The organism is Streptomonospora sediminis, from assembly GCF_054778995.1.
Map to the genome: position 1 here is coordinate 1 of NZ_BAAGYZ010000012.1, position 112,794 is coordinate 112,794.

The window sequence follows — 112,794 nt, forward strand, 5'->3', positions numbered from 1 at the left end:
GCCCCGCGCCCGGCGCCCGCGCCCGGGCCGCAGCGGCGTCCGCGATGGCGCAGGCCCAGCCGAGTTCGCCGGGGGTGCCGGCCGCCGCGGCAGCGCGCAGCCGCCGCCACAGGTCGGCCTTGGTCCATTCCGTGAACCTGCGGTGCGCGGTGGCGGGTGAAACGGCGAATTCCGCGGGAAGCCGGCGCCACACGCATCCGCTGGTCAATACGTAAACCACCGCGGTGAATGCAGTGCGGTCGTCCACCGGCGCCGTGCCGCCGCCCTGGCGCCGGGTGCCGAAGGACGGAATCAAAGGTGCGGCGGCTTCCCACAGGGAGTCTGGCACCAGCCGCCGGGATAATTCCGGCCCCAAGGAGGCCGCACCCGCCAACCGATAACCAATGTCAGACACGACCCAACCCCGAATCAGCAGTTGCACCAGCAGAAGTACCATTGGCAGGAGCGATCCCGCACCTGAATATCCGGCCGTGAACACCGCGTCCGAACCATTATATGACCGGCTTCCTCCGAACGGAATCGGGGTCCGCGGCCGCCGTCGAGAACGCCGGGCCACCTGGAGTTCCCGTCCGGAACCCGTCCTCGCCGAGGGCAGGCGCCGGCAGCAAGGAGCGGCCGCACCGCTTCCGCGGAAATCTGGCCGCTTTCGGCCAGGCCGCGATACGGCCGGTACCGGCCAAATTCCGCGGCGTCCCGAAAGTCAGTATCCGATTGCCGGAAAATCCTCCGCGCGGTGGATATCCGCGCGCCCGCGGCAGGCCTAGCCTGTCCTTCGGACGGTCTGCATTTCGCCACCCGATGATCGGCACCCGCAAGGAGCCCTGATTGATCGAAATCGAGAACATCAGCAAGCGCTACGGCGACCATACGGCCGTCGACGGCGTAAGTTTCCAGGTGAACCCAGGGCAGGTCACCGGGTTCCTCGGACCCAACGGGGCCGGCAAGTCCACCACGATGCGGCTGATCCTCGGGTTGGACAAACCGTCGTCGGGCCGGATCTCGGTCAACGGCCGCACCTACTCCGACAGCCGCGCGCCCCTCGCGGAGGTCGGATCGCTGCTGAACGTGAAGGCCGCCCACCCCGGCCGGACCGCCGAGGCACACCTGCGGACCTTGGCCCTCACGCACGGTATCGGCCGCGCGCGGGTGCGCGAGGTCATCGAGCAGGCCGGGCTCGGCAGTGTCGCGCGCAAGCGGGTGGGCGGGTTCTCGCTGGGCATGACCCAGCGGCTGGGGATCGCCGCGGCGCTGCTGGGCGACCCCCGCACCCTGATCCTCGACGAACCCATCAACGGGCTCGACCCCGAAGGTGTGGTCTGGATACGCGAACTCCTGAAAGGCCTCGCCGCGGCCGGCCGCACCGTGTTCCTGTCGTCGCACCTGATGTCGGAGATGGCGCTGACGGCCGACCATCTCATCGTGATCGGCAGAGGGCGCATAATCGCCGATCGCCCCATCAACGAGGTGATCAGCGGAAACGAGGCCGGCACCGTCGTTGTGCGGACCACCGAGGCCCAGCGCCTGGCGCAACTCGTCACCGCTGAGGGAGCCGGTACCGACCGGCTGGAAGACGACGGGCTCTCAGTGCACGGAATGAGCGCCAAAAGGATCGCCTCCATCGCACTCGACAACCGGATCCTCATCTACGAATTGACCCCGGAACGCTCCTCCCTGGAAGAGGCGTACATGGACCTCACCCGGGAGTCGGTCGAATACCAAACAGCCGTTCCGAATGGGTGAAACGATGGCAACCGAACAGCACGCGGCCCAAACCCGGAACACCCCGTCCCTCACATTTCCCAACGTCGTGCGTTCCGAATGGTTGAAACTGTGGAGCGTCCCGTCAACGTGGCTTTTGGCGGGCGGTGCCCCGGTCCTGTTCATCGGTATCGGCGTCATGACCGCCGTCGGCGGTGTCGCCGGCCGGCGCGGCGGCCAGGCCATTCCGGACAACTTCTTCTTCGAGTTCGCCACGAACGGCATCACCTTCGCGCAGCTCTTCGTGGTCGCGTTCAGCGTGCTGTTCGCGTCGTCGGAGTGGGCATCGGGCACGATCCAGCTCTCGGTCGCCGCCGTACCCAAGCGGCTCCCGCTGCTGTGGGGCAAGGCGCTGATCAGCGGAGCAGTGTCGTTCTTTATCGGTGTACTGGGTGCCGCACTGGTGTACGCACTCAGTCAGCCGGTATTGGCCCAGGAAGGCATCGACTATCCGCTGACAACACCCGGCGTTCCCCTGATCATTGTCAGCACCGGTATCTACCTCGCCCTGATCTCCTGGATCTGCCTGGGGTTGGGATTTGTGATCCGGCAGGTGGCGGGTGCCATGGTGGCGGCCTTCAGCATTCTGCTCGTGCTGCCGATCGCGCTGGGCATCATCCCGTGGGAGGCGATCGAGCCGATCGCGGCGTTGCTGCCGTCCCGCGCCGGGGGACAGATGCTGCTCATGGAGACCGCTCCCGACGCGCTGACCCGCGCCGAGGGGGGTGCGGTCATGGCCTGCTACGCGGCCGTCTCCCTCGCGGCAGCGGCCGTACTGCTGCGGCGCCGCGCCATCTGACCACCGGATCCGCCGGCCGCGCCCGCTCCGCGAACCCGCGGAGCGGGCGCAGGCATGCGTGCCCCGCCTGCGGACGGCGGGCTTGCGCCGGGCCGGCCGGCCGCGTCAGTTCTCCTGCGCGAGGAGCTCCTGCCCAGCGGTGCCTTGGCGCCGGTGGAGCAGCGCGTAACCGCCCCCGGCGGCGATCAACTCCTGGTGCGTCCCCTGCTCGGCGATCCGCCCTTCGTTGAGCACATAGATCGTGTCGGCGTCCTCGATCGTCGAAAGGCGGTGGGCGATCACGATGCGGGTGGCCTGGCGGCCGTTGAACTCGGCGGCGATCGCGTGCTCGTTGACCGTGTCGAGCGAGCTCGTCGCCTCGTCGAGGATCACGATGCGGGGCTCTTTCAACAAAGCCCGGGCGAGCAGGATCCGCTGGCGCTGGCCGCCGGAGATGCTTTCGCCGAACTGGCTGATCAGCGTCTCGTAGCCCATCGGCATCTCGGTGATCTCCCCGTGGATTCGCGCGCGCCGCGCCGCGTGTTCGATCATCTCCTGCTCCGCCCGCCCGGTGCCCCAGGAGATGTTCTCCCGGATCGTCTTGTTCTGCAGCACGACCTCCTGGTGCACAAAAGCGACCGCGTCGAAGAAGGCGCGTTTTCGGTACTCGCCGATTCCGCGGCCCGAATAGCGGATCTCGCCGCTTGTGGGGTGGTACAGCCCGGCCAGCAGGCGGGCGAGTGTGCTCTTGCCCGATCCGGAGGCCCCGACGATGCCGATCTTCTGCCCCGGCTCGATGGTGAGATCGACGCCGCGCAGCACGGGCGCGCTGTAGCGCGAATAGGAGAACCAGACGTCGCGCAGCTCGATACTCCCGCCCACGGTGCCGCGGGTTCCGCCGGTGAACGTGGTGTCCTCGGGCGTGTCCAGAATGTCGCCGATCCGGTAGAGGAGCGCCTTGACCTCGAACAGCTTCGTGGCCGTGGTGAACGTGGTCGACACCTGGGCGAAGAACGACGTCGCCGCGACCTGGAAGGCGATCACCTCGCCCAAGGACATCCCCGACACCGGCGCCAGCCGCAGGCCCGCGGCGACGATGAACAGCGGGCCGAACATCTGGATGCCCTGGATACCGGCGTTGGTCAACCCTTGCCACCAGGCCCTGCGCTGATACCGGTCCAGGATGCGCCGGTTGCTCTCCTCCCAGGCCCCGATGAACTCGTCCTCGGCGCCGCTGGTCTTGATGGTCGATATCGAACCGACCGCCTCGACCTGGACCGCCTGCCCCTTCGCCTGCTCCTCGATCTCGGTCAGCGACGCATGCGAGATCCGCTGCCGCGTCGCGAACAGCAGCGCCAGGGTCACTGCGAAAAGCGCGAAGGCGATCGTTGCGAGCGGCGGTGACCTCAGCAGCATGTATCCGGCCAGCACCACGGTCAGCAGCGTGCTCAACGCCCCGCTGATGAGGTCGTTGGCCAGGAAGTCGCGGAGCCGGGTGACATTGTTCAGCCGGAACAGCAGGTCGCCGGAGGAACGCATCGCAAAGAACTTGTAGGGCAGGCGCAGCAGGTGTTCGAACACCGAGTCCGCCATGAACCTGCCGATGCGCTTGACCGACCGGATCGTCAGCAGCACTTTGCCCACAAGCGCCGCCAGGTATCCGGCCGCGGCGGCGCCGAGGACGGCGGGCAGCACCGCGGCGCCGCCCTGCCCCGCGACGTGCGCGTCGACCAGGACCTGGGTCAGCACCGGCACGGCGAGAACCGTGCCGAACGCGATCAGCGATACGGCGATGAGCGACATGAGGGGCTTGGCCGCGAAACGCACATACGGCAGCAGCCGCCACCACTCGTTCCTCGGGCGCTGGGAACTCGCGGTGAATCCGGGCTGGGGCTCGGCCGTGATGGCCGTACCGCAGAAGGACGCCTCGAATTCGGCGGCGCTGATCCGGAGCCGGCCCCGGCCCGGGTCGACGATGCGGACCTCCCGGTCCCGTACCTGTTCGACGACCACGAAGTGGCGCCGGTCCCAGAAAGCGATGAACGGCGTGGCGACCGCGCCGGCGCCGCCAGGGGCCACGCGAAGGGCACGTGTCTTGAGGCCGCTGTCGCGCAGCACGTTGACGATGTCCCGGACGGTCATCCCGTCGCGTCCGACTTCGTACAGCTGCCGGAACCGGGCCATGGAAAAGTTCTTGTCGTGGACCGAGATCAGCATGCCGCAGCAGCAGAGGCCGCATTCGGTCTGCACGTTCTGGTAGAGCGGGCGGACCCTCATCGCCGGAACACCTCCCCGTGTCGCAGTGCAGCTGCCGCCATGAGTGCCCGTCCGGCCGGGCCGACCCGGCCGGGCGTCACCGGAGGAACCACAGGGTGGGCGGGACGGCCTCGGGGCGGCTCCGTTGCAGCAAGGCCAGTCCGATCCCGCAGCGGCCGGCCATGACGCTTTCGGCCAGCACGTGCCGGTTGCCTTCACGGGTGAGTAGTGCGGGCACGTTGACGGCGGCGAAGTCGTCGAATCGGCGCTGTGCCCTGGCCTGCAGTGCGGTATCGCCGAGTACCTCGGCCGCGAACCCGACGATCTGCAGGTTGCCGAGGTCGCCGTGGCACAGGGTCAGGTTGTGGCCGAAGGACGACGACAGGCACGTGTCGAGGAGCAACCGGATCTCGGCTCGCAACTCGTCGGAGCGAGCGGGTTCGAAGGTGGCGGCCAGGCACTTGGCCAGCAGCATGCCGGGGGCTCCGTGGCACCAGCCGTGGGCGGGTTGCGCGGAATCACTGCCGATGGCCCAGGTACCGGTGCGCTCGTCGAAGAGGTCCCGTTCGCGATCGAGCAGGAAGTCCACCAGGTCGGCGCAGCCGTCCGCGTCGCCGACCATTGCGCCATAGCGCAGGAGGTAGGGGTAGACCCCGGACACCCCGTGGGCGTAGCCGGAGTAGTAGGCCGCTGCGGGATCCGCCCGCAGTGCCTCGATACCCCGGCGGGTGCGGGCGTAGAAGGCGGTGGCGGCTTCGAGGTGGACGGCTTCGTGCCGGGTGCCGCGGAACCGTTCCGCGAGGGCGATGGATGCGCCGAGAAGCCCGCCCGCGCCGCCCAGGACGTCGAACTCGGTTTCGTCCGAGAGCGCCTCCGGGATGCGCCGCCACAGTTCGGCCGCCAGATCGCTCAGTTCGGGCGCGCCGGCCGCAGCGGCCAGGTTGTGCATTGCGTAGGCGATTCCCCCGGCGCCGGTGTACATCCCGGGAAGCAGGTGGGGCAAATCCCGGATGCCATGCTCGACGAGCCGTTCGGCCATGCGCGTAAAGTACTGCAGTGCCGAATCCGTCCATTCGGCGCGACCCAGTGCCGACCCCGCCTGGCCGAGGAAATAGGCGAGTCCGGGCGATCCCGAGTAGAAATCCGTGCCGAGTTCCTCGACCTTCCAATACTGCAGCGCGGTCGGCGATATCCGGGCGCCGATCCACGTGGGCGGCAGTGCGCCGGTGCCGTCGATCCGCTGCGATACCAGTTGCGCGGCAATGTGCTCGATGTGCCGGGTGTGCTCGGTGCTATCGGCGGCATCGTTGCGGGTCTGCTCCCGCGGCCGCCGACCGCCTTCGGACGGTTCCCCGAAAGTGAAACCCGTCCGGTCGCCGGCATGCCGCAGCTTCGACACGTAGGACAGGCGGATGATCGCGGCGTTGCGCTTGCGGTCGGCGGGCGAAGCGGCGCCGATGAGTTCCACGGCCGAGTCGATGGGCCGCTGCTGCAGGTATCGGCCCAGATCCCGCCCTCGGGAATCGTAGACGTCCGTGGAGCCGGTGCGCAGCGAAAAGTAGGGGACGTCCGCGTTGAGCAGGTCCTCGATCTCCGCGCGCAGGATCGCGGCGGGCACGTCCGGGCGCCCCACGCCCACGCGGTGGAACAGCAGCCTTTTGGCGTGGCCGCCGTCCTGGAGAGTGGGGTGGGTGCCCATCCGCAGGAGCTGCGTGTAGAAATGGGTGTTCTCGGCGACGAATCTGACCGCGACGTCGCCGAACAGTTCGCGCACCCAGCCGGAGAACCGGGACTTGCGGTCCGTTATCCAGTCGTAGGCGGTTTCGAATCCGGCGACGACTGCGCTGATCTCCGCTTCGGGGGTTTCCAGGCGGGGGGCCGGGTCGGGATCGCCGATGGGGAGGTTCTGGAACTCCAAGCGCATGTCATCGCGCCGGGAGTTCACCACGACAAGCGATTTGAAGGGTGATACCTGGCCCTGGGTGTATCCCAGCAGGCCGACATCCATCACGCCGAGTTCGTTGTTCGGGTTCTCGATTACCGAAGGCAGCAGTCCGATCATCTTCACCGAACGGCTCAGTTCTTCCGCGGCGCGCTTGTCGGTTTTGCGGTCGCCGTCGACGGAGAGGTTGTTCGCCATCAGGGTCTCGGCATCGATCAAGCAGGGCACGGTCCCCCGGCGGACGATGTTCTGGTAGTGGACATCGGTCGCCCGCAGAAAATGGAGCAGGCAGACGAGGGTGCCGGTGTTGCGGTAGAAATCTTCGGCGTCCCCGGGTTCGGCCGCCGGATCCGCGGCGGCGAACTCCTCCCATCCGCAATCGTCGCCCGCGACGACCTGCAGCGAACCGATCGGCAGCCCTGATTCCCGGCTCATCCTGCGCGCGAGCTCGTGGTAGGCGCGCTCGACCTGCATCGGCCGGGGCTTGTACACGATTCTGGTGCCGTTGGCGAAATCAAGAAAAGAAACGGTCCGACCGTTGCGGTGGGTGTCGCCCATTCCGGAGATGATGCCGGTGATCGACGGCTGGTCGCCGAGATCGAACGCAGCCGACAGCTCGGGCAGCCGCTCCCGGGTCCGGGCAAGCATCACCCGCAGATTGGCGACAAAATCCGCTGCCGCCTTGCTGAGTACCGGAACCAGCCCGGGATAGCGCCGGGCGAGCGAATCCGCATAGGACCGCGCGGCCGTGATCCGCTCGAACTCGGCGTACCGCGCCCGGCTGTCCGCGCCGGTGAGCACCGATCGTTCCCGGTGGTCGTGGAGTTCGGTCACCAGGGTCCGCAGGCACAGCCCGCGCGCTCGGTCGAAGAGCCGGCCGGCCAGCGCCCGGAAAATGTCATCACCGCCGGGTCCGGCCAGCGGACACGAACGGATGGTCCGGTCCAGCTCCGCCAACTCCGGGCCCAGGACGGTCGCCAGGAATCCGGAGAACAGGCCGCCGTCGGCCCCGCGCGCCGCCGCCGCGGCTTCGGCGTCGGTCTCAGCGGGACGCGGCGCCGGAGCGGTCCGCGTATCCGCCGGCGGATCCGGCATCCTTTCCGCATCGGGGCCCGAAATCCTGCGGATGAGCGAATCGACATCGCCGGCCGACGCGAGTTCGGGGAAGTAAGCATTCCAGTGGCCGCCAGACCGAAGCAACGTGCGTACTCCTATTCCGCGACGGAAGGCCTCCGCGCCGCAGAGGCCTTCCGCCCTTTTTATTTCCGGATTCGCCTATGGCCGACGGAATTCCGGGGGCCGCCCGGACGCCGCCGAGCCGGCTGCTTCCTTAGCCGATTCCGCAGACGGTACCGCCGTTGCACTCCCACGAGATCGTGCACACGGCGCCGATCGTGCTGGTTCCGGGAACCGTCCAAATACCACCCGACTGGTTGCCTTCCTTACCCGAAAGGTCCTGGTCGCTCAGTTCCTCGATCATGCTTCCGGCCGGGTCGTGGATATTCACCGAGTTTCCCTCCAAAGTGAACGGATTCCGCAGAGGCGCACTTCGGCGCCCTGAAGAAATAAACCATACGGAACCGTCCGGCACAAGACCCGAACAAAACCGGCACCGACTCCCGGGACGAGCCCGACCGGTAAATCATTTGGCCTGCACAAGGAGTGTCCGTTTCAAGTGGACCAGACGGCCACGTGAAACGGACGGCATTTCCCGGAACCGTTTCCCGCGTTCCGTTCCGCTGGCTTCGGCGAAGATGCTGCGTATGGGGCCGGCGGGTTTCGGCCGGTGCAGCGGCGCTGGATCCAGCGCAAAACAGGGACATACCCGGCGCCTCGCCGGGGTACCGGTGCACCGCCTCCGGGTGACCTGCTGCTCCTGCCCGCCAGGTAAGACACGGACCTGCCGGCACGCCGCCCGTGCCGTCTCAGGTGGCCGCCCGGAGGGCGCGGTCGGTGTTCTGTGCCCGCGAGCGGTCCGCGTCCCCGTTCGTCTAGGTCAGAGCAGCAGTGCACGGCAACCGGCCAGGTGCGGAAGGCGGCCGGTGCGCCCCGGCGGGCCCGCCGGGGCGCAGCGCGGGCGGCGGCGTGACCGGGACCGGCCACGCGGCCGAACGACGCCGGGGCCGGGGCCGGGGCCGGCGGCTCCGGCGCGGCCGGTGTCCCGAGCCACCGCGTCAGCGGCTCCACCAATGGGAGTCGGCTATGTGCTCGAAGCCCAGGGAACGGTACAGCGGCGCACCGGCCGGAGTGGCGCAGAGCACTGCGGGCAGGTCGGGCAGCAGCCGCAGGGCCGCGGTCATCAGTGCCCTGCCCACCCCGCCGGAGCGGTGGCCGCCGGCGGTGACCAGCCAGTAGATGCCCGCTGCGCCGGCCTCGTTCAGGACAAGGCAGGTGCCCGCCGCGCCGGCCCCGGAGGCCTCCCCACCGTGTGCCCGCCATGCGCCGAGGAAGGTGATCGACGGATCGGCTTGCAGCTCGGCCGGGAGCATGCGGTGCGGGACATGCGGTTGGAACGCGCGGACGGGGAAGTCCTCCACGATCATGCGCTCGGCGGCACCCAGCTCGCCTGCCGTCGCCAGTTCGCGGACGTGTACCGCACCGCTCCTGTCCGGCCCGTCCCCGGCCGGCGGCCCCGGAAGCCGGACCATGACCGGGATGGTGCGCATGCTCAGGCCGGCTTGACCGGGGAATTCCAGCTCGGCGGAGTGGTCCTCGACCGTCACGCTCCGTTCGCCCGCTCCGTCCACCAGCTCGCGGATGTGCCCGGCCTCCTCTGGCGTGCACCCGTTCGGGCCGACCACTACGCGCAGGCCTCCTTGCTCCCCGGTACCGTCGACAACGAGGTGACCGGGGTGCTCGGTGACCCGTGCCCCCCTAGCGGCTCCGATCCGGCGCCACAGACCCAGCGCACTGTCGACCGTTCGCCTGTGTCCGCCCGCGACCATCGGCGCCGCCGCTTGCCCCTGCGCGTCGCGCATCGAGTCCTCTTTCCCGAATGTTATACGGATGACTAAAATATGTTCATGAGAGAGAAGGCAGACGAGCCGCGGAACCGCGATGTCGTGGACGACATCCTCGACTCGTGGCGCACCGAGCTCCCCGAGATCGCGGGGCTGCCGCTGGAACTGTTCAAACGCGCGGCCCGCCTCACAGCCCTGCTGGATCACCAGACCGGTGCCCAGCTCGACCGGATGAACCTCACCCGCGCCGAGTTCGACATCCTCGCGACCCTGCGCAGGGCCCCCGCCCCGCACCGCCTGCTCCCCTCGGAGCTTTCCCAGCGGCTCCTGCTTTCCTCGGGCGGTACCAGCAACGTGCTGCGCCGCCTGATCGACTCCGCGCTGGTCGAGCGGCACGCCAACGCCAGCGATCGGCGCAGTTCGTGGGTGCAGTTGACCGACAGGGGCATCGAGGTCGCCGAGCAGGCCGTGCGCATGACCGCACGCGGCACGGCCCACGCATTGCGCGATGCCGATCCCGCAACCACGCGTGCCGCGGCGGACGACCTCCGCGACGTGCTGACCGCCATGGGCGATATCGCCCCCTCGGCCACCTCTCCTGTCCTCCGTGCGCACAGCGCCGCCGCGCAGGGAGGCGGAGGTGGCGACCGCGAGGCTCAGTAGCCATTGCACGGTGGTCCCCCGCCTCCCCGAACGCGGCGATCGGTGTCCCCTCCCGGCTCCGGCCGTCCCGGTCAGCCCCGAGCGGCCGGGCGGCTGCGCACCGACAGCTCGACCCCGTCGGAGCCCAGCGGCAGGCTGGACGACACGTACTCACCGCTGCGCCGCAGCCGTGCCACATAGTCGTCGGACAGCATCCCGAGGTTGTCGGAGATCACGAGCGCGCCGTCGCGCAGCCGCGGTTCCACCGCTTCCAGTACCTCGTGGTACAGCTCCTTCCAACCGTCCATGATCAGCAGGTCGACATCGGGCGGTCCACCCGGCTGCCGGGCCAGCGCCGTGCGGGCGTCCCCCGCGACGACCTCGGCGTAGGCGGACAAGCCGGCCTCGGCCAGGTTCGCCGCCGCTGCACGGGCCTTGCCCTCGTGCAGCTCCGTGGTGACAAGCCGGCCGCCGCCGTTATCGCGGAGTGCAGCGGCGATATGGATCGCCGACACCCCGAACGACGCGCCGAACTCGACCACAGCGGCCGGCCGGGCCCACCGCACCGCCTGGTACAGGAATCTGCCCAGGTCGGGAGTGACGGCCAGGCTCGCTTCCGCGCACAGGTCGCTGGTCAGGCGGGCGCCGGGCGGCTCTGCCAGCTCGGCGGCTTCGGCACGCGCGCGGGCGACGATGGCCCCGTCTTCCGCGACTCCGGCGAAGAGCCGGTCCAGGACGCGCCGCACCGGGGGGTCGGCCAGGCCCGCGGCCGGCTCCACCATCGGGCTGTCCGCCGCGGTCACCGCAGCTCCGCGAGCAGGTAGCTCTGCGCGTTGTAGATGGTGCGGTCGGTGTCGGTGATGGCGCGGCGGCCGTGCATCACCCGGGTGTTGTCGATCAGTGCGACGTCGCCGTGCTCCCAGTCGATGTCCTCCGTGCACGCCTCGGTGGCCTCGGTCATCTCCTGCCACAGCTCGGGGCTGAACTCGGTGCCGTCCGCGAAGGCGATGTGCGGGCGGCGGTAGTTGAACGACGGGCCGAAGATGCTGTTGGCCCAGGCCAGACGCTCACCGAACAGGGTCGTCCGGGCGGCCGGGGTGCGGAAGGAGTAGATGACCGAGCCGTCGTCCTGCGGCTCGATCACCGTCGAGTCGGGGTCGTTGGACAGCTTGCGCATGTCGTCCACGGTGATTTCGTCGAGCGGCTTGCCGTCGTCGCTGTGGTGCTGGACGAACGCCTTCCACTTCTGCTCTTCGACCTCGCGTTCGTAGACGATGGGCTGGGCGGCGAACGCCTCGCGGGCGGCAGGCGAGAGCGCCTCCCAGACGCGGTAGCCGTCGCACACGGTCGTCTGCGAACCGTGCGAGGCCGCGCGCTCGCACAGGAACCAGGTGAGGTCGGGGATGAACGGGCTGTTGCCGTTCTCGATGTGCAGCCCCAGGGCGGCGGTGCCGGCGTCGACCTTCTGGGCGACCTCGCCGCCGTGGAAGGAGCGGGCCGGGTCGAGCGTGACGCGGTCCGAGTGCGCGCTGACGAAAGCGGAGAATTCGGTCAGTCCGGGCTGGAAGCCGCGCAGGAGAAGGAAACCGGCATCCTTCAGCAGCCGGATCAGCTCGCGCGGCTCCAGGTCGCCGAGAGTGGTTCCCCCCTGGGCCGTCAGCAGCTTCCCGCTGCCCTCGCCGTAGGAACCGGTGGTGAATCGGGCGGACATGTGTGCTCCCTCCGTCGGGTGTTCGATCTCTTGATGGCGGATTCGGCCTGCCGTGACCGCGGCGAGGACCGCGGACCGCCTGGGCCGGCCGGTAACGGTGAAGAACTCGTCGTAGAGAGGGGTGGGTTCGGCGGCGGCGTGGATCCGCGCCACGCGTTCGACGCCGGAGAGGTTGCGCAGCCCGAAGTCGGCGATGCGCGCGCGGGCCGCTGCGGCGTCACCGGTCACGATGAACAGCCCGTGGAGGTCGTCGAGCCCGTCGCCGACCACCGCGGCCGCGCGCACCTCGGGCAGGCGGGTGTACTGGGCCTCCACCCATTCGGCGCTCACATTGCGGCCGGCGGCTGTGATGATGACATTCTTGCTGCGCCCGGTGATGCGGATGTAGCCGTCATCGTCGATCTCGGCGAGGTCGCCGGTGTGCAGCCAACCGCCGTCGTCAACGGCACAGGCCGACGGGTCCTCGCGCACGTATCCGGCGAACAGCGAGCGCCCGCGCACGAGCAGCTCGCCACCGTCCGAAAGTGCGGCCTCGACATGCGGCAGCGGTCGGCCGACCGTGCCGATGCGCCGGTGGGCGGGGGTGTTCCAGGAGACGACGGAACTGTTCTCCGAAAGCCCGTACCCCTCATAGACGGCGATGCCGAGCCGGTCCAAGCGACGCAGCGACTCCACCGGCACGGGCGCCCCGCCGCAGCACACCAGGGGCGCCGTGCTGGTACCGAAGACCGCGGCGACAGGGTCCTCGCCGCGCTCTGCGGAGTCTTCGCCGATGCGCAGCACCTCGCCGATGACCGCGGGGGTCGCGACCAGGGCGGTCACGGCGCTGCGGCGCAGGAGGGGAAGGACGGCCTCAGCCGCACCTGAGGCCGTGCCGACCAGCTCGGTTTCCGGCGGCGGCAGCACGATGGTCCCGCCGTCCAGCAACACCAGATAGATCCCGGTGACCTGCTCGATCAGCAGGCTGAACGGCACCATCGACAGGTAGCGGGAGTAGGCGCGGTCCGGCATCGCGGCGTGGAGGGATTCGAGCAGCGCCTCCAGGCCGGCGGCGCGGATCAGCGCACCCTTGGGGTGGGACGTCGTCCCGGAGGTGTGGATGATCTTGGCGATCCAGTCGTCCGGAACCGCTCCGGGCCCGGCCGCCGCATCCGGCCGAGCCGTCGGAACCGCCTCGTCCGCCGTTTCCGACGGCCGGTGCCCGGCGCCCGCGGACATAGGCCGCCGCAGCAACCCGCCGGTTTCCACCTCGTGCACCGGGCAGGATCCGGGCAGCACACCCGCCCCCCACTCCTCGACGCGCACCGCACCCGCGGAGTCGACCAGGCACAGGTCGACGTCGTCCAGCAGGCTCTGCGCCTGCTCGGCGGAGAACGCCAGCGGCACGGGAATCTCGGTGCAGCGGGCGGTCACCAGGGCCAGGTCCGCGACGACGAACTCGGGGCTGTTGCCCATCACCACACCGACCCGGGGCCGGTCGCCGGTGCCGGCGCGGCGGCGCCCGCGCGGGCAGGCGGCCGCGATCTCGGCCGCAAGCACGGCGACGCAATGGGCGGCGGCGCGGTAGGAGAGTGTCCGGGGCTGTGTCCGTGTCCCGGCCGCGCCTCCGGGACCGGCCGCCGTCTCCACAAACGGCCGCTCGTCGCCGGCGTTGCGGGCGAGGGCCTCCTCAACGGCGCGCATACGAGTACCCGCCCTCCTGGTGTCCGCTGCCGAAGCTGCTCACCGTGATCTCGTTGAACAGGTAACGCCCGGTGCAGTTCTGGAAGAGGGGCATCAGCGCGTCCAACGCGATGATGCCGGTGCGGGGGCTCTGGTCGTAGTAGGTGCCCCACCTGCCCTGCTGGTCGCGGGGGATGCGGTCCTCGTTGGCCGGGGCCAGCGGCTGGAACCGGATGTCCAGGCGGTTCATCGAGCGCTCCAGCGCGGGCGGAACCGTGCACAGAATGTGGCTCATCCCCTGGCACCAGGCCAGGATCGGCACCAACCGGATCAGTTCCGTGCCGTATCCGTGCCCGGCGGATGCCAGCGGACCGACCTCGACCACGCGGTCCCGGTCGATGGACAGACCGAGGCTTCCGGAGGCGGCCGCCTCGACCGGAGCGTCCAAGTAGCATTCCGAGAAGAACGGGACTCCGGAGTGGAAGGTGAGGCCGGCGCATCCGACGATGCCTGCCGCGCCGTCCGACCGGTCCCGGTGGGTGGAGCCGGTCGGCTCCGCTTCGCCGACACGCGCCACGACGAAACTGTCGGGGTCCGGGACGGTGTCGGCCCGGTACCGGCTGCGATACTGTTCTCGGGCGAATTCAGCGGCGTTTACCCATTCTTCCGAATATCGCCGACTCAATTTGGCGAACATATTACCCCTGATTCATGTCCGATACGGACCGAAATATTTTATGGCATAACGGTTTCGACATGGCGGCAACACGTTTTTGAATAATGCAGCGCATGCCGACACAGCGTTTTTTGGCATGACCGCCCGACCCGGAAACGGAAGACCTTCGTCTCCGGACTGGTGGAATGGAGTTCCCGTGGGATATCGCAGCCGGCAGGAGGCGCGGGACAACGGGATTCGGCGGCTCGGCACGGGATCAGGGGGCCGGGGCCGGAGCAGGGGCTCGCGCCGCCGTTGGAGACGGCCGCGCCGCAGGTGCGAACGGCCGGACGGGGCCGGTCACCGCGGTCGGCGGAAGGTCACTTCTTGACCGCGGTCACCACTGAGGTCGAGCCCCCTGCCAGGTCGATGCGTTCGGCGTCGGGCATGCCGCGCTCGCGCAGCCAGTCGCGCATCGCCGTGAAGGTGTAGGTGCGCGCGCCCGTGCAGGCGAACATCGCCAAGCTGAACGCGGCGTTGTGTGCTGTGTTGGGAGTTTCGCGGACCTCCTCCAGGATGACGATGCGTCCCCCCGGGCGCAGCGCCGCTGCGGCCTTGTCCAGTAGCCGTGCGCAGTCGGATGCGGAGTGCACGTGCAGGATCTCGAAGCACAGCACCAGGTCGTAGCCCTCGCCCAGGTCGTCGCGGAGGTAGTCGCCCTCGCGGATCCGCACCCGGTCGGCGACCCCGTTCTCCTCGACGGCGGCGGCGGTGCCGGACAGCGCCGCCGGGAGGTCCAGGATGGTGGAGCGCAGCTCCGGGTACCGGCGGCAGAACGCCGTGGTGTGCAGCCCGTGCGATCCGCCGAGGTCGAGCATTGCCGGGTCCGGCCCGGGGACGAACGGCACCCGGTCCACGATTTCGTCCACCGTGAGCAGGGACTTCGCCCGCATGAAAGCGGAGAACTCGGCCCCGATCCGCGGTTCGGCGGCCATCCGCTCCCACACCGGCGTGGCGGGGGCGCCCAAGCGCACCGCCTCGGGGAGGTCGGCGGCCACCTGGGCGAAGCCCTCGCCCCAGAGCAGGGCGGGAGTGAAGTCGACCGTGCCGGTTGAGGTGAGCCAGGTGCGCGCGGGCGCGCCGTTGGCATAGTGGCCGTCCTGCTCGGTGAGGTAGCCGTTGGCGGTGAGCACCGGCAGCAGCTCACCGAGCCCGTGCTCCGGGCACGAGACCGCCTGCGCCAGTTCCGGCAGGGTGTGCCGACCGGATTCCAGGGTGCGGAACACACCGAGGCGGCCCGCCGTGATCACGGCCCAACCGCGCAGCAGCGGCCACAGCACGTCGTCGATGGGGTTCGGCGGTTCCGCTGCGCCGCCGGCAGGCGCGGCGGCCCGGTCGGCCGATTCGTCGGTGGGGGTCATACGGATGCTTCCTTCCTGGCTGGTGGCCGGCGGTCCGACCACGGGGAGGCACGCTCCAGCTCTCCGGCGAGGGCGTAGAGGGTGCGTTCGTCGCCGAACCGCCCCAGGGCGTGCACGCCCAGCGGCAGGCCGGCGGGGGTCCAGTACAGCGGGACGGACATGGCCGGCTGCCCGGTGAGGTTGGCCAAGGGGATCAACTGCACGAAGTCGAGGATGCGCTGCCAGCTCCGCGCCGGGTCGCCGTCGTGGAACCAGCCCAGCGGTGGAGCGACGTCGGGTGTCGTCGCGGAGACGGCGACATCGTGGTCGGCGAAGAACCCCGCCACCTGGCGCCCCAGGGCGTGCATGCGGGCCACCGCACCGAGGTAGTCAGCGGCGTCGACGTTCCTGCCCTGCTCGGCCAGCCACCAGGTGAGCGGCTCCACCCACTCGGGGCCGGGGGTGCGGCCGACGATGGGGGCATAGGCGCGCAGCAGCGCGGTGGCTCCCGCCGTCCACAGGGTGGCGAACAGTTCGGGGAGCAGGCCGTCGGGGACCGGCGGCGCGGCCTCGACCACGTCGTGCCCGAGTTCGGCGCACAGCGCCGCGGTGCGCTCGACAGCGGCGCGGGCCTGCGGCGACTCCTGACCGGAACCGTGCGGCGGTGCGACGGCGATACGCAGCCGGCGCCCGGTTCCCGAGCGTGCCGCATCGGCGAAGCCGCCGCTCTGCGGGGCGTGGTAGGGGTCGCCCGGGGCCGGACCGGCCACCTGGTCGAGCACGGCGGCACTGTCCCGCACGGAGCGGGTGACCACGTGCTCGGCAACGAGGCCGCTCATCAGATCGCCCATGTCCGGGCCGAGGGTGGTCCGTGCCCTGGTGGGTTTCATGCCGAAGACACCGCAGCACCCGGCCGGGTAGCGGATGGAACCGCCGCCGTCGTTGGCATGGGCGACCGGCACCCACCCGGCGGCGACGGCGGCCGCCGAGCCGCCGCTGGAGCCGCCGGGCGAGCGGTCCGGCGACCAGGGGTTGTGCACCGGGCCGTACAGCCCGGCCTCGGTTGTGGGCATGAGCCCCAACTCGGCGGCCTTGGTCTTGCCCAGCGAGCACAGCCCGGCCTGGCGGAACCGGCGCACCAGTTCGGCGTCGTGGTCGGGGACGAAGCCCTTGAGGAAGGCCGAGCCGAACGTCGCCTCGACGCCCTCGGGTGTCGACCCGAGGTCCTTGAGCAGGAAGGGTGTGCCGGAGAAGGGCTTGGTGCCGTCGTCGGCCGCGGCCTCCTCGCGAGCGCGATCAAAGGTCCGCGCGGCGATGGCACCCAGCACGGGATCCTCGTTCTCGACGCGGGTGATGGCCGCCTCGACCAGTTCGGCAGGGCTGGCGGCGCGGTCGCGCACGAGGGATGCGTGCTCGTGCGCGTCCGCCCAGCGTGTCTCTTCGGCGGACACCGTCAGCGCCCGTCCGAGGAGGCCAGGGCGCCGCCTTCGGCGGGGTTCTCGGCCAGATAGGCGCCGCCGGCCTGGTGCAACCGGGCGATCCGCGCCACGCGGGCGCCCAGGATCTCGGCGGTGGCGAGGTCGGAGGCGACCGGCGCGGATTCGGGGCTTTCGTCATTGTTGGCCTGGGACATTGCGCCCAGCCAGCTGCCGAGGCGGTTGGGGTCGCCCGGTGTGCCCTCGGAGGTGTTCCAGCCGCCGTAGACGTCCAGCCCGACCCAGACCATGCCGTGCTGGCTGGCCAGCAGCGCCATCTCAACGAGGGTGTGCAGCTTGTCGCCGCTCATCGAGCCGCTGTTGGTGAACCCGGCGGCGATCTTGTCGCGCCACCGCAGGTTGTCGGCCCAGACCTTGCTGGTCGCCTGGGCGAAGGCGCGGAAGTCCGCGCTGGCGCTGCTCATGTAGGTCGGCGAGCCGAAGATTATCGCGTCGGCGCGGTCCAGCAGCTCCCAGTCCCGGTCGGAGATCCCAGCCAGGCTGATCCGGTCGACCGCGGTGCCGGGGACCTGCTCGGCGCCCTTGGCCACGGCCTCGGCCTGCTTGGCGGTGTGGCCGTAGGTGCTGTGGTAGGCGACCGCGACACTCGTCTGCATAAATTCCTCCATAAAGCTTGTTGGAAAGCTTTCAAAGCGTAGAAACCCGCGGGGCGGGGGTCAAGCCGGGCAGAAGGGCACTGCGGCGGTGCCCCGAACGGGGGCGCCTGGGCGGCCACGCGCCTGCGACCTGTGAAAACGACCGCGGGGGCGGGCGGACGAGCGGGGCGGGCACTGCTGCGGACGGGAGGAGTGGCCGGTTCCGGCTAACCCGTTTGCTTTCCGCAGGGCAGCCCCGCCTCCGGTCGGACGGCGCCGGCGCCGTCCATGCGGGCATGGCCCCCGTTCACGCCGGCGCGCAGCGACACGGCGGGGGCGGCCGGGGCCGCGTGGGTCAGATCGGCCACGCGGCCCCGGGGCAGGGTCAGTAGGGCAGGGGCAGACCAGGGGGCAGGGGGGTCACGGAGCCGAGGTGATCTCCAGAACGGCCGCGGCCGCCTCCATGCCGGGGGCGCCGCCCAGCATCAGGACGCGGTCGCCGACGCCTACCCCGCCCTCCCGCCAGAGGTACTGGATCCCGCGGATCTGGTCCAGCGGTCCGGCGTGGCCGTAGTGGCGGGTGAACTCCCAGATACCGCGTTCCTCCTCGATGGCCAGCGGATCGAGGAACACGTCGCGGACGGCCGGGTAGGTGAAGCCGTCGTGCACCACGCGGGCGATATCGTCCAGGGCGGTGCCCGCCTCCTTCAACGCGGTCTCGGCCGCGTCGATGACGACGGAGCCGAAGTCCCCTGCGGGTGCCGGCCCGCCCTCCCGCCACTTGCGGGCCACGTACTGGGTGCGTTCGCGGAAGTTGAGCTTGGCGCCGGTGGTAATACCGGGCGGGAAGAGGGGTTCCCGGCCGCGGTGCCGCTCCTCCAGCTCGGGGTCGGAAACGGCGTGTACCGCAAGCACCCGGGCAAAGCCGCTGCGCTTGGACAGCACGATGGAGCCGCCTCCGTCGGCGAGTACGAACAGGTCCGAGGCGCGCCAGCGGTCGACGGCGGGGGTACCGAAGTTGTCAGCGCAGGTCAGCAGGGCGGCAGTGCGGTCGTCGGCAGCGGCCAGGTAGCACGCGCTCAACTGGAGGCTGGAGAAGAAGCCGACACAGCCGTTGCGGATCTCCGCGGAGGTCACCGGTTGGTTGACGGTGTGCAGGTTGATGTAGTGCTGCGCCGACCACCCGTCGGGGCCCTGGGCGTGCACGCTGGAATGGAACACGCCGCTGATGTCGGTCGGGGCGTGCCCGGACCGGTCGAGAGCCGACCGCGCCGCCTCGATCGCGAGGTCGGGAGCGGGGACCCCGCCGGCGACCGCGATCGACTGCAGCCGGCTCCGCTCCTGTTCGTCGGCGTCGTACCAGCCGTTGGCGACGGCCGCGGACGTGTCGATAAGTTCGGGATCCGCGGTTGCAATTCCGGCGATGTAAGTTCCGTTGGTCTTCATTCGCCCTCGTTTCACGTGCGGCGATATACGGAGAACCATACTTATCCGGCGGCTTCCGCAATACGCGCGGCACCGGCCGCCGACAAAACCCCAAGGTTATGCTCCCGCTCGACGGACGATAATTAACGACGCGGAAACAAATCCCAAATTCCAGGGGATCCGAGCGATCGCCGGACATACCTGGGACGACACTTCTGTTCCGGAAGCCCGCCCGGTTGGGCGATCCGCGATCCGCCCCATGTTTGCGGAAGACACGGGCCCGATACGGACCGAGTCCGGCTCGTTTCCCGTTTGTTCACCCACGCGTCGATGCAAGTATCGGGGCCGCCATTTAGCTTTGGTCATCGGAAAGGCGCCGCACGCCCTGACGCCGCGCTTCTCTTGATCATCCGGTATCCGGACGGCATTTGCCCTGCGCTGCACCGCAGGACCGCCGCCGCCTGGAGGATGCCGCGTCAATACCTTCGTTCAATCCAGCTGTGTATTTCCGTGATCGGCCTTGACCGTCCTGCCCTGATCGACCGCAGCAACCGGAACAGCTCCGGCCGGCGCCGGCCCGCCGGCCGGCACGTCCGAGCACGTCGGAGGCGGAGCCATGACCTGTGCTGGAATCCAACGGACACGCGACCTGCTGCGCAGACGCGAGTCGACCGTCCTCGACCATGTCAGCGCTGTACTCGACGCCATCCGCGCCGCCGAAGCGCTCGGTGCTTTCGTCAGCGTCGCCGGCGAGTGGGTGCTGCAGGAGGCCGCGGCGGCCGACGAGCGCATTTCCCGGCTCGGCCCCGCGGCTTGGCGGCGGCGGCCGCTGCTGGGGACCACCGTCGCGGTCAAAGATCTCGTGCAGACCCGGGACCTGCCCACCTCGCGCGGCTCGCTGCTGCCCAACCCGCGCCCGCTCAGCGACGCTCCCGCTGTGCAGCGCCTGCGGGCCGCCGGGGCGATCATCGTCGGCAAGACGGCGACCTCCGAACACGGGTGGAGCGCGAGCACCGTCGGCCCGGCCGGCGCCCCCGCCCGCAATCCCCGCGACCCGGCCCGCTCGGCCGGCGGCTCCAGCGGCGGCGCCGCCGCAGCGGTGGCCGCCGGACTGTGCTCGGCGGCGCTGGGCACCGACGGCGCCGGCTCCGTCCGCATCCCCGCCGCGTTCTGCGGAACAGTGGGGTTCAAGCCCTCGTTCGGACGCATTCCCTACGTCCCCACCGGGCCCGACCGGCTCGCCCACCTCGGGCCGCTGACCGGGAACGTGCGCGACGCCGCCGAACTCGCCGGGCTGATGGCGGGGCCGCACCCCGACGACCCCGACTCCGCGGGCGGCCCCACCCACGGGAGCCGCGCACAACCGCAACGGCTGCGCGTCGGCTGGCTGGAGTTCCCGGGCACGGCACCGGAGGTACGCCGCGTCAGCGAGCGGCTCCGCTCGGTTCTGTCCGGACTCGGACACCGGGTCGAGGACTGCGGCGTCCCGTTCGCGGACCCCTACCCGGCCCTGGTGGACATCCTGGCCGCCGCCGAGGCCGCCGGGGCCGCACCCGAGCACGACGACCGGTGCGATTCCGGGCGGCTCGCCGTCATACGCCACGGACGCACGCTGAGTGCCGCGGATCTGGCGCGCGCCGAGCAGACCCGGCTGGACCTGCGTGTCCGACTGGGCGAGGTCATGCGCCGCTACGACCTCCTCGCGATGGCGACGGTCCCCGTCGAGCCGTTCGCCGCGCACGCGATCGGCCCGCCGTGGGCCGCCGACCCGCGCGACCTGTTGTGGCTGGCCTGGACCCCGGCCACCTACCCGTTCAACATGACCGGCCAACCCGCGATTTCCCTGCCCGCAGGCACCACCGCCGCAGGACTCCCGGTCGGGGTCCAGTTGGTGGGCTCTGTGGGCTCCGACGAACTGGTGCTTTCGACAGCCGAGCGCGCGGAGGCCGCCCTCCGGCCGCTCCCGGCAGTGCCCGAGCCCGAGCAAGAAGGAGTGTGAGCGATGGTGACCCGCTCGTGGTCCCGACCCCAAGCCGAGAGCAGTGTCGGGCAGTCGGCGTACATCTCCCGATTCGGCCTGTGGAACGACGGCCAGTGCGCCGCCGCCGAACGGATCGAGGGGGAACTCGACGGAGTCGGCCTCGTCCGACTGGTCTTCGCTGACCCGCACGGCCTGGCACGGTCCAAGACCTTGACGGCCGACGCGTTCCGCAGGGTGCTGCGCAACGGTATGGACTTCAGCCCGGGCCCGTTCCTCTTCGACACCGGGCACGCCATCGCCGTGGACTTCCTCGGCGCCGACTCCGGAATGATCGTCGGGGAGATCGCCGGAGCGGGCGACTTCATTGTCGTTCCCGATCCGCTTACCTTCCAGGTCCTGCCGGCCGACGGCACGCGGGCGGACGCGCCGCGGACCGCCTGGGTGATCGGTGACGAGTACCTGCGCGACGGCACACCCCACCCGCTGTCGTCCCGCGCCGTGCTGCGGCGGGTATGCCGCGACTACGCCGACCGCGGGCTGGTGCCGGTGGCGGGCCTGGAGGTCGAGTGGCACCTGACGCGGCTGCTCGGCGGCCCGGCGGGCAACGCCGGCAACGGGTTCGGCCTCCAAGGCGAGGCACCGCGGGTCGGCGCGGTCGACTCCGGCTACCAGTTCAACCTGGACGGCCTGTACGACGCGGTGGCACCGGTCACCGACCCGCTGGCCATGGCCCTGATCGAACTGGGACTGCCGCTGCGGTCCATGGAGCACGAGTCCGGGCCGGGACAGATCGAGACCACCTTCGACCCCATGTCGGCGCTGGACGCCGCCGACGCGATGCTGTTGTTCCGCACTTTCACCAAGCAGGTGTGCGCACGCCGCGGCTACCACGCCTCGTTCATGGCCCTGCCCCGCCTGAACGGGTTCGACCCCAGCGGATGGCACGTGCACCAGTCCGTTGCGGCGGCCGGCACCGGCCGCAACGTGTTCGCCGCCGAACCCGGCGCGGAGGCCGCCGAGCAGCGGGACTACGTCGGCGGACTGCTGGCGCGCGCGGTGGACCTGTGCCTGCTCTCCGTGCCGACGATCAACGGCTACCGGCGGTTCGCACCCGGCTACGCGCTTTCGCCCACTCATGTCGGCTGCAGCCACGAGGACCGCAGCGCCCTGGTGCGGGTGCTCGGCGCCGGCTCCTCCACGCACGTCGAGAACCGCGCGGCCGAGCCGTGCGCCAACCCCTATCTCGCTCTCGCCGCGCAGTTCGGAGCCGGCCTGTCCGGAATGGCCGGGATGGCCGGCGCCGCAGGGCCGGGTGGGGCCGAACAGAACGCGGCGGTGTCCGGGAGCCTGCCGGGGGATCCGCTCCCGGAAGGGCTGGCCGCGGCGCTGGACGCGTTCCGCAGCAGCGACCAGGCCCGGCGCCTGCTTGGAGCACCGCTGCAAGCCTGCCTCGCCCGCCTCAAAGAGAGCGAGATCTCCCGCTACGAGGCCTGGTGCAAGGACGAACAGCCGACCGGCGACCCGGCCGGCGAAGTCACGGAATGGGAGCAGCGTGAGTACTTCGCAGCGTATTGAACGGCGCGCGTACCCGGCGGCGGGCACCCCGCGCCCGGGCGGTGGTGCCCGGTGATACCCCGCTACTCGCGTCCGGAGATGGCGCGGCTGTGGTCGGATGAGGCGCGCTTCGCCACCTGGGCCCGGGTGGAAGTGCTGGCGGCCGAGGCCCAGGCGCGGCTGGGCGTGGTACCCGAGGCCGCGCTCGCCGACATCCGCAGCGCGCCGGTGCCCTCCCCCGAGGACGTCGCCGCACAGGAGCGGGAGCGGGACCACGAGATCCTCGCTTTCCTCGCCGCCTACTGCGCAGCCATCCCCGAGCGGTCCGCCCGGTGGGTGCACTTCGGCATGACCAGCTACGACCTGGTCGACACCGCGTTCGGCCACACCCTCGCCCAAGCCGCCGACCTGCTGATAGGCGCCACCCGGGACCTGCGGCGCGCGTTGACGGCGCAGGCCCTGGCGCACTGGGAGACCGTGTGCGTCGGCCGGACGCACGGCATCCACGCCGAACCGACGACGTTCGGGCACAAACTCGCCGGGTTCGCCTTCGCCATGGACCGCTGCCTGCGGCGGCTGCGCGCCGCCCGCGAGTCGGTCGCCGTGGGCACGGTTTCCGGAGCGGTGGGCACCTACGCGCTCATCGACCCCTTTGTCGAGCAATACGTGTGCGAACGTCTCGGGCTCGGTGTCGAACCCGCTCCCAGCCAGGTGGTGGCCCGCGACCGCCACGCCGAACTCGTGCAGGCCGTGGCGACCCTCGGCGCGTGCGTGGAACAGGTCGCGGTGGAGCTGCGGCTGCTCCAGCGCACCGAGGTCCGCGAGGTCGAGGAGCGGCGGACGCACTCTTACCAGGGGTCCAGCGCCATGCCGCACAAACGCAACCCCACCGGCAGCGAGCGGCTGTGCGGCCTGGGCCGGGTGCTGCGCGGCCATGTCGGACCGGTCCTGGAGGACGTGGCTCTCTGGCACGAGCGGGACCTGTCGCACTCCGCGGTGGAACGCGTCTTCCTGCCCGACAGCCTGATCGCGGGCCACTACCAGGTGACCGCCGCCACCGAGCTGATCGGCGGGCTGGAGGTGTTCCCCGACCGCATGCGGGCGGCCGCCGAGCAGACGGGCGGGCTGGTGCTCAGCTCGGCGGTGCTGGCCGACCTGCTGCGCGGCGGCGCGGAGCGCGAATCCGCCTACCGGTCGGTGCAGGCCGCCGCCGGCCGCTCGGCGGCATCGGGCACCGGGCTGGACACGGAACTCGCGAAGGAAGGTATCGACACCCCGCCGCTGCACCCCGAACGCTTTCTCGCCAATCACGACACGGTTCTCAACCGGCTGGAGGCACTACATGACCTGGAAGATTGAGCGGGTCCGCGGCGAGGACGCGGACGTCGCCGAGGTGGTCGCGCTGTACCGCTCCTCGGGACTGGGCGAACGCCGCCCGGTGGACGACGCCGAACGCTTCGCCGCCATGGTGCGCAACGCGAACCTGGTCGTCACCTGCCGCATCGGCGGCGAACTCGCAGGTATGGCGCGCAGCGTCTCCGACTTCTCCTACGTCACCTACCTCTCCGACATCTGCGTGGCGGCACGCCACCAGCGGCTGGGGATCGGGCGCGCGCTCATCGGCAAGACCCGCGATGAGGCGCCGAGCGCCAAGATCGTGCTGCTCTCCGCGCCGCAGGCCACCGAGTACTACCCGCACATCGGATTCGGCCGGCACGACTCCGCCTGGGTGCTGAACCCTTAGCTCTCAGCGCCGGCCGATCCGCCCGCAGCCCGGTCCGCCGCCCCGCTGGCCGACCAGGCCCCGAACCCTCTGCCGACACCACCCCACTGCGGAAACCGCACGCGAAGAACACCCGAAACGGGCAACCCCCGAGGAAGGACACTTCAAGCAATGCCCGGTAGCAGGGAGTCCCAGAACCGGTCCCGGACCGGACGCGACGAGCGCATCGCCGCCCGGGCGCGCAGCGACAACTGGCGGAAGCCGCCCCGGCGCATCGAATCGTCGGAATGCATCACCTGCGATACGTGCCTGCGGCACTGCCCACCGGAGTTCGGTGCCATCTTCGACAGCGGCCTGAACGTCGTCATCGTCCCGGAGCTGTGCTCGGGCTGCCCGGCGTGCGTGGTCGTGTGCCCGGTCGACTGCATCTACGTCGACGAGGAATGGACACCCACCGGCAATGACATGTGGTCCCACATCGAACTGACCGCCGGAGAGACCCGATGACCACCACCGGCAAACCGCAGATGACCCGGGAGGAACGGGCCGCGGCCCGGCAGAGCCGGCGGCCCAGCCGACTCGGCGACAAGGCCGGGGCCGCACCCGGACCCGACCACCTGCTGGAATCCGACGCGGGCTTTCCCGGCCTGCTCGCCCGCACCTGGCAAGCGGCGGCGTCGGCCCCCGACACGGCGGCGGCCGTCGACATCCTGCTCACCCTGGGCGGGCACGTGCCGGCCGACATCCCGCTGCGCGCGCTCGCCCCCGGCGAGGCGGCGGCACTGCATGCGCTGTGCGGGCGGTCCTGGCAGGCCGAGGCGGCCGGCTCCGCTGGGGCCGGCGGCCATCCGCCGGCCCCGGCGGAACAGGACGACGCCGCCTCACCGGCTTTCTTCGGCGAAGTCGGGCTCGCCGCCAACGGCCGCATAGCGGTCCGCCTGCCCGGCCGCGCACCCTTGGCGACCGAGGTGGACCTGGTCGACGCGCCGCGCCGCGTGCCGTGGTCGCGGCAGGCGTTGGAGGAGTACCGCCGCGAAGCCGAACGCGCCCGGCTGCGATTCGACCGGTCCGTCGCCGACTGCCGCTCCTGGCTGGCCGACGCGGGAGAGGAGGGGCGCACCGAACTGGTGGAGCGGCTCCGCCAGGCCGCGATGCGCACCGCGCCATTCGTGCTGTACGTCCAGGACCGGCAGTACACCAATTTCCGCGACCGCAACAACCTGACCGGCAAGACGCTGTGGCCCGGCCACCCCGACTGCGCGCTGAGCAACCTGCACCGGCTGCCGCTGGAACTGTGGCCCGACACCGACGCCGTCCTGGTCGTCTGCCTGGCACTGATGGTCCGCTCAGCCGGGTTCGCGCGTATCGAGGAGTTGAACGGCACCCAGGCGACCCTGGAGCACGTGGCCGGCCAGCTCGAACGGATCCGCACGCGCTACAACGGGGTTCCCGGCGGCGCACGGGTCGAGCCGGCCGCCTCCGGCACGGTCGCCGATCTCGCCGGCCTCGCCGAACGGCTGGCGGACGCGCGCCGGAAGATCAGTGCAGAGGTCAGGCTCTACCGGGAGATCCACGGGCCGCTGATGCACAAGATCGAACGGATCGCCGCTCCCCCGGGCGATGCGGCACGGCAGCGCGAGACCGCGCTCTGCGCCCGGCTGCGGGAGCAGCTGCCGCTCAGCGGGCGCACGCTGGACGAATTCGGTAGCGAGCTCGCTCGGGCGCCGGAGTGGCTCGCCCACCCGCACGGCGGCTTCGGCACGGGTCTGGAGTCGGTGGTCCACGCAACAGTGTGTGCGGCGCAGCGGGCATTCGGCGCCGACTTCGCGATGAGCCGCGGCCTGCGGCCGCTTTCGGAGCTGGTCGCGGCGCTGCGGGCGCAGGAGTGGGCGCGCATCGCGTCCTGGGAGCTGCCCCGGTTCTTCTGCTGCGTGGTACCGGATCCCGGCGCGCGCCACCACTTCGACGGCACCTACGGGCAACTGGCCGACATGGCCTGGTCCATGTCGTCGCGGATGGCCTACAACTCCTGGCACTTCCTGGCCGGCAACCTGCCCGAGGTGCCCGGAGTGGCCGAGCGCGACTATTTCGTACCGCCCACCCTCCCCGACGTGGCCTTGTACTCCGACCAGCACCACGTCGGCCACGTCGCGGCACGCGTGCGCTTCAGCATCCGCAGCCCGCAGCCCGTCCGCGTCCTGGACCGCACCTTCACCGGTTTCATCGACCTCAGGCTGCTGCGCTGCGCCGGACACCCCTTCGGCGAGCAGGACCTGGTCGCCGCGGACCGGACATCAGGGTTCATCGCCCAGGCGACCGCCCTGGCGGCCCGCCTGGCAGCGGACGGCGCGGACCTGGAGGTCACCGCGTTCGACACGGCATGGCACCGGGCGGCGATCGCCCCGGGCCCGGTGCCCGCGCCGTGACCGCGCGGCGGAGCACCGGCCGGCAGCCGGCCCGGCTGCCGAGCAGACCGAGGAATCCGAGGAGACACAGCCGTGCGGACTAACCACGACACCGAATCCGATATCCGGTTCCTGGAGCCGGACGCGCAGGCGGCCGGGCCCGACCTCCCGGCGGCGCACCAGCCCCCATGGGAGCACCACCCCGACCTCGAAGCGGTCCGCGCGCAACTGGCGGAGGTCCCCGGACTCGTCGATCTCCCGCACGTCCACGAACTGCGCCGGTTGCTCGCCCAGGTCGAAGCGGGCGCCGCGCACCTGCTGCACGTCGGCGAGTGCGCCGAGACCTTCGCCATGGCCACCCCGGACCACGTGGAACGGCGGGCGGCGCTGTACCGGCGGCTGGCCGACCGCCTCGCCTACCGGACCGGCCGCAGAGTCGTGCTGGTGGCCCGCATGGCCGGCCAGCACGCCAAACCGCGCAGCCGCGCGGCCGAGGAAGGCCGCGGCGGAGAGGTGCTGACCTACCGCGGTGACGCGGTCAACGGAGCGGACGCGACCGCGGACCTGCGCCGCCCCGAGCCGCGCCGCATGCTGGAAAGTTACGCGCGCTCCCAGGAGACGCTGGAGTTCCTGCACCGGGGGCCGCGGGCGGCTCTTGCCGGTCCGCTGTTCGTCTCCCACGAGGCGCTGCTCAAGGACTACGAGCAGCCGCTGACCCGCGGCGGAGCACGGCCCTATGCGGCCAGCGGCCACCTGGTGTGGATCGGCGAGCGGACCCGCAACCCGCACGACTGGCACGTCCGCTGGGCGGCGTCGCTGGAGAACCCGGTGGGGGTGAAACTCGGTCCGACGGCGACCGGCCGCGAGGCGGCGGCCCTGGTCAGCGAACTGAATGCGCGGGGCGAGGCCGGGCGGCTCAGCCTCATCGCCCGGATGGGCAGCAGCGCGGCGGGCCGCCGGCTCGCGGCGCTGGCCGGTGCGGTGGCCACCACGGGCCTGCCGGTGCTGTGGCAATGCGACCCGATGCACGGCAATACCCGCAGCCGCGGGGACACCAAGCTGCGTGTGCTTGCGGACCTGTACGCGGAGATCACCGCGTTCGTGCGGACGCTGCGCACATCGGGTTGCCACCCTGGCGGCCTGCACCTGGAGGTCACCCCCGACGACGTGCGCGAGTGCCGCGAAGACGCCGCCGCACCCGTGGCGGAGCACGGCACCGCCCCGCCGTGCGACCCCCGCCTGAACCCGGTTCAGGCGATGGACATGATTGATCATTTCGCCGATGAAGTCGGTGCATTCTGACATGGCAAAGGATCGTGGGATGGCCGTTGATCCGGGTGGGAACGACCGGGGCTACATCGAGAACGAACTCCCTTTCAGCGGGGATCCGCTGGTCACCGCCGCGCGTCTGGCCGCATCCGGGCGCTACGGCGAGTACATGGTCTACGAGAACGGCGGTACGTGGTCCTTCGCCGGCGGGGTGCTGGCGGAGCTGGTCCTGGACTCCTCGGGGGTCCGGCTGCGCGGCAGCGCGACCGGCGACCACCACCTGCCCGCGGGCGAGGCGCCCCTGGAACGGGTGAGCGAACTGCTCGACCGGATCCGGGTACCGGGCTGGCGCGCCTTCGGCTGGGCCGCCTTCGAGCTGTCCTACGCGGCGGGCGGCGACTTCTCCCGCACCGGGGACCAGCCGCTGCTGCACCTGCTGATACCGCGCACCGAGGTCCGCCTCGGCGGCGGAACGGCCCGGATCCGGGCGGACGGCCGAGAAGCCGCCGACACCGCCGCCGCGATCGTGTCGGAATCGCCGGCACCCGTCGCTCCCGTGCCCGCCCCCGTGGACGTGCGGGCGCACGGAGCCGGCGAGTACCAGCGGGCCGTCGAGCTGGCGGTGGCCGAGATCAACGGCGCCGGACCGCTGGAGAAGGTCATCCTGTCGCGGATCCTGCCGATCGGATCGCGGGTGGACTTCCCGGCAACCTATGTCGCCGGACGCCGCGGCAACCAGCCGGCCCGCTCCTTCCTGCTGCGGCTCGGCGGGATCGAGGCCACCGGGTTCAGTCCCGAACTCGTCGTGCAGGTGGACTCCGACGGGCGGGTGGTGAGCCAGCCTCTGGCGGGTACCCGCGCCCGCACCGGAGACCCGGCGGAGGACGAGCGGCTGCGCGCCGACCTGCTCACCGACGCCAAGGAGATCTACGAGCACGCGATCTCCGTCAAGGTGGCCACCGAGGAGCTGAGCGGCGTTTGCGCCCCCGACTCGGTGCACGTCGAGGAGTACATGGGTGTCAAGCCGCGGGGCAGCGTGCAGCACCTGGGTTCGCGTGTGGCCGGGCGGCTGGCTCCGGGCAAGCGGTGCTGGTCCGCCTTTGCCGCGGTGTTCCCCGCCGTCACCGCATCGGGGGTACCCAAGCAGGCAGCCTACAACGCCATTCGCGCCTACGAACCTGCGGTGCGCGGCCTGTACAGCGGCGCGGTTCTCACAGTGCAGGAGGACGGCGCAATGGACGCGGCGCTGGTGCTGCGCTCGGTGTACCGCCGGGGCGGATCCGCCTGGCTCCAGGCCGGGGCCGGCATCGTCGGGCAGTCCACCCCCGAGCGGGAGTTCGAGGAGACCGCGGAGAAGCTCGGCAGCGCCTCGCGGTTCCTGGTCATGTCACACGGCGCGCAGGCCCCGGCCGAAACGGGTTCCGCGCTGAGCGGCTGAACCCTGCCGGCTGCGCGGGCGGGCGGTCGCGCCGGCCGCACCCGCGCGCCGCGCCGCCGCCCCCTCTTCCGATACCGGCGTTGCCGGCGTATCCGGCGCCCCCAGAGAACCGAGGAGACGAGACATGCTCGACGGATGCACCGCCTGGCCCCAAGAGGCGGCCGACCGGTACCGCGCGCTCGGCTACTGGCGCGGCGAAAGCCTCGCCGAATTGCCGCAGCAGTGGGCCCGGCGATTCGGTGAACGGACCGCGTTGGTCAGCGGCGACCGGCGCATCAGCTTCGCCCGGTTCGCCGAACGCACGGCCCGGATGGCGGCCGGTTTCCAGCGCCACGGGATCGCGGCCGGGGACCGGGTCGTCGTCCAACTGCCCACCACCGCCGACTTCGTGCTGACCGTGTTCGCACTGTTCGGCGCCGGCGCCAAGCCGGTGTTCGCGCTGCCCTCGCACCGCGCAGAGGAGATCGGCCACCTGTGCCGCCTCTCCGGCGCATCGGGGTACGTGGTTCCGGGACAGCACCAGGGCTTCGACCATGTGCGGCTGGCGGCAGAGACCATGGCCGACGCGCCGGAGCTGCGGCGGGTCTTCGTGGCCGACGGGCGGATCGCGGAGGAGGTCCGCGAGGCGCACGGCGCCGGGGCGTTCGTCCCCCTGGCGCAGGCCGACGCCGAGCCGTCGGCCGGCACGCCCGCGCACGACCCTTCCGACGTGGCGTTCTTCCTGCTGTCCGGCGGGACAACGGCCCTACCGAAGCTGATCCCGCGGACCCACGACGACTACGTGTACCAGGTGCGGGCCGCCGCCGAGGTGGCGGGGATCGGCAAGGACGATGTGTACCTGGCCGCCCTGCCGGTGGGTTTCAACTTCACCTGGGGCTGCCCGGGAGTCGTCGGCACGCTGGAGCGCGGCGGCAGCGTGGTCCTCATGGAGGATCCGGTGGCCGTCGACTGCTTCGAGGCCGTCGAGGAGGAGCGGGCGACGGTTACCTCGCTGGTGCCGTCGATGGCGCAGATGTGGTTGGAGACCGCCGAGGACGCGGAGTTCGACCTGTCGAGTCTGCGGCTGGTGCAGATCGGCGGCGCGCCCCTGCACCCGGCAACCGCGCAGCGGGTTCCTGCGGCGCTCGGCTGCCGGCTCCAGCAGGTTTTCGGCATGGCCGAAGGACTGCTCACCCTCACCCGCGAAACCGACCCGCCGCAGACGGCGGCCACCACGCAGGGGCGCCCCCTGTCCCCCGCGGACGAGGTCCGCATCGTGGACGGATCCGGAGCGGACGTGCCCGCGGGTACGACGGGCGAACTGCTCGCGCGCGGCCCTTACACGCTGCGCGGCTACTACCGGGCGCCGGAGCACAACAAGCGCGCCTTCACCGAGGACGGCTACTACCGGACCGGTGACCTCGCCCGGCTGACCGAGGACGGCAACCTCGTGGTCGAAGGGCGGATCAAGGACGTCATCATCCGCGGCGGCAACAAGGTCTCGGCGGACGAGCTTGAGGGCCACCTGCTCGTCCATCCCGCGGTGGAGCGCGCGGCCGTGGTGGGTGTCCCCGACCCCTATGCGGGCGAGCGCATCTGCGCCTATGTGCGGCCCGCCGGCGAACCGCCGACCCTGCCCCAACTCCGCGAAGCCCTGCGCGTGCGCGGTATCGCCGACTACAAACTGCCCGACCGGCTGGAGATCGTGGACGAGTTGCCGCTCACCGGGCTCGGCAAGGTCGACAAGAAGGCACTGGCCGCCGCGGCGGCCGCGACCGAGCCCACGGCCACCTGAGTGCCCGGCGCAGGAGCCCACCACCACCAACCGCCGCGCCCTCCGTACGGAGCGCCGGACACCCGCCCCGGAAAGGACCGCCTTGCCACGCAACCCGGTACAACCGCCCACATTGGAAGAGATGCGTGCGGCCGTCGCCGAACTGCTCGGCACCGAACCGTCCGCCATCGCCGATGACGACGACCTCATTCGGCTCGGGGTCGACTCGCTGGGGATGATGCGGCTGGTGAACCGGTGGCGGCGGGCGGGCGTGCGGGTGCCGTTCCGCGAACTGGCCGCGGAGCCCAACCTGTCGGCCTGGAGCGTCCGGATGGACGCGCTGCGCGACCAGTCCGGGACGCCCGGAGGCTGACCGCGGTGCCGCGGCGCGGCACGGCAACCCCGGTCCGTTCACCGCGGAGCCATGGCCAATCGGTATGCAATTGCTAGCGATCGCTATTACGATGGCGGCTATGGCAAAGGACCAGGAGATCGCCGCCGCTCTGCGCCAGATCGCGCGGGGCTACCACGCGCTCGCGGATGCTTTCGCCGCCGGAGACGGCGGCGAAAGCGCCGTCAGCGAACGCGAACTCGCCGCCCTGCGCGAATGGGGCGAACGAGGACTGACCCGGCCCCAGGCCCGCGAACTGTTCCGTCGGCACGGCTTCGCGCCCCAGGTCGTCGGCGGCTGGGTGCGCGGCGAATGGATCGAGCGCGGCGAGGACGACCTGCTGTACACGACCGAGCGCTCCCGCCGCCGCGTCGCCGACGAGGACGCCGGCGGCGCCTCCGGTACCTGATATCGGCCAGCACCCAGGCAACCGCCCCGCCGGCCGCCGGCCGGCAGTTGAGGAGGCAGCCCCATGACCGCACCTGCGGAGGGCGACCCGCGCACACCCAAACGGATCTTCTACGACATGAAGCCGCGCCGCCTGGAGGTCCTGCGCGTCGAGCGCCTGACACCGCGTATGGTGCGCGCGACGCTCGGGGGCCCCGAAATCGACGGCTTCACCTGCGCCGCGCCCGCCGACCACGTCAAACTCGTCTTCCCCGACGACCCCGACGGCCGGCCCGAGCTCCCGGCCGGGTCGAGCAGCCGATCACTCACCACCCGCGACTACACCGTGCGGCACCACCGCCCCGCCGCCGGCGAGATCGATATCGACTTCGTCGTGCACGGCTCCGGGACCGCCTCCGCGTGGGCGGCCCAGGCGCGCCCGGGGCAACTGCTCGGCGTGCTCGGCCCGCGCGGCTCCAAAGTGGTGCCTTTCGTGTTCGACCGCTACCTGATCGCCGGTGACGAGACCGCTCTTCCGGCGGTCGCCCGGTGGCTGGAGCAGTTGCCCGGCGGGGCGCGGGCCGACGTGTTCATCGAGGTCGCCGACCCGGCCGAGGAACAGCCCCTCACCACCGCGGCGGACGCCGACATCACCTGGCTGCACCGCGGCGGCGCCGATCCCGGCGGCATCGGGCCGCTGGCGCAGGCGGTGTGCGATCTCGGCCCATCCGGCGGCGACCGCTATGCGTGGGTCGCCGGCGAGGCCGAGGCGGTGCGCCCGGTGCGCCGCCACCTGCGGCGCGAACTGGGCATGCCGCGGGAGTGGGTGAACGTCGACGGTTACTGGCGGCGGGGTGTCTCCGCTCTGGGCCCGCAGGCCAACGAGGACGACGACGAGGACACCCGCTGATACCCGCCGGCCCTCCTGCTGCCCGGCCGGCCCCTCCGGCGGTCCGTCCGCGGTGGCGCGGTACCGGGGCCCGTGATTTCCGGGCCCCGGACCGACCGGGCCGCGCCCCGCGCGCAGGGACCGCCGGGGGACGCAAGGGCAGGGCTTTTCAGCTCCGGTCGATGCGCGGTGTCCGGTTCTCCGTGTCGGCGGCGGCGAGGCGCCAGTAGCCGCCGACCTGGTTGTGCGGCGGGACGTCCCAGTCAGGGTCGCCCTCGGCGGCACGTTTCTCTTCGGCGTAGATCTCCGAGTCGTCCTGCGGCTCGTAGCCCAGCTTGCGGGCGGCGTCCAGCGAGGTCCACCGCCGGGTGTTGTCCGAGACGCCCCACACGACGCGGAACCCGGGCGAAGGGGCGTTCAGGCACGCCTCGAACAGGCGCCCCCCGTCGTCGGGCGACATCCAGTGGTCGAGCATGCGCGTGTCCTTGGGCTTCTCGAAGCAGGAGCCGATGCGCACGGCGATCACGTCCATGCCGAAGCTGTCGTGGTAGAGGCTGCCCAGCGCCTCCAGGGCAACCTTGCTGACGCCGTAGAACGTGTCGGGGCGGGGGAAGGCGTAGTCGGGCACCTCGGGCACGCGGGGGTGGAATCCCACCGCGTGGTTGGAGCTGGCCAGGACCACCCGCTGGATACCGGCCAGGCGCGCCTGCTCCAGGATGACGTAGCTGCCGTGGATGTTGACGTCGCGGATGTCCTCCCACGGCCCTTCCAGGCTGTGGCCGCCCAGGTGGATCACCGCGGAGACGCCGCGCATCGCCTCGGCCACCGCGGCCTCGTCGGTGACGCTGGCGGTCACGACCTCCTCGTAGGGAGCGGGGGCGGCGGGAGCCTTGACGTCGAGCAGCCGCAGTTCGCGGCCGGGCTTGGCCAGCCGGGGCCGCAGCAGGCCCGCCAGGCCTCCGGCGGCGCCGGTGATGAGAATTCGGTTGGTCATGGCAATCCCTTCCGGGTCGGGGGGTCGGTCAGTCGCGGGTCAGGGGCGTCGGGGGCGGTGGGGCAGCGGGGCCGGCGCATGCCGGCGGGGGTCAGCGGGTGAGCAGTTCGGTGATGCGGCGGGACGCGTCGATGAGGGCATCGAGGATGTGCCGGCTGTGGGCCTCGTCCAACCGCGCCAGCGGCACCGAGCAGCTCAGTGCGTCGGTCACCGGATCGTTATAGGTCAGCACCACCGCGCGGCAGCCCAGACCGAGGTTGGTCTGCTCGGACTCCTCCGAGTAGTGCATCCGGCGGAAACGCTCCAGCTCGGCGAGGATCTCGTCGCGGTCGGTGATGCCGCGCGGACTGAGCGCCTTGGGGTGTTCGGGTACCAGATCGGCGCCGTCCGGGCGCTGGGCGAGGATCGCCCGCCCCAGCGCGGTGGCATAGGCCGGCAGCCGCCGCCCGACCCGGGAGACCGTGCGCAGCTGGTGCTGCGACTCCCGGCTGGCCAGGTAGACGATGCTGCCGCCGTCGAGCCGTGCCAGGTGCACGGTCTCGTTGACCTCGCTGCGCACCTCCTCAAGCACCGGGGTGGCGGCGCGGACCACCGGATCCCGGTCCAGGTAGGAGGTTCCGGCCAGCAGCGCGCGCACCCCCACCTGGTAGAGCGAGCCGCGGGCGTCGGTCTCGACCCACTGCCGCTCCACCAGGGTCTGCAGCAGCACGTACAGGCTGGATCGGGGATACCCGAGCTGCTCGTGCAGCTCGCTGAGGGACAGCGAGGTCGTCGATGTCGCCAGCAGCTCCAGGACCTCAAGCGTCCGGTCAGCGGATTTCACCGTCATGACATGGCCCCTTCGTACCGCACTCGCGTTAAACGACCTCTTGACACCGGATAACGGGGATTTTACATTTCTATCCACCTTTTACAAGGGAGATTTTCATTCATATATGTGAATCGAGGTGTTCATGCAGTTAGACGGTCTACTGTTCTTCCCGGTCACGCCCTTCGACACGGCCGGCAACCTGGCCGCCGATGCACTGGCCGACCACGTCGCCGACGGTGTCGCCGCCGGAGCGGGCGGCGTCTTCGCAGCGTGCGGGACCGGCGAGTTCCATGCGCTGGACCTCGCGGAGTACCGGCAGCTCGTCGGTGTCGCCGTTGAGGCCGCCGCCGGGCGCGTACCGGTACTCAGCGGCGCCGGCGGCCCGCTCCCCCACGCCCGGGCCTGTGCCCGGGCCGCCGCCGAAGCCGGCGCGGACGGGCTGCTGCTGATGCCCCCGTACCTGGTCCAAGGGCCCGGCGAAGGGCTGGAGGCCTATGTGCGCAAGGTCGCCGAAGCCTCCCCGCTGCCGGTGATCATCTACCAGCGCAACAACGCGCGTTTCTCCCCCGATTCGGCCGCGCGGCTGGCCGCGGAGCCGTTCGTCGTGGGTTTCAAGGACGGCCTGGGCGATATCGAGCACGCGCAGCGCATTGTGCTGGCCGTGCGCAGAGCCGTCGGGCCGGACTTCCTGTTTTTCAATGGCCTGCCGACCGCGGAACTCTCCGCACCGGCCTACCGGTCGGTCGGTTTCGACCTGTACTCCTCGGCCGCGTTCGCGTTCGTCCCCGAGGTCGCCGGCGCGTTCCACACCGCCCTGCGCAACAACGACCAGGCGACGGTGCGGCGGCTGCTGTCCGGGTTCTACCAACCGTTCGCCGAACTGCGCGACCGCGTACCGGGCTACGCCGTGTCGCTGGTCAAGGCGGGTGCCCGGCTGCGGGGCCGCGCCGTGGGCCCGGTCCGCGCCCCGCTGGCCGACCCCGGTACCGAGGACCTGGCCGCCCTGGAGCGCCTCATCGACGACGCCCTACAACTGGTCAAGGGGTGACCATGCGAATCAGCGGCATCACCGTGACCCCGGTGGCCTTCCGCGACCCGCCGCTGCTCAACGCCACCGGCGTACACGAGCCGTGGGCACTGCGGGGCATCGTGGAAATCGCCACCGACGACGGTCTCACCGGGCTCGGCGAGACCTACGGCGACGAAGCGCACCTGGCAATGGTGCGTGCCGCCGCCGACGCGCTACTGGGCAGCGACCCCTACGACCTCCACCGCATCGGCACCCTGGTCGCCGAATGCGTGGGCTCGGCGGTCGTCACCCACCAGCACGGCCTCACCGGCGCGGGCAGCAACCAGAAGACCGCCGACGGCGTGTTCTCCGCCTTCGAGGTCGCCTGCCTGGACATCCAAGGCAAGGCGGCCGGCCGCCCCGTCGTCGACCTGCTGGGCGGTCCGGTGCGTTCGGCGGTGCCCTACAGCGCCTACCTGTTCTACAAGTGGGACGCCCACCCCGGCGAGCCGGCCGACCGCTTCGGTGCGGCCCTGGACCCCGACGGGATCGTCGCCCAGGCGCGCCACCTCATCACCGAATACGGGTTCGGTTCCATCAAGCTCAAGGGCGGGGTGTTCCCCCCGGACGAGGAGATCGCGGCCGTACGCGCCCTTGCCGAGGCGTTCCCCGGCATGCCGCTGCGGCTGGACCCCAACGCGGCCTGGACCCCGGAGACCTCGGTGCGCGTCGCCACCGAACTCGCCGGGGTGCTGGAGTACCTGGAGGACCCCACCTCCGGAATCGACGGCATGGCCGAGGTCGCGGCCCGGTCCCCCATGCCCCTGGCGACCAACATGTGCGTGGTCACCCCCGACCACCTGCCGCCGGCCATCGCCCAGGGCGCGATCGGCGTCCTGCTCATCGACCACCACTACTGGGGCGGGCTGCAGCGCGCCACCCGGATGGCCGCCCTGTGCCGGACCTTCGGCATCGAGCTGTCCATGCACTCCAACTCCCACCTCGGCATCAGCCTGGCGGCCATGACCCACCTGGCCGCGGCCGTGCCCGGCGTCAACCACGCCTGCGACACCCACACGCCGTGGCAGGCCGGCCAAGACGTCGTCGCCCCCGGCGCGCTGCACTTCGCCGACGGCGCGGTCGCAGTGCCCAAAAAACCGGGGCTGGGTGTGGAACTGGACCGCGACGCGCTGGCGGCAATGCACGAGCAGTACGAGCGCTGCGGGATCACCCGGCGCGACGACACCACCTACATGCGGCGTTTCCATCCCGACTACCAGCCGAAGACGAGGTTCTGGTGAATACCGTCTACGCCTATCCCTGGGACGTGGTCGGCGACCCCGGCGCCCCCGAACGCCTGGCCGGCCTCGGTGCCGGGGCGGTCGCGGTCGCGGCGTCCTACCACACCGCCCGGGCCGCCACTCCCCTCCACCCCGGCCACCGGTTCGTCGACGCCCGGCACGCGGCCAGCTACGTGCCCGTCGATCCCGAGGCGTGGCGGGGCAGCACGCTGGTGCCCGGCCGCCCGGACTGGGTCGAGGGCGACAACTCCTTTGCCGCGGCCGGCACTGCCCTGCGCGCCGCCGGCCTGACCGTGCCCGCGTGGGTGGTGCTGACCCACAACTCGCTGCTCGGCGCGGCCCACCCGGAGTTGACCGTGCGCAACGCCTTCGGCGAGCGCTACGAGTACGCCCTGTGCCCCGCAGCCGCCGAGGTCCGCGACTACTGCACGCGGTTGGTGGCCCAGGTGATCAGCCTCGGCGAACCCGACGCGCTCATCCTGGAGGCCTGCGGGCCGCTCGGTGCCCGCCACGGCGGCCACCACGAAAAGACCGAGGGCGCCGAGTACACCCCGGTCCAGCTCGACCTGCTGTCCCTGTGCTGCTGCGCCGCCTGCGACGGGCGCTACCGCGACGCCGGGATCGATCCGGACGAACTGGCCGGCCGGGTGCGCGCAGGGGTCGACTCGTCCGAGCCGCCGCCCTCGGTGGAGGATGCGCTCGGTCCGCTGGCCCAGGCCGTGCGCGCGGTGCGCACCGGACTCGCCGCCGAACTGCGCACGCTCCTGCTGGAGCGGGCCCGCGATCTGCGGCCGGGCATCCGCGTCACCCTGCACGCCTCGGCCGACCCGTGGGCGACAGGCCCGTTCGCCACCGTGGCCGGCGGCCCGCACGACCCGGGCGGCCCCGCCGCTCCTGCGGCCGACTGCCTGGTGGGCACCTGCTGGACCCCCGACGAGGACGCCGCCGCCGGGCTGGGTGCACTGGCCGCCCAGGCGGAGCCGGCGGGCGCGGGGGTGGGAGCCTACGTGCTCGCCCTGCCGCCGCGGCCGGCGGACGCCGCCGACCTGGAGCGGCGCCTGGACCTGTACGCCGCCGCTGGGGCCACCGAGTTCCACATGTACCACGGCGGCCTGGCTTCGGCCCGGCGCCTGTCGCAGGTCCGCAGCGCCCTTGCCGAGCGCGCCGCACCCGCAGGGGGTCGATAACCGATGCCGCCCAAGTTCCAGTCGATCGCGCGCGCAGTCCTGCGCGCGGTCGACCGCGCAACCGACACGCTGGCGCTCACAGCGCTGGCCGCGGTGGTGCTGGTGATCACCTGGCAGGTGTTCGGCCGCTACGTACTGCAGGCCAGCCCGCGCTGGGGGTCGGAAGTGGCGCTCATCCTGCTGGCCTGGGTGGGGTTCCTGGGTATCGCCATCGGCCTGCGGGAGCACACCCACATCGGCGTCACCTTCATCACCGACCGGCTCCCGCGGCGGCTGCGGGCCGCGGCGGAGCTGCTGACGCCGCTGGCGTTCCTGGTCTTCGCCCTCTACCTGGTGTTCCAGGGCTGGCAGTTCACCATGTCCACCTGGGGTACCAGCCTTCCGGCCACCGGCCTGCCGTCCTCGGTGCAGTACGCGGTCATGCCGGTGACCGGCGTGCTGGCCGCTGTGTACAGCGTGCTGCAGCTCGTCGGAATCGACACCCGCCGCGACACGCGCCCGACCGGTGACCAGGACGGCGCGCAGGACATCGCCGCGACGCCCGGTAGCGACGCGGTCCCCATCTCCGGAGAAGGCCTGACCGCCGGCCCGATCGGTCCGGCCGAACCTGCGGAAACTCCGGACACCGGGCGGGCTCCGGGCTCCGGCAAGGCGCCGGATACCGGCAAGACCGCTCCCGACCCCGCCCCCGAGGAGGACGACAATGATCGGTGACCCCATGGCCGTCGCCATCCTTGTCGGGGTGTTCGTCGCCGCCCTGGTGCTGCGCGTCCCGATCGCCCTGGGGCTGGCGCTGTCCGCGCTGTCCGCTGCGCTGTACCTGCAGATCCCACTGCAGGTGGTGGGCCAGCAGATCGTCAACTCGCTGCTGACCTTCCCGCTGCTGGCGATCCCCTTCTTCGTGCTCGCCGGCGAGATCATGGGAGCCGGCGGGATCTCCAGGCGGCTGATCGATCTGGCGAACCTGATGATCGGGCGGCTGCGCGGCGGTATGGCCATGCTCAACGTCATGGCCAGCACCTTCTTCGGCGGCATCTCCGGGTCGGCGGTGGCCGACACGTCCTCGATCGGTTCGATCATGGTGCCGGTGATGAAGCGGACCGGCTACGACGCCCGCTTCTCCGTCGGCGTCACCGTGTCCAGCTCGATCCAGGGCGTGCTGATCCCGCCGAGCCACAACATGATCCTCTATGCGCTGGCCGCGGGCGGCAGCGTATCGGTCGGTTCGCTGTTCCTCGCCGGAGTCCTGCCGGGCCTGCTGCTCGCGCTCACGCTGCTGGCGCTCACCTACTACCTGTCCTGGCGCCGCAAGTACCCCAAGGGCGAACGCATTCCCATGCGCGACTGGCCCGGGGTGATCTGGCAGGGCCTGCTGGGCCTGTTCACCCCGGTGATCATCATCGGCGGCGTGATGACCGGCGTGTTCACCGCGACGGAGTCCGCGGCCATCGCGTGCGTGTGGGCGCTGTTCGTGGCGCTGGTGGTCTACCGCGAGCTGACCCCGCGCGGCCTGATCGGGGTCCTCAACCGGGCCACGCGCACGCTGTCGTCAGTGCTGTTCCTGATCGCCTCGGCCGGGGCGTTCGGTTACCTGATGACCCAGCTCCGCATCCCCATGGCGCTGACCCAGGCATTGACCAGCGTGTCCGAAAACCCGATCGTGGTGCTGCTGCTCATCAACGTGATGCTGCTTGCGCTCGGCACCGTGATGGACATGGCCCCGCTCATCCTGATCACCACCCCCATCCTGCTACCGGTCGCGACCAGCGTGGGCATGGACCCCATCCAGTTCGGCGTCATGCTCATGCTCAACCTCGGTCTCGGCCTGATCACGCCCCCGGTCGGCGGTGTGCTGTTCGTCGGCGCCGCGGTCGGCGACATCCGGATGGAGGACGCCACCCGCGGTGTCCTCCCGTTCTACGTGCCGATGCTCGTGACCCTGCTGGGCATCACGTTCATCCCCGCTCTCTCGCTCTGGCTGCCGACGTTGCTCGGCGTCTAGCGGTTGGTACGCACCCTCCCCCACCAAGGAAAGAGGAACCCCCCATGCTGCTGAAGCCAACACGACCTCTACTTGCCCTCGCCTCACTGGGCATGGTCGGCGCCCTCGCCCTCACCGGTTGCAGCGGTGGCGGCGGCGAGGGCGGCGACACCCTCCAGTGGTCGCTGGGCGAAACCCACCCGGAGCAGTACCCGACCACCCAGGCCGACATCTGGTTCGCCGACCACGTCCGCGAACAGACCAACGGCCGCATCGACATCAGCGTCCGGCACTCCGCCCAGCTGGGCGAGGAACGCGATGTCCTGGAGCAGGTACAGATGGGCGCCGCCGAGATGACCCGGGTCAGCACCGGGCCGGTGTCGGAGTTCGTTCCCGAGTTCGGGGTGTTCTCCATGCCCTACGTCTTCGACGACGAGGAACACCTCTGGCGGTTCCTTGAGGGCGACTACGCCCAGGGCATGCTGGACGACCTGCGCGATAGCGGCTATGTGGGGCTCGCCTACTACGAGGCCGGTGCCCGCAACTTCTACACCGTCGACAAACCCATCAAGTCCCCCGAGGACCTGGAGGGCCAGAACATCCGCGTCATTGAGGGAACCGTCAACGCCGACATGGTCGAGGCAATGGGCGGGTCGCCGGTGACCATGGACTACGGCGAGGTTTACAGCTCGCTGGAGACCGGTGTCCTGGACGGTGCGGAGAACAACGAGCCCAGCTACGTCAGCAGCGGCCACTTCGAGCTGGCCAAGCACTTCACCAGGGACGCCCACCAGCGCATCCCCGAGGTGCTGCTGATCAACGCCGACCTGTTCGACTCCCTCAGCGAAGAGGACCAGCAACTGCTGCGCGATGTGGCCCAGGACTCCATCGCCGAGCAGCGCAAGCTGTGGGACCAGGAGGTCGAGAAGTCCATCAAGGAGATGGAGGACGCCGGGATCAAGATCCACGACGTGGACACCTCGGAATTCCAGGACTCGGTGTCGGGCCTGCTGGACGAAGCCCGCGAGGGCGAGTACAGCGAGGTCATGGGCGCCATCGACGACGCCCGCTAGGGCTTGTTTGGTGGGTCCGTCCGTAGCGAGCGGCGCACTCGTGTGTGGCCCGCGCCGGATGCGCGGAGCGCTGTGGTGCGCGGGGTGCTGCGTTAGGGCCGCCCCTACTCGGCGGGCTTCGCCATTTTCGCCGAGCGGGGGCCCGTGCCGCTCTCGCAAGGCCGAGGAGGGAGCCTCCCCTACTGTGCGGGCTCCGCAAGCTCCGCAAAATCGCACAGCGGGGGCCCAGGTGGTTCCCCTGTCGACCGTCCCTAACGGGCGGCTTCGCCATTTTGCCCGTCAGGGGCCCAGAGAACGCCGCGAGAGTGAGAATCCCTACCCGAGACGGCCGCGCAGTAGGGCAGCGACCCACCAAACACGCCCTAAGAGCGGCCGAGCCGGCTCCGGCGCACGCGCCGCGGCCGGCGGGGCGGGAGCGGCGCAGGGCCGCGATCACCGGGCCCTGCGCCGCTCCCGCCGCCGGCCCCGCCGGCCCGGGGCGGGCCTCCCGCCTCCCCCAACCCCGCGTTCCCTTCCCCCTTATCGCCCTTGTCCTCCTCGTCGCGAAGGAGACTCCGCACGATGTCCACCAGCACCTCCGCCCACTCCGCACTGGTTGCCGCCGGTCCCGCCACGGTCGACCGCATCACCGGGGTGCGGCTGTCCTCGGTGACCCTGCCGCTGGACACCCCGATCAGCGACGCCAAGGTCCTCACCGGCCGGCAGCGTCCGATGACCGAAGTGGCGATGCTGTTCTGCGAGATCTCCACCGAGTCGGGGGCCGAGGGGGTGGGCTTCAGCTACTCCAAGCGGGCCGGCGGGCCGGGCCAGTTCGCCCACGCCAAGGAGATCGCCCCCGCCCTGCTGGGCGAGGACCCCAGCGACATCGCCAAGATCTGGGAGAAACTCGCCTGGGCCGGCGCGTCGGTCGGCCGCGGCGGGCTCGCGGTCCAGGCCATCGCCGCCTTCGACATCGCCCTGTGGGACCTCAAGGCCAAGCGGGCCGGGCTGCCGCTGGCCAAACTGCTCGGCGCCCACCGCGACTCGGTGCGCTGCTACAACACCTCCGGCGGGTTCCTGAACGCGCCGCTGGAAGAGGTTCTGGAGAAGTCGCGTGCGGCGGTGGAATCCGGGATCGGGGGCATCAAGCTCAAGGTCGGCCACCCCGACAGCGCCGTGGACATCGCCCGCGTGCGCGCGGTGCGCGAGCACCTGGGTGCCGGCACGCCCATCATGGTCGACGCCAACCAGCAGTGGGACCGCGCCACCGCGCGGCGGATGTGCCGCGTCCTGGAGGAATTCGACCTCGTGTGGATCGAGGAACCGCTGGACGCCCAGGACTTCGCGGGCCACGCCGCCCTGGCCGCCGCCTGCTCCACCCCCATCGCCACCGGCGAAATGCTGACCAGCGTCGCCGAACACGCCGAGTTGATCCGCACCGGCGGCGCGGACATCGTCCAGCCCGACGCACCCCGTGTCGGCGGGATCACGCGGTTCCTCAAGGTGATGGCAATGGCCGACCAGCAAGGGCTGGAGCTGGCGCCGCACTTCGCCATGGAAATCCACATCCACCTGGCCGCGGCGTTCCAGCGCGAGCCGTGGGTCGAGCACTTCGAATGGCTCAACCCTCTGTTCAACGAGCACTTGGAGATCGCAGGCGGCCGCATGCACCTCTCCGCCCGCCCCGGCCTCGGAGTCACCATCAGCGACCAGGCCCGCGCTTGGACGGTCGACAGCACGGAGGTAGGGGCGGCCTGAGCCGCCCGTGCCCGCCTGCTGCCCGGCGGCGGCCCCGGTCGGCCGCCGGGCAGCGGCACGCGCCCGAGGTCCGGGCGGTCCGCCGCCGCATCATGCGCACGTTTCAAAGAACTCCAGGGCACGCAGGTGGTAGGCGCGCGCACTCCAGCCGAGGCTGATGTTGTGTCCGGCGTCGCGCTGGTGGTGGACCTCCGCCCGGGGTGCGGCGGTGAGCGCCCCGGTCAGTTCGGCCAGGTCACTCGCTGCCAGCCGCCACCACGCCTCGTGGTCGGCAAAGGTGAACCGCACCGGTACCGCCACCCGCGGGGCGATGCGGCGGTACTGGTGCGGCCACAAGGACCATTCGCCGTCCTCCCTGGGCGGAGTAGGGGCAAGCAGGCTGCGGGCCTGCTGGAACGTTCCCGGCGGGTAGAGCCGCAGCGGCCCCCAGTTCAGCCGCGGCGCCCCGGCACCCAGGGACGAGGGCAGGCCGCGGGCCGCGTCGGAGTACTCGACCGCGCACCCGGAGATGTCCAGTGCGCGGATCAGGCCCGCGGAGTCGTCGGCGGCGAGCTGCAGAGCGAGCTTGCCGCCGTGCGAATGCGCGAGCACATTGAAGCCGGATACCGCGCCGGCGGCCGCGGCAAAGGAACGCAGTCCCGCGTGCACGGTCGCCGACTGCTCGCTCACCGTCTGGCCCTGGGGCAGTTGGCGGGCCGATTCGCCGTATCCGGGACGGTCCAGGGCGAGGACGGTGTGCCCGCGGGAAACCGCCAGGTCCAGCAGCGAGAGATCGGGGTGGGCCCGGCCGTGGAAGTAGTCGGCCCGCATGGCGCGGCCGTGGACCGCCACGATGACCGGTCGCGGGGCGCCGCCGGACCGGGGAGGCTGTGCGGGCTCTTCGGGCTGTGCAGGCCGGGCCAGCAGGCCCGACAGGGTGCCGGAACCCGTATCGAGCCGGACGCGGTGGATGCCGGTGCCGGCCGGCAGCGTTGGCGGTGGTGCGTTCACTGGCGCCCGCCGAGCGGGGCCGGCGTTGCCGGATCCGCGGCGGGCGGCGCGCTGGGCGGGGCGCCCGTGCGGGCCGCGGCGCGCAGCCACCCCTCGGGGTCGCCATCGCGCAGCAGCGCCGTTCCCACCAGCAGCCCGGCGAACCCGGCGTCCAGCAGCCGGGCGCCCACGTGCGGGTCGCCGATGGCGCTGGCGCTGACCGGGCAGCGGGTGCCCGCCTCCAGCAGCGCGGGCAGCAGCGCGAGGCTGCGGCCGGTGTCGCCGGCGCCGCGTTCGCGGTGCTGGATGTCCTTGTTGTTGACCGCGATCACGCACTCGCCGGCGCGCGGTACCGCGGCCGCCTGCTCCGCCGCGGTCACTTCGACGAACGGGGTCATGCCGCTGTCCAGGCAGGCGGCGACCAGCGCCTGCAGCGCCTCCCAGGGCAGCAGCTCGGCCGTGATCAACACCGCCGCCGCACCGTTGTCCCGGGCCTGCCCGATCTGGTCGCGCCTGGTGATGAAGTCCTTCTGCAGCACCGGTAGCCGCGTCAGGCCGGCGATCTCGCGCAGCAGCAGCGCATCGCCGCCGAACCACGATCCGGTGACCACCGAGAGGCACGGTGCGCCGGCCCGCTCGTAGGCGGCGACGATGTCGGCCGGCCCGCGGCCGGCGAAGAGGTCGGCGCCGTGGGGGTCCCGGCGCTTGATCTCGGCGATCACCGGCCGGTCCGCCCCAAGCAGGGCGTCGATGAAGCCGTTGGCCATCAGCTGCGCTCCTTTCGCGGCCCGTGCCCGGTCTGCCAGGCGCGGGAGAGTTCGGCGACCACTGTTTCGGACAACCGCCCGGCGGTGTCGCGGGCCCCGGTGTCGACGTCCACTCCGGCGAACAGCGGGTGGTCGGCGACCTGCCCGTACTCCGCTCGGCGGCGCGCGGTGATTCCGCCGGCCAGCAGGAACGGTCCCGGCAGGCGGGCGGCGATACCGAGCACGCGGTCTTGGTCCAGGGCCCTGCCGGTACTGCCGATCCGGCCGCCGGCGGTCGCGGTATCGAGCAGGAACAGGTCGGTGCCCGCGCGGGTGTAGGCGCCGGCCATCCGCAGTTCGAGGCAGTCGCCGTCTTCGTCCACGTGCAGCACCTTGATGAGCACGGCGTCGGGTACCGCCTCGCGCACGCTGCGCACCACGGCCGGAAGCTGGTAGGCGTGCAGCTGCAACCAGCGCACGCCGGTGCCCGCGGCCGCTGCCGCCAGCACCCCCGGGTCGTTGGCGAAGGTGACCAGCACCGGTTCCACGCCGCCGGAGCGGGCGCCGGCCGCCAGTTCGGCCACCGTGTGCTCCGGCAGGTCCGCGCGGCCGCCGGGGATCCGGTGCCAGAGCCCCACGAGGTCCGCCCCGCCGGCCGCCAGCGCTGCGACCTCTTGGGCGGTGACGGCGCCGCATGCTTTGAGCAGCCGCCCCGCCCGGCCGCCGGGCAGGGCGGGCGGGCCGGGCGGGGCGGGGCGCTGCGCGCTCACGGGTCCAGTCCCAGCGCCGCGGCGATGCGGTTGTAGTGGATGTCGCTCGTGCCCGAGTAGACGGTCCCGCCCACGGCGTTGCGGACCTCCTGTTCCAGGCCCTGCTCGACCATGTAACCGTGGCCGCCGTACAGGTTGACGGCCGCCAGGCTGCCGGCCAGGTTCGCTTCGCTGGTGACGAGCTTGGTCGCGGCCAGATCGACCGTGACGTCGCGGCCCGCCGCGAGGCGTTCCCCGGTGCCGAAGATCCACTTGCGGGCGGTCTCGACGCGGATCCGCATGTCGGCGATCCGGTTGGTGACCGACTGGTAGGAGCCGATCGCCTTACCGAAGGCGTGCCGGTGCTTGGCGTAGTCCAGGCAACGCTGCAACCGGTGGCCCATCTCGCCGGCGTGCACGGCGGCGGTGAAGAGGATCTCGCGTTTCATCACCTGGTCCATGACCAGGAATCCGCCGCCGACCCGGCCCAGCACCCGGTCCCGGCCGACCTGGACGCCGTCCAGGGACAGCTCGGCCATCGGCGAGGTGCGTAGGCCCATCTTCTCGGCCGGCGGCCCGCACTCCACGCCCGGCGTGTCCTTGTCCACCAGGAACGCCGTTGTCCCCAGCGGGCCTCCGTCGGGGTGGGTGCGCGCGTAGACGACGAACACGTCGGCGATCGGGGCGTTGGTGACGAACAGTTTGCTGCCGTGCAGGACGAATCCGTCTCCGTCGCCCTGCCGCTCGGCACGGGTGCTCATCGCCAACGCGTCTGATCCGCTCTCCGACTCGGTGATGGCGTGGGCCCCGATCAGCTCGCCCGAGCAGATGCCGGGCAGGTACCGCTCCCGCTGTCCGGCGGTGCCGAACAGGTCCAGGGGGACCCCGGTGCTGGCCATCGTGGTGGTGGCGCAGAAGCTCAGTCCGGAGTCGCGGCAGTGCTCGCCCAGTCCCTCCAGCACGTACAGGACCTCCGGCAGCGACCGGTCCAGCCCGCCCCACCGTTCAGGAAACGGCAGTCCGAGCAGCCCGCTGCGCTGCAGCATCCGCCATTTCGGCCAGGGGAACTCGCCGGCCCGGTCTGCCTCGATGTGGCCGGCGCTGAGGTCGTCGCCCCAGTCGGCCAGCCCCTTGCGCAGTGCCACCGCGTCGGTGGTCGCCTCGAACACGTCCGGTAGCACCTCAGTACGCCGAGGCGAGGGAGTCGTCGAGCCGGTGCGCCTCGTCGCCCTGCAGCGCCGGGGCGAAGACGCATACCAGCCGCATGTCGGTGTGGTCGTCGGCCGCCAGGAAGTGGGGGTCGTGCCGGTCGAGTGCGTACATCCGCCCGGGGCGGATCGGATGGATCGTGCCGTCGAGCTCGATGACGGCCCCCGACCCCTCGATGCAGTAGCAGGCCTCGATGTGGTTGCGGTACTCCAGGCGGGACTTGGTTCCGGCGCGGACGAGGGTGTCGGTGAGGCTGTAGCCCACACCGTCCTGCTGGAGCAGGAAGCGCCGGCTCACCCCGTTGCCCCAGTCGACGGTCTTCACGTTCTCCAGATCCCGGATGATCATGTGCACTCCCTGAGTCGGTAGGTGGCCCTGCAGGGCCGGTGCGGTCGGTGGTGCGGGCTTGGTCGGGTGCAGCGGGGTTGCGTGGCCGGTTCAGCCGGCCTGGCCGGCTTGGTGGAAGTCGCGGGTGGCCGGCGGGCGGCACTCGCCCACGAACTCGTGGAGCCGGGCGACGGGGTCGGCCCCGTCCAGCCGGGCCTGCTCGATCCGGGTCACACTCGCCGAACCGATGACGGCGGCGTCGGCCCCCGATGCGGCCACGGCCGCCACGTCCTCCGCGGTGCGGACCCCGAACCCGAGGGCGATCGGGGCCGGCGTGCTCTGCCGCAGCCGCGCGACCGTGCCCGCCAGCGCAGCGTGCCCGCCGACCGGGCCGGTGCCGCTGCGCCCGTAACGGGCGACGAGGTACAGGTAACCGGTGGCGTTGGCGGCCGCCTCGGCCGCCACCTCCGGACGCGACTGCGCATAGCAGGTCGTGACGATCGGGACCCGGCGCTGGTGCGCCGCCCCGTAGTACTCCTCGCGCATCCGCGGCGGCACGGCATGGGCCAGGAGCGCGTCCGCACCGGACTCGGCGACACCGCCGAGCGCCGCGTCGAGACCGCGCGGCCGGATCGAGTGGCTCCAGTCGGCCAGCAGCGCGATCCGCAGCCGCGCCAGGTGCGGCCGCATCCGCGCGACGAACCCGAGCGCGGCGTCGAAGTCCGTACCGCGTTCGAGGGCGCGGTGCGCCGAGCGCTGCACCACCGGCCCATCGGTGACCGAGTCCGGGAACGGCACCGCCAGCTCCAGGCACTCGACCCCTGCCTCGTCCAGCATGAGGACGATGTCCGAGAGCACGTCCAGCGGCGGGTCGCCCGCGTTCAGGAACACGGCCAGCCCCGGTGTTCGGCCCGGGGTGCCGTCCGGGCCGCCGGCGAAGAACTCAGCCATGCCGGCCCCCGCTTCGCTGCAGGGGGCGGGACGTGTCCGGCCGCCGGCGCAGCCGCTCCAGCACCTCCAGGGCGGCGCCGCCGGCGACCGCGTCTCTGGCGGAGTCCAGGCCTTGGTGCCAGTCGGCGGCCGTGCCCGCCGCCACCGCCATGGCAGCGGCGTTGAGGCAGACGGTGTCGGTGGCCGCGGCGCCGGCGCGGCCGCCCAGCACGTCGTGGAAGTGGTCCACGGCACCCTCCGGGTCGGGCGGCGCGAGGTCCTCGATGCTCCCGCGCTCGGGCAGCAGTTCACCGCGGCGCAGCCGCATCTCGGAGCCGCCGCCCCCGGCCGGGCCGGAGCGGTTGGTGTAAACGGTGTTGTCGCAGAAGCCGAGCAGCTCGTCGGCGCCGAGGCCGTTGGTGCACAGCCAGATCAGCCGGTCGTCGGCGCTTTCCGCCAACCGGCGGAGTTCCGGCAGCGGCATGGCGGCCGAGACCCCGGTGACCTGGGCGGCGACCGGCAGGTCGGCCAGGAACGGGCCGACGGCGTTGAGGAAGCGCCCGAAGGGCCGCAGCGCCACCGGTGCCATCGACCGCGCCAGTCCGGTCAGCTCCGCCGGGTAGACGAACGGCCCGGCGAAGGCGATGCCGTCGCGGTCCACCGCATCGGCGGTCTCCGCCGACGAGCCGGTCAACCGGATCCCCAGCCGTTCCAGCAGGTCGACCGAGCCGAGCCGGCTGGTGTAGGCGCGCGACCCCGTCTTGACGACGCGGGCGCCCATTGCCGCCGCCACGAACGCGGCCGCGGTGGAGACGTTGAACGTCGCCGGACCGCCGCCGGTTCCGACGGTGTTGACGGTCCCGGGCCAGCGCCGCCCGGCGGAGGCCGGCGCCGGCCCGGAGAACGAGTCGAGCAGTGCGCGCAGGGTTGCGGCGTCGGGGAGCCGCGTGGCGAGGGAGCCCAGCAGCGCGGCCGTTTCGGCCCGGTCCAGTTCGCCCGCGCCGAGCCGGCCCCACAGCGTCCGCCAGTCCGCGGCCCGGGTCACCGGGCGCCGGTTCAGCAGGTCGGTGATCACCTCGTGCATGGTCAGTTCTCCGCCGCTTCGGCGGCGCGCATCCGTGCGATGAAGTCGTCGATGGCGGTGACGGTGCGGAAGTTGTCCGGGTTCAGTTCGGTGTCGCCGACCCGCAGGTCGAAGGTGTTCTCGACCCAGGCGATCAGTTTGAGGGTGCCGACGCTGTCGATGACGCTGTCGGTGATCAGGTCGTGGTCGTCGGCGAGGTCGCCCGGGCTCAGGTCGGGCAGGAACTCGGTTATGACGAACTTGCGGATGGCGTCTGCGTGGCTCATTGCGGTGTTCCTTTCGCGGTTGGGTCGTTTCCGGTTTCCGGGCGGCGGCCGGAGCCGTCGGCCGGAGCCTCCAGGGCACCGCGGTCGACCTTGCCGGTCGCGGTCTTGGCCAGCGGCTCGTCGCAGATCCGCACGACCGACGGCACCGCCGCCCGCGGCAGGTTGCGGGACAGGTACCCGCGCAGGGTGAGGCTGTTCAGGCCCGACCCGGGCGCGCGCCGGATCGCCGAGACCAGGCGGCGGCCGGCCACCGGGTCGCCTGCGGCGGCGACCCCCGCTTCCAGCACATCGGGGTGTGCCAGCAGCACCCGCTCCACTTCCGCCGTGTTGACGGCGGTCCCCCGGATCTTGACCTGGAAGTCGGCGCGGCCGGTGAGCCGCAGTGCGCCTGCGGCGCCGCGCTCCACCAGGTCGCCGGTGCGGTACCAGCAGCGGTCGTCGCGCCCCAGCGGATGGGCGGTGAACCGCTCGGCGCGTTTCGCCGGGTCGAGGTACCCGGGAGACTGGAACGGGGTGCGCACGTAGAGTTCGCCCGCTCCGGCCGCATCGACCTCGCGTCCCTGTTCGTCGAGGACCAGCGCCTCCGCGCCGGGTAGCGGGGTCCCGATCGGCAGCGGTCCCCGTCCCGCTTTCGCCTCGGCGGCCGGCACCTCGTAGCTGAAACTGTCGTTGGTTTCGGTGCAGCCGTAGATGTTGTACAGCCGGGCCGCGGGCAGCAGCCCGGGCATCGCGGCGAGTGTGCGTTCGGGCATGGCGTCGCCGGTGAACAGCGCGTGCCGCACCGACGGCGCATCGGTGCCCGCCGCGGCGGCCGCGTCGGCGAGCAGCCCGTAGGCCATGGGCACCGCCTGCACGACCTGCACGCCGTGTCCCACCACGAGGTCGAGCAGGTGCCTGCCGTTCATCGCCTGGTCGGGGTCGACCAGCACGACCGGTGCGCCGCGGGCCAACGCCGCCCACACGTCGAGCAGGCACAGGTCGAAGTTGAGCGGTGCGTAGTTGAGCACCGGGGTACCGGGGCCGATGCCGAACGCCGGAGCCGCCCACGCGATGAAGCGGTCCACGGCCGCGGCCTCCAGCGGCACGATCTTGGGCAGGCCGGTGGATCCCGATGTGGTGAGCATGACGGCCGTTTCCGCCGGCGGTGTCCGCGGGGTCCCGCCCCCTGCCGGCAGCGGCCGCTCGGGTGCCCCCTCGGGGGTGAGGATGTGCCAGCAGCCCGCTTGGGCGGCAAGGTCGGCCAGTTGGGCATCGGCCAGGGCGGTCGAGGGCAGCAGAACGGGGCGGCGCAGCAGCAGGCAGGCCAGCACCAGCGCCACCGCTTCCGGCGACTTGCCGGCCAGGACCGCGACCGGTTCCTCCGTCCGGCCCAGGCGGGTGATCCGGTCGCGTTCGCGGCACGCCTGGGCGTGGAGTTCGCTGTAGGTGACCTGTGTTCCGTTCCAGAGCAGCGCCGGAGCCTGCGGTCGCCGCCGCACCTGTTCGAGGATCCCGGCGACCGGATCGCGGTGGTCAGGCATCGGCTTCGCGCTCCGCTGCGCCGCGGGGGCCGGCGAGCTCCACCCGGCCGCCCTTGATCGCCAGGCCCGCGGCGGTCCGGCAGGAGAAGCCGATGACGCGGGCGCCGGCATCGGGCTGCAGGGTGGTCTCCACCGGCTCGCCGGCCTCGACGGGCGCCGAGAAGCGCGCGCCGATCGACAGCACCCGTGCGGGCGAGCCGCCGGCGAAGCGGTCGACGATCTCTTCGCAGACCAGGCCGGCCACGCCCATGCCGTGCGCGATGACCGTGCCGAATCCGGCGGCGCGCGCCGCCGCGGGGTCCAGGTGGATGGGGTTGCGGTCGTCGGCGGCCTCGGCGTAGCGCGCGATCCACTCCGCGCTGAGGCTGTGGGTCAGCACGGCGGCCTCGCCGGGGTCGCCCCGCACGGGCGCCGCCGGCCGCGGGACCTCGCCGAAGGCCTCCAGGGAGGTGCCGGACAGCAGTACCGTGCTCACCAGTTCGCCGACGGGGCCGCCCCCTTGGGCGCCTTCTCCGTCCTCGCCGCCTTCGCCGCTTAACGTGATGGCCACGGCGACGGTGCTGCCGCGTGGTTGGGTGCGCACGCCCAGCACCTGCAGAGCGGTACCGATCCGCTCGTGGGGGCGGGGTAGCCGCCGGATCCGGATCTCCTGGCTCAGGTGGACGACGTGCGGCGGCTCGCCGCCGTTCTCGGCCATGCGGCGCACGGCGGACTCGGCGACCGGGTGGGCGAGCACGAACGGGTAGATGGCCGAGGGTTCCGGTGCGGCCGCCGGTGCCGGCTCGGCCCGGAGCGCGGCGCGGTGGCGGGCCATCTGCCGCGGGTCGGCGGTGCGGTGGGTGGCGGGTCCGGGGTCGATCGGCATCGGGGTGTCCTCGATCGCGGGGCGGGGCGCGGTCATGCGGGCGTCACCACCAGGGCGGCGTTGTGCCCGCCGAATCCGAAGGAGTTGGTCAGGGCGGGGCCCGAGGGCACCGGGCGCGGTGCGCCGTGCACGACGTCGATGTCCAGGCCCGGCTCCGTGTGCTCGTGGTTGGCGGTGGGGGGGACCTCGCAGCGCACCATGGCCTGCACGGCCGCGATGAGCTCCACGGCACCGCCGGCGCCGATCAGGTGCCCCAGGACGCCCTTGGGTGCGGTGACCGGCGGAGGGGCGGCGCCGAACACGGTGTGCAGCGCTGCGGCCTCGGTCCGGTCGTTGTGCGGGGTGGAGGTGCCGTGCGCGTTGACGTGCACGATGTCGGACGGCGCCAGGCCCGCGTCGGCGATGGCGCCCGCCATGGCCCCGGCCGCTCCGCTGCCGTCGGGCCGCGGCATGGACAGGTGGTAGGCGTCGGAGGTCGCGCCGTATCCGGCGATTTCGGCGTAGGGGGCGGCTCCGCGCGCACGGGCGTCCGCGCTGCGCTCCAGTACGACGAACCCGGCGCCCTCGCCCATGACGAACCCGTCGCGGTCGGTGTCGAAGGGCCGCGACGCCCGGTCGGGGCGGTCGGCGCGTTTGGAGACGGCGTTGAGGTTGGCGAACGCCGCGAGGGTCACGGGGGTCAGGGTGCATTCGCAGCCGCCCGCCAGCACCGCGTCGGCCCGCCCCGTCTGCAGGAGCAGCAGTGCGTGGCCGATCGCGTCGGCGCCGCTGGAGCAGGTCGTCGCGATGGTCGTGGCAGGGCCCTGCCACCCGAGGTCCATGGCGATCCGGGCGGCGGCGGCGTTGGGCATGGTCATCAGCGGCATCAGCGGGTTGACCCGCCCGGCGCCCTGTTCGGCGAAGTTGCGGCTTTCGCGGTCGCTGGTGGTGCGGCCGCCGACGGCGTTGCCGACGACGATCGCGCTGCGGCCGGGGTCGGGTGCGGGGCTGCCGGCGTCGCGGTGGGCCGCCAACGCGGCCGTGGTGCCGTAGAGCGTGAACGGGTCGAGCCTGCGGGCGTCCTTGGCCGAGATCTCACGGGCCTGGCCCAACCCGCGCACCGGGCAGCCGAAGTGCAGCCGGTCCTGGGCGAGGTCGGGCGCCGTGAGCACCGTGGCGGTGGATTCTCCGGCCCGTAGGCCGGCCCACAGTTCGCCGGGGCTGCAGCCGGCGGGCGTGACCACGCCCAAGCCGGTGATCGCGACGTGTGGTCTGGATGGTCTGCGCATCGGAACTCGCGTCCACTCCAACGGTGCCTCAGCGGGCGGTTTCTCGGGCAGGTGCGGTCTCGGGCGGCCGGCGCCTCAGGCGGGCGGTACCGCGGCGGCGCGGGCGGCCTTGATGAACGCCTCGGCGGCGAAGTCGATGTCGGCCTTGCTGTGCCGGGCGGTGACCGCGATCCGCAGCCGCGCGAGGTCATTGGGCACGGCCGGAGTGACCACCGGAAGCGCGATGACGCCCTCGTGGCGGCAGGCCGTCGCGAAGTCGTAGGCGGTCTCGTCGCTGCCCGCGATCAGCGGGATCACCGCGGTCTCGCTCGCCGCGGTGCGCAGGCCGGCGTCGTGGAGCAGACCGCGCAGCCGCGCCGACTCGCTCTGGGTGCGGGCGACCCGTTCGGGCTCGGCGCGCAGAATCCGCAGGGCTTCCAGCGCGGCTGCCGCCTGCGCGGGAGCGAGGGCGGCGGAGAACAGGAAGGGGCGCGCCGCGTACTTCAGGTGCTGGATGAGGGCGCGGTCTCCCGCGACCCACCCGCCCATCGACGGGATCGCCTTGGACAGGGTGCCCAGCTTCACGTCGACGCGGACCTCGCCGTTGAAGTGCTCCTCGATGCCGCCGCCTGTGGCGCCGATGACACCGAGTGCGTGGGCCTCGTCGACCATCAGCAGCGCGCCGTATTCGTCGCAGACCCGCCGCAACTCGGGAAGCGGCGCGATGTCGCCGTCCATGGAGTAGACGCTGTCGACGATGACCAACCGCAACCCGCGGGTCGTCGAGGCGGCCAGCCGCCGCGCCAGGTGCTCGGTGTCGTTGTGGCGGAAGCGGGTCACCTCCGCGCCGCTCAGCCGGCAGCCGTCGACGATGCTGGCGTGGTCGTACTTGTCGATGAACACGGTGTCGCCGGATCCGACCAGGCCGCCCACTGTGCCAACGTTGGCCGCGTAGCCGGAGCCGAAGGCCAGCGCGGACTCGCGTCCGGCGAATCGGGCGATCTCCTCCTCCAGCTCGTGGTGCAGGGGGATGGTGCCGGCCAGCGCGCGGACGCCGTGGTTGCCCGTCCCGTACTTGCCGAGCGCGGACTTGGCTGCGGCGACCACCCGTTCGTCGCCGGCCAGGCCGAGGTAGCCGTATCCGGACATCATCAGCAGCCGCGAGCCCTCGACTTCGGCATATGCCGTATCCCGTTCAACTACATACGGCATGAAACTGTTGCGCCGGTCGGGCTCGGATTCCAGTGACCGGACGCGCCGCTCCGTAGCAGCCAATCTTTCTTGCAGTACACCCCAGGCGGCCGATGACGGGGTCACACGCGTCTCCTTCATTGATGGTTGGGCGGATCCCGCGGGCTTTGTCGGCGGGTCTCCGGCGCGGAAATATTTCTACTGAACCGCACGCAAGACCGGCGCAACAGAAGAGCGTTGGAAGTTCGTATCGGAGACGCGCAAGAGAAGCGCAACATGAGGACCAGGTAAAAAGATTCCGCATGGCATATGGCGCCGAACAAACGAACGACCGACCCGTGCCGCAACACCTGTTTTTCACCCCCTAAAACAAACCGAGAGTGAATGCAGCGGTTCGAAGCGTGACGGTTAATACCGGCTGCGACAAGGCACGACGGGCCCGCTGACCCTGGGGGAGGCCGGTTATCCAGGTTATTTCCCAGGTCCGCTTCCGGTCTTCCTTAACTCTTGACACGCGAGCCGATAAATATCACGATCTTCACTTGGTGAGCGGTGTGAAGGTAGGCTCTATGTAAGGGGTAAGCATGAGCACAGCAGACTTGCAAATCAGCCTCACCGGACTCGTGAAAATTGAAAAAACGGGCGGGTCCACTCGCAGTTTGACGAGTCCGCAGGCTCAGGTGGCGTTCGCACGAATTGTTATGGAACGGTCCCAGGGGACCAATCGCGAGCAACTCGCCGACACGGTCTGGCCGGAAGGCCTGCCCAACACTTGGCCCTCGGCGCTACGCAGCATTGTGAGCCGCGTGCGCGGTTTCCTGGCCGGCGCCGCTTCCGAGGAGGCGGCGGGTTCGCTGACCTCCCAGGGCGGCTGCTACTTCCTGCGGCTGCCCGCCGGCGCCCGCATCGACCTCGAACACGCGGAAGCGGCGGTGACCAAGGCGGCCGAGGCGTTCGCCCTGGAGGACCACCGCGCGGCGTGCCGGTTCGCCGAAAGCGCGGCCGCCGGCCTGGAAGGGGGATTCCTCTCCGCCCACGACGGCGACTGGGTCATCGGCGTGCGCGAGCGGGTCGACGCACTGCGGCTGGCAGCCCTGGAGCTGGCGAGTCTGGCGTCCTCGGCGCTGCACGACAGGTACCGCGCCCTGCGCTACGCCAACACGGCGATCCGCCACGCGCCGTTCCGCGAAAGCGCGCACCGCTGCCGGATCGCCGCGCTGGCCTCCGCCGGCAACCGGGCCGAGGCTCTCAGCGCCTACCACGAGCTGCGGCAACTCCTTGCCGAACAGCTCGGCGTCGATCCGGCGCCGGAGGTCCAGCGCATGTACATCGACCTGCTCCGTTCGGAAGAGGACGGTCCGCCAAGCCCGGAACAGGGCCGGATCCGGCTCCGCGGGTTCGACGGTACCGGCGGGCTCGGCCACCTCGCCCCGCACGCCTCGCGTACTCAGCACGTCTGAACCCGCCTTCCCTGTTGCGGCGCGCGCCCGCCCGGCGAGACCGCTCCGCCGCCACCGCCTGCGGCCCTGGCCGTGCGGACCTCCGCACGGCCAGGGCCGGTCCCGGCACCGTTTCCGGTTACCCCTTTACCGTCCCTTGGGTCCGCCCGGCCGGCCGTGCCGGAGCAGGGCACCGGCCAGCAGCCCCAGAGCGGCCGTGCAGTTGGCGGTCCTGGCCGCGTTGGCCAGGCGCCACGGTCCCTCGAAGGCGGTGCGCACCGCGTGGAGGTCGGCGATCTCCCCGGGGTTGCCCGCCCGGGCCAGTGCGTTGTTGAGCGGGATGTTGACCCCGGCGGTGACCACCAGCATCCCCGCGTAGCACACGAGCGCCCCCCATACCCACAGGGCGGTGCGGTGGCGGCCGAGCCGGTGCTGCAGCACGGCCGCCACCCCGGTCGCGAGGAAGGCACCGAGGAACACCAGCCCGAACAGGCCGTTCTCGATCTCCCGGTTGATGTGCTGCATGACGCGGACGAACTCCGGGTCGCCGGCTTTGGCCAGCCCCGGCATGACGCCCACGTCGAAGGCGAAGAACAGGCCCGCCATGAGCCCGGTCCCCACTGCGGCTCCCGCGAGAACGGCGCCGGCCGCAGTGCCTCCCGCGTTCCCCTTGGGCCCGACCCCGGCTGCTGCGATCCGGTCGGTGCCCGCCTCGATCCCCATCTTGCGCCCCTCTTGGTATTCCGCCCGTATCGGTGCCCTCCGCACGCGGCGGGCACCGGCCAAGTCCGCCGCAGCGGCCGGTTCAGGGGTTCCAGACCCCGGTGGCCGCAGCAGCGGCCGCGAACTCGCGGAAGTCGCGCGGCTTGCGCCCCAGCGCCCGCTCGACCCCGTCGGTGAGGTGGGCGTTGCGCCCGTCCAGCACCATCTCGAACAGGTCGGCGAATTCCTCGGGCAGACCGTTCTCACGCAGGACCGCGCGAAACTCGTCGCTGGAAACCGGGACGTAGCGGATGTCGCGCCCGGTTGCCGTGGAAAGCTCCTGCGCGATCTCGGCGAAGCTCAGCAGCCGGGGACCGGACAGCTCGTAGACCTGGCCCGCGTGGCCGGGCTCGCTCAGCGCGGCGGCGGCCACGTCGGCGATGTCCTCGGCGTCGACGAACGGCTCGACGGCGTCTGCCGTGGGCAGCGCCAGCTCACCGCTGAGGACCGGGTCCAGGAAGAAGCTCTCGTTGAAGTTCTGGTTGAACCAGCTGCAGCGGACGATGGTCCACTCGGCGCCGGCCTCCTGCACCGCCTTCTCCGCGGCCACGGCGCCGTCCTCGCCCCGGCCCGACATCAGGACCAGGCGCTGGGCGCCCTTCGAGACCGCCAGCTGCGCGAACCGGCCGACGGTCTCGGCGGCGCCCGGGAAGGCGAGGTCGGGCTGGAAGCAGATGTACACGCCGCCGACACCTTCCAGTGCGGCGTCCCAGGTGGCGGAGTCCTCCCAGGAGAACGGCGGCTGCGCGGAGCGCGAGCCGTTGCGCACGGCCCGGCCGCGCTGGGTGAGCCGCTCGGCGACCCGGCGCCCGGTCTTGCCGGTGCCGCCGGTCACCAGCGTTGGCATGGTCTGTGCTGTGCTTTCCTGTGTGGTCATGGTTCAAGTCAATCCCGGCGCAGGCCGGCGAACCATAGCCCTGAAGCGCGCACGCATATGCGAGCGTCTACGGTCCCTGACTCAGAGTGCCGCTCCTGTGCCCGCCTCCACCGCCAGCGCCCACACCAGGCAGCACACCGACGCGAGCGACAGCAGCGTGCGGACGTTGTTCCACCGGGTCCACGGCCCCTCGAACCGGCGCCGCGCGGCCGCGAGGCCGGCCGCGGAGCCGCCCGATCCCGCCCCGGCCAATTCGTTGTTCATCCGGATGTTGAATATCCGGGTAACGGCGATCATCGCCAGATTGAACACGAGAGCGGCGGCCACCGGAACAAGTACCCGGCGGTCGCCGCCGGAGAGGCCCAGTACCACGGTGGCCGCCGTGGCAAGCGGTGCGCCCAGGAAGACGATGAGGAACCAGCCGTTCAGAATCGCGGTGTTGACCCGCTGCATCACCTCGACAAATACCGCGTCGGGTGTGCGGCGCAATGCGGGCATGACCGCGCAGGAGAACGCGAAGAAGAGTCCCGCGACCATTCCGGCCGCCACCGCCGCAGCGGACAGCGACAACTGCGCAAGTTCCATGCAAACCATCCCGTCGATGTTAAGGAGATGTTCGTGTCCGCCGCCTCGCACCGGCCGGTCCGCGCGTGCATCCCGGTGCGGACGCTCTTCCGCGGGGGATTTCCGGGCCGCCGGCGCGCCGGTGCGGATGCGGATACCGATACCCGATGCAGATACCGGTACCGATACCGGCACCGCGGTTACCGATCCGGCACAGGAGAATATCGGATAGGCCGAATATGAAGAAGGCTCGTACTTTCCGTTTCCATCGCCTGGCCGGGGTGGAAAATCACCGGCTGCGGCCTATTATTGAACCATGGACGCGCTCACAGCTCTGTTGGAGAGCCCGAAGGCACGCGGGGCGTTCCTGCTCCGGTCGGTGTTCACGCCGCCGTGGTCGCTGCGGGTCGAGGACCGGGCGCCGGTCTCGGTCGTCACCATGGTGCACGGCGGCGCCTGCATCATCCCGGCCCAGGGCCCGCCGACACCGCTGCACCCGGGCGACGTTGCCGTGATCCGCGGGCCGCGGCCCTACACGATCGCCGACTCCCCCGCCACACCGGTGCAGGTCACCGTCGATCCCGAACAGCGCTGCACGTCCTCGGCCGGCCAGGACGTCACCGAGTACATGTCCCTGGGCATCCGCACCTGGGGCGACGACATCCACGACGGCGCCTCGGTCATGCTCAGCGGCACCTACCAGGCGCCCAGCGAAATCGGCCGGCGGCTGCTGACCACGATGCCCGAACTGCTCGTGCAGGAGTCCGGTGCCACCGACACCGCCCTGGTGTCGCTGCTCGCCGCCGAAATCAACCGCGAGAAATTCGGCCAGCAGCTCGTGCTGGACCGGCTGCTGGACCTGCTGCTGGTCAACGTGCTGCGCGACTGGCTGTCCTCCGACACCAACACCGCACCCGCCTGGTACCGGGCGCAGAGCGATCCCGTCGTCGGCCCGGCGCTGCGGCTGGTCCACGAGAACCCCTCGCACGCCTGGACCGTGGCGGCGCTGGCCGCCAAAGTCGGCATTTCCCGGGCGGGATTCGCGCGGCGGTTCACCTCGCTCGTGGGCCAACCGCCCATGGCCTACCTCACCAGTTGGCGCCTGACCCTGGCCGCCGACCTGCTGCACGAACCCGACACCACCGTCGACTCCGTGTCCCGCCGCGTCGGCTACAGCAGCGCGTTCGCCTTGAGCGCGGCGTTCAAGCGCGAACACGGCCTGAGCCCGCAGGAGTACCGCACCCGCGGGCAGGTCGCACCGCCGCCGCCGCAGACCCACAGCAGCGAACCCTCCCCGGTACTGCTCAACCGCTGAACCCGGCCGCCGCCCACGGCGCCCCCTCGCCCGCGGGCTCCAGCACCGCGGTCAGCAGCAGCCCCGACCGCACCAGCCAGCACCCGGAGTACTCCGGCGCGCCGCCGGAGCCGCCGCCCTCGGGCGCGCGGGCGGTGAACGTGCCGCCCGGCTCAAGGTCCACCGCGATCTCGCGCAAGGCCGACCAGCGCCGGGCGCGCGGGTACCACGCCTTGTAGACCGCCTCTTTCGCGCTGAACAGCAGCCGGTCCCAGTACGCCGCCTCCCCCGCCGCGTCGAGGGCCGCCAAAGCCGTTCGCTCCTGCGGACCGGCCACCAGCGACCGGACGCCTTCGGGCAGCGGCAAGGCGGGTTCGGCATCGATGCCGATCGCCGCCGCCTCACCGGCGGGGGCCACGACGGCTGCCAAGTAGCCGTCGCAGTGGGTGATGCTGCCGACCACGCCCTGCGGCCACTCCGGCGCGCCGCCCGGCCCCGGGAGCAGGGGGGCGGGCGGCACCCCCAGCCGGCCCAGCGCGCGGCGGGCGCACGCCCGCCCGGTGGCGAACTGGCGGCGCCGCCGCGGCACCCGGCCTGCCATGAGCGCGGCCTCCTGCGGAAACAGGGCGACCGCGGTGGAACCGCCGAATGCCTCGGCGGCCGCGCAGCCCGCCGGCAGCAGCTCCTCGATCACCCGGCCGCCTGGCGGTCACCGCCGCGGACCCTGCGGGCGACCGCGCCGACGGCCTCGACCACGGCGGTCGGCGCCTCCAGCGGCAGCATGTGGCCGGCCCCGGCGATCTGCTCGAACCCGGCCCCGGGTATCGCTTCGGCCACCGCCCGGCCCAGCAGCGGCGCAACGGTCCGGTCCGCGGTGCCGGCCAGTACCGCCGCCGGCACCTGGACCGACGCCAGCGCCGCACGCATGTCCATGCCGCGCGAGCACCGGAAGCATGCCGCGCGCACCTGGGCCGGGGTCGATGCGAACATCTGCCGGTGGACCTCCAGCAGGCGGGGGTCGGGGCGCTTGCCCATGGTCCCCGCGAGGAGCCTGCGGCCCAGCGCCGGCCGTGCCAGCGCTCGGGAGAACAGCGGGCTGCCCATCATGCGGACCTCGCCCTCGGCGGTGTCCTGGCCGTGGGCGGCCGTGCTCACCAGCACGAGGCCGCCCACCCGCTCGCCCGGGGCCCGGGCCGGTCCCGCCGCCTCCTGTGCCGCGGTGCCCGAGGCGTGGGCGAGGGCGGCGAAGCCGCCGCCGGAATGCCCGACGACGACCGCCTGTTCGGCGCCGACGGCCTCCAGTACCGCGGCCAGGTCCCGGCCGAGCCGGTCGACGGCGATCGGCGCTGTGCCCATCCGGGACGCGCCGTGCCCGCGCTGGTCATAGAACACGACGCGGTGGCCGCTGCGGATGAGGCGGTCGGCGACCGTGCCCCAGACGCGGCGGCCGGCTGCCCAGCCGTGGCTGAGCACCGCGGTCGAAGCCTCGCCCGCGGCGGCCGCGAAGGCGCTGCCGCCGGGCACCGGTTCCAGGACGGTGACGGCAAGCCGCGCACCGTCGTCGGTGACGACCGTGCTTTCGCCCGCCGCGGCCTGTGCACCGCGGTCGGGTTCCGCGGCCGTCCGGGACATCAGCCGAGTTCCTTTCCAGCCGCCGCACGGCTCGCGCCGCCCACCAGACCCGCGAGCGAGGCAAAGGCCGCCTGCGTGCCGGCCGAATGCTCCCGGTCGAGCGGGGCGACGCCGGAGAGCAGCCGCAGCCAGCCGTGCGGCCGCCCCTGGAAGTGCATTGCCAACCGCGTGCGGCCGCCTCCGTCGAGGGGGGTCAGCCGGAACACGCTCGTTCCGCGGAACACCCCGGAGACGTACTCGACCTCCAGTAGGCGGGCGGGCTCCACCGCACATGTGCGCGCGAGGAACCGCAGCTTGAGTCCGCCGCGGTCGACCCCGCGCGTGTGGACGGTGACCTCGACCTCGCCGCCCACCTCGTCGGGTGCGCCGGAACGCAGGACGTAGGTGTTGTGCGGCACCCACCAGGCTGCGGCGCCGCGGAACTCGGAGATCAGCGCTTCCCACACCGCGGCGGGAGGCGCGTCGATCACCGCCTCGTCGATGCGGTCGTAGTTCTTCATTGGCAATCCCCTGTGCGTAGCGGGCGGTCCGCGGCCGTGGTCAGCCGAAGAAGCCCTGGCCGGGTGTGAGGACGTGGTCGGGGTCGTGCCGGCGCTTGGCACGGCGCAGCCGCCACCAGCCGGAACCGAAGTGCTCGCGCCAGTCCTTTCTGGTCATGTCCGGGATCGCGCCCACGAGGTAGCGTTTGCCGCCCATTTCGACGGCCCTGTCGTACAGGCGGCGGTTCTGGGCGAGCATGGCCTCGAAGTCGACGCCGCCCGGCTCGGGGAACCGCAGCAGGTCGAACAGGTAGCCTTCGCGCTCGTCGGGCTGCACGGCCAGCGGACGGGTGATCTTCCGGGTCTTGTACGGGTACACCAGCAGGAATCCCGACCCGATGTCGGCGGCGTCCAGTTCCCGCTCCGCCTCGCGGAGGAACCGGTCGGTGGCCGAGGCCGGCAGGAACAGGCTCAGCCAGGGCTTGGGGGCCGTCCAGTGGCCGGTGTCCTTCAGGTACGCCTCGAAGGGGTCGAGGCGGTAGGCGTAGTCGCGGTAGGACATCTGCTGGATCTCGGCGGAGGGGCGGTGGTCGCGGAACCCGCGCAGCAGCTCGCCGGTGTCGGGAGCCTCGCCCTCCTTGTGGAAGGCGACGCCTTCGATCTTGTACATCCAACCGGTGCCCTCCGGGTTGAGCACCAGCTCTCCCGCCTGGGCGTCGAAGCGGCGGGTCCGCATCGCCCGCTCGCTGTCGGCCATCCACGCGGCCCGGTCGCTGTAGAACAGGCTGCACATGAGCGCCCGCTCGGGCGCCGGCCGCATCCGCACCGTGGCCCGGACGATGATCGCGCTCTGGCCGCCGCCGGCGAGCACGGCGTTGAACAGGTCGGCGTGGCGGTGGGGCGAGGCGTGCAGCCGCCGACCTTCGCCGGTGACGACCTCGACCGACTCGACCGTGTCGACCTGCAGGCCGTGCCGGTGGACGGTCCCGCCGATGCCGCCCACACTCAGCGTGCCGCCCACCGACAGGTGCAGGTAGTCGGTGAGGGCGGGCGGGGTCAGCCCCTTTTCGAGGGCCGCGTCGGTCAGCTGCGCCCAGGTGGCGCCCGCCTCGACCACCGCCCGCTCGGAGTCGATCTCCAGAATCTTCGACAGGCCGCGCGCGTCGATCGAGATCCCGCCGGGAACGAGGGCCTGGCCGTAGCTGGAGTGCGATTCGAGGTCGTCACCCGTGCCGGACCGCCCGTTCACGGCGACCTGCAGGTCGTTCTTGCGCGCGTAGCGGACCATCTTGACGATGTCCTGCACGGAGCCGGGGCGCAGCACGGCCCACGGCTTCCCGGTGACCATGCGGCCGAAGTCGTGGCCGAAGTCCGACACGGCCGAGGCCGAGGTCTGCACGCTGCCGTCGAGCCGCGGCAGCGGGGCAACGTCGGTTGCGGCGGTGTCGGCGACGGCCCAGGACTGGCTGGAGACGCTCCAGCCGACCGCGGTAAGGGCCATACCGGTAAGTACGTTGCGTCGGGAGAGTTCATTGGTCATCGGATCGGTTCACTCCTGGGCCAGGCTCGGTTGCGAATGGGGGATACCGGAGTCCGCGACCCGCGCGAGCGAGTACTCGCCAGGGTCGAAGCGCTTCGTCGCTCGGCGGAAACGCCAGGTGTAGGTGGGCCAGATGGAGGGGTTGCGGCCGTGCTCGTCGAGGTACCAGCTCCGGCAGTTGCCGGCGTTCCACACCGTGCCGTCGAGCGCCTCTGCCAGCCGCTCGTTCCATGCGGTGTGGGCTTCGGGGCGCACTTCGACGCTGTCCACACCGGCGCGGTCCAGGAACTTCAAGGCGCTCAGCACGTACTTGATCTGCGCCTCGATCATCACGACCTGCGAGGAGTGGCCCAGCGTGGTGTTGGGCCCGAGCATCATGAACAGGTTCGGGAATCCCGGGACCGTGGTGCCGCGGTGCGCGGAGATCCCGTCGCGCTGCCAGACCTCGCGCAGCTGCGCGCCGCCGCGGCCGCGGATGCGCCCGGTGATCGGCTGGTCGGTGGCGCGGAAACCGGTGCCCAGGATGATGGCGTCGACCTCGCGCTCGTTGCCGTCCGCTGTGACGATGGAGCCCGAGCGCACGTGGTCGATGGTGTCGGTGACCACCTCGACGTTCTCCTGCTGGAGAGCGGGATAGTAGGTGTTGGAGAACAGCAGCCGCTTGCAGGCCATGACGTAGTCGGGCCGCAGCCGGGCGCGCAACTCCGGGTCGGGCACGCTCTTTTCCAGGTGGCCGCTTGCCATGCTCTGCATCCGCGCCGCCATCTTGGGCCGCGACATCACGAACGCGAGGAACTCCCGCCCCCACATGTTGAAGTTGCGGCGGAACGACTGGTAGCCGGGGATGTTGTGCAGCATCCACGACTGCAGCGCCCCGGTGGGCTTGTCGTTCTTGGGACCGATCCAGGGCGGGGTGCGCTGGTAGAGGTCCAACCGCCCCACCTGCGGCTGGATCTTGGGCACGAACTGGATCGCCGAGGCGCCGGTGCCGATGACGGCGACGCGCTTGCCGGCCAGGTCCACGCCGTGGTCCCAGCGCGACGAGTGGAACATCGCGCCCTCGAAGCCGGCCAGTCCGGGCAGGTCGGGCACCGCCGGTTCACTCAGGTAGCCCGCCCCGGTGACCAGGACCTGTGCGGTGTAGTCGCCCTGCGACGTCTCGATCCGCCACCGCCGCACGTCCTCGTCCCACCGCGCGTCGAGCACCTCGTGGCCGAAGCGGATGTGCGGGCGCACCCCGAACCGGTCGGCGCAGTCGCGCAGGTAGGCGAACAGCTCGTCGCGGTGGCCGTAGGTGCTCTTCCAGCCCGGGTTGCGGGCAAAGGAGAACGAGTACAGGTGGGACATGACGTCGCACTGGCAGCCCGGGTAGGTGTTGTCCCGCCAGGTGCCGCCCACCTCGTGGTCCCGCTCGAACACCAGGAAGTCGGAGACGCCTTCGCCGAGCAGGCGCATGGCCATGCCGAGCCCGGAGAACCCGCTGCCGACGACCGCCACACGCAGGTGCCGGCCGGGCCCGCCGGGCTGCCCGGAGCCGGGGCGCGGTTCGCGGATCTCCGGCTCGCCGAGTCGAGTCGTTTGCGAAGCGCTTGTCATCACGGCCCCTTAGGAACGGCGCTCGACGGTGATGCGGAAATTGTTGAAGAAGCGGTCTTCCAGCGTGTAAGCGAAGATGTCCAGGTAGCGCTCGAACCGCGCCACGACGTCCTCGCCCTCCAGCGCGACGGCCTCGTCCCTGCGGTCCGCGAGCAGCTCCAGCCACGCCCGGCAGGCACGGGCGAACGACTCGCGCTCATTGCGGATCTCGGCGACGTCGAAGAGCCCTTCCATGCCCAGCGAGAGTTCGTGCAGGTGCGGGATGTGGCACCCTTCGAACTCGAAGCGCTGCAGGAACTTCAGGTCGTCGAGCAGAGCGCGGTTCATCGGCAGCGCCTCGGCCGTCATGGTGTGCAGCACAAACCGGCCGCCGGGGCGCAGCGCCTTGTGGATGCGGCCGAAGAAGGTGCGGTACCGCTTGGTGCGCTCCCGCGGCGGCAGGCTGGAGTGCACGAAGTGCTCCAGGGCGTTGATGGAGAACGCGGCGTCGTAGGGCTCGGCCGCCTCGTGGTCCTCCCAGCTCTCCACCCGGGTCTCGATGCGTGCGTTGCCGAGGCCGTCGACGAACTCCTGCTGGGTGCGGCTCAGTGTCAGCCCCATCCCGCGGCCCACGCCGTGGACCGTCGTCAGCCGGTCGAGCAGAGTGCCCCAACCGCAGCCGACGTCCAGCACCCGCTCCGCGCCGGCGGCGCCGGCAAGCTCGGCGAACCGGTCGAGTTTGCGTTCCTGGGCGCGGTCGAGGGCTTCGCGCAGCCCTTCGCCGTCCTCCCAGTAGCCGCCCGAGTACATCATCGTCGGGCCCAGTAGCAGGCGGTAGAAGTCGTTGCCCACCTCGTAGTGGTGTCTGATCGCGTCGACACCGGGATTCACCCGTTCGGCGGAGTCGTCCGCCGTGGTTGTTGTCATCGGTCCGCTACCTCGCTTCCTCATCGGGCGGGGCATGCATGGATCCCCGCGAAGAGCCAAGCGGTAGTCCCGCAATAGATGTGCAAGACGGCACGGGGTTGCGCGGGCCGGGCCGGCGGCCCTGGGCACGGGGGCCGGCGGCGGGCCGCGGCGCGCACCGCCCGGCCGCGGCGCCGGTTACGGGCCTGTTGCGCGCGGCTTGCGCGCCGGACTGTTCCATGGCGGTGGAAGTGACACGGCTGCGTAAGGAGACGAGCACTGATGTCCATGCCCACCATCGATGAACTCGCGAGCCAGCTCAGCGCTGTTTCGGGGGCCACTGGTGTCGACCCGGACCACCCCCTGCAGCACATCGAGGACGTCGACTCGCTCGACCTGATGGAGTGGCTGTACGGGTTCCAGAACGACTACCCGCACATTCCGGCCGACGAGTCGCTGTTCGCCGACATGGACGACACGACGACGCTGCGCACCGTCCACGAGCGGATCCAGCGGCTCGTCCCGGAGCAGGGATGACGGCAGGTCCGGTGAACGGGTTCGGCATCGCCGGTTGGGGGACCGCCCTGCCGGAGCGGATCGTCTCCAACTCCGAGCTGGCCGCGCGTTTCGGGGTCGGCGAGGACTGGATCTTCAGCCGCTGCGGCATCCGCGAACGGCGCGCGGTCCGGCCCGGGCAGACCACCGCATCGCTGGCGGTCGCGGCCGGCCGCGGTGCGTTGGAGAAGGCGGGGATGGACGGCGGCGACATCGCGCACCTGATCGTCGCCACCGCCACCCCCGAACAGCCCTCTCCGGCGACGTCGGCCTTCGTCCACCACGAGCTCGGTATCGCCGGAAGCGCGCACGACCTCAACGCCGAGTGCGCCGGTTTCGTCTACGGGCTGGTGTCGGCCATGGCCCTCATGGCGCTGGATCCCCGACCCATCCTGCTGATCGGCTCCGACACCCACACCCTCACGGTCCGCCCCGACGACCGGGACCTGGGCATCCTGGTGGGCGACGGCGCCGGAGCGGTGGTGCTGACACCGCGGCCCGACCACGTGGCGCGGGGGTGGAACCTCGGCGCGGACGGCTCGTGCAACTCCAGCCTGAAGGTCCTGGCCGGCGGCAGCCGGCTGCCGACCACCGAGGAGACCGTCCGCGACGGGCTGCACTACGCGCAGATCAACGGCAACGAGATCTACCTCAACGCTGTGCGCTACACCGTGCACACCGTGCGGGCGACCCTGGAGTCGGCCAAGGCCGAGGCGGCCGACGTCGACCACATCGTCCCGCACCAGGCCAACATCCGGATCATCAACTCGGTCCTGCAGCACACCGGTCTGCCGCCGGAGCGGTTGGTGTCCAACCTGGAGCGCTACGGAAACACCGCTTCGGCGTCGGTGCCCATCGCCTTGGCGGAAGCCCTGGACGCCGGCCGGATCCGCGAAGGCGAGCTCGTGCTGCTGGCCGGGTTCGGCGCCGGCATGACCTGGGGTTCCATGCTCCTGGAGTGGGGCGGTCCGTGACCGTGCGACCGGGGCGGCCCCGCCCGGTCGCCGCGGTGCCGCGGCCGCGGTCGCGGTGCCCCGGGACCGCGACCGCGGCCGCGGCCCCTGCCCGGCGGAGCGCTCCCCGTCCCACCCGCTCCGGCTCCCCGCAACCGGGCCCCGACCGATCATGGAGTGAGCAATGAGCAGCAAGGACAAGCCTGCGGGCGCCCGTCCGGAAAGCCCGGTGGCCCTGGTCACCGGCGCATCGGGCGGACTCGGCAAGGCGTTCGCCCTGGAGCTGGACCGGCTCGGCTGCCGGGTGGCAGTGCACTACAACTCGTCGGAGGAGGCCGCGCGCAAGCTGCAGCGCGAGCTGCGCAACGACTCGGTGGTGGTGACCGGCGACGTGGGCTCCGCGGAGGCGGTCGCCTCGTTCATGGATCGCATCACCGCCAAACTCGGCGCGGTGGACGTCCTGGTCAACAATGCCGCGGTCCGCAAGGACGCCGCCATGGCGATGCAGTCGCAGCAGGACTGGGCGCAGGTCATCCAGACCAACCTGATCGGCCCCTTCCACACGGCGCGCGCGGCAGTGCCCGCCATGCTGCGGCGCAGGTGGGGCCGAGTGGTCAACATCGTCTCGCCCTCCGGCATCATCGCCACCCCCGGGCAGACGGCGTATGCGTCATCCAAGGCCGGGCTGATCGGGTTCACCCGCACACTGGCGGCGGAGTGCGGCCGCCGCGGAGTGACCGTGAACGCGCTGTCGCCCGGGTTCATCCCCACCTCGATGACCGAGGGCCTGTCGGAGAAAGTCGTCACCGACATTCGGGACAAGGCACCCGTGCCCCGCTTCGTCGAGCCGGAAGAGGTCGCCGAGGCGATGGGCCTCTTCCTGTCCCAAGGCGCCATGACCGGCCAGGTCATCAGCATCGACAGCGGCGTCTCCATCATGTGAGCCCTGGCGGGCGGCTGGCCGGCCGATCCCCGCTGCCCTGACGGCGGGCACGGCGGCCACGCACGGCGCCGGGCGCCCCCAGCGTTCGTGCAGGAATGTCCGGATCCAGCGCTGGATCCGGGCATTCCTGCACGACCACCGGTCAGGAGCCGATGCCGAGCACCTGATCGGGGGAATCGGCCCACAGGCGGTGCGTGCCATCGGCGGCGACGGTAACCCCGAGCCGGTCCCGGCCCGGACGCCCGGCCTCATGCCATACCTTTCGGGCATGGGCGATCTCGGCCCACAGATCCCGCGGACCGCCGCGCCGGGTCTCGTAGGGACCGCCGGCGGGCACGTACTCCGCCAATGCCCAGGACCGGTCCCGGTCATAGACGTAAACGGTGGCTTCGCCGGCGTCGGCCGGGGTGTCCTCGTCGGCCTCGAAGGAGGCGTACCCGAGTGCCGGTACCAGGTGCCCCAGGACCACGCCCCACCCCGCGTCACGGTCGGCCACGCACCGCGGGTTCAACGCGATGTGCCCGGTGACCGCCTGGGGATCGTCCTCGTAAACGAACTCCCGCCACGGAGCCACCTTCACACGCTGATCCCGCAGCCACATGAACGCCGCATCACCCACCAGCCGGCCGTGCGCAACCTCGCTGGCCGCGTCCATCCGCAGCAAGGCCGCGGACGTGAACCCCGGCCCCCACGGGGTGACGATCCGGCCCCCGTACCGTGTGCGGGCCACCCACACACTGGGGATGCGGCGGGCGGCGACCGTGGACAGCACATGGTCATACGGTTCGCCGCCGGGCACGCTGCCACCGTCACCGACGATCAACCGCGGCTTGTACCCGAGAGAATGCAGCCGGGCGCGTGCGGCCTCTGCGACATCGGGATCGACCTCCACCGAGGTGACGGACTCGTCCCCGAACCGCTCGCACAACAACGCGGTGTTGTAACCCGTGCCCGTGCCGATCTCCAGCACGGTGTCGCCGTCGCGCGCGTCCAGAGCATGGAGCATCCGCACCACCAGCGACGGCTGGGAAATCGAACTGGTGGGGACGACCCCCGTCCCGCCGGGGCCAGCCGGATGGCCGTCGTCCATCTGGGTCACGAGCGCGTAGTCCTCGTGGATCCACCGGGCCACGTCGGGGTCCGTTCTCGGGTACGGCGCGAACAGCTCGGGGTCGCCGTTGGTACCGCTGGTGCGGACCCACACCGTTTCCGGGACGAACACCGCCCGGTCCACCGCCAGCACCGCACGATGCCACGCCGGATCCTGGATGGCGCCGCGGCCCGCGAGCAACCGCGCCAGCCCGAGCCCTGGGGCAACGTCCGTCACTTGTTCGGGTCCTGGCCGTCGCCGCCCTGATCAGGAATCGGCTCTGAGCCGTGCTTCGCCGGGTCTTGCCCGTCGCCGTCCTTCCCGCGGCTGCTGTCTTTGGGGACATCCTCGTTGCCGTGCTTACCGCCCATCGGGCCTCCTCGGTTCGGGGCGTCAACTGGGACGGTAGCCCGGAGGCGACCCTGTGTCACCAAGAGTGACCGGTCGCGGCCACCGGGCCACCAGGTTCACGGAAGGCCCGGCTTAGATCGGACCACCCCCGCACGCGCGGGGAGCACGCCGCTATCACCCGGCAGAGGTCGCTGATTAGCCTGCCGGACTGGCGGCGATCATGCATAAATGCCCGTCATAGCTTTAAAACCTCGGCATTTCAGCATGATCATCAGTGCGCCGAAATTATTCGTCGGGCGACTTTTCTTCGGCCGTTTCCCAGTGGTGCCAGGCCGCGGTTTGGCCTTCCAGCCATTCGCGGACGCGGTCGGCGCTGGACCAGGTGTTGAGGATGCGGCGGACACCGTAGGCGAGGGCTGCCTCGGGGACCGGGTCGTGGCGCTGGACGGTCCACCATTCGTTCCCGCACCACAGGAAGCAGCGGATCCGCCAGGTGTAGGAGTACTCGGCCACAACGCTGCCGGGCGGGACGATCTCGCCGGGCCCGCCGCCGTGCCGGTACTGGTACTGGTCCGGGTTCTGGTGGATGCCGGTCATCGCGCCGCCTCCGCCCGCCGCAGTTCCTGCTGGGTGTCGAGCCGGTCGCGCAACTGCTGCGCGGTGTCGGCGACGACGGTCGTTGCGATCATGCCCCACTGCTCGCGCCGGGCGTCGTACTCCTCGCGGCGGTGCCGGGCCGTGAACCGGCCGGCGGTCGCGGTGACCGCCCAGTCGGGATAGGCCTGTTCCAACGCGGCGGCGGTACGGTCCGTGTCGGAATCGCCGGGCGGGTGCGGGTGTGCAGTCGTGCTCATCGCGGGGCCGCCCCCGTCCGGGCGCCGATGCCGAGGGGGTGGGGGTGGGCCAGGTCGGGGCGCTGGGCGAGGAGTTGCCGGGTCAGCGCGCCGAGTTCGGCCATGTCGTCGGGCTGCTTGGCCCAAGGGCCGAACCCGCGGTGCCGGCCCGCCGCGGCGGGCGCGGGCGGCTGCATGGTGCCGGTGGCCGCCGCGGGGGTTCCGGCGTTGAGTTGCGCCAGCAGGAAAGGCCGGGCGGACCGCCGCCCGCGCGTGCGTCGGTGCGGTGGTGGTGCGTGGCGCGGTTGGTAATCGGGTGAATCGGGCGTGTGCCTCGAAAACGGGGCGTTAGAATTGATCATGGGTCTCCACCTGCTTCTGTCAGGTCGGGGATCAAGGCCCTGTTCGGTGCCCGTGAAGCACCGGCAGGGCCGTTTTTGTTGCGAACCCGATCCTGACGTGGAATGAAGCCAATAGAAAGCGGCTCGTGCGTTCTCCTGAATAGCTCCGGAGGACCACCGAAGGACACCGGAATCTATCCGGAAAGTTAGGCTGAACCTGTGGTGAGATGTAGGCGTGTACGCATCCAAGCCCGACGAGAGGGCACTACGTCGTTACGGCCAGGAAGTCCGACGCCTGCGCCAGGAAGCCGAAATGACACTTGACGCTCTCGGGCGTCGCGTGGAGTCTTCGCGAACTCAGCTATCCGACATCGAACGCGGGGTAGCAAGATCATCATCGCGCCTGCGCCATGCGCTCGACGATGCGATAGGCCATGGTCGGTTGAACCGGCTCTGGGATGACCTGACCGGCGACGGCAAAGAAGCCTGGCGCTATGAGGTCGCAGAACTCGTGGACGGCGCGGAAGCCATATATGAGTACCAGATCATGGTATTTCCGTTTCACTTGCAGACCGAAGACTACGCTCGCGTGCTGGTGCGATATGCCGCCCCTTGGCTTTCAACGGAAGACGTCGAAGCGGAGGCGACGACGCGAGCGGCTCGGTCCGAACGCGTCGCCAACGGCGTAAGCACCCGGATGTGGCTCGTTGTGGACGAGTCGATCTTGAGCAGGCGTTACGGGAGCGCAAGCATCATGCGCGAGCAGCTTTCCTACGTCGTGAACCTGGCTGAGCGCGAACGGTTGACGATCCAGATGGTGAAGGCGGGGGAGCCACGGCATCCGGGGAACAGTGGGCCATTTAAGCTGATCACATCACCGTACGCGCCTGAAGCTCTATATACGGAGAGTACTCGTGAGGGCCAACTCTCCACACGTGGCGAGCATATAAAGCGCTATCGGATGCTTTTCGCCGCCCTGCAAGGTGTGGCCGCTAGCCCGGACGAGACACTTGAGGTACTGCGCAAGGAGGTTAGGAAGATTGACCATGAATGAGTCCAGAAGTGGCTGGCACAAGAGCAGCTACAGTGACGGCGGCTCCAACTGCGTCGAGGTGCGGGAACACATCGCGGGTGCTGACGTCCGTGACACGCAGCACCGGGAAGCCGGCCACCTCGCTCTGCCGTCAGCGGAGTGGGCGGCCTTCCTCGTGGCGGTGAAGTCGGCCGAGCTGTAAGCCCCTCCCCTACGCATCCGACCCCTGCGGCCCCCGGGCTGCGGGGGTTTTGTCGTGTGCAGGGGGTGTTCGGGGCGGGAGCCGACGAGGGTGTCTCGGTGTGAAATGATTGACAGGTTCACTGGTAGGACAAATGTATGTGTCTGTGTGTTGGCTGTGGCACCATGAGCGTGTGAACCGACAGGCCAACTTCGAACTTGCGCCGTCGTCCTTGACAGACGCGCTTTACCAGTCGCTGCGCAGGCGGATCGTGAACGGGGAGATCGCGGCGGGCGAGAAGCTCACCGAGCACCGGATCGCCCGTGAGTACGACGTCGCCCGCCCGACCGCCAAGGCGTGCCTGGAGCGGCTCACCGTGTTGGGGCTGCTGCGCCGGTCCGTGCACAAGACCGCGGTGGTGCCCGAGTTCGACGTCGAGGAGATCCGCGACCTCTTCTTCAGCCGCAACACGGTCGAGGTGGCCGCCGTGACCGTTCTCGCCGCTCAGGGGTGGGTGCCCGGCGACGCCGACGACGCGCAGGCGCGGATCGAGAACGCCGCCCGCGACGACAGCTTTGAACGGCAGGTCGACGCCGACATCGACTTCCACCTGGCGCTGGTCACCGGCGCCGGCAGCCCGCGGCTGCGCCGGATGCACGAGCTGATCATGGGCGAGGTGCACCTGACCATGGGCCGCTACCAGGCGCACCGCACCACGCACGGCTCCACCATCGCCGAGGAGCACGCCACCATCCTCGAAGCCATCCGCGCCGGCGACACCGAGCGCGCCCGCCAGGGCCTGGAGGAGCACCTCGACCGGGCGCGGGTCCGCCTACTGGCCCACTTGGAGGATGGTGCCGCGGGCGGCACCCCGGGTGGCACGGCGGATGGTGCCGTCGATGGTGCCGACGACACCGAGGAGAGTCCGGCCGGGTGATTCCCGGCCGATGAACCCCGGGCCGAACGCCCCGCGCACAAGACGCCCGGCCGGGTGGTCCCGGCCGGGCGTGCCCCCGCCGTACGGTCCTGCGCCGCACGGCCCCGGCGCCGGTCACTGCGTCACTTCAGCCCGGTAGTGGCGACGCCGCGGATCAGGTAGCGCTGGGCGAAGATGAAGAAGGCCAGCACCGGCAGCAGCGAGAGCAGCGACATGGCGAAAAGCATTCCGATCCCCTGCTGGCTTTCGGCGCTCACCATGGAACTCAGCGCCACCGGCACCGTGTACATCTCGGTCGAGGTCAGATAGATCAGCGGCGTGAAGAAGTCGTTCCACGTCCAGATGAACGTGAAGATCGTCGTGGTCACCAGCGCCGGCCGCATCAACGGCAGGATCACGTGCCAGAAGATGCGGTAGGGCCCGGCGCCGTCGATCTCGGCCGCCCGGTCCAGGTCGCGCGGGATCCCCCGGATGAACTGCACCATGAGGAAGACGAAGAACGCGTCGGTGGCCAGCACCTTGGGGATCAGCAGGGGCAGGTAGGTGTCGACCCACCCCAACTGGGAGAAGAAGATGTACTGCGGCACCACCAGCACGTGCATCGGCAGCATCACCGATACCAGCGTGATGGCGAAGAACACCCGCCGCGCCCGGAATTCCAGGCGGGCCAGTGCATAGGCCGCCAGCGAGCACGAGAACAGGTTGCCCAGAATCGACCCCACCGTCACGACGACGGAATTCAAGAAGAATACCGAGAATGGTTGGTTGAGGGCGTTCCACCCGTCCTTGAAGTTCTCGAACGTGGTTTCCGCGGGCACGATCCCCGGGTCGGACATGATGAGGTGGGCCGGTTTGAACGCGCTCACGGTCATCCACACCAGCGGGTAGATCATCGCGACGAGGAACAGCAGCAGGGCGGCGTGCTTGAGGGCCGCCCGGGGCATCTTCTTCCTGCCGTTGCGCCGCGGTACGGCACGCTGCGCGGGAAGGGCGGCATTGGTCATCAGTCGTCTCCGTAGAAGACCCAGTACTTGGACAGGAAGAAGTGGATGGCGGTCACGGCGCCGATGGCGATCAGCAGTACCCAGGCCAGTGCCGACGCATAGCCCATGTCGAACGCCTTGAACCCCTGCTGGTAGATGTAGAGCGTGTAGAAGAGGGTGGAGTCCACCGGTCCGCCGGTGCCGCCGCTGATGATGTGCGCCTGGGTGAACGCCTGGAACGCGCCGATCGTCTGCAGGATCAGGTTGAAGAAGATGATCGGCGTTAGCATCGGCACCGTGATGTGGCGGAACTGGCGGACATGCGATGCCCCGTCGACACGCGCGGCCTCGTACAGCTCCTCGGGGATCTGGCGCAGCCCCGCAAGGAAGATCACCATCGGCGACCCGAACGTCCACACGTTGAGCACGATGAGTGTCGACAGGGCCGTCGACGGGTTCTGCAGCCAGCTTTCGCCTTCGATCCCGAACCAGCCCAGCAGCTGGTTGACCAGGCCGCTGTGGCCGAAGGCCTCGCGCCACAGGATGGACACCGCCACGCTCGTCCCCAGCAGCGAAGGCAGGTAGAAACCGCCGCGGTAGAACGGCAGCCCGCGCAGACCGCGGTCGAGCAGTACGGCCAGCAGCAGCGCGAACCCCAACTGCAGGGGAACCGAGATGAACACGTACCGGGCGGTCACGGCCGAGGCCGCCCAGAAGCGGTCGTCGCCCAACATCCGCTCGAAGTTCGCCAGCCCGGTGAACTGCGGCGAGCTGAGGATGCCGTAGTCCGTGAACGCCAGGTAGAGCGAGGCGAACAACGGCACCGCCGTGACCAGGCACAGGCCCAGCAGCCACGGCCCCAGGAAGACGTAGGCCGCGCGGCCCCGGCTCCGCAGGTGCGGCGCCCGGGCCTTGGGGGATCGCCGGGCGGGGTCCTGCGCCGCGGCTGTACTTCGCGCCACGGCTCTACTTCTCCTGTTCGATTCCGGACCGGATCTCGGAGACCAGCCCTTCGGCGATCTTGGCGACGCTCTTCTCGCCCAGGGCGACCTGCTCGCCGGCCCGGGTCAACGCCTCGCGCCAGGTGCTCGTTCCGGCAGGGGCCTCGTAGCGCGGCCGGCGTTCGGCATCGCGCTCGGCCTCGACCATGGACAGCATCTCCGTCTCGACCTCGGAGGCGAAGTCGTAGGCCTTCTTGAGCAGGCGCGGGTTGGGCGGCGCGCCCATGGTCAGGCCGACCGTGCGCAGGAACTCGACGCTGTTGACGTTGTGGTCGACGAGCGTGCCCGCCGCCTCGACGGCGCCGTCGTCCATGCCCGCGTAAATCGCCAGGCGCGGGTAGTACAGGAACTTGTGCCCGGCTGCGGCGTCGTCCGCCGCGGGCGCCGGACGCAGCCGGAAGGTGTCGTCGGGGAACATCTCGGCTTCGTCGATGATGTGGTTGGAGCTGCCGAACTTCATCAGCACCTTGTCGCCGACGACGCCCCAGTCGGGCTGCATGCCCTCCTGCTCGCTGAGGGTGAGGGCGCCGCCCTCCTTCTGCAGGCTCCGCCACCATTCGAGCCATTCGCCGAGGACTTCGGCGTCGAAGCCGATGTCGCCGTCCTCGGTCCACAGGTCCTGGCCGTGCTGGCGCAGCCAGGCCTCCAACGCCATGTCCTGGTCGGGCGTGTAGGGGGTGCCTTTGAGCCCGTCGGGGTTGTCGCTGCTGTAGTCGAGGAGGAACTCGTAGATGGCGTCCCAGGTCCAGTCTTCGGGCAACTGGATGTCGTGGTCGCCGAGCAGCGTCTCGTTGTAGCGCAGCACGGGCACGAATACGCCGTGCGGCATGGTGTTCAGCTCGCCCTTGAGCTCGAACGTGGCGATGTCGTCGTCGCTGTAGTCGGAAAGGTCGAGGGTGGGGATGTCGTCGAGCCGGCGGTAGATGCCGCTCTTGTGGTAGGTCATGACCTGCGCGGAGCCGATCCAGAAGATGTCGGAGACGTTGCGCGCCGCCATCTGCGTGGTCATGCGCTCCTGGAATGCCGTGTAGGCGGCGAACTCCGGCTCGACTCCGATATCGGCGTGCTCTTTGTCGAACGCCTTCAGCGCCTTGGTGTAATTGCGCTGCCGGACGTTGGTGCCCCACCACGCATAACGGATGGCCGTTCCTGATCCGCCGCCTGTGCCGCATCCGGTGAGCAGGCCCGATGCACCCAATGAGCCCAGGCCCGCCACGGCCAGGAACGCGCGTCGATCGAGGTCTCTCATTACTTGTCCCTTCGCCCGCTACCACCGAGTGGCGCCGCCGCTTGGTGTGCGTGAAACCTTGCGGCAATGTTTCCCGGAGGAATCTTGTATGTCAATAAACCAGGAAAACTTGTTTTACAAGATTACCGAGCGTCTTCGGTCAGGGCGCCGACCAGCACTTCGAAGCGCTCCAGGCGCGGCAGCGCCACTGCGGAGCCGCCGGCGCACGTCGTCGCAGACCACAGCGCGTGCACCGGTGCCCGCCCCCATTCGGGCCACCAGGGCACGCCCAGGCTGCGGCCCTCCACCGGCAGCGGAGCGCGAAAGCCCTGCGTAACCGCCCCCGAGTGGTTGATCAGGTGCACGGTGCGTCCCGCCGCGGAAACGCCGAGTACCACCTCCACCTGCTCGGGAAGGTCGGTGACCAGCTGCACGGGCCCGCCCGCGGCGCGCAGGGCCGCCTGCACGAACGCCTCGCGGTGCGCGCTCAGCCCCACCTCGCGGTAGGCGCGCCCGGGCGTCCACGGCAGGTGCGCGACCCGTCCGGCGCCGTAGGTCCCCGCCACTTCGCCGAACCGGTCCAGCGCGATGTGCCCGTGGCACTTTTCGGGCGGGCCGTAGGGTGCCCGCGAAAGGACCCGCAGGTCCGTCGCCGCATCGGCGCGCGCCTGTAAGACGTGGAACGCGCCGATGACGGGCATCACGCCCGCGCCTTCGCCACCGCCCGCCCCCGCCATGTGCAGCGAACGCACCGCCTCGACCGTGTCGTAGACGGCGAGCCGGCGCTGCGCGGGCGAGCCGGCGAGCTGGGGCGTGTCGCCGTCGAAGGCGCTGGAACCGGTGGCCAGCACCCCGCCGCCCGCTGCGGCGAACGCGTCCAGGGCCGCTGCGGCCGGCTCCGCCAGCGGCCCCAGGTCGGGCAGCACGGCCAGCCGGTACCGCTCCAGTCCCCCGTGCTGACCTGCAACGTCGGGCAACCGCGCCTCGGGCAGCACGTCGAACGGCACATGCCGCTCCAGCAGCGCCGTGTAGAGCCCGCGGAACTCGCAGGTGGCCTCCTCCAGCCTTTCCCCCGACAGCTTCAGGGGATCGGGCCGGACCAGCACCGTGGGCGCGGCCGGCACCAGGTCGCGGTAGGCCGCCTGGTTGTCGCGGTGGAACCGGGTGATCTCCCCGGCGACGCCCAGGCACGCGTAGTCCACCTCGTCGGGCGTGCCCATGATGTAGGTCGAGGGGACGGCGCCGCGTGCGATCGCCTGGACCAGGTACTGGGCGAAGTGGGCGGGCTCCTCGCCGGCGAAGCGGTAGGGCATGTCCACGAACGCCACGGCGTTGGTGAGCACCGGCACCCGGGGCCGGTACGTCTTTGCCGCGCTGACGTTCTCCGCGGTGCGGTGGTGCCAGAGCCGGCGGCCGACCGCGTTGTTGGCCTCGTGGAACACGATGTCGGCGCGGTCGCCGAGGATCAGCGGCGCCTCGGGCCGCCGTGCCGCGATGCGGGCGCGCACCCGGCCGGTGAGGTCGGCCAGCACCGCTGCGCTGAACCGCCGCCACTGCTGGTAGCCCGGATCCTCGGGCCCCGCGGGCAGCGGGGTGCCGGGGGCGAAGGCGGCGAACGCCCGTTGGCAGGCCAGGCACTGGCACACGCCACGGTAGGTGCCGCTGTAGTCGGTCTCGTTGAACGACATCCAGTTGCAGAAGAAGCCGTCGAGCGGGTACCGGTCGAGGACCTCGTCGATCACTTCGAAGAGCCGGTGCTGGTAGTAGTCGCCGTTCGGGCAGACGCTGGTGAGGCCGTTGTAGACCTGGGGCGCGCCGTCGGGGCCGGCGAAGCACCATTCCGGGTGCTGTTCGGCGCGGCGGTGGTCGACCTTGGAGAAGTCCATGCGGGCCAGCACCCGGATTCCGCGCTCGTGCGCGGCCGCGAGCGCGTCGCCCACCAGGTCGCCCGATGCGCGCCGGGCCAGCGCCGGGTTGCGGGTCTGGAATCCGAGCCGTGTCGGGTAGTTCGAGACGATGCCGCCGACGCTGAGCAGCCAGGCGCCGGCGCCGAACTCCTCCAGGTAGTCCAGCACCCGCGCGACGTCGAGTCCGGCGTCGACCTCGCGCAGGTTGGTCTGGAACATCCCGAACGGCCGCTGCCACCACAGCCCGCCGGCGGCAGGTGCTCCGGTCGCCGGCTCCGCCGCCGGCGTCTCCGCCGCGCTCATCGCGCCTCCCCGGAGACCCAGGTGAAGTGCACGGCCTCCAGCAGCTCGATGCGGGGGACGGTCACCTCGGCGCGGCCGCCGCCGGTGCTGCGGACGGCCAGCTCTTCGCCGGACACCAGCAGGTGCGCGCGGGCGCGCCCGGGATCGGGCAGGGCGACCGAGACCTCCAGCGGTCCGATCGGCACGGTTTCGCGGATCGGTCCCTTGAGGGCCATCGGGTTGGTCAGGTTGACCAGTGCCACGGCCAGCTCGCCGGTGCCCTCCCACAGCGCGAGGTCGACAAGACCGGTGCCGTGCACGGCGACCCGTTCCCCGGTTCCCAGCGCCCAGCGGATGCCGTTGGCGATGAGCCGGCCGTGGTCTTGTTGCAGCGCTTCCCAGAAGAGGGCGCCGACGTTGAACGGGAAGTAGACGCAGCGCCCGCCCCCGGGATGGATGCGGGTGACCGCTGCGGGGTCCGCGGGCTCGGCGCGGGCGTAGACCTCCTCCATCGGCAGGTCGGGGTAGTCGGGTATGAAGCGCAGCGGCACCTCGGTTCCGGCGTGCGCGCTGACCCCGATCAGTTCCGTGCCGCCGATGATGCGCTCGGCGCCGCCGAAACCCCGGGTGAGAGGGTGGTCGGCGGTGAGGGCGGCGTAGTTGTTCTTCACCGGGCCGCGGACCGGCATCCGCAGGTCGACGCCGAACACGTCGCCCAGGCCGAAGTTGGCGCGGGGCGTGCCGAACTCGTCGTCCAGGGAGGAGCGGTGGGCGGCGACGACGCTGCCGCCGCGGTCGACGAAGCCGCGTACGACGGCGCACTGCGCCTCGCTCATCCGTTCGGAGTCGGGCAGGACCAGGACCTTGAACCGTTCGAGTTCCTCGGCCCGCAGGCTCTGCTCGGTGACGATCTCGAACGGGATCCGCGCTTCGACGAGGGCGTGGTAGAAACCGTCCTCGTGCCCGCCGGTACCGGTGCGGGTGGCTCCGGTGCGGCTGGGCGCCGCCGGTTCGAAGAGCGCGACGTCGGCGGTGATCCGCATGCGGCCGAGGTCGGATTCCAGGCGGGCGTGCAGGTTGAACGCGTCGACGACCGGCTGCACCCACCGGCGGTCGGGCACAGTGCCGTTGAACTTGGTGAACCACGGGAAGGCGCCCTGGGCGAACCCGTCGACGATCCAGGTGCTGATCTCGGCGCCGGGGGCGACGGAGTCCTTCCAGCGGTGCTGGTGGTGTTCGGGGCCGATGGAGGTGATCAGGCCGACGGGCCGGTCGCGGTAGACGGCGCGGCTGCGCTTGCCGTTGCGGCCGGCCGACCAGGGGGCTTCGACACCGGAGCGGCCCTGCTTGTCGATGAAGAAGACCGGGTAGTGCCGTTCGAGCATGGCAGGGTCGAGGTCCTGGGGGGCGACTCCGCCCAGGTTGGGGATGAAGCGCGCGTGGGGGCGGATCTCCTTGACGGCGTCGTCCCAGTGGGCGACGAGGCCGCTGAGTCGGCGGCTGCGCCAGTCGAGGTAGGCGCGCCAGGCGGGGTCGGTGATGTCGCCGGCCTCGCGGGGCAGGTCGAATCCTGTTTCGTCGCGGAAGCCGCGCAGGGCTGCCTCGCTGTAGGAGATGCCGTGGCCCGCCCAGCGGTTGGCGAAGATCGCGTCCACGTCGTAGTCGGCGACGATCTCGCGCGCGACGTCGGTGATGAACTCGCGGTTGTAGGGACCGAAGGGGCAGGTCAGCCAGATGTCGGGGAAGCCCCAGTGCTCCACGGCCTTGCCGTCGGCGGTGCGCGCGAGCCACTCGGGGTGGGCGCGGGCGGCGTCGGCGTGCACGGCGTGGGGGTCGACCCGCGCCATGACGTGCATGCCGAGCTTGCGGGCACCTTCGACCAGGGTGCCGAAGGGGTCGGAGTCGCCGAGGTGGGCGCTGCGGTAGTGGTGGGGGATGCGGGTGGGGTAGAAGGCCATGTAGCCGCCGGCGCTGATGCATACCGCGTTGGACCGGCTCCGGCGCATCACGTCGATCCAGAACTCCGGGTCGAACCGCCCGGGGTCGTTCTCGGTCAGCGTGATCTGGGTCCACCGGGTCGCGCTCAGATGCCAGTCGGATGTGCGCAACGCTGCGGACGGTTCCGAACGCGCGCCTTCCATCGCCTGCTGGGCCATGCTGGCTGTTCCTCTCGTCGGCGTCGCTCCGCGGGGCCGGCCAACCGTCGGACCGGTTTTCCCGCGCGGAGACACGCCAGTATAGGCATCTTGTCAGGCAAGATTTCAAGACTGACAAGATGCCTTTGAGAGTCAGCCGGTCGGACCGGGGTCGCCGCCGTCCCGCCCGGAGAGCCGTTCCACGCCCAGCAGCAGCGCGGAATGGTCCAGGTCGCCGTGGCCTTGGGACCGCAGCGAGCCCATGAGCGTCGCGGCCAGGTTGCCCAGCGGGATCGCCACCCCCGCATCGCGCGCGGCCGCGGTGACGATGCCCAGGTCCTTGTGGTGCAGGTCGACCCGGAAGCCCGGCGCGAAGTCGCGCTCCAGCATCGCCGCCGCCTTGCGGTCCAGCACCGTATTGCCCGCCAGCCCGCCGGCCAGGACTTCCACGGCCCGCTGCCGGTCGACGCCGTGCGCCTCCAGGAACACCAGGGACTCCGAGACGAGCTCGATCACCCCGGCGACGATGAGCTGGTTGGCCGCCTTGACCGTCTGGCCGGCGCCCGCGGGGCCCACGTGGACCACCGTCGCGCCGAGGGTCTCCAGGATGGGACGGGCCTCGGCGAAGGAGTCCTCGCCGCCGCCGGCCATGATCGACAGCTTGGCCTCGATGGCGCCCTGCTCGCCGCCGCTGACGGGCGCGTCCAGCACACCCACGTTCCGCTGCTCGCCGGCCGCGGCAACGGCGCGCGCCACGTCGGGGCGGATCGTGCTCATGTCGATGACCAGGCTGCCGGAGCGCATGCGGTCGAGGACCCCGCCCTCGGCGAGCACGGTGGACTCCACATCGGGCGAGTCCGGCAGCATGGTGATGGCGATGTCGGCTTCGGCCGCGGCTTCGGCGGCCGAGGGCGCGCTGCGCCCGCCCGCCGCGACCAGCGCCTCCGCCTTCTGCGGGCTGCGGTTGTGGCCGACAACGTCGTAGCCGGCGCGGACGAGATTGGCGGCCATGGGGCCGCCCATGACGCCCAGACCGATGAATGCGATGGTCTTCAAGTCAGCCTCCTGGAGTGGTGGTTCGGGGTGGCCGGGGTGGCCGGGGTTCCGGGTTTCCGGCGGCCGGTAGGTGGCCGGACGGTTCGGGCCGGCGGGCCGGCGGTCTGCCGGACCGGGGGTGCCGCGGGCGAGCTGTGCGGGCGGCGCCGCTCAGGCACCCTGGGCTCCTGCGATGCCCGGCAGGGCACCGGGCGTCCGCGCCCAGCCGAGCGGATCGGCCGCACCGCTCGCGTACTCCAGCGCGGTCCAACCGGTGTAGCCGCCGGCCGCGAGACCGTCCAGCCAGGTGCCCAGCGGGAGGTCGCCGCTGCCGGGGGCTCCGCGGCCGGGCAGGTCGGCCACCTGGACATGGGCGATGTGCCGGCGGTGCCGGGCCGCCGCCGCGGGCACGTCGTCGCCGTTGGCGGCGAGGTGGTACATGTCCAGCAGCAGGCCGAGGTTGGCCGCCCCGGTCGCCGCTGCGACGCGGTCGATGACGGCGACCGCGTCGTCGGCGGTCTTGATGGGGTAGGCGGGGGTACCGCTGACGGGCTCGATCAGCACGGTCCCGCCGATCGGGGCCAGCTCGGCGGCGATCCGGCCGAGGACCTGTTCGGCGCAGGCGTCCTGCTCCGCGGCAGCCAGGTCCGGGCGCCGGTTGCCGTACAGGGCGTTGAAGGAACGGCAGCCGAGTTCCTCGCCGATGTGCCGCACCACCTGCACATTGGCCAGCAGCTCGCCGGTGCGGTCGGGCCAGGAGACCACGCCGCGGTCGCCGCCGGCCATGTCGCCCGCGAACAGGTTCAGTCCCACCAGGCTCAGCCCGGAGGCCCGTACGGTGCCGATGAACTCGGCGACCTCCGCCGCGCCGGGATCGGCTTCCGCGAACGGCCACCAGAACTCGACGGCGGTGAAACCCGCCTGCCGGACGGCCTGCAGGCGTTCCGCGATGCTGCGGTCCTTCAGCAGGATCGAGCAGTTCACGGCATAGCGCGGCGTAGCAGGTGCATCAGGTGTAGCAGGTGTATCAGGAGTACCCACTCTTCCCCCGTTTCCGATATACGGTTCGCGGTCGGCCGGACCGCCGGCCGAACCGCTGCGTTGGCTGAACCTCTGTTGGCCGGAACCTTCTGCTGGCCGAACCACTTCTGCAATTGGTCCGACCACCTGACCGGTAGTGAAGCTAGGGGGCCGTCCGACGCCGTGTCAATACGGTGGCTGAAGCGGCCGCGGTGTCGGCGGCGGCCCCTGGGGCCTTGCCTCAGCGGCTCAGGGCCAGGGGCTTCAGGAACGCCAAGACCGTCAAGACCGCGGCGGGGACTGCTCCCCGCCGGGTTCCGGCTCCGCTTCCGGCTCCAACTCGGTCAGCAGCGCCGTCTCGATCGCGGCGGTGTGCGCGGCCATCAGCTGCCGTGCCCGGCGGTGGTCGCGGGCCTCGATCGCGCGCAGCACCCCGCGGTGGTGGTCCAGGTAGTGCTCGGCCATGTTCTCCCTGCTGCGGGAGCGGTGCTTGAGTTCGCTCCACATGCGCTCGTGCATCAGCCCTACCAGGGTCTGCTGGAGCGCGAGCAGCACACTGTTGTGCGAGGCCGCGGCAACCGCGAGGTGGAAGTCGGCGTCGGGCTCGGAGGGGTCCTCGCCCAGGCGGGTAAGCCGCTCCTGCCGGTGCACCGTCTCTTCGATGGCCACCAGGTCGCTGGAGGTCCGCGACGTCGCGGCGTGCTCGGCGCACACCGGTTCCAGCGACGAGCGCGCCACGATCAGGTCCAACGGGCTGTGCTGCCCGGCCACTGCGGCGCGGGCCCGCAGCACGGTGGCCTCCGACCCGCCGTCGCCGACCACGTAGGTGCCGCTGCCAACGCGGACCTCCAGCACACCCGCGTGTTCGAGCACCCGGATGGCCTCGCGCACGGAGCCCCGGCTGACCTCGAACTGCTCGGCCAGTATGCGTTCGGCGGGCAGCGGACTGCCCACGGGGAAGCCGCCCGAGCGCACACTGCCCAGGATCTCCTCGGCGACCGAGGAGTAGACCCTGGACCGCTCGATTGCGCTGAAGGCAGCGCGGTCCCGCTGTGCCATCGCGCAACCGCCCCTTCTATACTGTCGAACCGGTCGGACCAATATCAGGGGCAACTTATCAGAACAAGTCCGGGAGGGGTCGCGTGCCAGCAGGGGAACTAGTGCTCGTCGGCGGTCGGCTGAGCGAGGACGACCAGGAACGCGTCCGCAGCGCCGCGGGTGCGGCGCAGGTGGAGTTCGTCGACCGGTTGGGCGACCGCCCCGACCTCATCGGAAAGGCCGCCGTGATCGCCGGAACCCTGGCGGCCGAGGACATCCCCCGAGCATCGAACATGCGCTGGGCGCACACCTGGGCCGCCGGAGCGGACGCCTACCTGCGCGCCGGGATCGCCGAGCACCCCGCCCTGGTGACCTCCTCGGCCGGCAACGGCGCGGTACCGCTGGCCGAACACGCGATGCTGCTGATGCTGATGCTGAACCGCGGCGCCGCGCGGTGGGCGCGGGCCCAGCGCGAACACCGGTGGGACCGCTTCGAGCACGGCGAACTCAACGGCCGAACCTGCGCCATCGTCGGCCTGGGCAACTGCGGCCTCGACCTGGCCGCCAAGGCCAAGGCGTTCCACATGCGTGTGGTGGGCCTGCGCCGCCGCACCGAACTGCCCGCGCCCGCGGTCGACCGCGTTTACGCGCCCGCGCAGATCGGCGCGTTCCTCGCTGAAGCGGACTTCGTCGTGGTCACCGCCGCCCTGACCGCCGAAACGGCGGGCCTGATCGGCCGGCCCGAGTTCGCCGCGATGCAGGAGTCGGCCTGCGTGGTCACCGTGTCGCGGGGCGGGATCGTCGACGACGGCGCGCTGGAGGAGGCACTGCGCGAAGGGCGCATCGCCGGCGCCGGGCTCGACGCCCACGGGACCGAGCCGCTGCCGCCCAACAGCCCGTTCTGGGATATGCCCAATGTCGTCGTCACCCCGCACAACGGGGCGACGACCGCGGCGACGCAGCGGCGGGCCGTGGACATCTTCGTCGCCAACCTCGAACGCGACGCCCGCGGGCTGCCGCCGGCCAACGTCGTCGACAAGTCCGCCGGGTACTGACCGGCGGCGGCCCGGCCCCGGCCCGGCCCGGGAGGCAGGATGGGCGGTGGGCACCCCGCAGCCGCCCGCGACCACCCGCGAGACCACCCGCGGCCGGGAAAGCGGCCGCGCCCGATCGCACCCCACCGGAAAAGGACACCGCACCCCGTGATCATCGACAGGGCCGAAGTCGTCGTTACCAGCCCCGACCGGAACTTCGTCACCCTCCAACTGACCACCGACGACGGGCTCACCGGCCTCGGCGACGCGACCCTCAACGGGCGCGAGTTGGCCGTGGTCTCCTACCTGCGCGACCACATCGTGCCGCTGCTCCACGGCCGCGACGCCCACCGCATCGAGGACACCTGGCAGTTCCTCTACCGCGGCTCCTACTGGCGCCGCGGTCCGGTGACGATGGCCGCCATCGCCGCCGTGGACATGGCGCTGTGGGACCTCAAGGGCAAGGCGGCCGGGCTGCCCGTCTACCAGCTGCTCGGCGGCGCCTCGCGCACCGGCCTGCTCGCCTACGGCCACGCCTCCGGCCGCACGACCGCCGAGCTGTTCGACAGCGTGCGCGAACACCAGGAGCAGGGGTACCGCGCCATCCGCATCCAGGCGGGCGTGCCCAACCTCAACTCGATCTACGGGATCGCCTCCAACGCGACGTCGGCGGGCAACGAGGGCGTGCGCTACGACCACGAACCGGCCCAGCGCGGCGCACTGCCCAACGAGGAGGACTGGGACACCGGCAGCTACCTGCGCCACATCCCGACCGTGTTCGAGGCCGTGCGCAACGAGTTCGGCCCCGAGCTTCCGCTGCTGCACGACGCCCACCACCGCCTCACCCCCATCCAGGCCGCCCGGCTCGGCAAGGACCTGGAGCCCTACGACCTGTTCTGGCTGGAGGATGTCACCCCGGCCGAGAACCAGGAGGCCCTGCGGCTGGTCCGCCACCACACCACCACGCCGCTCGCGCTCGGCGAGATCTTCAATACCGTCTGGGACTACCAGCTGCTGATCCGCGAGCAGCTCATCGACTACGTGCGCAGCGCGGTGACCCACACCGGCGGCATCACCCACCTCAAGAAGGTGCTCGACTACGCCGCCCAGTACCAGATCAAATCGGGCATGCACGGGCCGACCGACGTGTCGCCGGTGGGGATGGCGGCCGCGATGCACCTCGGCCTCGCGGTCCACAACTTCGGCATCCAGGAGTACATGCAGCACGGCGAGCGGACCGACGAGGTGTTCCAGCAGTCCTTCACCTGGCAGGACGGCCGCCTGCACCCCGGCGACCAGCCCGGCCTGGGCGTCGCGCTCAACAGCGACGAGGCGGGCAAGTACCCCTACGCGCGCGCCTACCTGCCCTTCAACCGGCTCGCCGACGGGACGGTGCACGACTGGTGAACCCGTGAGCCGCCGAGCCCCGGCAGCGGCACCTCCGGCGCGGCGGGTTAAGGGTCCCGGAGGGGGCGGCCCGGGTCCACTATGCGGCCTGGTGGTTTGCCGGGCGGCGGGTGGCCTGCACGGAAAAGCGGCACCGAGGGCGGCGGTCGGCTCGGGCAGGCGCGCGCGTGTCCGTTGTGTCGGTTTTTCGGCGATGATCATGTTGGAATGCCCATCTCAGCTTTGATTTTTGGGCATTTCCGCAGGGTCGGCGCGCCGCCCGCCCCGGCACCGGCATGCCGGGCAGCCCGATCGGCCAGGGCTTGTTGTACAAGGCTTACTCCGCGCAGGAGACCTCGGTGCGGGAGGCGCCGCGCAGCGGGGCGATCGCCTGTGCTTCATGGTCGATCGCCTCGCGCTCGGCGCCGCTGAGGGACGCGAAGGGGCGGACGGTGATGTCGACGCGCTTGCCCTGCTTGCGGGCGTTCCAGACACCGGCGATGCGGCCGTCGACCAGCACCGCCCCGGGTGAGCCCACCCGGCGCCAGAGGTCGCGGTGGCGGGCGGTGTCGCCGAGGACCGTGGTGCGGTCGCGCTGCTGGATATAGGGGTCGCCGGCCGGCAGCAGGCGGACGCCCTGCGCAGCACCCCGGTGGTGAACACGTCGAGGTCGCGTGCGGGGAAGACGAACGGCGAACCGCGCATGCACCAGGTCTGCAGGAGGCTCTTGTCCTCCGCAACGGCGCGGTCGAACTCCGCAAGGCCGAACCCGTCGAGCCGGGCGTGCAGGGCCAGGGCGGCCGCGCCGGGCGGACTGTTCTGCACGGCGCAGGCGCCGGCGGCATCGAGCAGATCGCCGAGGGGGCGGCGCCGGGTCAGATCGTGGGTGGTCAGCCGGAAGGCGCGCACCTGGTCGGCACCGACGCGCACCGCGGTATCCGAGGCCGCCATGGGCACTCCGTTCTCGTTATGCGGGCCGCTGTCGCAACCGGTTGCCGCCACCCGCGACCGGATACCGCTGATACCTGCCGGTTTCCGGCGCTTTCAAGCAGTTTCCGGTTGAGCCTGCCGTGCCGCCGCGGCCGGGGGTTCCTGTCGGCACCTGCCCATAGCGTGTCCGCGTGACAACCGCACATACACTCCCATGCCCGCCCGGATCCCCCGCATCACCCGCATTCCCCGAACGTGCCCGCGCCCGCGGCCGGGCGCCCGTTCGGTCCGGCGGCGTCCTCCGGCGGCGCCGCCTGCGTCGGCCCCCGGGCCGGCAGGGACTTTGCACCACGCCCATCGTCCGCTATGTGCCGCGGTCACAGGAAACGACACCATGCACCTGGTCGAACCCATCAAAGCCGGCGACATCCCCGGAGTGCTCAAAGCACTGCACGCGATGACGCCAGAGCAGCGCGCCGCCTGCGCTCCGGACCTGGCGGCCACCCGCGAAACCATCTGCGCGGGCCCGAGCGTACGCAGGACCGACGAAGTGCGGACCGCCCACGGCATCGCCGAACTGGGCTGCCAGCCCTCCCCCGAGGCCCTCATCGCATCCTGGCATCTGCTTCCCGACTTCCCGCTCAACGGAAGCCGCTGGGCGAGGGACCTCGCCAACCTGTTTCCCACTGCGTGGCAGACCGAGCTGGTCGCCCGGATGGGTGCAGGGCCCCAGCCCCCGCAACGGCCCCACCACTGGTTCGTACTTGCCGAACACATCATCCGCAGCACCGGCTGCCCGATACCGGCCTCCGACTTTTTCCTCCGGCTCTGGCTGGAAAACCGGCAATCCGGGAACCCGCTCGCCCTGCTGCTCGATGGGGCGGGGACGCCTGGCGCCGACCTGCGGGAGCGGCTGCGCGACGACGACTTCTCCCCCGCCCTCCTCCCATTGGCCGTGGAACGGCCGACGATCCCCATCGCGCAACACCACCGGACGTTCGCCGACCTCGCAGCCGACGGTGTGATCGACCGGGCCGCCCTGATCCGCCGCACCTTCGCCGACATGGCCGCCGCCCCCGAATCGTGGCCGATCGACCGGTTGGCGTATTTGGCGCTCACCGCCGAAGAGCACGCCCGGATGACCGGCGAGCGCGTCGAAATCGTCGGTCGCCTGCTTGCGTGCCTGCTCAAAAGCGGCACCCCCGCGCAAACCAGATTGTTCATCCGGCGGCTGCGGGCCTTGGCTCCCACCGCCGCCGAAAACGCGGTCTTCCTGCGCGAGCACGTGGCGATGCTGGACCTGTCGCCGCCGGTGGCCGGCTATGCGCACCAGGCCCTGATCGGGGTGGACGAGGCGGAACCGCTGGATCCCGGCGTACTCACCGAGATCTCCGAACACACCCTGCTTCGCCCGCAAAAGAAGCCGGTCCGCACCCAGCTCGCCTGGCTCAACCGGGTCGCCCGCCGCGACCCGGCACGCGCGGGCCGGGTACTGGCCGATGCGGCAGTGGTGTTCCGGCATCCGGATGCGGCGCTGCAGGAGCGCGCTCTCGACCTCGTCGCCCGCCACCTGCCCAATGCCGGCGCGGATGTGCTTCCGGAACTGCGGGCCGCCGCCGAAGCGCTCGACCCGTCTCTTGCGGCCCGGGCCGCCGAGCTGCTCGGCACCCCGCAGGCCGGCGGCGCCGGCCAATAACCCGAAAACGGCAGCACCCGGCTCCTGCTCGACATACCGCACCGAGAAAAGACAACACCATGAACCTGATCGAACTCGTCGAAACCGGCGACATCGCCGGAGTACTCGAAGAACTCGGCGCGCTCACCCCGGATCAGCGCGCCTCCCGCGCCGCGGATCTGGCGGCCCGCCGCGAAGCCATGGACAGGATGGACAGATACACCTGGGGATGCCTCGATAACAATGTGAAAGACGCGTGGTGGGCCGTCGAACTGGCGGGCCGGACCACCCCGGAAAGCGCTGCGGCCTGGCTCATGGAACCCAGCTATCTCTGGGGCATGAGCTGCGGCCCGATGGTGGCTGCCGTGTACCTGTACCCCGCCGAGTGGCGAGTCGAGTTGGTCGCGCGGCTCGGCGAGGCCACGCACGGGTGGACCGGCGGCTGGTTCGCACTGGCCGAACACATCATCCGCGACACCGGCTGCACGCTACCGACCTCCGACACGTTCATCCAATGCTGGCTGCGGGACCGCATCCAGGCCCGGAAGCGGGCGCCCGGCGTGCTGGGCGGGTCGCGGGGCGCCACTCCCGCGGAACGGCTGCGCAACGACGACTTCGCCGGAGCGTTGCTCCAACTGGCCGTGCAGCGCCCGGGGGTCGGTATCCGGCACAGCCGCGAGGTATTCATCGAGCTCGCCGCCGAAGGCGTCATCGACCGTGAAATGCTGGGCAACCGCACTGCCGTGGACCTGCTCCAAGGCGACCCGGCCCAGGCGGACGCGGTGAAGGCGCTGGAGGGCCGCCCCCTCACCTCCACCGAACAGGACCGGTTGGCGACTGCCCGCCGACAGGCCGCCGAGCCGAGTATCGCCCGGCTGCTCCAGGACGGTGCGGTGAAGTGGCTTAAGCAGCACTTCGCGAATCTGCGGGACTTGGCGCTCACTCCCGCCGAGAACGCGGTGTTCCTGCGCGACCATGTCGCCATGCTCGACCTGTCGTCTCCGGTGGCCGGCTACGGCCAGGAGGTCCTGACCGGGTTGGACGGGGCGGGACTACTGGAGCCCGATGTACTGACCGAGGCGTGTGAGCGCATTCTGCTTCGACCGGAAAAGAAGCTGGTGCGTGCCCAACTGTCCTGGCTGGACCGGGTTGCCCGGCGCCGGCCCGCACGCGCGGGGCGGGTGGCGATCGACGCGGCAACGGCCTTGCAGCACGCGGACGTGGCGCTGCAGGAACGCGCCCTCGACCTCATCGCCCGGCACCTGCAGGCCGCGGGCGGGGAGGTGCTGCCCCAACTGCAGACCGCCGCCGCAGGGATCAGCCCGGGGCTGGCCGCGCGGGCCGCCGAACTGCTGGGCCTGCCGCAGGGCGGGGAAACCGGACGGTACACCGAGATACTGCCGGCCGCCCCCGAGCCGCAACCGGTGCCCGGCCCGGTCGCATCCGTCGCCGAGGCCGCCCAAGAGGTCGCCGTCGCCCTGGCCGACCGCGACGACGTCGCGGCCTTCGAGCGGGCGCTCGACGGGCTGGTCCGCCACGCCCGCCTCGACCGCGAGGCCCTGTCCGACGCGCTCAAACCGCTGGTCCGCAAGAAGCCGCGGCGCCCTTCCCACGACCGCAAGCACGACGACATATACGACGTCGCGGTGGAGGTGTGCGGCAGCGAGCGCCGGCGGTTGCACATCAACCTGCCCAAGAGCCGCTTGAACCTGGCGATCTCCCGCGCCGGAATGATGCTCCAAGAGCGCCTGAGAGAGGCCATCGAGGTGATCGAGGCCGACTCGCAGCCGTTCTTGCTGGCGCTGCCGACCCTGTCCACCGGCGCCATCGACGCCGCCGTGCTGGTGGAACGCATCGCCGAATTCGAGGAACTCGGCATAACGCCCGCCCCCATCGACCTGGCCCAAGCCCTGCTGCGCGTCGACCCCGCACCGGATGAACCGGTGCTGCGCGCCGCCGAAAAACTCGGATCCGACGCCGGGCAGCGGTTGGCCCAATGGCTGCGCGCAGGCGGCCTGGAACACCAGGACTCCACCCCGCCGGGATGGCCGCACCGTCTGCGACGGGAATCGGATCCCGCATGCCCCGGCCCGGCAACCGAACTTCGGCTCCCGCCGATCGCCGCCGCCCTGGTCGGACCGCGCGAGACCGAGGACACGCAATTCCGGTACCCCGGACCGCGCTGGACGGCGCAACTGCCGCACCACCGCGACGAGGTCGCGGCGCGTCTCCCCCGGCGGTCCGACTTCGAGGACGCCCACGAGCGCGAAAAGCCAGTGGCGGCGTTCTTGGTGGAGGCCGGCGGCCCTGCTGGGTTCGCCGTGCACTGGAAAGTCGCCTACGACCTGAACGAGGTTGCGGAACCGCTCCTCGTACTCGCCGCACAGGGGCAACTGGACTGCCGCCTGCTCGGCGAGCAGGTGGCATTGCTGGTGGGCGTGCGCGGCGGCCTCAGGGCCAACCGGGCGGCCGCCACGCTGCGCACCGCGGCCGAGACCGGCGCCTATGCCACCGTGTGGTCGGTGCTCGCCGCCGCCCTGCCCGGGATGCTGCGCGGCACCCCCGACCGCGGCGCCGGCGCGTTCCTCGCGCTCGCCGTCGAATGCGCCTCCCGGTGCGGGGCCACGGGCCCGATCCCCGAGGTCGACGCCGTGGCCGGACGCAAGGGGTCCACCCAGACCATCAAGAACGCCCGCCTGCTGCGCGACGTGCTGCGCTGAGCACCGGCGGATCCGCGCGGCGCGCCTGATCGCGGTCGCGATGGCCGGGCCGGGGCGGAAGTCCATCCGCCTCGGCCCCGTAACCCGGGCGGCGCCCGCCGCCCGGATTCGCCCGGCGCCGGCGGCGCAGCGGGCCCGGTGGGCCCGGATCGCTTTTCCCGGCCGGGGCCCGCCGCTTGCAAGCGGAAATCCCCGGTGAATTCCCCCGGCAGCCGGGTCCTGTGATCATTGGTCCGTATACGGTCTTCTCCGTGCACTTCTCCGTATCCGAGAGCAAACCGGCGGCCACCCTTTGTGACCGATACATTTCGGGGGCATTACACCGGTCCCGTTAAACGGGCAAGCACCCCCATGACCGGATGCGGACAAGAGGATTTCCGCAGGTGGCAACGCCGCACCGGAATTTCATTCGGTTTTCCTTGATCAGGATTCGCGACTATAGTGAGAACCGCTGCGGTGATCTTCCACCCGCTTCCCCCGGAGAGGAGTGCAGCAAAGAACGCACGGGCAAGATCAAAAATGGCGTCCACGGCTTCCGCGTCGCATCCCGGACGCACCGGGTAGTGGCGAGTCACGGCACACCGCACTGGAGAGCGCCGGATATCCGGACCGGCCGAGGCCGGCCCGGAGCCCGTATCCGCCCCGGGTCCCGGCTCTGCACGCGGTGCCCGGCGGGGGTGGGACGGGAATCCCGCCGCGCCCTCCGAATTATGTGCGGCGACAACCGGGAATTGCGGTGCATTTCCGCATTCGAGCGTGCTCGGGCCACCAACGGCTCACGCCGACCGCGATCCGATACCGTTCCATCCGAAGCTGGCGGTGAAAACGTGAACCCTGACGTGCTGCGCCTTTCCATTCTTGGTCCGGTAAAAGCATCGATGAACGGAACAGACGTACTCATCGGCGGAACGAAACAGCGAACGGCTCTTGCCGCGCTGCTACTGCGTGAAGGCCGCGTACTGCGCACCCATGAACTGGCTCGTTTCCTATGGGACGAAAATCCCCCGGCAACGGCATCGGCGCAACTGCATACGTATGTATCGCGCCTGCGCATGGCACTGGGACCGCGGGTCAACATACGGCACCAGAACGAAGGCTACGTCCTGCAGGCGGTCGGTGCCCGAATCGACTACCGCGACTTCCGCGCCCTGGCACAAGACGCGCAGGACCGGATCTTTCGGGGAGAGCACGAGTCGGCGCTCAACCTGCTCTGCGAAGCGCTGCGGCTCTGGCAGGGGCCGGCCTTGGCCAACACGACGAGTTTTCTGGCCGAGGTGGCCGCGCCCGAGCTCGAAGAGCACCGGATCAGGGCGCTGGAGACCCGTTTCGAATCGGAGCTGCTCCTCGGCCGCTACGGCGACCTCGTCCCCGAGTTGATGGGACTGGTGCACGAGCATCCCTACCGCGAGGGCCTGCGGGCGCAGCTCATGCGTGCGCTGTACCTGGAGAACCGGCAGGGCGAGGCGATACAGGTCTTCCACGACGGCCGGTACCTGCTTGCCGAGGAGTTGGGAGTGGCACCGAGCGACATGCTCGTGCGCACCTACCAGGCGATCCTCAACGGGCATGCGCCGATGTCGGCCTTTCGCCGCCACCGCCGCGCGGGCGCCGCGGATGCTGCGCTGATATAGGCCTCGTATAGCTGCACCGCCGACCCTGGGGCTCGGACACAACTCGACACAACTTGGTGGTAATCGCTGGCAAGCGGTCTGGGGCTCTTCGGCTGCGGACCGCCGTGGCCGTTATGGGGTCTCATGGCCCCGTCTGAACCCGGAACCGCGGAACCGCCGGCGCCGCCCGCCTCGGCCGCACCGTTCTCGTTGATCGGCGAACGCGACCGGGAACGGTTGCCGCAGGGTTGGCCACGGGTCCGCTCGGCGGCCTTGCCGGTGATCCCGGCGATCATGCGGTTATGCCGCGAGCCGGGACCGGATCACGGCATAACCGCATGGTCGTTGCCGTACACGGCCCCGGAAACGGGCAACAGGAACCCCCGCCCGCCGGCCGCGCCCCTCAGCAGGCCTTGAAGTGGTCGTCGGCGGCCCAGTCGCCCTCGGCCCACTCCTCGGCCGGGGCGGGGCTGAAGCCGGGGTAGGTCTCCGACAGTTCCGACAGCAACCAGTCGGTGAATCGGGCGGCACCCTGCGGGCAGGTGTGGATGCCGTCAGGGTTGCGGTCGGCCATGCCGTCCCTGGTCTGCTGGTAGGAGTCGCCCCACACCTCGCCGGCGTCGAACAGGTGGGCCTGCTCCGAGCTCTCGGCGACCGCGCCGGCGACGTCGGCGGCCTGTTCGAGTTCGGACATGTGCGGCTTGTAGAACTCGTCGGGCTTGATGGGCGGCATGGTGACGAAGACCAGCTCCGCACCGGTCTCGGTGACCGTGTTCAGCAGCTTCTCGTAGCCCGCGCGCTGCTCCTCCTTCTTGCCCCAGTCGTAGGTGGTGATCTGGTAGATGACGATGCCGGGTTCGGCGGCCGCGATTTGGTCGGGCAGCTTCTTCCAGTTCTTGTCGGCGAACGGTCCCACCACGTTGCCGCCGCCCTCGGCGGCCATCGACTCGAACTCGGTATCAGCGGCCTCCAGCGCCTCGGCCATGGGCAGCGCTTGGCCCACCGCGATGGAGTCGCCGAGCAGGACCACCGGGGACACGTCGTGTTCTGGGGAGGCGGATGCCGACGAGGCGTCCTCGCCGGAGGGTGTATCGGCCTGGGTGGCGGCGCTGCCGCATCCGGCGGTCAGGGTGGCGAACAGGAGCAGTCCGGTCAGCGCGCGGACGGGTTTCGCATTTTCGATCATGGCCCGATGGTGGCGCCGCGACGTCCCGGCTCCTCTGCTGCCGTGTCGCGGTCGTGTCGCAGTAATCGGGACTTTTCGTCCTGGTCGGACGGTGTGCTCCATACTGGGCGGGTGGTCGCGATACTGCTCATTGAAGACGATCCCCTGGTGCGGCGCGGGTTGGAGCTCGCGCTGGGCCGGCACGGCCACGGCGTCCGGGCGGCAGCCGACGGCGAGGACGGGTTGCGCGAGTTCCGGGCGTCGCCGCCGGAGCTGGTGGTGCTCGACCTGATGCTGCCGGGCACCGACGGGTTGGTGGTGTGCCGCCGCATCCGGGCGGTCAGCGACGTACCGGTCATCATGCTCACCGCGCGCGGCGACGACTTCGACGTGGTCGCCGGACTGGAGGCCGGTGCGGACGACTACGTCATCAAGCCGGCGCAGCCCACCGTGCTCGACGCGCGGATCCGCGCGGTTCTGCGCCGCTCCCCCGGCGGTTGCGGCGGTGTGCGGGTGCACCGCGATCTGCGGATCGACACCGCGTCGCTGACCGTGTCGCTGCACGGTGCACCGGTCCTGCTGTCGCCGACGGAGTTGCGGCTGCTGCTGACCCTGTCCCAGGCGCCGAACCAGGTGTTCAGCCGGCAGCAGCTGCTGGAGCTGGTGTGGGAGCACGACTACCTGGGCGACTCCCGGCTCGTTGACAACTGCGTCCAGCGGCTGCGGTCGAAGATCGAAACCGATCCGGCACGGCCGGAGTACGTGCAGACCGTGCGCGGGTTCGGTTACCGGTTCGGACCGGTTTGATCAGGCGGCTGTGGCCAACTGGGCTGCGCACGCGGCTGGTGGTCGCGTTCGTACTGGTCACCGTGCTCGGTGCCGCAGCAGCGGCTTGGGCGAGCGCCGGATCGGCGAGCACCGCACTGGTCGCCTCGACGCAGCAGCAGCTCACCAGGGCCACCTCGTCGCAGATCGGTTCGATCGCTCCGCAGCTGACCTATCCACCCGACCAGGACGAACTCGACCGGTTGCGGGCGGCGGTCGGCTCGAACGTACTGGTCACCTATGACGGGCTGCAGTCGGCTGAAGGGGCCGCCACCGATCTCGTCACCGTCGAACTGCGCGAGGCCGTGCGCCACCGGGACCGCCTCGTGACGCAGCGGATCGCCGCCGGCGGCAAGTCGTGGCTGCTGATCGGCACCCCGATCATGGCCACCGACCCCGACGGTTCGCGCAGCCCCTCCGGCATCGAGGTGTATGTGGTGCGCGACCTGTCCGATGTCGAGGACCAGATCGACGGGCTCGCCTGGTCCGCTACCCGGACCGCGGCGCTGGCGGTGCCGCCCGCAGTGCTGCTGGCCCTGCTGGCCGCGGGCAGCGTGCTGCGTCCGGTGCGCCACCTCCGCGACACCGCGCGCCGGCTGGCAGCGGGCGACCTCGATGCGCGCTCCCGTCCCCGCGGCTCCGATGAGCTGGCCGAGCTGACGGCCACCGTCAACGGGATGGCCGAGTCGGTGCAGACGTCAATGGCCGCGATGGAACGCATGCAGGCCGACGCCAAGCGGTTCGCCGCGGATGTGTCCCATGAGCTGCGCACCCCGCTGAGCACCTTGGCGGCCGTGATGGAGGTGCTGCAGGACGCGTCCCACCGGATGGAGGCCGACGCCGGCGAGTCCGCGCGGATGGCGATCACCGAGACCGACAGGCTGGTCCGGCTCGTCGAGGACCTGATGGAGGTCTCCCGTTTCGACGCCGGGACCGCGCAGCTGCGGCTGGAGGATACCGACGTGGCGGGCGCCGTACGCGACTGCCTGCGCGCCCGGGACTGGCTGGACGATGTCGAGGTGGCGGGTCCGGAGGGGTTGGCGGCGCGGCTGGACCGGCGCCGGCTGGACGTCATCGTGGCCAACCTGGTCGGCAACGCACTGCGGCACGGCCGGCCGCCGGTGCGCGTGCACGTGCGGGCCGCCCGCGGGCCGGAGGAACAGGTCGAACAGCCCGAGCAGGGCGAACAGGCCGAACAGGGCGGGCCGACCGCCCAGAGCGAGTCGGAGGGGCGGGCCGATCAGGTGTTCATCGAGGTCACCGACCACGGAGGCGGCATCCCCGAGCAGGTCCTCCCGCACGTGTTCGACCGCTTCTACAAGGCCGATGCCGCCCGCGCCCGCACCCCGGGCAGCGGGCTCGGGCTGGCGATCGCCGCGGAGAACGCCCGCCTGCACGGCGGCGGCATCACCGCGGAGAACACCGGCGGCGGCGCGCGCTTCCTGCTGCGGCTGCCGCGGGGCCCGCAGGAGGAACCGGCGGAGGAATCCGCGGAGGAGGGTACGGACACATGAGGCGGGTCTGGCCGGCGGCGGCCGCACTGCTCATGGCGCTGACGGGCTGCGGCATCGAGCCCACCGGGGTGACCGATGGCGGCAGAGCGCCCACCGGCGTGGCCGGCGGGGTCACGCTCTACTTCATCGACCAGCGCGGGCGGCTCCAACCGGAGCTGGTGGACAGCGGCCGGCTGGATACGGTCGACCGGGCACTGACCATGCTGTTCACCATGCGTCCCGGCGGGCCCTACCTGCACACCGACATCCCGCCGGACGCCACGACACGGGCCGTTGTGACCACCGAGTCCGGGCTCATCGAGCTGATGGTGCCGTTCGCGCTCGAAGAGCTGACCCCGCGGGCGATCGACCAGATCGTGTGTACGGCACTGGGCGTGCACGTGCAGGGCGGCGGGTCGACGCGCACGAGGGTGCAGGTCCGGTTCACGCTGGACACGCCCGAGTCCCGCGAACGGCGCACCTGCCCGCTGATCGGGTGAACCGGCCGAGCCCCGGCGGATCGGATGGGCCGGGCGGCCCGGGGCTCAGTCCAGCAGCCCCGGGTCGACGGCGGGCGGCGCCGGAGCCGGCACTGCGAGCCACAGCGCGGCGAGGCCCACCATGAGCGCGGCGAACGCGAACACGCCCGACCGCCCGCGGGCCCAGGAGGCGCGGAACCGGATCGGGTCTTCGACCAGGTACTTCGATAGCGCGGCCAAGCCGATCGACACGGCGCACACCAGCACCGTGCCGGCCCACCCGCCCGCTCCCGCAGGCTGCGGGCCCAGCAGGACGATGACGGGCCAGTGCCACAGGTACAGGCTGTAGGACACGAGCCCGAGCCACCGCAGCGGCCGCGCGGCAAGGGCGCGTGCGACCGCGGTCTGCGGCGCTTGGGCGCACAGTCCGATCAGCGCCGCAGAGGCGAGCGAGTGCGCGAACAGCCCGCCGGTGAACAGCCACACCGAGTCGGCCCCGTCGACCAGCACCCACGCCGCACCCATGGCGGCTGCCAGCACCCCCAACACGGCGCCCGGCCACCGGCCGACCGCCGCACGGGCGAACACGGCGCGCACCGGCCGGGTGGCGGCCGCGGCGCCCAGCAGCAGCGAGAACGCCCGCGTGTCGGTGCCGGTGTAGACCCGGGTGGGGTCGGCGGGGTCGACCAGCAGGACCATCAGTACCAGCGAGCCGGCCGAGACCAGTGCCGCGGCGGCCGCGACCCGGCCGTCCACGCGCCGCCCGAACCAGGCGATGGCCAGTACCAGCACCGGCCAGACCAGGTAGAACTGCTCCTCGACGGCGATGCTCCACAGGTGCTCGAACACCCGGGGCGCCTCGAACCGGTCCCAGTAGCCCGACGATTCCGCGAGCAGGTGCCAGTTGACCAGGTTCAGCTGCACCCACGGGCCGTCCGCGAGCGTCGTCCGGACGATCTCGGCCGGTGCCACCGCCCAGACCACCGCGGTGACGGCGGCGAGCATGGCCGCCAGCGCGGGCAGCAACCGCCGGATGCGCCGCCCCCAGAACGCGGTCAGCGAAACCGTGCCGGTCGTCTCGACCTCGCGCAGCAGCAGGTCGGTGATGAGGTAACCGGACAGCGCGAAGAACAGGTCCACTCCGAGGAACCCGCCGGGTAGCCGGTCGGTGTGGAACAGCAGCACCCCCAGGATCGCGACGCCGCGCAACCCGTCCAATGCCGCCAGATGCCGCTGTGGTCCTATGCTCGCCCGATCGGGCGCGACCGCGTGGATTTCCGCCATGGCGCCGACTGTCCCCCAGCAGGGTCCGGATCGTTTCCCCGCAGTGTCGCGATCGTGTCGCGGCCCGAGGCGAGCGCGCCGCGCCGGATCGGCCCGGCCCCGGGCGACCGCGGCCATTGGGAAGGCCACCGGGCACGGCACGGCGACGCCTCCCCCGAACGCGCAGGGGACGCGGCCGGATTCGCGGCGGTGAGGACGTGAGTCGCGGCCGCGGCCGGGCAGCCGACCGGTATGGACACCGGGCTGAAAATCGGAACGAACGCCGCCGCGGTGATCGCGGGCGCCGCCTCATCGGTCGGCCGGGGGTTGCTCGCCGGGCTGGTCGGGACGGCGGCCATGACCGTATCCAGCACGATCGAAGCCAGGCTCAGCGGCCGGGGCCCCAGCACGGCCCCCGCCCAGGCGGCCGGAACGGTCATGGGCGTCGAGCCGCGAAACGAGTCGGGCGAGCAGCGGTTCAACACCATGGTCCACTGGGGCTACGGCACCATGTGGGGCGCGGCGCGCGGGCTCATCGGCGACGCCGGCCTGCACGGCCCCGCGGCCGCGGCGGCGCACCTGGCACTGGTGTGGGGCGGTGAGCAGGCCGCGCTGCCCGCGACGGGCGTGTCGTCCCCCGCCTGGCAATGGGGGCCCCGGCAGATCGCGATCGACCTGCTGCACCACTCCGTCTACGCCGCGGCCACCGGCTGCGCCTATGACCTCCTCGGCTGCGCCCGAGACCGGGCTCCCCGCGGCGGGTAGCGGCAAAGACGGCGGTGGACCGCTGATGGCTCCGCCGCCACCGGCGCGCTCCGGCTCGGCATTTCCGAAGCCTGACCCGGTTCCTGTTTCCCCTTCCGGTTCGCGGCCCGCCCGCGGCCCCGGCCCCGGCGACACGGCGGTGGTCCGGTCCTTCGGCCGGTACGAGATCGTGCCGAATCGATAACCGTTTTCGTTATCGTTAAGGCGACCACGACCGACCCGAAGGAGTGTCTTCCCGTGACGTCATCGCCGACGCCCCACGCGTCCACGGCAACCCAAAGCAGGCCGTCGGTCCTGCTCGATCCGGCGTTCCTGCGGTTGTGGGCGGGCACCACCGCCTCAGGGCTGGCCACGTGGGCGCTGCCGTTCATCCTAGGACTGGCCGTACTCGACCGCGGTCTCACGGCGGCCGGCCTGGGTATCGTGCTCGCCACCCGCACCGCGGGCTTCCTCGCGGCCGTGCCCGTGGGCGGCATGCTGGCCGACCGCTACTCGCGGCGCGCCGTTGTGCTGTGGTCGGGGCTGGCCGCCGCCGCGGCCACGCCCGTCATCGCCATCGGACTGGGGCAATCGGTGGCGCTTATGGCGCTGGCCGCGGCCGTGGTGGGCGCGGGCCAGGGCGCCTGCCGGCCCGCGTTCCAGGCGCTGACCGCCGAGGTCGTCGACGAGCCGCGCCGCCAACCCGCCAACGCCGCGATGACGTTCGCCGTGCGCATCACCACCCTGCTCGCCCCGGGCCTGTTCGCGCTGCTGGCCACCGCCGCCGACACGCCGGTCCTGCTGCTGGCCACCGCGGCGCTGTGGCTGTGCGCCGCCCTGGTGCCGCCGCGCGGTGCGCCGGTCCCGCCCGCCGCACCCGCCCGCGCCCCGTTCACGACCGAGTTCGCCGACGGCATCCGCGAAGCCCGCCGCCACCCCTGGTTCATGCCCGGGCTTGCCGCGCTGACCGCGGTCATCGCCACCGGCTACTCCGCGACCGGGGTGGCGCTGCCCCTTGTCAGCCGGGACACCTACGGCACCGAGGCCGTGCTCGCCGGGGCGCTGACCGCCTACACCGCCGGCGCGCTGGCCGGGGCGCTGCTGGTCGTGCGCTGGCGGCCCCGGGCGCAGGGCTGGGCGGCGCTGGCCGGGCTGGCCTGCTACGGCTTCGCGCCGCTGAGCCTGCTGCTGCCCGTGCACCCCGCTGCGGTCATCGCGGCCTATGTGGTGGCCGGTATCGGCATCGAACTGTTCAACGTGCCCTGGTTCACCGCCATCCAGCGCGAGGTCGAGCCCGCCAAGCTCGCCCGCGTGTCGTCGCTGGACTTCCTGCTCTCCTACGGTCTTGCCCCGGTCGGGCTGGCGCTCATCGCGCCGGCCATCGACCACTTCGGCACCGGCGCCGTGCTCGGTTTCTGCGCCGCGGCCTGTTTCGCCGCCCCCGCTGCGGCGGCGCTGGCCCCCGGATCGCGCGGGTTCTCCCGGCCCGCCCCGTCCACCACCGGAGGTTGACCGTGCCACCCTCACCCTCGGACGCCGGAATCGTCCCCGCCCGGCTGCCCGCCGGATCCCGCGCCCGCGAAGCACTGCACCGCGACGGCGCGGTCGTGCTCACGGGGCTAGAGCCCACGGCCGACGCGCTCGCGGTCGCCGCCGCGCTCGTCCACGGCAGCGGACTGCGCCAACTGTTCCCCGTCCGCGAGCGGCGCTCGCACGGCGGCGGCCCGGTGCGCCTGCACGCCGACAGTTTCGACACGGTCGTGGACATCGCCGGGGTGCCCACCCGGCGGCGCGACCCCGACGAGGACGCCGTGTTCGTGCAGTGCCTGCAGCCCGCACCGTCGGGCGGGGATTCCTTCGCCGCCGATGCCTACGCCTTCGCCGACGCCTGCGCGGCCGGCGATCCCGACCTGTGGGAGTTCCTCACCGGAGCCGATGTCGACCTCTACGGCGCCTGGCACGATATCCGCGGCGTGCCCGCCGCGCCGCGGGTGGCGCGCCACGTGGAGTACACCCGCACCGGCCGGCGCATCGTGCGCCGCACCGACGGGGCCGCGCCGCTGCACCGCGATCCCCGCGCCGACGAAATCCGCGCCATGCTCGACCGGTTCCAGCACGCCCTGGACGAACTGGAATCCGCACTGCCGCGGTTCCGGATGGGTGCGGGCGACATCCTCGCGCTGGACAACTACCGCTGCTGGCACGGCCGCGATGCGCACTCCGGCGACCGCTCCGTGCGCATCCTCACCGCCCGCACCGCCGCCGCCCGGTGAGAACCGGGCGGCGGCACCCGCCCGCGTCGGCCCTGGCGGCCGGACCCGGCCAGATGTGACACAGAACTCCTTGGCATCCACCTATGGACGGCAATGATTTTCATTTTTAATATGACATGACGGTCCGGCGCCGATACGCGGAGGCTGTATGACGGTGGCAGCGACAGCGGCTTCCCCGGCGACCCGATCGTCACCGCCATCGGCCGCCTCCCGGGCCGCGTTACCGCTGGCGGTCGCCGGCCTGTCGGCCGTCCTGCTGGTTTCGATCGTGCTGGGTGTGGCGCTGGGCCCGGCGATCGTGCCGCTGCCCGACACCCTGCGCTACCTCGCCGCCGCCATCACCGGTGGCACGGTCAGCGCGCAGGACACCACCGACTACACGATCATCTGGCAGGTCCGCACCCCCCGGGTGCTGCTGGCCGCCGTGGTCGGCGCCGGGCTGAGCGCCATCGGCGTGGCCGTGCAGGCCATGGTGCGCAACGCGCTGGCCGACCCCTTCATCCTCGGGGTGTCCTCGGGCGCCTCGGTCGGCGCCAGCGCCGTGGTCTCCTTCGGCCTGTTCTCCGCCCTCGGGGTCTACGCGCTGTCGGGGGCGGCGTTCCTCGGCGCGCTCGCCGCCTCGGTACTGGTGTACCTGGCCGCGCACAGCCGGGCCGGCACCAGCCCGCTGCGCCTGGTCCTCACCGGGGTCGCGCTCGCCTACGGGTTCCAGGCCGCCATGAGCGTCATCGTCTTCTTCGCCCCCTTCGGCGAGGCCGCCCGGTCGGTGATGTTCTGGCTGCTGGGCAGCCTCGGCGGCGCGGCGTGGGGTTCGCTGCCGATCGCGGCCGCCGCCGTGGCCGCGGCCATCGTGCTGCTACTGCGCAGCAGCCGCGCGCTGGACGTACTGGCCATGGGCGACGAATCCGCCGCCGGCCTGGGCGTCGACCCCACCCGCCTGCGCCGGGGCCTGTTCCTGCTCACCGCGGTGGTCACCGGCGCGCTGGTGGCGGTCAGCGGCGCCGTAGGCTTTGTCGGACTGGTGATGCCGCACCTGGTCCGCATCCTCGTCGGCGCCGACCACCGCCGCGTCCTGTCCATCGCTCCGCTGGCCGGGGCGGTCCTGCTCGTCTGGGTCGACCTGGCTTCACGCACCCTGTTCGCGCCGCGGGAGCTGCCGCTCGGCGTCATCACGGCGCTGATCGGTGTGCCGGTGTTCGTCGCCCTGCTGCGCCGCCGCGGCTACCTGTTCGGAGGCCGCTGACATGGACGTGGCATTCGACGGCGTCTCGGTCGAGATCGCAGGCGCCACCCTGGTCCGCGACCTGAGCCTGAAGGCCGGCGACGGCGAGGTCGTGGGGCTGGTCGGCCCCAACGGCAGCGGCAAGTCAACGGCGCTGCGCTGCGTCTACCGGGCGCTGCGCCCCACCGGCGGCGCCGTGCTCCTCGACGGCTCCGACATTTCGGCGCTGTCCCTGCGCGACAGCGCACGCTCGGTTGCCGCGGTACCCCAGGACAACCGGTCCGACCTCGACTTCACCGTCGCCGAGATCGTCGCGCTGGGCCGCTACCCCCACCACCGCGGCAACCACGCCCTCAGCGACCGCGAACGGCGCATCTGCGCCGAGGCCCTCGAACGCACCGACATCACCCACCTGGCCGACCGCGGCGTGCTCTCGCTCTCGGGCGGCGAGCAGCAGCGGGTGCTGATCGCGCGCGCCTTGGCCCAAGAACCGCGGGTGCTCGTGCTCGACGAACCCACCAACCACCTCGATGTGCGCCACCAGGTGGCGCTGCTGTCGTTCCTGCGCAGCTGCGGACTCACGGTGCTGGTGGCCCTGCACGACCTCAACCTGGCGGCGGCGGCCTGCGACCGCATCGCCGTGCTCGACAGCGGAACCCTCGCCGCCGCCGGCCCGCCCGGCGAGGTACTCACCCCCGACCTCGTCGACCGGGTGTTCGGCGTGCGGCCCACCGTGGTCTCCCACCCGCACACCGGGGCACCGCAACTGCTCTACACCCTCACCCCCGACTCCCCTGGAGGAAGCCAGCCGTGAACCGGAGCCCGGCCGTTCCGCCCGCACTGCTCGCCGCCTGCCTGCTCGCCACCACCGCCTGCGGCGCCGACGTGCAGTCGCAGACCCGGAACGGGCCCCAGCCCGTGACCATCGAAAACTGCGGCGAGGAGATCACCTACCCGCTGCCGCAGCGGGCCGTCGCCTACGACATGAGCAGTACCGAGAAGATGTTCGCGCTCGGGCTGGCCGACCGGATGCGCGGCATCGTCATGCCCAGCACCGCCGACCCCGCTGTCGAACGCTCGCCCTATCTGGAGGACTACCGGTCCGTCGAGACCCTGTCCACCGATGTGCTCGGGTTCGAGACCGTCGTCGACGCCAAGGCCGACTGGGTGCTGGCGGGGTGGAACTCCGGGTTCGGCGAGGACCGCGGCATCACGCCCGACCGCCTCGCCGAGGTGGGCATCCGCAGTTACCAGCACACCGAGAGCTGCTTCAACTACGGCGACGACCCCGTGCAGGTCCCGCCGCTGAAGGCGCTCTACACCGACCTGCGCCAGATCGGCCGGATCTTCCACGTCGAGGACCGCGCCGAAAAGCTCGTCGCCGACCTGCAGGAACGCGCCGCCGACCTGCGGGAAAACCAGCCCGGCGGCGAACCGGCGCGGGTGTTCGTCTACGACTCCGGCACCGACCAGCCCTTCACCTCCGGCGGGCAGGCCTCACCCAACGCCATCGTCTCGCTGGCCGGCGGACGCAACATCATGTCCGGGCTCGACCAGCGCTGGACCACCGTCGGCTGGGAATCCGTGGTCGAGGCCCGCCCGGAGGTCATCGCGGTCGTCGACTACGGCGACCAGCCCGCCGCCGACAAGATCGACTTCTTGAAGTCGCACCCGCCGCTGGCCGACAGCCCGGCCGTACGCAACGACCGGTTCCACATCATGGACTACGGGGCGGCCGTGAGCGGGCCGCGCAACATCGAGGCCGCCGAGGAGCTCGCCGAGTACCTGCGCTCGATCGACCGCTGATCCCGCCCGGCCCCCGGACCGCCCCGCACCGGCCCGGCCCGCCCTGCCGGCCCGACCGCACGCATGCCCGTCCGTCCGCTCGACCAGGAAACCGACCAGCAAGGAGCGCTCCGGTGCCGGAAAGCCCTCTCGCGCAACTGCCTCCTCCCCTGCCCGCCGCACAGATCATCGCTCTGAACCGCCCCAAGGCCGACCTGCACACCACGCGCAGCTACGAGTGGAACGGCTGGGCCTTCGACGTACCGCCCGGCGTGTTCCTGCCCGGCGCCACCAGCCGGATGATCCACGAGCGCCTCCTCAGCGGCGACATCGACGTGCGCGGGCGCCGCTACGCAGCCATGGGGGCCGGGCTGGGCGTCGAAGCGGTCGTCGCCGGGCTGCGCGGTGCCGCCGAGATCCACGCCGCCGACATCCACCCCGAGAGTGTGGCTGCGGCGGCGCACAACTACGAGCGCATCGTCGGCGACCCCGCCGGCACGGTGTTCAGCCCCATCGTCGGCGACCTGTTCGCCGGCTTCGGCGACGGTGCGCGGCTGGACGTGGTCACCTTCAACCCGCCGGCGGTCAGCCAGCAGGTGAGCGAGGACCCCGACGTGGTGCGCAACGTCTGCCTGGGGGCGCCGCTGCTGGCCGATTTCTTCGCCCAGCTCGCCGAGCGGGAGCTGCTCGCGCCCGGCGGCGAGGTGTTCCTGGTCGTGTCCAACACCGCCGACCTGCCCGCCATCATCGGCCGCGCCGCCGACGCCGGTTTCACCGCTGAAATCCACCACTTCCACGACTGGCGCGACGGCGTCCTCACCTACATCTTCCGGCTGCACCGCGGTGATGCGGCGTGAACGTGGCCGAGGTCTTCGCCGGTGTCTCGGCCGGCCGCTACGGGCCCGACCCGGCACGGGAAGTGGCGACCAGTGTGTTCTGGGCGCACCACGGAACCCGCCTCGCCGGAGGCGCCACCACCTACCTCAACCAGTACGTCCTGGTCCGGCTGGGCCGCGCATTCGGCGCCTGCGCCTTCGAGCCCGGCGAGCTCGACCCCGGCATCTGCGCCGATGCCTCCGGCAGCACACTGGCCGAGCTGCTGGGCGAAGGCCCGCTGCCGCTGCGCATCGCCGCCCTCGACGCCTATCTCGCCCAGCAGCGCCCGCACCGCGACGACCCGGCGGCCGAACGCGTGGTGCTGCCCGCGGGAACCCCCGAGGTGCGGGCCCGGGCCCGGGACGCGGCGATCGCCGGGCTGCTGACCACAGCGCCCGGCGCCAAGGTCGCCCTGATCGGCGTCGTCAACCCGCTGGTGGCGGCCATCCGCGAACGCGGCGGGGTATGCCTGCCCTGCGACCTGAACCTGCGCACCACCCAGTGGGGCGACCCGGTCGCCGATTCCGCCGACGAGGTGCTCGCCGCCGCCGACGCGGTCGTGGCCACCGGCATGACCCTGGGCAACGGCACCTTCGATACGATCCGGAGCCGCTGCGCGGACCGGGGCATCCCGCTGATCGTCTACGCCCAGACCGCCAGCGCCGTGGCGCGCGCCTTCGTCGGTTCGGGGGTTGCCGCCCTGTCCGCCGAACCGTTCCCGTTCTCCCAGTTCAGCAGCGAAGAGAGCGCGCTTTACCGCTACCGCGCGGAGACCTGACCATGATGACCGGCACCGGCCACGCCCCCTGCCACCACGGCGAGATCCTGCAAGGCGTCTTCCGCGACACCCGCGGGCGGCGCTGCCACGGCCTCGTCACCCTGCCCAGCCCCAACCCCCGCACCCGTGCGACCTTCACCCCGGCTCGGGGCGGCCGTATCACCGTCCAACCGGCGTCGCGCACCAAGGCGTTGGAGGCGGCCGAACTGGCGGTCGCCGAGTGCGCCGCGCTCACCGGGCGGGCGCGCTGCGGCGGCCACCTGCGCCTGTACAGCCGGGTGCCCATCGGGCTGGGCATGGGTTCCTCCACCAGCGACACGATCGCCGCCGTGCGGGCGGTCGCCGCCAGCTTCGGCGTCGGGCTGGATCCGGCGGCGATCGCCCGGCTGGCCGTGGCCGCCGAGCACGCCAGCGACCCGCTGATGCTCGACGGCCGGCCCCGGCTGTTCGCCCAGCGCGAGGGCCGCGTCCTGGAGGACCTGGGCGCGGCGCTGCCACCGGCCGCGGTGGTCGGCTGCCTCACCGGCAACGGGGCGCCGGTCGACACCCTGTCCGTTGCGGCGCGCCAGCGCACCGGCGCCTGCGGTGTTGCGTTCGGCGCGCCCGGCGACGACCCCTGCGACGACCCGTTCGGCGCCGCCCCCGACGGTGCGGTCGAGACCTTCGAGCGGTTGCGCGGCCTGCTGCGCACGGCGGTGTCCGAGGCCGACATCGGGCTGCTCGGCCGCGTGTGCAGCGCCAGCGCACGCTGCAACCAGCACCTGCTGGCCAAGGAAGAGCTACCGGAGCTGGAGCGCCTCGCCGAACGCTTCGGCGCCGCCGGCGTGCAGGTCGCGCACAGCGGCAACGTCGCCGGGCTGCTGTTCGACCCGGCCGCGCCCGGCTCGGGGCGCCGGATCCGCCAGTGCACCCGAGCGCTCCACCGCAGCGGCATCCCCGTCACCCGCGTGTTCCGCATCCGCACGAGCAGAACGGAGCCTGCACATGGACGATCACATCGCCGAAGCGATCGGCCGCCCCGACCTCGTACGGCTGGACGACGGATTGGTCTGCCTGCGTTTTGAGACCATGAAGGTCGTCTCGGCCGACGCCGCCGTCCGCCACCTGCTCGACACCGGCGCCGTCCGCCGCGGCGACACCCTGCTCGACAGCTCCAGCGGCATCTACGCCTACGCGCTCGCGCTGGCCTGCCACCGCTACGGCATGGGCTGCCACATCGTCGGGTCGACCACGGTCGACGACGGCCTGCGCACCCAGCTCGCGATCTTCGGGGCGCGCCTGGAGCAGATGGCGCCGTCCACCGACCTGAAACTGGACCAGGACCGCCGTGTGCAGCGCATCCGCGAGATCCTGCGCGAACACCCCGACTACCACTGGATGCGCCAGTACCACGACGGCATCCACTACCTCGGCTACCGCCCCATCGCCGAGCGGATCGCCGCCGAACTCGGCGCCGGGGCGCTGACCGTGGTCGGCGGTGTGGGTTCGGGCGCCTCCACCGGGGCGCTCGCCACCTACCTGCGGGAGCGCTCTCCCGATATCTCCTTGGTGGGGGTCCAGCCCTTCGGCAGTGTCACCTTCGGCAGCGACGACATCGCCGACCCCGACATCATCATCGCCGGAATCGGCAGTTCCATCCCGTTCGGCAACGTCACCCACACGCTCTACGACACCCTGCATTGGACCGGGTTCACGGCCGCCCTGGCGGGCAGCATCGACCTGCTCCGCTCCCACGCGGTCTTCGCCGGCCTGTCCACCGGTGCCGCCTACCTGGCGGCGCGCTGGGAACGGCGCAGGTCACCGGAGCGCGACGTGCTGTTCATCGCCGCCGACACCGGCCACCGCTACGCCGAGTCGGTGTTCGCCCGGCACCGCCAGGCGCTGCCGATCGACACCTATGCGCCCTACGAAATCTCCGCCCTGAGCGAGCTGGCGCTGCCCTGGTCGCGGATGGACTGGGGGCGGGCGCCCGACCCCGGCACCGCAGCGGCTCCGCAGGACGAGCACGCGGGCCGCCTGCCGGTCCCGGGCCAGTCCTGATCCGCGGCCGGTCGGCCCGCCTGCGGCGCCGGCGGCGCTGACGGCCGGCGGCCGCGGCGGCCGCACTGCCAACGGCGGCGAGCGGGTCGCCGGGCGGCAGGGTGCCGGTACCCGGGCGGGCGGGCCCGGCCGGGGCCGCCGCGGCCGGCTCAGGCGTTGCCTTCCTCGGCCAGGTGTGCGGCGGTGAACCGCTCCATCATCGCCACCGCCGACAGCCCGTAGACCTCTTCGACCGCGTTGGCGGCGAGGTGGCAGGTGCGCATCCGCTCCGGCGGCGCCATGCCGAGCCGGGTGAGGTGCAGATACGTGTAGTTGAGCAGTACCCGGTACACCAGGAAGGCGGGATCGGACAGGTACCGCTCGTGGTAGGCGCGGGTGGCGAACATGGTGCGGTGGAAGTCGCTGAGCCGGGGGTTGGCGCGGATGTCCTCCACATTGCCGGGCGTGATCAGCAGGCCGCGGTCAACCAGGGGGCGGGCGCGTTCGGCGTAGCGCGACACCAGCGCGGCCCATTGGGCGGCGAACGGCGCCGGTTCCCGTGCGGCTCCGTCCGCCCCCGAACCGCCGCCGTCGAGGGCGGAGACCACCGTGCGTACCCGCGCGGTCAGCTCCCGCCTGCGCTGCTCGTAGCGGTCGTCGAACGCGGCCCGCACCGCCCCGGGGTCGGAGCACTGCACGATGAAGCCCTCGGCGTGGGAGCGGTAGGACACGTAACTGCGGGTGATCGGCCCCAGCACCGTGTGGGACGTTGCCAGCATCAGCGACAGCGCCAGAGCCTCCTTGTCGTCGCGGCCCGCGCGGACGTGGCCGAGCATCTCCAGCAGCGGGCGGGTGGAGTCGGCGTAGAAGCCGGCGAGCAGCTCGGCGCCCCGGCTGCCCAGCACCTGGGCGCGGGAGTCGTAGTGCGGGTAGGTGATGGTGTTGTCCGGTGCCCACGGGGTCAGCGGGCCGTTCTCCTGCTCGCGTTCGGCGAGCAGCCGGTGCTGGGCCAGGGCCCGGTCGGTGTCGATCCGGGCGGTGGAGGGGTACGCACGCAGGTAGCCGCCCACGACCTCCTCGATCGCCGGGCGCACCTGCCGGGTCCAGGTCTGCGGTTCGGTGCGCAGGTTGATCCGCAGGTGCGGCCCCAGCCGCCAGTGGCGCAGCACATGGGCGCCGTGCACCGCACCGTCGAGGCGTTCCAGCAGCGGTCCCACGGCGTCCAGCAGCAGGGCGTCCTTGTCGGGCTCGTAGTAGTGGACGTGTGCGCTATACCAGCGTTCGGCCATTGGCGGACTCCTCGTGCAGCTCGGTCAGAATGCGGGCGACCAGCAGCGCCAGCCGGGTTTCCGCGGTGATCGCGATCCCCAGCCGGTTGTTCAGCAGGTGGGTGCAGCGCAGCAGGGTCGCCGGCACCGGCCCCTGCGCCAGGAACGACAGCGGCGACACGGCGTCGGCGGGCTCGGCGCCGAGCCCGGTGAGGCGGTCGCGCAGCTCGGTGAGCGAGGCCGCCCAGGCCGCCAGCGGTCCGCTGCGGGGCGGCCCCGCCCAGCACGCGCGGGTCTGGGCGATGAGGCCGGCGCGGTCGCGGCGCAGCGCCGCCTCGATCGGCGGCGATACCGGCGCGGACAGCGCCGCGGCGGCGCGGGCTGCGCGGGCGAGGTCGGGTTCGCACACGGCCAGCGCCGCGGTCAGCGCGGCGACGCCCAGCGCGGACCGCTGACCGGGGCCGGGGCGGCGGGCCAGCAGCTCCAGCGCGACCGCACTGGACTCGGTGAAGTGCCGCTCGGCCGCGCGGATGCACGCGCTATCGCCGAAGGCGCGGTGTTCGGGGCGGTAGCCGATGAAGCGGACGGTGTCGTTGGGTTGGAGGCGGTGGTCGTGGCCCGCCAGCCGTTCTCCGCGGGCCGCGGCGGCGGCGAAGTGCCGGTAGTCCGGTTCGGTCAGTGTCCGTTCGGAGGGGTTGCGGGCCAGGTAGCCGACTGCGCGATCGGCGACCAGCCGCCGGACGGGTCCGGCGGGTCCGCGCGCCCGCACCCGCAGCCGCAGGTGCGGGCCGCCTTCCCAGTAGCGCAGGAAGAACAGGCCGCCGATGCCGGTGCCGGGTTCGGCGCGCAGCGGCGCGACCAGTTCCAGCGCCATGCGGTCCAGCGATCCCGCGTGGAAGATGTGCGCGCTGACCCAGGTGCCCTCGGCGCCGCCGGTGTCGCCGCCGCCGTTCACCGGCCCTCCTCCGCGTACTCGCCGCCGTCGGCGGCGGTGCCGGCGCCGGTATCTGTGTCGGTATCGGTGCCGGCGTCGATCTGGACGGCGAACTCGGTGACCCGGACACCGTCGGCGCCGTAGCGCGGGTTGTCGCCCGGGGCGGGCAGCACCTCCTCCAGCAGCACGGTCCCGCCGGGCTCGCGCACCGCCCGGAAGAAGTCGCGCAGCAGGTGCGGCGCCGCCGCGTCGACATACAGCGGTTTGGTCGACTTGCCCAGCGCCCGTTGCAGGGGGTCGCGCGGCACCACCCGGGCGAAGAACGCGGCGGGCAGGCCGTGGTCGCGCAGCCAGCGCGCGAAACGCACCAGGTGGTCGGCTTCGCGCTCGCCCTTGGCGGGCAGCGGGATCTGCTCGGCGGGCATGCGATGGCAGCCGCGCAGCAGCGTGACGGCGCCGATGTCGACGCGCGGCCACCGCTCGATCCCGGGGGCGGCCTGCTCGCCGCCGCCGCGCAGCCGCCAGGACGGCGGCAGCGGCTGGGCGGATTCGCCGAACACCCGCAGCAGGAACGTGAAAGCGGGCGGCAGCAGGTAGGGCGCGAGCATGCCCAGGTGGGCCGGGCGGAGTTCGCGCCCGGCCGGGTCGTGCAGGGTGAGCACGCCGCGCTGCGGGTCGTGGCGGACCGCCAGGTCGGCGAGTGCGACGGCGTCGCCGGCGGGCTCCGTGCCGGGGCCGGAGTCGGCGACGCCCGGATAGGAGATCGGGCGTGCCCGCGCCGAACGGAGGCTGAGGGTGTGGCCGAACGCGCCCCGGCACTCGGCCACCCCGGGGTCCGGCGGCGCGCACGCCGGCGGGAGCCGGCCGCCGGCTTCGGCCAGCAGCCGGCGCAGCCTGCCCGTACCGCGCCCGTGCCCGGAACTGACCGTGTTGAGCACCAGCCGCGGCGGGCGCTCCGCCGCCAGCGGCTGGACATAGCAGCAGACCGACCGGGGCGCGCGGATGTCGGCGGGCCAGGTCGCGGCGGTCTTGTAGGCCGTGGCGGGGTCGAGGCGGATGACGCCGGGGGCGGACTCGGGGGTCTGGTAGATGGTCCGCCACAGGTCCGACCGCAGTTTCCGCACCTCGGCCAGCGCGACCGGCACCTCGGTGGCGAAGCCGTCGAGGGGTGCGCGCAGCAGCATGCGCAGATCGGCCGGGCCGTCGCTGCTGCCGTTGCCGTTGTTGTTGCCGCCGCCGCGGTGGACGCGGTGGTAGAAGCCGAGCAGCGGGGCGCGGGCACCGGGGCCGAACAGGCTGCTGAAGGCGGCGGCCGCGGCCCGCTTGACCGGCAGGTCGGGGTCGAGGACACCGAGCAGGACCCGCACCGCCTGGAGATCGGCCAGCGCCGGCGCCCAGGCGCGGGGGTCGCAGCGGGCAACGGTTCCCGGGTGCAGCGCGGACTCCAGCGCCAGGGCCTTGCCGGGCAGCTGCGTTCCCTCCGGGGTGAGCCGTTGCACGGCGGCCCGGATGCGTTCGCGGCGCAGCCCGGCCGAGCCGGGATCGCCCGGCGGCGCCGGTTCGCGGACCAGGGCGCGGAGCCGGTCGAGTTCGCCGATCTCGCCCGCGTCGTCCGGGAGCCAGGCGATCAGGTCGCCGAGCGGGTCGGCGGCCTGGTCGGCGTAGGGGCGGCAGCGCTCCAGCAGGCCGTGCTCCAGCAGCGCATCGAGCAGTTGCGGGTCGATGACGGGCCCGGACAGCTCCGCGCGGGTGGCTGCCGGGCGGGAACGGACCGCGGCCAGTGCGCTGCGGATGGCGGGGACGGCGGCGATCGAGGTGATCGGTTCGGCCGGGCCGGGGCGGAGGAAGACGATGCGGTCGCCGTCGTCGACCGCGGAGGGGTTGGCGCGGATGCCGACCCGGTCGCGCAGGCCGGCGCGGTCGGCGAGGTGCCGCCAGATGGTGTCGACCGCGGCGCGGTGCAGTTCTACCACCCCGGCCCGGCGCAGCGGGCGCCCGTCGACCGGCGGGCCGCCGGCCCGCCACCGGCCCAGGCCCGAGCCGGTGAACGTGGCGAACGGGCTGGTCTTGGCGGCCGCCCGGGCCAGGTAGCGGGCGACGCGCAACAGCGCCTTGCGGTCGGGTGCGGCCGCCGGACCCGCCCGCAGCCAGGTGTCGAGTTCGGCCGCCAGGTCGGGGACGGCCTGGGCGAGCCCGGCGCGGAACGCGGGCGCCGCGGCGGCGGCGGCGAGCAGCCGCCCGCGCGCTTGGCGGGTCTCCTCGCCCAACAGCTGCGGTAGGCGGTCGCGCAGCTCGTCGCGCCGGTCGAGCAGGCGCAGCCACGCGGCGATGCGCTCGTCGGTGCGGGCGGGCAGCACGGCCCGCAGGTCCGCGGAGAACTCGCGGGAGCGGGGGCGGCGTCCGGCGAACACGGCGCGGCGCAGCGCAACCAAACGGGGTTTGTACGCCGGGTCGGCCGCCGCGCCGATCACCCGGTGCAGTTCGCCGGACAGGCCGGCGCCTTCGGCGGAGAGGCGCGCCTCGATGTCGAGGACCTGTTGGGCCGCTGCCCAGGCCCGTTCGGCACGCAAGCCGGTCAGCACACCGGCGGGCAGCCCTGTCACCCGGACACCGAACTCCTCGGCGGCTGGCATGGGTCTCAACCTTCCATAACGTCGGCAAGGGCAAGAGCACCGCAAGGCGTACCGAGTTGGGCACTCCCGCGGTCGGCCGCTGCCACCACCGGTAGGAGACCCCCACCGGATTCCCATCAGCGGCCGCCCGCCCCGGAGTGCAAGCGTGCGGCCGCTGTTCGGCAAATGGGGCGGCGAGTAGGGATAATCGGACCCCGGTATTTCCATTCGGTGTGCGACTGGGGCGCGCCCCGCGGTGAGCGCACCCCGGAAAACCGCTATTCGGCGAACGCCGCCAGACAGCTTACTGAGTTGCATTGGCACCCGCACGAACCCGCAAGCTCGGTCATACCGTGGCCGGACTCCAGATCCTCCGGCGACACGACATCGATACTTTCAACGGACAAACCGGCGACATCGATACCATCCATTTCTTTACCCCTTCCTCGGATACCGCCCGCTCTTCCACGGAGAATTTTTGAACTTGTTTCCGGGTAACGGGCGCCCCTTCCCCGGAAACCCCCTCGGACCGGCCGGAGTGCA

General features: G+C 71.6%; 101 protein-coding genes and 2 pseudogenes. 48 read left to right on the forward strand and 55 right to left on the reverse strand.

The window, feature by feature from the left end; all coding sequences use genetic code 11:
- A partial coding sequence (locus ACYVD5_RS03745) for a transposase (protein WP_460999464.1) occupies nt 1-328 on the reverse strand: 328 nt, incomplete at its 3' end.
- Between the two features lie 497 nt (nt 329-825).
- Here ACYVD5_RS03745 and ACYVD5_RS03750 point away from each other — a divergent pair.
- Both ACYVD5_RS03750 and ACYVD5_RS03755 read left to right on the forward strand, forming a co-directional pair.
- On the forward strand, nt 826-1,740 hold the full coding sequence (locus tag ACYVD5_RS03750) for an ABC transporter ATP-binding protein (RefSeq protein ID WP_460999465.1): 915 nt from the start codon (nt 826-828) through the stop codon (nt 1,738-1,740).
- Between the two features lie 4 nt (nt 1,741-1,744).
- Entirely contained in the window at nt 1,745-2,557 is an 813-nt protein-coding gene (locus tag ACYVD5_RS03755) for a hypothetical protein (RefSeq protein ID WP_460999466.1), read from the forward strand.
- A gap of 105 nt (nt 2,558-2,662) precedes the next feature.
- Here the strand turns inward: ACYVD5_RS03755 and ACYVD5_RS03760 are convergent, their stop codons facing one another.
- The 4 genes from ACYVD5_RS03760 to ACYVD5_RS03775 all read right to left on the reverse strand — a co-directional run bounded on the left by ACYVD5_RS03760 (nt 2,663) and on the right by ACYVD5_RS03775 (nt 9,535).
- A complete protein-coding gene (locus ACYVD5_RS03760; protein ID WP_460999467.1) occupies nt 2,663-4,813 on the reverse strand; it encodes a peptidase domain-containing ABC transporter in 2,151 nt (716 codons plus the stop codon).
- Nucleotides 4,814-4,889: 76 nt separating this feature from the next.
- Nucleotides 4,890-7,934, reverse strand: coding sequence for a type 2 lanthipeptide synthetase LanM (gene lanM / locus ACYVD5_RS03765; protein ID WP_460999468.1), 3,045 nt, complete (start codon nt 7,932-7,934; stop codon nt 4,890-4,892).
- A 130-nt stretch (nt 7,935-8,064) separates the two neighbouring features.
- Nucleotides 8,065-8,325 (reverse strand): plantaricin C family lantibiotic, encoded by a 261-nt coding sequence (locus tag ACYVD5_RS03770; protein WP_460999469.1) that lies wholly within the window; start codon nt 8,323-8,325, stop codon nt 8,065-8,067.
- Between the two features lie 583 nt (nt 8,326-8,908).
- On the reverse strand, nt 8,909-9,535 hold the full coding sequence (locus ACYVD5_RS03775; protein WP_460999470.1) for a GNAT family N-acetyltransferase: 627 nt from the start codon (nt 9,533-9,535) through the stop codon (nt 8,909-8,911).
- A 222-nt stretch (nt 9,536-9,757) separates the two neighbouring features.
- Here ACYVD5_RS03775 and ACYVD5_RS03780 point away from each other — a divergent pair, with 222 nt between their 5' ends.
- Nucleotides 9,758-10,357: a MarR family winged helix-turn-helix transcriptional regulator gene (locus ACYVD5_RS03780; protein ID WP_460999471.1), complete on the forward strand. Its 600-nt coding sequence runs from the start codon at nt 9,758-9,760 to the stop codon at nt 10,355-10,357.
- Between the two features lie 71 nt (nt 10,358-10,428).
- Here the strand turns inward: ACYVD5_RS03780 and ACYVD5_RS03785 are convergent, their stop codons facing one another.
- The 7 genes from ACYVD5_RS03785 to ACYVD5_RS03815 all read right to left on the reverse strand — a co-directional run bounded on the left by ACYVD5_RS03785 (nt 10,429) and on the right by ACYVD5_RS03815 (nt 19,281).
- Nucleotides 10,429-11,139 carry an O-methyltransferase gene (locus ACYVD5_RS03785; protein WP_460999472.1) on the reverse strand — a complete coding sequence of 237 codons (711 nt, stop codon included), beginning with the start codon at nt 11,137-11,139 and terminating at the stop codon, nt 10,429-10,431.
- A complete protein-coding gene (locus tag ACYVD5_RS03790) occupies nt 11,136-13,730 on the reverse strand; it encodes an AMP-binding protein (protein WP_460999473.1) in 2,595 nt (864 codons plus the stop codon). Before ACYVD5_RS03790 ends, ACYVD5_RS03785 begins: the two co-directional genes overlap by 4 nt.
- On the reverse strand, nt 13,717-14,406 hold the full coding sequence (locus ACYVD5_RS03795; RefSeq protein ID WP_460999474.1) for a thermostable hemolysin: 690 nt from the start codon (nt 14,404-14,406) through the stop codon (nt 13,717-13,719). Before ACYVD5_RS03795 ends, ACYVD5_RS03790 begins: the two co-directional genes overlap by 14 nt.
- A 338-nt stretch (nt 14,407-14,744) precedes the next feature.
- A complete protein-coding gene (locus ACYVD5_RS03800; protein ID WP_460999475.1) occupies nt 14,745-15,785 on the reverse strand; it encodes a methyltransferase in 1,041 nt (346 codons plus the stop codon).
- Nucleotides 15,782-17,215 (reverse strand): amidase, encoded by a 1,434-nt coding sequence (locus ACYVD5_RS03805; RefSeq protein WP_460999476.1) that lies wholly within the window; start codon nt 17,213-17,215, stop codon nt 15,782-15,784. Before ACYVD5_RS03805 ends, ACYVD5_RS03800 begins: the two co-directional genes overlap by 4 nt.
- A gap of 2 nt (nt 17,216-17,217) precedes the next feature.
- A complete protein-coding gene (locus ACYVD5_RS03810; RefSeq protein WP_460999477.1) occupies nt 17,218-17,856 on the reverse strand; it encodes a flavodoxin family protein in 639 nt (212 codons plus the stop codon).
- A 399-nt stretch (nt 17,857-18,255) separates the two neighbouring features.
- Entirely contained in the window at nt 18,256-19,281 is a 1,026-nt protein-coding gene (locus ACYVD5_RS03815) for a ketoacyl-ACP synthase III family protein (protein WP_460999478.1), read from the reverse strand.
- Between the two features lie 595 nt (nt 19,282-19,876).
- Here ACYVD5_RS03815 and ACYVD5_RS03820 point away from each other — a divergent pair.
- From ACYVD5_RS03820 to ACYVD5_RS03875, 12 genes are all read left to right on the forward strand, one after another.
- The gene (locus ACYVD5_RS03820) at nt 19,877-21,259 is read left to right on the forward strand and encodes an amidase (protein WP_460999479.1); all 1,383 of its coding nucleotides are present in this window, start codon (nt 19,877-19,879) and stop codon (nt 21,257-21,259) included.
- Between the two features lie 3 nt (nt 21,260-21,262).
- Entirely contained in the window at nt 21,263-22,816 is a 1,554-nt protein-coding gene (locus ACYVD5_RS03825; RefSeq protein ID WP_460999480.1) for a type I glutamate--ammonia ligase, read from the forward strand.
- 51 nt (nt 22,817-22,867) lie between these two features.
- Nucleotides 22,868-24,154 carry an adenylosuccinate lyase gene (gene purB, locus ACYVD5_RS03830; RefSeq protein ID WP_460999481.1) on the forward strand — a complete coding sequence of 429 codons (1,287 nt, stop codon included), beginning with the start codon at nt 22,868-22,870 and terminating at the stop codon, nt 24,152-24,154.
- On the forward strand, nt 24,138-24,539 hold the full coding sequence (locus ACYVD5_RS03835; RefSeq protein WP_460999482.1) for a GNAT family N-acetyltransferase: 402 nt from the start codon (nt 24,138-24,140) through the stop codon (nt 24,537-24,539). The genes purB and ACYVD5_RS03835 overlap by 17 nt, the downstream gene beginning before the upstream one ends.
- A gap of 150 nt (nt 24,540-24,689) precedes the next feature.
- Nucleotides 24,690-25,025 (forward strand): 4Fe-4S dicluster-binding protein, encoded by a 336-nt coding sequence (locus tag ACYVD5_RS03840; RefSeq protein ID WP_460999483.1) that lies wholly within the window; start codon nt 24,690-24,692, stop codon nt 25,023-25,025.
- Complete coding sequence (locus ACYVD5_RS03845; RefSeq protein WP_460999484.1) at nt 25,022-26,944, forward strand: hypothetical protein; 1,923 nt, start codon at nt 25,022-25,024, stop codon at nt 26,942-26,944. The genes ACYVD5_RS03840 and ACYVD5_RS03845 overlap by 4 nt, the downstream gene beginning before the upstream one ends.
- A gap of 72 nt (nt 26,945-27,016) precedes the next feature.
- Nucleotides 27,017-28,225, forward strand: coding sequence for a 3-deoxy-7-phosphoheptulonate synthase (locus ACYVD5_RS03850; protein WP_460999485.1), 1,209 nt, complete (start codon nt 27,017-27,019; stop codon nt 28,223-28,225).
- Between the two features lie 19 nt (nt 28,226-28,244).
- Nucleotides 28,245-29,630, forward strand: coding sequence for a salicylate synthase (locus ACYVD5_RS03855; protein WP_460999486.1), 1,386 nt, complete (start codon nt 28,245-28,247; stop codon nt 29,628-29,630).
- Between the two features lie 124 nt (nt 29,631-29,754).
- Nucleotides 29,755-31,404, forward strand: coding sequence for a (2,3-dihydroxybenzoyl)adenylate synthase (locus ACYVD5_RS03860; protein WP_460999487.1), 1,650 nt, complete (start codon nt 29,755-29,757; stop codon nt 31,402-31,404).
- A gap of 121 nt (nt 31,405-31,525) precedes the next feature.
- A complete protein-coding gene (locus tag ACYVD5_RS03865) occupies nt 31,526-31,756 on the forward strand; it encodes a phosphopantetheine-binding protein (protein WP_460999615.1) in 231 nt (76 codons plus the stop codon).
- A gap of 100 nt (nt 31,757-31,856) precedes the next feature.
- Nucleotides 31,857-32,183 (forward strand): hypothetical protein, encoded by a 327-nt coding sequence (locus ACYVD5_RS03870; protein WP_460999488.1) that lies wholly within the window; start codon nt 31,857-31,859, stop codon nt 32,181-32,183.
- A 63-nt stretch (nt 32,184-32,246) separates the two neighbouring features.
- On the forward strand, nt 32,247-33,071 hold the full coding sequence (locus tag ACYVD5_RS03875) for a siderophore-interacting protein (RefSeq protein ID WP_460999489.1): 825 nt from the start codon (nt 32,247-32,249) through the stop codon (nt 33,069-33,071).
- 148 nt (nt 33,072-33,219) lie between these two features.
- Here ACYVD5_RS03875 and ACYVD5_RS03880 read toward each other — a convergent pair whose 3' ends face one another.
- Nucleotides 33,220-34,044 carry an NAD-dependent epimerase/dehydratase family protein gene (locus ACYVD5_RS03880; protein WP_460999490.1) on the reverse strand — a complete coding sequence of 275 codons (825 nt, stop codon included), beginning with the start codon at nt 34,042-34,044 and terminating at the stop codon, nt 33,220-33,222.
- Nucleotides 34,045-34,135: 91 nt separating this feature from the next.
- Nucleotides 34,136-34,873 (reverse strand): IclR family transcriptional regulator, encoded by a 738-nt coding sequence (locus ACYVD5_RS03885; protein WP_460999491.1) that lies wholly within the window; start codon nt 34,871-34,873, stop codon nt 34,136-34,138.
- Between the two features lie 124 nt (nt 34,874-34,997).
- Here ACYVD5_RS03885 and ACYVD5_RS03890 point away from each other — a divergent pair, with 124 nt between their 5' ends.
- The 7 genes from ACYVD5_RS03890 to ACYVD5_RS03920 all read left to right on the forward strand — a co-directional run bounded on the left by ACYVD5_RS03890 (nt 34,998) and on the right by ACYVD5_RS03920 (nt 43,143).
- On the forward strand, nt 34,998-35,903 hold the full coding sequence (locus ACYVD5_RS03890; protein WP_460999492.1) for a 5-dehydro-4-deoxyglucarate dehydratase: 906 nt from the start codon (nt 34,998-35,000) through the stop codon (nt 35,901-35,903).
- A gap of 2 nt (nt 35,904-35,905) precedes the next feature.
- Nucleotides 35,906-37,165 (forward strand): glucarate dehydratase family protein, encoded by a 1,260-nt coding sequence (locus tag ACYVD5_RS03895; protein WP_460999493.1) that lies wholly within the window; start codon nt 35,906-35,908, stop codon nt 37,163-37,165.
- Nucleotides 37,162-38,352: a hypothetical protein gene (locus tag ACYVD5_RS03900; RefSeq protein WP_460999494.1), complete on the forward strand. Its 1,191-nt coding sequence runs from the start codon at nt 37,162-37,164 to the stop codon at nt 38,350-38,352. The genes ACYVD5_RS03895 and ACYVD5_RS03900 overlap by 4 nt, the downstream gene beginning before the upstream one ends.
- A 3-nt stretch (nt 38,353-38,355) precedes the next feature.
- Entirely contained in the window at nt 38,356-39,066 is a 711-nt protein-coding gene (locus ACYVD5_RS03905; protein ID WP_460999495.1) for a TRAP transporter small permease, read from the forward strand.
- Nucleotides 39,056-40,354, forward strand: a complete 1,299-nt coding sequence (locus ACYVD5_RS03910) for a TRAP transporter large permease (RefSeq protein ID WP_460999496.1) — start codon at nt 39,056-39,058, stop codon at nt 40,352-40,354. The genes ACYVD5_RS03905 and ACYVD5_RS03910 overlap by 11 nt, the downstream gene beginning before the upstream one ends.
- A gap of 44 nt (nt 40,355-40,398) precedes the next feature.
- Nucleotides 40,399-41,406: a TRAP transporter substrate-binding protein gene (locus tag ACYVD5_RS03915; protein ID WP_460999497.1), complete on the forward strand. Its 1,008-nt coding sequence runs from the start codon at nt 40,399-40,401 to the stop codon at nt 41,404-41,406.
- Nucleotides 41,407-41,967: 561 nt separating this feature from the next.
- On the forward strand, nt 41,968-43,143 hold the full coding sequence (locus ACYVD5_RS03920) for an L-talarate/galactarate dehydratase (protein ID WP_460999498.1): 1,176 nt from the start codon (nt 41,968-41,970) through the stop codon (nt 43,141-43,143).
- 90 nt (nt 43,144-43,233) lie between these two features.
- On the opposite strand, the gene ACYVD5_RS03925 is transcribed toward ACYVD5_RS03920, so the two are convergent.
- The 12 genes from ACYVD5_RS03925 to ACYVD5_RS03980 all read right to left on the reverse strand — a co-directional run bounded on the left by ACYVD5_RS03925 (nt 43,234) and on the right by ACYVD5_RS03980 (nt 54,267).
- The gene (locus tag ACYVD5_RS03925; RefSeq protein WP_460999499.1) at nt 43,234-44,133 is read right to left on the reverse strand and encodes an alpha/beta hydrolase; all 900 of its coding nucleotides are present in this window, start codon (nt 44,131-44,133) and stop codon (nt 43,234-43,236) included.
- Nucleotides 44,130-44,879, reverse strand: coding sequence for a beta/alpha barrel domain-containing protein (locus ACYVD5_RS03930; protein ID WP_460999500.1), 750 nt, complete (start codon nt 44,877-44,879; stop codon nt 44,130-44,132). The genes ACYVD5_RS03925 and ACYVD5_RS03930 overlap by 4 nt, the downstream gene beginning before the upstream one ends.
- Nucleotides 44,879-45,628 carry an N-(5'-phosphoribosyl)anthranilate isomerase gene (locus tag ACYVD5_RS03935; RefSeq protein ID WP_460999501.1) on the reverse strand — a complete coding sequence of 250 codons (750 nt, stop codon included), beginning with the start codon at nt 45,626-45,628 and terminating at the stop codon, nt 44,879-44,881. The genes ACYVD5_RS03930 and ACYVD5_RS03935 overlap by 1 nt, the downstream gene beginning before the upstream one ends.
- Complete coding sequence (locus tag ACYVD5_RS03940; RefSeq protein ID WP_460999502.1) at nt 45,625-46,776, reverse strand: acyl-CoA dehydrogenase family protein; 1,152 nt, start codon at nt 46,774-46,776, stop codon at nt 45,625-45,627. The genes ACYVD5_RS03935 and ACYVD5_RS03940 overlap by 4 nt, the downstream gene beginning before the upstream one ends.
- Nucleotides 46,777-46,789: 13 nt before the next feature.
- The gene (locus ACYVD5_RS03945) at nt 46,790-47,164 is read right to left on the reverse strand and encodes an ectoine synthase (protein ID WP_460999503.1); all 375 of its coding nucleotides are present in this window, start codon (nt 47,162-47,164) and stop codon (nt 46,790-46,792) included.
- A 90-nt stretch (nt 47,165-47,254) separates the two neighbouring features.
- Entirely contained in the window at nt 47,255-48,094 is an 840-nt protein-coding gene (gene trpA, locus ACYVD5_RS03950) for a tryptophan synthase subunit alpha (RefSeq protein WP_460999504.1), read from the reverse strand.
- Nucleotides 48,087-49,157, reverse strand: coding sequence for a hypothetical protein (locus ACYVD5_RS03955; RefSeq protein ID WP_460999505.1), 1,071 nt, complete (start codon nt 49,155-49,157; stop codon nt 48,087-48,089). Before ACYVD5_RS03955 ends, trpA begins: the two co-directional genes overlap by 8 nt.
- A gap of 2 nt (nt 49,158-49,159) precedes the next feature.
- Entirely contained in the window at nt 49,160-49,423 is a 264-nt protein-coding gene (locus tag ACYVD5_RS03960; protein WP_460999506.1) for an acyl carrier protein, read from the reverse strand.
- Nucleotides 49,420-50,943, reverse strand: a complete 1,524-nt coding sequence (locus ACYVD5_RS03965) for an AMP-binding protein (RefSeq protein ID WP_460999507.1) — start codon at nt 50,941-50,943, stop codon at nt 49,420-49,422. The genes ACYVD5_RS03960 and ACYVD5_RS03965 overlap by 4 nt, the downstream gene beginning before the upstream one ends.
- Entirely contained in the window at nt 50,936-51,844 is a 909-nt protein-coding gene (locus ACYVD5_RS03970; protein ID WP_460999508.1) for a MaoC family dehydratase, read from the reverse strand. Before ACYVD5_RS03970 ends, ACYVD5_RS03965 begins: the two co-directional genes overlap by 8 nt.
- Nucleotides 51,841-53,076, reverse strand: coding sequence for a beta-ketoacyl-[acyl-carrier-protein] synthase family protein (locus tag ACYVD5_RS03975; protein WP_460999509.1), 1,236 nt, complete (start codon nt 53,074-53,076; stop codon nt 51,841-51,843). Before ACYVD5_RS03975 ends, ACYVD5_RS03970 begins: the two co-directional genes overlap by 4 nt.
- Before the next feature lie 75 nt (nt 53,077-53,151).
- Complete coding sequence (locus tag ACYVD5_RS03980; RefSeq protein WP_460999510.1) at nt 53,152-54,267, reverse strand: aminotransferase class I/II-fold pyridoxal phosphate-dependent enzyme; 1,116 nt, start codon at nt 54,265-54,267, stop codon at nt 53,152-53,154.
- A gap of 680 nt (nt 54,268-54,947) precedes the next feature.
- On the opposite strand from ACYVD5_RS03980, the gene ACYVD5_RS03985 reads away from it, so the two are divergent.
- Entirely contained in the window at nt 54,948-55,706 is a 759-nt protein-coding gene (locus tag ACYVD5_RS03985) for an AfsR/SARP family transcriptional regulator (protein WP_460999511.1), read from the forward strand.
- Nucleotides 55,707-55,832: 126 nt separating this feature from the next.
- On the opposite strand, the gene ACYVD5_RS03990 is transcribed toward ACYVD5_RS03985, so the two are convergent.
- From ACYVD5_RS03990 to ACYVD5_RS04000, 3 genes are all read right to left on the reverse strand, one after another.
- A complete protein-coding gene (locus ACYVD5_RS03990; RefSeq protein ID WP_460999512.1) occupies nt 55,833-56,408 on the reverse strand; it encodes an anthrone oxygenase family protein in 576 nt (191 codons plus the stop codon).
- Nucleotides 56,409-56,490: 82 nt separating this feature from the next.
- Nucleotides 56,491-57,324, reverse strand: a complete 834-nt coding sequence (locus ACYVD5_RS03995; RefSeq protein WP_460999513.1) for an NmrA family NAD(P)-binding protein — start codon at nt 57,322-57,324, stop codon at nt 56,491-56,493.
- An 81-nt stretch (nt 57,325-57,405) separates the two neighbouring features.
- Nucleotides 57,406-57,918 carry an anthrone oxygenase family protein gene (locus ACYVD5_RS04000; RefSeq protein ID WP_460999514.1) on the reverse strand — a complete coding sequence of 171 codons (513 nt, stop codon included), beginning with the start codon at nt 57,916-57,918 and terminating at the stop codon, nt 57,406-57,408.
- Nucleotides 57,919-58,204: 286 nt separating this feature from the next.
- Here ACYVD5_RS04000 and ACYVD5_RS04005 point away from each other — a divergent pair, with 286 nt between their 5' ends.
- Complete coding sequence (locus tag ACYVD5_RS04005) at nt 58,205-59,203, forward strand: AraC family transcriptional regulator (protein ID WP_460999515.1); 999 nt, start codon at nt 58,205-58,207, stop codon at nt 59,201-59,203.
- Here ACYVD5_RS04005 and ACYVD5_RS04010 read toward each other — a convergent pair.
- From ACYVD5_RS04010 to ACYVD5_RS04035, 6 genes are read right to left on the reverse strand one after another with little or no spacing between them, the layout of a single operon-like run.
- On the reverse strand, nt 59,193-59,876 hold the full coding sequence (locus ACYVD5_RS04010; RefSeq protein ID WP_460999516.1) for a 4'-phosphopantetheinyl transferase family protein: 684 nt from the start codon (nt 59,874-59,876) through the stop codon (nt 59,193-59,195). The two genes, ACYVD5_RS04005 and ACYVD5_RS04010, sit on opposite strands and share 11 nt — an antisense overlap.
- A complete protein-coding gene (locus ACYVD5_RS04015; RefSeq protein ID WP_460999517.1) occupies nt 59,873-60,814 on the reverse strand; it encodes an alpha/beta fold hydrolase in 942 nt (313 codons plus the stop codon). The genes ACYVD5_RS04010 and ACYVD5_RS04015 overlap by 4 nt, the downstream gene beginning before the upstream one ends.
- The gene (locus ACYVD5_RS04020; protein ID WP_460999518.1) at nt 60,814-61,314 is read right to left on the reverse strand and encodes an SRPBCC family protein; all 501 of its coding nucleotides are present in this window, start codon (nt 61,312-61,314) and stop codon (nt 60,814-60,816) included. The genes ACYVD5_RS04015 and ACYVD5_RS04020 overlap by 1 nt, the downstream gene beginning before the upstream one ends.
- A 40-nt stretch (nt 61,315-61,354) precedes the next feature.
- Complete coding sequence (locus ACYVD5_RS04025; RefSeq protein WP_460999519.1) at nt 61,355-62,833, reverse strand: FAD-binding protein; 1,479 nt, start codon at nt 62,831-62,833, stop codon at nt 61,355-61,357.
- Between the two features lie 9 nt (nt 62,834-62,842).
- Nucleotides 62,843-64,429, reverse strand: a complete 1,587-nt coding sequence (locus ACYVD5_RS04030) for a flavin-containing monooxygenase (protein ID WP_460999520.1) — start codon at nt 64,427-64,429, stop codon at nt 62,843-62,845.
- A 9-nt stretch (nt 64,430-64,438) separates the two neighbouring features.
- On the reverse strand, nt 64,439-65,335 hold the full coding sequence (locus ACYVD5_RS04035; RefSeq protein ID WP_460999521.1) for a class I SAM-dependent methyltransferase: 897 nt from the start codon (nt 65,333-65,335) through the stop codon (nt 64,439-64,441).
- A gap of 261 nt (nt 65,336-65,596) precedes the next feature.
- On the opposite strand from ACYVD5_RS04035, the gene ACYVD5_RS04040 reads away from it, so the two are divergent.
- The 3 genes from ACYVD5_RS04040 (at nt 65,597) to ACYVD5_RS04050 (ending at nt 67,765) form a co-directional block, all read left to right on the forward strand.
- Entirely contained in the window at nt 65,597-65,851 is a 255-nt protein-coding gene (locus tag ACYVD5_RS04040) for a hypothetical protein (protein WP_460999522.1), read from the forward strand.
- A complete protein-coding gene (locus tag ACYVD5_RS04045; protein WP_460999523.1) occupies nt 65,848-66,843 on the forward strand; it encodes a 3-oxoacyl-ACP synthase III family protein in 996 nt (331 codons plus the stop codon). Before ACYVD5_RS04040 ends, ACYVD5_RS04045 begins: the two co-directional genes overlap by 4 nt.
- A gap of 163 nt (nt 66,844-67,006) precedes the next feature.
- The gene (locus ACYVD5_RS04050; protein ID WP_460999524.1) at nt 67,007-67,765 is read left to right on the forward strand and encodes an SDR family oxidoreductase; all 759 of its coding nucleotides are present in this window, start codon (nt 67,007-67,009) and stop codon (nt 67,763-67,765) included.
- A gap of 142 nt (nt 67,766-67,907) precedes the next feature.
- Here the strand turns inward: ACYVD5_RS04050 and ACYVD5_RS04055 are convergent, their stop codons facing one another.
- The 5 genes from ACYVD5_RS04055 to ACYVD5_RS04075 form a co-directional block, all read right to left on the reverse strand.
- Entirely contained in the window at nt 67,908-69,092 is a 1,185-nt protein-coding gene (locus ACYVD5_RS04055; protein WP_460999525.1) for a methyltransferase domain-containing protein, read from the reverse strand.
- Nucleotides 69,089-69,226: a hypothetical protein gene (locus ACYVD5_RS04060; RefSeq protein WP_460999526.1), complete on the reverse strand. Its 138-nt coding sequence runs from the start codon at nt 69,224-69,226 to the stop codon at nt 69,089-69,091. The genes ACYVD5_RS04055 and ACYVD5_RS04060 overlap by 4 nt, the downstream gene beginning before the upstream one ends.
- Before the next feature lie 265 nt (nt 69,227-69,491).
- A complete protein-coding gene (locus ACYVD5_RS04065) occupies nt 69,492-69,803 on the reverse strand; it encodes a hypothetical protein (protein ID WP_460999527.1) in 312 nt (103 codons plus the stop codon).
- Complete coding sequence (locus ACYVD5_RS04070) at nt 69,800-70,060, reverse strand: hypothetical protein (RefSeq protein ID WP_460999528.1); 261 nt, start codon at nt 70,058-70,060, stop codon at nt 69,800-69,802. The genes ACYVD5_RS04065 and ACYVD5_RS04070 overlap by 4 nt, the downstream gene beginning before the upstream one ends.
- On the reverse strand, nt 70,057-70,401 hold the full coding sequence (locus ACYVD5_RS04075) for a hypothetical protein (protein WP_460999529.1): 345 nt from the start codon (nt 70,399-70,401) through the stop codon (nt 70,057-70,059). Before ACYVD5_RS04075 ends, ACYVD5_RS04070 begins: the two co-directional genes overlap by 4 nt.
- Nucleotides 70,402-70,615: 214 nt before the next feature.
- On the opposite strand from ACYVD5_RS04075, the gene ACYVD5_RS04080 reads away from it, so the two are divergent.
- The 3 genes from ACYVD5_RS04080 (at nt 70,616) to ACYVD5_RS04090 (ending at nt 72,531) form a co-directional block, all read left to right on the forward strand.
- The gene (locus tag ACYVD5_RS04080; RefSeq protein WP_460999530.1) at nt 70,616-71,434 is read left to right on the forward strand and encodes a helix-turn-helix domain-containing protein; all 819 of its coding nucleotides are present in this window, start codon (nt 70,616-70,618) and stop codon (nt 71,432-71,434) included.
- Entirely contained in the window at nt 71,427-71,615 is a 189-nt protein-coding gene (locus ACYVD5_RS04085) for a DUF397 domain-containing protein (RefSeq protein ID WP_460999531.1), read from the forward strand. The genes ACYVD5_RS04080 and ACYVD5_RS04085 overlap by 8 nt, the downstream gene beginning before the upstream one ends.
- Nucleotides 71,616-71,787: 172 nt before the next feature.
- Nucleotides 71,788-72,531 carry a GntR family transcriptional regulator gene (locus tag ACYVD5_RS04090; RefSeq protein ID WP_460999532.1) on the forward strand — a complete coding sequence of 248 codons (744 nt, stop codon included), beginning with the start codon at nt 71,788-71,790 and terminating at the stop codon, nt 72,529-72,531.
- A gap of 122 nt (nt 72,532-72,653) precedes the next feature.
- Here the strand turns inward: ACYVD5_RS04090 and ACYVD5_RS04095 are convergent, their stop codons facing one another.
- From ACYVD5_RS04095 to ACYVD5_RS04130, 8 genes and pseudogenes are all read right to left on the reverse strand, one after another.
- Nucleotides 72,654-73,535, reverse strand: coding sequence for a carbohydrate ABC transporter permease (locus tag ACYVD5_RS04095; RefSeq protein ID WP_460999533.1), 882 nt, complete (start codon nt 73,533-73,535; stop codon nt 72,654-72,656).
- Nucleotides 73,535-74,476 carry a carbohydrate ABC transporter permease gene (locus ACYVD5_RS04100; protein ID WP_460999534.1) on the reverse strand — a complete coding sequence of 314 codons (942 nt, stop codon included), beginning with the start codon at nt 74,474-74,476 and terminating at the stop codon, nt 73,535-73,537. Before ACYVD5_RS04100 ends, ACYVD5_RS04095 begins: the two co-directional genes overlap by 1 nt.
- A gap of 4 nt (nt 74,477-74,480) precedes the next feature.
- Complete coding sequence (locus ACYVD5_RS04105) at nt 74,481-75,764, reverse strand: ABC transporter substrate-binding protein (protein ID WP_460999535.1); 1,284 nt, start codon at nt 75,762-75,764, stop codon at nt 74,481-74,483.
- Nucleotides 75,765-75,886: 122 nt separating this feature from the next.
- Nucleotides 75,887-77,953, reverse strand: coding sequence for an alpha-amylase family protein (locus ACYVD5_RS04110; protein WP_460999536.1), 2,067 nt, complete (start codon nt 77,951-77,953; stop codon nt 75,887-75,889).
- The gene (locus ACYVD5_RS04115) at nt 77,950-80,088 is read right to left on the reverse strand and encodes a family 10 glycosylhydrolase (protein ID WP_460999537.1); all 2,139 of its coding nucleotides are present in this window, start codon (nt 80,086-80,088) and stop codon (nt 77,950-77,952) included. Before ACYVD5_RS04115 ends, ACYVD5_RS04110 begins: the two co-directional genes overlap by 4 nt.
- 132 nt (nt 80,089-80,220) lie before the next feature.
- Nucleotides 80,221-81,135: pseudogene (locus tag ACYVD5_RS04120) on the reverse strand (2-hydroxy-3-oxopropionate reductase); the annotation flags it as partial.
- Nucleotides 81,136-81,273: 138 nt separating this feature from the next.
- Nucleotides 81,274-82,086 carry a hydroxypyruvate isomerase family protein gene (locus tag ACYVD5_RS04125; protein ID WP_460999538.1) on the reverse strand — a complete coding sequence of 271 codons (813 nt, stop codon included), beginning with the start codon at nt 82,084-82,086 and terminating at the stop codon, nt 81,274-81,276.
- A gap of 318 nt (nt 82,087-82,404) precedes the next feature.
- Nucleotides 82,405-83,181: a FadR/GntR family transcriptional regulator gene (locus ACYVD5_RS04130; RefSeq protein WP_460999539.1), complete on the reverse strand. Its 777-nt coding sequence runs from the start codon at nt 83,179-83,181 to the stop codon at nt 82,405-82,407.
- 83 nt (nt 83,182-83,264) lie between these two features.
- Here ACYVD5_RS04130 and ACYVD5_RS04135 point away from each other — a divergent pair, with 83 nt between their 5' ends.
- Together ACYVD5_RS04135 and manD are read left to right on the forward strand one after the other, a co-directional pair.
- Nucleotides 83,265-84,215, forward strand: a complete 951-nt coding sequence (locus ACYVD5_RS04135) for a D-2-hydroxyacid dehydrogenase (protein ID WP_460999540.1) — start codon at nt 83,265-83,267, stop codon at nt 84,213-84,215.
- Nucleotides 84,216-84,362: 147 nt separating this feature from the next.
- Nucleotides 84,363-85,601 carry a D-mannonate dehydratase ManD gene (manD, locus tag ACYVD5_RS04140; protein ID WP_460999541.1) on the forward strand — a complete coding sequence of 413 codons (1,239 nt, stop codon included), beginning with the start codon at nt 84,363-84,365 and terminating at the stop codon, nt 85,599-85,601.
- Between the two features lie 316 nt (nt 85,602-85,917).
- Here the strand turns inward: manD and ACYVD5_RS04145 are convergent, their stop codons facing one another.
- Both ACYVD5_RS04145 and ACYVD5_RS04150 read right to left on the reverse strand, forming a co-directional pair.
- Nucleotides 85,918-86,289 carry a DNA glycosylase AlkZ-like family protein gene (locus ACYVD5_RS04145; RefSeq protein ID WP_460999542.1) on the reverse strand — a complete coding sequence of 124 codons (372 nt, stop codon included), beginning with the start codon at nt 86,287-86,289 and terminating at the stop codon, nt 85,918-85,920.
- Nucleotides 86,271-86,531 (reverse strand): annotated as a pseudogene (locus tag ACYVD5_RS04150) (DNA glycosylase AlkZ-like family protein); the annotation flags it as partial. The gene ACYVD5_RS04145 and the pseudogene ACYVD5_RS04150, both read right to left, overlap by 19 nt.
- A gap of 373 nt (nt 86,532-86,904) precedes the next feature.
- Here ACYVD5_RS04150 and ACYVD5_RS04155 point away from each other — a divergent pair.
- The 3 genes from ACYVD5_RS04155 to ACYVD5_RS04165 all read left to right on the forward strand — a co-directional run bounded on the left by ACYVD5_RS04155 (nt 86,905) and on the right by ACYVD5_RS04165 (nt 92,536).
- Entirely contained in the window at nt 86,905-88,206 is a 1,302-nt protein-coding gene (locus ACYVD5_RS04155; RefSeq protein WP_460999543.1) for a hypothetical protein, read from the forward strand.
- A gap of 59 nt (nt 88,207-88,265) precedes the next feature.
- The gene (locus ACYVD5_RS04160; protein ID WP_460999544.1) at nt 88,266-90,905 is read left to right on the forward strand and encodes a DUF7824 domain-containing protein; all 2,640 of its coding nucleotides are present in this window, start codon (nt 88,266-88,268) and stop codon (nt 90,903-90,905) included.
- 878 nt (nt 90,906-91,783) lie between these two features.
- Nucleotides 91,784-92,536, forward strand: coding sequence for an AfsR/SARP family transcriptional regulator (locus ACYVD5_RS04165; RefSeq protein ID WP_460999545.1), 753 nt, complete (start codon nt 91,784-91,786; stop codon nt 92,534-92,536).
- Between the two features lie 382 nt (nt 92,537-92,918).
- Here ACYVD5_RS04165 and ACYVD5_RS04170 read toward each other — a convergent pair whose 3' ends face one another.
- Nucleotides 92,919-93,701, reverse strand: a complete 783-nt coding sequence (locus tag ACYVD5_RS04170) for an SGNH/GDSL hydrolase family protein (RefSeq protein ID WP_460999546.1) — start codon at nt 93,699-93,701, stop codon at nt 92,919-92,921.
- 111 nt (nt 93,702-93,812) lie between these two features.
- Here ACYVD5_RS04170 and ACYVD5_RS04175 point away from each other — a divergent pair, with 111 nt between their 5' ends.
- Genes ACYVD5_RS04175 through ACYVD5_RS04185 form a run of 3 tightly spaced genes read left to right on the forward strand, consistent with a single transcriptional unit; the run spans nt 93,813 to nt 96,498 of the window.
- Nucleotides 93,813-94,487 carry a response regulator gene (locus ACYVD5_RS04175; RefSeq protein WP_460999547.1) on the forward strand — a complete coding sequence of 225 codons (675 nt, stop codon included), beginning with the start codon at nt 93,813-93,815 and terminating at the stop codon, nt 94,485-94,487.
- Complete coding sequence (locus ACYVD5_RS04180; protein WP_460999548.1) at nt 94,484-96,019, forward strand: sensor histidine kinase; 1,536 nt, start codon at nt 94,484-94,486, stop codon at nt 96,017-96,019. The genes ACYVD5_RS04175 and ACYVD5_RS04180 overlap by 4 nt, the downstream gene beginning before the upstream one ends.
- Nucleotides 96,016-96,498: a hypothetical protein gene (locus ACYVD5_RS04185; RefSeq protein WP_460999549.1), complete on the forward strand. Its 483-nt coding sequence runs from the start codon at nt 96,016-96,018 to the stop codon at nt 96,496-96,498. The genes ACYVD5_RS04180 and ACYVD5_RS04185 overlap by 4 nt, the downstream gene beginning before the upstream one ends.
- Nucleotides 96,499-96,543: 45 nt before the next feature.
- On the opposite strand, the gene ACYVD5_RS04190 is transcribed toward ACYVD5_RS04185, so the two are convergent.
- The gene (locus ACYVD5_RS04190) at nt 96,544-97,761 is read right to left on the reverse strand and encodes an acyltransferase family protein (RefSeq protein ID WP_460999550.1); all 1,218 of its coding nucleotides are present in this window, start codon (nt 97,759-97,761) and stop codon (nt 96,544-96,546) included.
- Nucleotides 97,762-97,992: 231 nt separating this feature from the next.
- Here ACYVD5_RS04190 and ACYVD5_RS04195 point away from each other — a divergent pair, with 231 nt between their 5' ends.
- The 10 genes from ACYVD5_RS04195 (at nt 97,993) to ACYVD5_RS04240 (ending at nt 107,458) form a co-directional block, all read left to right on the forward strand.
- Nucleotides 97,993-98,505 (forward strand): hypothetical protein, encoded by a 513-nt coding sequence (locus ACYVD5_RS04195; protein ID WP_460999551.1) that lies wholly within the window; start codon nt 97,993-97,995, stop codon nt 98,503-98,505.
- Nucleotides 98,506-98,742: 237 nt separating this feature from the next.
- A complete protein-coding gene (locus ACYVD5_RS04200; RefSeq protein WP_460999552.1) occupies nt 98,743-99,996 on the forward strand; it encodes an MFS transporter in 1,254 nt (417 codons plus the stop codon).
- Between the two features lie 2 nt (nt 99,997-99,998).
- Nucleotides 99,999-100,757: a TauD/TfdA family dioxygenase gene (locus ACYVD5_RS04205; protein WP_460999553.1), complete on the forward strand. Its 759-nt coding sequence runs from the start codon at nt 99,999-100,001 to the stop codon at nt 100,755-100,757.
- A gap of 148 nt (nt 100,758-100,905) precedes the next feature.
- Nucleotides 100,906-102,000: a FecCD family ABC transporter permease gene (locus ACYVD5_RS04210; protein WP_460999554.1), complete on the forward strand. Its 1,095-nt coding sequence runs from the start codon at nt 100,906-100,908 to the stop codon at nt 101,998-102,000.
- Between the two features lies 1 nt (nt 102,001).
- Nucleotides 102,002-102,793, forward strand: a complete 792-nt coding sequence (locus ACYVD5_RS04215) for an ABC transporter ATP-binding protein (RefSeq protein WP_460999555.1) — start codon at nt 102,002-102,004, stop codon at nt 102,791-102,793.
- A complete protein-coding gene (locus ACYVD5_RS04220; RefSeq protein ID WP_460999556.1) occupies nt 102,790-103,785 on the forward strand; it encodes an ABC transporter substrate-binding protein in 996 nt (331 codons plus the stop codon). The genes ACYVD5_RS04215 and ACYVD5_RS04220 overlap by 4 nt, the downstream gene beginning before the upstream one ends.
- 113 nt (nt 103,786-103,898) lie before the next feature.
- Complete coding sequence (locus tag ACYVD5_RS04225; protein WP_460999557.1) at nt 103,899-104,621, forward strand: methyltransferase; 723 nt, start codon at nt 103,899-103,901, stop codon at nt 104,619-104,621.
- A 2-nt stretch (nt 104,622-104,623) separates the two neighbouring features.
- Nucleotides 104,624-105,418 (forward strand): Rossmann-like domain-containing protein, encoded by a 795-nt coding sequence (locus tag ACYVD5_RS04230; protein WP_460999616.1) that lies wholly within the window; start codon nt 104,624-104,626, stop codon nt 105,416-105,418.
- Between the two features lie 2 nt (nt 105,419-105,420).
- Nucleotides 105,421-106,482 carry a GHMP family kinase ATP-binding protein gene (locus ACYVD5_RS04235; RefSeq protein ID WP_460999558.1) on the forward strand — a complete coding sequence of 354 codons (1,062 nt, stop codon included), beginning with the start codon at nt 105,421-105,423 and terminating at the stop codon, nt 106,480-106,482.
- Nucleotides 106,403-107,458: a pyridoxal-phosphate dependent enzyme gene (locus tag ACYVD5_RS04240; protein WP_460999559.1), complete on the forward strand. Its 1,056-nt coding sequence runs from the start codon at nt 106,403-106,405 to the stop codon at nt 107,456-107,458. Before ACYVD5_RS04235 ends, ACYVD5_RS04240 begins: the two co-directional genes overlap by 80 nt.
- Before the next feature lie 149 nt (nt 107,459-107,607).
- Here the strand turns inward: ACYVD5_RS04240 and ACYVD5_RS04245 are convergent, their stop codons facing one another.
- The 3 genes from ACYVD5_RS04245 to ACYVD5_RS04255 are packed head-to-tail and all read right to left on the reverse strand — an operon-like array spanning nt 107,608 to nt 112,272.
- The gene (locus ACYVD5_RS04245) at nt 107,608-108,726 is read right to left on the reverse strand and encodes a thiopeptide maturation pyridine synthase (RefSeq protein WP_460999560.1); all 1,119 of its coding nucleotides are present in this window, start codon (nt 108,724-108,726) and stop codon (nt 107,608-107,610) included.
- A complete protein-coding gene (locus tag ACYVD5_RS04250) occupies nt 108,707-109,660 on the reverse strand; it encodes a lantibiotic dehydratase C-terminal domain-containing protein (protein ID WP_460999561.1) in 954 nt (317 codons plus the stop codon). The genes ACYVD5_RS04245 and ACYVD5_RS04250 overlap by 20 nt, the downstream gene beginning before the upstream one ends.
- A complete protein-coding gene (locus ACYVD5_RS04255; RefSeq protein WP_460999562.1) occupies nt 109,657-112,272 on the reverse strand; it encodes a lantibiotic dehydratase in 2,616 nt (871 codons plus the stop codon). Before ACYVD5_RS04255 ends, ACYVD5_RS04250 begins: the two co-directional genes overlap by 4 nt.
- Between the last annotated feature and the right edge of the window lie 522 nt (nt 112,273-112,794).

Excerpts from the sequence above, each read along its gene's own strand:
- ACYVD5_RS03755 (WP_460999466.1), top strand. The coding sequence starts at position 1,745 with ATGGCAACCGAACAGCACGCGGCCCAAACCCGGAACACCCCGTCCCTC.
- ACYVD5_RS03760 (WP_460999467.1), bottom strand. The coding sequence starts at position 4,813 with ATGAGGGTCCGCCCGCTCTACCAGAACGTGCAGACCGAATGCGGCCTC.
- ACYVD5_RS03780 (WP_460999471.1), top strand. The coding sequence starts at position 9,758 with ATGAGAGAGAAGGCAGACGAGCCGCGGAACCGCGATGTCGTGGACGAC.
- ACYVD5_RS03790 (WP_460999473.1), bottom strand. The coding sequence starts at position 13,730 with ATGCGCGCCGTTGAGGAGGCCCTCGCCCGCAACGCCGGCGACGAGCGG.
- ACYVD5_RS03795 (WP_460999474.1), bottom strand. The coding sequence starts at position 14,406 with ATGTTCGCCAAATTGAGTCGGCGATATTCGGAAGAATGGGTAAACGCC.
- ACYVD5_RS03800 (WP_460999475.1), bottom strand. The coding sequence starts at position 15,785 with ATGACCCCCACCGACGAATCGGCCGACCGGGCCGCCGCGCCTGCCGGC.
- ACYVD5_RS03810 (WP_460999477.1), bottom strand. The coding sequence starts at position 17,856 with ATGCAGACGAGTGTCGCGGTCGCCTACCACAGCACCTACGGCCACACC.
- ACYVD5_RS03815 (WP_460999478.1), bottom strand. The coding sequence starts at position 19,281 with ATGAAGACCAACGGAACTTACATCGCCGGAATTGCAACCGCGGATCCC.
- ACYVD5_RS03820 (WP_460999479.1), top strand. The coding sequence starts at position 19,877 with ATGACCTGTGCTGGAATCCAACGGACACGCGACCTGCTGCGCAGACGC.
- ACYVD5_RS03825 (WP_460999480.1), top strand. The coding sequence starts at position 21,263 with ATGGTGACCCGCTCGTGGTCCCGACCCCAAGCCGAGAGCAGTGTCGGG.
- ACYVD5_RS03835 (WP_460999482.1), top strand. The coding sequence starts at position 24,138 with ATGACCTGGAAGATTGAGCGGGTCCGCGGCGAGGACGCGGACGTCGCC.
- ACYVD5_RS03840 (WP_460999483.1), top strand. The coding sequence starts at position 24,690 with ATGCCCGGTAGCAGGGAGTCCCAGAACCGGTCCCGGACCGGACGCGAC.
- ACYVD5_RS03845 (WP_460999484.1), top strand. The coding sequence starts at position 25,022 with ATGACCACCACCGGCAAACCGCAGATGACCCGGGAGGAACGGGCCGCG.
- ACYVD5_RS03855 (WP_460999486.1), top strand. The coding sequence starts at position 28,245 with ATGGCCGTTGATCCGGGTGGGAACGACCGGGGCTACATCGAGAACGAA.
- ACYVD5_RS03860 (WP_460999487.1), top strand. The coding sequence starts at position 29,755 with ATGCTCGACGGATGCACCGCCTGGCCCCAAGAGGCGGCCGACCGGTAC.
- ACYVD5_RS03865 (WP_460999615.1), top strand. The coding sequence starts at position 31,526 with ATGCGTGCGGCCGTCGCCGAACTGCTCGGCACCGAACCGTCCGCCATC.
- ACYVD5_RS03870 (WP_460999488.1), top strand. The coding sequence starts at position 31,857 with ATGGCAAAGGACCAGGAGATCGCCGCCGCTCTGCGCCAGATCGCGCGG.
- ACYVD5_RS03875 (WP_460999489.1), top strand. The coding sequence starts at position 32,247 with ATGACCGCACCTGCGGAGGGCGACCCGCGCACACCCAAACGGATCTTC.
- ACYVD5_RS03880 (WP_460999490.1), bottom strand. The coding sequence starts at position 34,044 with ATGACCAACCGAATTCTCATCACCGGCGCCGCCGGAGGCCTGGCGGGC.
- ACYVD5_RS03885 (WP_460999491.1), bottom strand. The coding sequence starts at position 34,873 with ATGACGGTGAAATCCGCTGACCGGACGCTTGAGGTCCTGGAGCTGCTG.
- ACYVD5_RS03890 (WP_460999492.1), top strand. The coding sequence starts at position 34,998 with ATGCAGTTAGACGGTCTACTGTTCTTCCCGGTCACGCCCTTCGACACG.
- ACYVD5_RS03895 (WP_460999493.1), top strand. The coding sequence starts at position 35,906 with ATGCGAATCAGCGGCATCACCGTGACCCCGGTGGCCTTCCGCGACCCG.
- ACYVD5_RS03905 (WP_460999495.1), top strand. The coding sequence starts at position 38,356 with ATGCCGCCCAAGTTCCAGTCGATCGCGCGCGCAGTCCTGCGCGCGGTC.
- ACYVD5_RS03910 (WP_460999496.1), top strand. The coding sequence starts at position 39,056 with ATGATCGGTGACCCCATGGCCGTCGCCATCCTTGTCGGGGTGTTCGTC.
- ACYVD5_RS03915 (WP_460999497.1), top strand. The coding sequence starts at position 40,399 with ATGCTGCTGAAGCCAACACGACCTCTACTTGCCCTCGCCTCACTGGGC.
- ACYVD5_RS03920 (WP_460999498.1), top strand. The coding sequence starts at position 41,968 with ATGTCCACCAGCACCTCCGCCCACTCCGCACTGGTTGCCGCCGGTCCC.
- ACYVD5_RS03930 (WP_460999500.1), bottom strand. The coding sequence starts at position 44,879 with ATGGCCAACGGCTTCATCGACGCCCTGCTTGGGGCGGACCGGCCGGTG.
- ACYVD5_RS03945 (WP_460999503.1), bottom strand. The coding sequence starts at position 47,164 with ATGATCATCCGGGATCTGGAGAACGTGAAGACCGTCGACTGGGGCAAC.
- trpA (WP_460999504.1), bottom strand. The coding sequence starts at position 48,094 with ATGGCTGAGTTCTTCGCCGGCGGCCCGGACGGCACCCCGGGCCGAACA.
- ACYVD5_RS03955 (WP_460999505.1), bottom strand. The coding sequence starts at position 49,157 with ATGCACGAGGTGATCACCGACCTGCTGAACCGGCGCCCGGTGACCCGG.
- ACYVD5_RS03960 (WP_460999506.1), bottom strand. The coding sequence starts at position 49,423 with ATGAGCCACGCAGACGCCATCCGCAAGTTCGTCATAACCGAGTTCCTG.
- ACYVD5_RS03965 (WP_460999507.1), bottom strand. The coding sequence starts at position 50,943 with ATGCCTGACCACCGCGATCCGGTCGCCGGGATCCTCGAACAGGTGCGG.
- ACYVD5_RS03970 (WP_460999508.1), bottom strand. The coding sequence starts at position 51,844 with ATGACCGCGCCCCGCCCCGCGATCGAGGACACCCCGATGCCGATCGAC.
- ACYVD5_RS03975 (WP_460999509.1), bottom strand. The coding sequence starts at position 53,076 with ATGCGCAGACCATCCAGACCACACGTCGCGATCACCGGCTTGGGCGTG.
- ACYVD5_RS03980 (WP_460999510.1), bottom strand. The coding sequence starts at position 54,267 with ATGCCGTATGTAGTTGAACGGGATACGGCATATGCCGAAGTCGAGGGC.
- ACYVD5_RS03985 (WP_460999511.1), top strand. The coding sequence starts at position 54,948 with ATGGAACGGTCCCAGGGGACCAATCGCGAGCAACTCGCCGACACGGTC.
- ACYVD5_RS03990 (WP_460999512.1), bottom strand. The coding sequence starts at position 56,408 with ATGGGGATCGAGGCGGGCACCGACCGGATCGCAGCAGCCGGGGTCGGG.
- ACYVD5_RS03995 (WP_460999513.1), bottom strand. The coding sequence starts at position 57,324 with ATGACCACACAGGAAAGCACAGCACAGACCATGCCAACGCTGGTGACC.
- ACYVD5_RS04000 (WP_460999514.1), bottom strand. The coding sequence starts at position 57,918 with ATGGTTTGCATGGAACTTGCGCAGTTGTCGCTGTCCGCTGCGGCGGTG.
- ACYVD5_RS04005 (WP_460999515.1), top strand. The coding sequence starts at position 58,205 with ATGGACGCGCTCACAGCTCTGTTGGAGAGCCCGAAGGCACGCGGGGCG.
- ACYVD5_RS04015 (WP_460999517.1), bottom strand. The coding sequence starts at position 60,814 with ATGTCCCGGACGGCCGCGGAACCCGACCGCGGTGCACAGGCCGCGGCG.
- ACYVD5_RS04020 (WP_460999518.1), bottom strand. The coding sequence starts at position 61,314 with ATGAAGAACTACGACCGCATCGACGAGGCGGTGATCGACGCGCCTCCC.
- ACYVD5_RS04025 (WP_460999519.1), bottom strand. The coding sequence starts at position 62,833 with ATGACCAATGAACTCTCCCGACGCAACGTACTTACCGGTATGGCCCTT.
- ACYVD5_RS04030 (WP_460999520.1), bottom strand. The coding sequence starts at position 64,429 with ATGACAAGCGCTTCGCAAACGACTCGACTCGGCGAGCCGGAGATCCGC.
- ACYVD5_RS04035 (WP_460999521.1), bottom strand. The coding sequence starts at position 65,335 with ATGACAACAACCACGGCGGACGACTCCGCCGAACGGGTGAATCCCGGT.
- ACYVD5_RS04040 (WP_460999522.1), top strand. The coding sequence starts at position 65,597 with ATGTCCATGCCCACCATCGATGAACTCGCGAGCCAGCTCAGCGCTGTT.
- ACYVD5_RS04045 (WP_460999523.1), top strand. The coding sequence starts at position 65,848 with ATGACGGCAGGTCCGGTGAACGGGTTCGGCATCGCCGGTTGGGGGACC.
- ACYVD5_RS04050 (WP_460999524.1), top strand. The coding sequence starts at position 67,007 with ATGAGCAGCAAGGACAAGCCTGCGGGCGCCCGTCCGGAAAGCCCGGTG.
- ACYVD5_RS04060 (WP_460999526.1), bottom strand. The coding sequence starts at position 69,226 with ATGGGCGGTAAGCACGGCAACGAGGATGTCCCCAAAGACAGCAGCCGC.
- ACYVD5_RS04065 (WP_460999527.1), bottom strand. The coding sequence starts at position 69,803 with ATGACCGGCATCCACCAGAACCCGGACCAGTACCAGTACCGGCACGGC.
- ACYVD5_RS04070 (WP_460999528.1), bottom strand. The coding sequence starts at position 70,060 with ATGAGCACGACTGCACACCCGCACCCGCCCGGCGATTCCGACACGGAC.
- ACYVD5_RS04075 (WP_460999529.1), bottom strand. The coding sequence starts at position 70,401 with ATGATCAATTCTAACGCCCCGTTTTCGAGGCACACGCCCGATTCACCC.
- ACYVD5_RS04085 (WP_460999531.1), top strand. The coding sequence starts at position 71,427 with ATGAATGAGTCCAGAAGTGGCTGGCACAAGAGCAGCTACAGTGACGGC.
- ACYVD5_RS04095 (WP_460999533.1), bottom strand. The coding sequence starts at position 73,535 with ATGACCAATGCCGCCCTTCCCGCGCAGCGTGCCGTACCGCGGCGCAAC.
- ACYVD5_RS04105 (WP_460999535.1), bottom strand. The coding sequence starts at position 75,764 with ATGAGAGACCTCGATCGACGCGCGTTCCTGGCCGTGGCGGGCCTGGGC.
- ACYVD5_RS04110 (WP_460999536.1), bottom strand. The coding sequence starts at position 77,953 with ATGAGCGCGGCGGAGACGCCGGCGGCGGAGCCGGCGACCGGAGCACCT.
- ACYVD5_RS04115 (WP_460999537.1), bottom strand. The coding sequence starts at position 80,088 with ATGGCCCAGCAGGCGATGGAAGGCGCGCGTTCGGAACCGTCCGCAGCG.
- ACYVD5_RS04130 (WP_460999539.1), bottom strand. The coding sequence starts at position 83,181 with ATGGCACAGCGGGACCGCGCTGCCTTCAGCGCAATCGAGCGGTCCAGG.
- ACYVD5_RS04155 (WP_460999543.1), top strand. The coding sequence starts at position 86,905 with ATGCACCTGGTCGAACCCATCAAAGCCGGCGACATCCCCGGAGTGCTC.
- ACYVD5_RS04160 (WP_460999544.1), top strand. The coding sequence starts at position 88,266 with ATGAACCTGATCGAACTCGTCGAAACCGGCGACATCGCCGGAGTACTC.
- ACYVD5_RS04165 (WP_460999545.1), top strand. The coding sequence starts at position 91,784 with ATGAACGGAACAGACGTACTCATCGGCGGAACGAAACAGCGAACGGCT.
- ACYVD5_RS04170 (WP_460999546.1), bottom strand. The coding sequence starts at position 93,701 with ATGATCGAAAATGCGAAACCCGTCCGCGCGCTGACCGGACTGCTCCTG.
- ACYVD5_RS04185 (WP_460999549.1), top strand. The coding sequence starts at position 96,016 with ATGAGGCGGGTCTGGCCGGCGGCGGCCGCACTGCTCATGGCGCTGACG.
- ACYVD5_RS04190 (WP_460999550.1), bottom strand. The coding sequence starts at position 97,761 with ATGGCGGAAATCCACGCGGTCGCGCCCGATCGGGCGAGCATAGGACCA.
- ACYVD5_RS04195 (WP_460999551.1), top strand. The coding sequence starts at position 97,993 with ATGGACACCGGGCTGAAAATCGGAACGAACGCCGCCGCGGTGATCGCG.
- ACYVD5_RS04210 (WP_460999554.1), top strand. The coding sequence starts at position 100,906 with ATGACGGTGGCAGCGACAGCGGCTTCCCCGGCGACCCGATCGTCACCG.
- ACYVD5_RS04215 (WP_460999555.1), top strand. The coding sequence starts at position 102,002 with ATGGACGTGGCATTCGACGGCGTCTCGGTCGAGATCGCAGGCGCCACC.
- ACYVD5_RS04235 (WP_460999558.1), top strand. The coding sequence starts at position 105,421 with ATGATGACCGGCACCGGCCACGCCCCCTGCCACCACGGCGAGATCCTG.
- ACYVD5_RS04240 (WP_460999559.1), top strand. The coding sequence starts at position 106,403 with ATGGACGATCACATCGCCGAAGCGATCGGCCGCCCCGACCTCGTACGG.
- ACYVD5_RS04245 (WP_460999560.1), bottom strand. The coding sequence starts at position 108,726 with ATGGCCGAACGCTGGTATAGCGCACACGTCCACTACTACGAGCCCGAC.
- ACYVD5_RS04255 (WP_460999562.1), bottom strand. The coding sequence starts at position 112,272 with ATGCCAGCCGCCGAGGAGTTCGGTGTCCGGGTGACAGGGCTGCCCGCC.